The sequence below is a fragment of the Fusibacter sp. A1 genome (assembly GCF_004125825.1).
Taxonomy (GTDB): domain Bacteria; phylum Bacillota; class Clostridia; order Peptostreptococcales; family Acidaminobacteraceae; genus QQWI01.
On sequence record NZ_QQWI01000006.1, the window covers coordinates 115,343 to 230,685 of the forward strand.

General features: G+C 43.9%; 104 protein-coding genes (2 of these 104 running past the window's edge). 28 read left to right on the top strand and 76 right to left on the bottom strand.

Features of this window, described 5'->3' with window-relative positions:
* From DWB64_RS09890 to DWB64_RS09900, 3 genes are all read left to right on the top strand, one after another.
* Positions 1 to 93 carry the final stretch of an LTA synthase family protein gene (locus DWB64_RS09890; protein ID WP_129488071.1) on the top strand. 1,710 nt of this gene lie to the left of the window's left edge, so 93 of the gene's 1,803 nt are visible here — the last part of the coding sequence; its start codon lies off the left edge, out of view; it ends in the stop codon at positions 91 to 93.
* Positions 80 to 1,090 carry an MBL fold metallo-hydrolase gene (locus DWB64_RS09895; RefSeq protein ID WP_129488072.1) on the top strand — a complete coding sequence of 337 codons (1,011 nt, stop codon included), beginning with the start codon at positions 80 to 82 and terminating at the stop codon, positions 1,088 to 1,090. The genes DWB64_RS09890 and DWB64_RS09895 overlap by 14 nt, the downstream gene beginning before the upstream one ends.
* An 88-nt stretch (positions 1,091 to 1,178) precedes the next feature.
* Complete coding sequence (locus tag DWB64_RS09900) at positions 1,179 to 2,687, top strand: hypothetical protein (protein ID WP_129488073.1); 1,509 nt, start codon at positions 1,179 to 1,181, stop codon at positions 2,685 to 2,687.
* Between the two features lie 116 nt (positions 2,688 to 2,803).
* Here DWB64_RS09900 and DWB64_RS09905 read toward each other — a convergent pair whose 3' ends face one another.
* From DWB64_RS09905 to DWB64_RS09925, 5 genes are all read right to left on the bottom strand, one after another.
* Entirely contained in the window at positions 2,804 to 3,496 is a 693-nt protein-coding gene (locus DWB64_RS09905; protein ID WP_129488074.1) for an aspartate/glutamate racemase family protein, read from the bottom strand.
* A gap of 7 nt (positions 3,497 to 3,503) precedes the next feature.
* The gene (locus tag DWB64_RS09910) at positions 3,504 to 5,048 is read right to left on the bottom strand and encodes a Mur ligase family protein (RefSeq protein ID WP_129488075.1); all 1,545 of its coding nucleotides are present in this window, start codon (positions 5,046 to 5,048) and stop codon (positions 3,504 to 3,506) included.
* Positions 5,049 to 5,057: 9 nt separating this feature from the next.
* A complete protein-coding gene (locus tag DWB64_RS09915) occupies positions 5,058 to 6,239 on the bottom strand; it encodes a carboxylate--amine ligase (RefSeq protein ID WP_129488076.1) in 1,182 nt (393 codons plus the stop codon).
* 97 nt (positions 6,240 to 6,336) lie between these two features.
* Positions 6,337 to 7,464: a D-alanyl-D-alanine carboxypeptidase family protein gene (locus DWB64_RS19570; RefSeq protein WP_282454625.1), complete on the bottom strand. Its 1,128-nt coding sequence runs from the start codon at positions 7,462 to 7,464 to the stop codon at positions 6,337 to 6,339.
* Positions 7,461 to 8,480, bottom strand: coding sequence for a DUF362 domain-containing protein (locus DWB64_RS09925; RefSeq protein ID WP_129488077.1), 1,020 nt, complete (start codon positions 8,478 to 8,480; stop codon positions 7,461 to 7,463). Before DWB64_RS09925 ends, DWB64_RS19570 begins: the two co-directional genes overlap by 4 nt.
* 188 nt (positions 8,481 to 8,668) lie before the next feature.
* Here DWB64_RS09925 and DWB64_RS09930 point away from each other — a divergent pair, with 188 nt between their 5' ends.
* Positions 8,669 to 9,262 carry an NUDIX hydrolase gene (locus DWB64_RS09930; protein ID WP_129488078.1) on the top strand — a complete coding sequence of 198 codons (594 nt, stop codon included), beginning with the start codon at positions 8,669 to 8,671 and terminating at the stop codon, positions 9,260 to 9,262.
* A 39-nt stretch (positions 9,263 to 9,301) separates the two neighbouring features.
* On the opposite strand, the gene DWB64_RS09935 is transcribed toward DWB64_RS09930, so the two are convergent.
* From DWB64_RS09935 to DWB64_RS09950, 4 genes are all read right to left on the bottom strand, one after another.
* Positions 9,302 to 9,577 (bottom strand): YkgJ family cysteine cluster protein, encoded by a 276-nt coding sequence (locus DWB64_RS09935; RefSeq protein WP_164980347.1) that lies wholly within the window; start codon positions 9,575 to 9,577, stop codon positions 9,302 to 9,304.
* Between the two features lie 7 nt (positions 9,578 to 9,584).
* Positions 9,585 to 10,499: a cation diffusion facilitator family transporter gene (locus DWB64_RS09940; protein WP_129488079.1), complete on the bottom strand. Its 915-nt coding sequence runs from the start codon at positions 10,497 to 10,499 to the stop codon at positions 9,585 to 9,587.
* 109 nt (positions 10,500 to 10,608) lie between these two features.
* Positions 10,609 to 11,499 carry a serine/threonine protein phosphatase gene (locus DWB64_RS09945; protein WP_129488080.1) on the bottom strand — a complete coding sequence of 297 codons (891 nt, stop codon included), beginning with the start codon at positions 11,497 to 11,499 and terminating at the stop codon, positions 10,609 to 10,611.
* A 48-nt stretch (positions 11,500 to 11,547) separates the two neighbouring features.
* Entirely contained in the window at positions 11,548 to 13,437 is a 1,890-nt protein-coding gene (locus DWB64_RS09950; RefSeq protein WP_129488081.1) for an ABC-F family ATP-binding cassette domain-containing protein, read from the bottom strand.
* 260 nt (positions 13,438 to 13,697) lie between these two features.
* Here DWB64_RS09950 and DWB64_RS09955 point away from each other — a divergent pair, with 260 nt between their 5' ends.
* Both DWB64_RS09955 and DWB64_RS09960 read left to right on the top strand, forming a co-directional pair.
* Positions 13,698 to 13,892 carry a hypothetical protein gene (locus tag DWB64_RS09955; RefSeq protein WP_129488082.1) on the top strand — a complete coding sequence of 65 codons (195 nt, stop codon included), beginning with the start codon at positions 13,698 to 13,700 and terminating at the stop codon, positions 13,890 to 13,892.
* Between the two features lie 27 nt (positions 13,893 to 13,919).
* On the top strand, positions 13,920 to 14,153 hold the full coding sequence (locus DWB64_RS09960) for a phosphopantetheine-binding protein (RefSeq protein WP_164980348.1): 234 nt from the start codon (positions 13,920 to 13,922) through the stop codon (positions 14,151 to 14,153).
* Between the two features lie 44 nt (positions 14,154 to 14,197).
* Here the strand turns inward: DWB64_RS09960 and DWB64_RS09965 are convergent, their stop codons facing one another.
* The 6 genes from DWB64_RS09965 to argS form a co-directional block, all read right to left on the bottom strand.
* The gene (locus DWB64_RS09965; RefSeq protein WP_129488084.1) at positions 14,198 to 15,253 is read right to left on the bottom strand and encodes a hypothetical protein; all 1,056 of its coding nucleotides are present in this window, start codon (positions 15,251 to 15,253) and stop codon (positions 14,198 to 14,200) included.
* 115 nt (positions 15,254 to 15,368) lie between these two features.
* Positions 15,369 to 15,902: a permease gene (locus DWB64_RS09970; protein ID WP_129488085.1), complete on the bottom strand. Its 534-nt coding sequence runs from the start codon at positions 15,900 to 15,902 to the stop codon at positions 15,369 to 15,371.
* The gene (locus tag DWB64_RS09975) at positions 15,899 to 16,375 is read right to left on the bottom strand and encodes a permease (protein ID WP_129488086.1); all 477 of its coding nucleotides are present in this window, start codon (positions 16,373 to 16,375) and stop codon (positions 15,899 to 15,901) included. Before DWB64_RS09975 ends, DWB64_RS09970 begins: the two co-directional genes overlap by 4 nt.
* Position 16,376: 1 nt before the next feature.
* Positions 16,377 to 16,739, bottom strand: coding sequence for a helix-turn-helix transcriptional regulator (locus DWB64_RS09980; RefSeq protein WP_129488087.1), 363 nt, complete (start codon positions 16,737 to 16,739; stop codon positions 16,377 to 16,379).
* A 142-nt stretch (positions 16,740 to 16,881) separates the two neighbouring features.
* Positions 16,882 to 17,745: a class II fructose-1,6-bisphosphate aldolase gene (gene fba / locus DWB64_RS09985; RefSeq protein ID WP_129488088.1), complete on the bottom strand. Its 864-nt coding sequence runs from the start codon at positions 17,743 to 17,745 to the stop codon at positions 16,882 to 16,884.
* 189 nt (positions 17,746 to 17,934) lie between these two features.
* Positions 17,935 to 19,695, bottom strand: a complete 1,761-nt coding sequence (gene argS / locus DWB64_RS09990; protein WP_129488089.1) for an arginine--tRNA ligase — start codon at positions 19,693 to 19,695, stop codon at positions 17,935 to 17,937.
* A gap of 429 nt (positions 19,696 to 20,124) precedes the next feature.
* Here argS and DWB64_RS09995 point away from each other — a divergent pair, with 429 nt between their 5' ends.
* From DWB64_RS09995 to DWB64_RS10025, 7 genes are all read left to right on the top strand, one after another.
* Positions 20,125 to 20,700, top strand: a complete 576-nt coding sequence (locus tag DWB64_RS09995) for a gamma-glutamyl-gamma-aminobutyrate hydrolase family protein (protein WP_129488090.1) — start codon at positions 20,125 to 20,127, stop codon at positions 20,698 to 20,700.
* 9 nt (positions 20,701 to 20,709) lie between these two features.
* On the top strand, positions 20,710 to 21,759 hold the full coding sequence (locus tag DWB64_RS10000; protein ID WP_129488091.1) for an ATP-grasp domain-containing protein: 1,050 nt from the start codon (positions 20,710 to 20,712) through the stop codon (positions 21,757 to 21,759).
* 38 nt (positions 21,760 to 21,797) lie between these two features.
* Positions 21,798 to 22,859, top strand: coding sequence for a M20/M25/M40 family metallo-hydrolase (locus DWB64_RS10005; RefSeq protein WP_129488092.1), 1,062 nt, complete (start codon positions 21,798 to 21,800; stop codon positions 22,857 to 22,859).
* Between the two features lie 140 nt (positions 22,860 to 22,999).
* On the top strand, positions 23,000 to 23,362 hold the full coding sequence (locus DWB64_RS19525; protein WP_129488093.1) for an ABC transporter substrate-binding protein: 363 nt from the start codon (positions 23,000 to 23,002) through the stop codon (positions 23,360 to 23,362).
* A complete protein-coding gene (locus DWB64_RS10015; RefSeq protein ID WP_164980349.1) occupies positions 23,359 to 24,123 on the top strand; it encodes an ABC transporter substrate-binding protein in 765 nt (254 codons plus the stop codon). Before DWB64_RS19525 ends, DWB64_RS10015 begins: the two co-directional genes overlap by 4 nt.
* A gap of 18 nt (positions 24,124 to 24,141) precedes the next feature.
* The gene (locus DWB64_RS10020) at positions 24,142 to 26,061 is read left to right on the top strand and encodes a sensor histidine kinase (protein ID WP_129488095.1); all 1,920 of its coding nucleotides are present in this window, start codon (positions 24,142 to 24,144) and stop codon (positions 26,059 to 26,061) included.
* Positions 26,062 to 26,174: 113 nt separating this feature from the next.
* Positions 26,175 to 27,371, top strand: coding sequence for a DEAD/DEAH box helicase (locus DWB64_RS10025; protein ID WP_129488096.1), 1,197 nt, complete (start codon positions 26,175 to 26,177; stop codon positions 27,369 to 27,371).
* 20 nt (positions 27,372 to 27,391) lie between these two features.
* Here DWB64_RS10025 and DWB64_RS10030 read toward each other — a convergent pair whose 3' ends face one another.
* On the bottom strand, positions 27,392 to 28,543 hold the full coding sequence (locus DWB64_RS10030) for a GGDEF domain-containing protein (protein ID WP_129488097.1): 1,152 nt from the start codon (positions 28,541 to 28,543) through the stop codon (positions 27,392 to 27,394).
* A 161-nt stretch (positions 28,544 to 28,704) separates the two neighbouring features.
* Between DWB64_RS10030 and DWB64_RS10035 the strand changes: the two genes are divergently transcribed.
* A complete protein-coding gene (locus tag DWB64_RS10035; RefSeq protein ID WP_129488098.1) occupies positions 28,705 to 28,974 on the top strand; it encodes a hypothetical protein in 270 nt (89 codons plus the stop codon).
* A 32-nt stretch (positions 28,975 to 29,006) separates the two neighbouring features.
* On the opposite strand, the gene DWB64_RS10040 is transcribed toward DWB64_RS10035, so the two are convergent.
* The gene (locus tag DWB64_RS10040; RefSeq protein ID WP_129488099.1) at positions 29,007 to 29,540 is read right to left on the bottom strand and encodes a GNAT family N-acetyltransferase; all 534 of its coding nucleotides are present in this window, start codon (positions 29,538 to 29,540) and stop codon (positions 29,007 to 29,009) included.
* Between the two features lie 106 nt (positions 29,541 to 29,646).
* Here DWB64_RS10040 and DWB64_RS10045 point away from each other — a divergent pair, with 106 nt between their 5' ends.
* Positions 29,647 to 29,943 carry a hypothetical protein gene (locus DWB64_RS10045; protein WP_129488100.1) on the top strand — a complete coding sequence of 99 codons (297 nt, stop codon included), beginning with the start codon at positions 29,647 to 29,649 and terminating at the stop codon, positions 29,941 to 29,943.
* A 115-nt stretch (positions 29,944 to 30,058) separates the two neighbouring features.
* A complete protein-coding gene (locus DWB64_RS10050; protein ID WP_129488101.1) occupies positions 30,059 to 30,397 on the top strand; it encodes an arsenate reductase family protein in 339 nt (112 codons plus the stop codon).
* 21 nt (positions 30,398 to 30,418) lie between these two features.
* Here DWB64_RS10050 and DWB64_RS10055 read toward each other — a convergent pair whose 3' ends face one another.
* From DWB64_RS10055 to corA, 20 genes are all read right to left on the bottom strand, one after another.
* Positions 30,419 to 31,456: a redoxin family protein gene (locus DWB64_RS10055; RefSeq protein WP_129488102.1), complete on the bottom strand. Its 1,038-nt coding sequence runs from the start codon at positions 31,454 to 31,456 to the stop codon at positions 30,419 to 30,421.
* Positions 31,457 to 31,458: 2 nt separating this feature from the next.
* Complete coding sequence (locus DWB64_RS10060) at positions 31,459 to 34,350, bottom strand: N-acetylmuramoyl-L-alanine amidase (protein ID WP_129488103.1); 2,892 nt, start codon at positions 34,348 to 34,350, stop codon at positions 31,459 to 31,461.
* A gap of 173 nt (positions 34,351 to 34,523) precedes the next feature.
* Positions 34,524 to 35,381: a hypothetical protein gene (locus DWB64_RS10065; protein ID WP_129488104.1), complete on the bottom strand. Its 858-nt coding sequence runs from the start codon at positions 35,379 to 35,381 to the stop codon at positions 34,524 to 34,526.
* Positions 35,378 to 37,150, bottom strand: a complete 1,773-nt coding sequence (locus tag DWB64_RS10070; protein WP_129488105.1) for an FAD-dependent oxidoreductase — start codon at positions 37,148 to 37,150, stop codon at positions 35,378 to 35,380. The genes DWB64_RS10065 and DWB64_RS10070 overlap by 4 nt, the downstream gene beginning before the upstream one ends.
* A 15-nt stretch (positions 37,151 to 37,165) precedes the next feature.
* Positions 37,166 to 38,989, bottom strand: coding sequence for an FAD-dependent oxidoreductase (locus tag DWB64_RS10075; RefSeq protein WP_129488106.1), 1,824 nt, complete (start codon positions 38,987 to 38,989; stop codon positions 37,166 to 37,168).
* A 7-nt stretch (positions 38,990 to 38,996) separates the two neighbouring features.
* Positions 38,997 to 40,106 (bottom strand): NADH-quinone oxidoreductase subunit D, encoded by a 1,110-nt coding sequence (locus DWB64_RS10080; protein WP_129488107.1) that lies wholly within the window; start codon positions 40,104 to 40,106, stop codon positions 38,997 to 38,999.
* A complete protein-coding gene (locus tag DWB64_RS10085; RefSeq protein ID WP_129488108.1) occupies positions 40,103 to 40,624 on the bottom strand; it encodes an NADH-quinone oxidoreductase subunit C in 522 nt (173 codons plus the stop codon). Before DWB64_RS10085 ends, DWB64_RS10080 begins: the two co-directional genes overlap by 4 nt.
* Positions 40,605 to 41,159 (bottom strand): NADH-quinone oxidoreductase subunit NuoB, encoded by a 555-nt coding sequence (nuoB, locus tag DWB64_RS10090; RefSeq protein WP_129488109.1) that lies wholly within the window; start codon positions 41,157 to 41,159, stop codon positions 40,605 to 40,607. The genes DWB64_RS10085 and nuoB overlap by 20 nt, the downstream gene beginning before the upstream one ends.
* Before the next feature lies 1 nt (position 41,160).
* Positions 41,161 to 42,069 (bottom strand): respiratory chain complex I subunit 1 family protein, encoded by a 909-nt coding sequence (locus DWB64_RS10095; RefSeq protein ID WP_129488110.1) that lies wholly within the window; start codon positions 42,067 to 42,069, stop codon positions 41,161 to 41,163.
* Positions 42,066 to 43,883 carry a proton-conducting transporter membrane subunit gene (locus DWB64_RS10100; protein WP_129488111.1) on the bottom strand — a complete coding sequence of 606 codons (1,818 nt, stop codon included), beginning with the start codon at positions 43,881 to 43,883 and terminating at the stop codon, positions 42,066 to 42,068. Before DWB64_RS10100 ends, DWB64_RS10095 begins: the two co-directional genes overlap by 4 nt.
* Positions 43,880 to 45,307 carry a complex I subunit 5 family protein gene (locus DWB64_RS10105; RefSeq protein ID WP_129488112.1) on the bottom strand — a complete coding sequence of 476 codons (1,428 nt, stop codon included), beginning with the start codon at positions 45,305 to 45,307 and terminating at the stop codon, positions 43,880 to 43,882. The genes DWB64_RS10100 and DWB64_RS10105 overlap by 4 nt, the downstream gene beginning before the upstream one ends.
* Positions 45,307 to 45,645 (bottom strand): sodium:proton antiporter, encoded by a 339-nt coding sequence (locus DWB64_RS10110; protein ID WP_129488113.1) that lies wholly within the window; start codon positions 45,643 to 45,645, stop codon positions 45,307 to 45,309. Before DWB64_RS10110 ends, DWB64_RS10105 begins: the two co-directional genes overlap by 1 nt.
* Entirely contained in the window at positions 45,642 to 46,379 is a 738-nt protein-coding gene (mbhE, locus tag DWB64_RS10115; RefSeq protein ID WP_129488114.1) for a hydrogen gas-evolving membrane-bound hydrogenase subunit E, read from the bottom strand. The genes DWB64_RS10110 and mbhE overlap by 4 nt, the downstream gene beginning before the upstream one ends.
* Entirely contained in the window at positions 46,363 to 46,629 is a 267-nt protein-coding gene (locus DWB64_RS10120) for a hydrogenase subunit MbhD domain-containing protein (protein WP_129488115.1), read from the bottom strand. Before DWB64_RS10120 ends, mbhE begins: the two co-directional genes overlap by 17 nt.
* The gene (gene mnhG, locus DWB64_RS10125) at positions 46,629 to 46,958 is read right to left on the bottom strand and encodes a monovalent cation/H(+) antiporter subunit G (RefSeq protein WP_129488116.1); all 330 of its coding nucleotides are present in this window, start codon (positions 46,956 to 46,958) and stop codon (positions 46,629 to 46,631) included. The genes DWB64_RS10120 and mnhG overlap by 1 nt, the downstream gene beginning before the upstream one ends.
* The gene (locus DWB64_RS10130; protein ID WP_206736665.1) at positions 46,955 to 47,206 is read right to left on the bottom strand and encodes a monovalent cation/H+ antiporter complex subunit F; all 252 of its coding nucleotides are present in this window, start codon (positions 47,204 to 47,206) and stop codon (positions 46,955 to 46,957) included. The genes mnhG and DWB64_RS10130 overlap by 4 nt, the downstream gene beginning before the upstream one ends.
* Entirely contained in the window at positions 47,203 to 47,694 is a 492-nt protein-coding gene (locus DWB64_RS10135) for a Na+/H+ antiporter subunit E (RefSeq protein ID WP_206736666.1), read from the bottom strand. The genes DWB64_RS10130 and DWB64_RS10135 overlap by 4 nt, the downstream gene beginning before the upstream one ends.
* A complete protein-coding gene (locus DWB64_RS10140; RefSeq protein WP_129488117.1) occupies positions 47,688 to 48,011 on the bottom strand; it encodes a metalloregulator ArsR/SmtB family transcription factor in 324 nt (107 codons plus the stop codon). Before DWB64_RS10140 ends, DWB64_RS10135 begins: the two co-directional genes overlap by 7 nt.
* 369 nt (positions 48,012 to 48,380) lie before the next feature.
* Positions 48,381 to 49,259: a DMT family transporter gene (locus tag DWB64_RS10145; protein ID WP_129488118.1), complete on the bottom strand. Its 879-nt coding sequence runs from the start codon at positions 49,257 to 49,259 to the stop codon at positions 48,381 to 48,383.
* Positions 49,259 to 50,299, bottom strand: a complete 1,041-nt coding sequence (gene corA, locus DWB64_RS10150) for a magnesium/cobalt transporter CorA (protein ID WP_129488119.1) — start codon at positions 50,297 to 50,299, stop codon at positions 49,259 to 49,261. The genes DWB64_RS10145 and corA overlap by 1 nt, the downstream gene beginning before the upstream one ends.
* Positions 50,300 to 50,395: 96 nt before the next feature.
* Here corA and DWB64_RS10155 point away from each other — a divergent pair, with 96 nt between their 5' ends.
* Positions 50,396 to 50,974 carry a hypothetical protein gene (locus DWB64_RS10155; protein ID WP_129488120.1) on the top strand — a complete coding sequence of 193 codons (579 nt, stop codon included), beginning with the start codon at positions 50,396 to 50,398 and terminating at the stop codon, positions 50,972 to 50,974.
* 15 nt (positions 50,975 to 50,989) lie between these two features.
* Here DWB64_RS10155 and DWB64_RS10160 read toward each other — a convergent pair whose 3' ends face one another.
* The 15 genes from DWB64_RS10160 to DWB64_RS10230 all read right to left on the bottom strand — a co-directional run bounded on the left by DWB64_RS10160 (position 50,990) and on the right by DWB64_RS10230 (position 71,166).
* Positions 50,990 to 52,036: an aldose epimerase family protein gene (locus DWB64_RS10160; RefSeq protein WP_129488121.1), complete on the bottom strand. Its 1,047-nt coding sequence runs from the start codon at positions 52,034 to 52,036 to the stop codon at positions 50,990 to 50,992.
* Positions 52,037 to 52,047: 11 nt separating this feature from the next.
* Entirely contained in the window at positions 52,048 to 53,994 is a 1,947-nt protein-coding gene (locus DWB64_RS10165) for a beta-galactosidase (RefSeq protein ID WP_129488122.1), read from the bottom strand.
* A complete protein-coding gene (locus DWB64_RS10170) occupies positions 53,994 to 55,514 on the bottom strand; it encodes a UDP-glucose--hexose-1-phosphate uridylyltransferase (protein ID WP_129488123.1) in 1,521 nt (506 codons plus the stop codon). The genes DWB64_RS10165 and DWB64_RS10170 overlap by 1 nt, the downstream gene beginning before the upstream one ends.
* Before the next feature lie 2 nt (positions 55,515 to 55,516).
* Positions 55,517 to 56,506: a UDP-glucose 4-epimerase GalE gene (gene galE / locus DWB64_RS10175; protein ID WP_129488124.1), complete on the bottom strand. Its 990-nt coding sequence runs from the start codon at positions 56,504 to 56,506 to the stop codon at positions 55,517 to 55,519.
* A 1-nt stretch (position 56,507) separates the two neighbouring features.
* Entirely contained in the window at positions 56,508 to 57,680 is a 1,173-nt protein-coding gene (locus DWB64_RS10180) for a galactokinase (protein WP_129488125.1), read from the bottom strand.
* 11 nt (positions 57,681 to 57,691) lie between these two features.
* The gene (gene mglC / locus DWB64_RS10185) at positions 57,692 to 58,747 is read right to left on the bottom strand and encodes a galactose/methyl galactoside ABC transporter permease MglC (protein ID WP_171831362.1); all 1,056 of its coding nucleotides are present in this window, start codon (positions 58,745 to 58,747) and stop codon (positions 57,692 to 57,694) included.
* A 17-nt stretch (positions 58,748 to 58,764) separates the two neighbouring features.
* The gene (gene mglA / locus DWB64_RS10190) at positions 58,765 to 60,264 is read right to left on the bottom strand and encodes a galactose/methyl galactoside ABC transporter ATP-binding protein MglA (protein WP_129488126.1); all 1,500 of its coding nucleotides are present in this window, start codon (positions 60,262 to 60,264) and stop codon (positions 58,765 to 58,767) included.
* Between the two features lie 85 nt (positions 60,265 to 60,349).
* Positions 60,350 to 61,366 (bottom strand): galactose/glucose ABC transporter substrate-binding protein MglB, encoded by a 1,017-nt coding sequence (gene mglB, locus DWB64_RS10195; protein WP_243118972.1) that lies wholly within the window; start codon positions 61,364 to 61,366, stop codon positions 60,350 to 60,352.
* A gap of 176 nt (positions 61,367 to 61,542) precedes the next feature.
* Positions 61,543 to 62,550 (bottom strand): LacI family DNA-binding transcriptional regulator, encoded by a 1,008-nt coding sequence (locus DWB64_RS10200; protein WP_129488128.1) that lies wholly within the window; start codon positions 62,548 to 62,550, stop codon positions 61,543 to 61,545.
* 75 nt (positions 62,551 to 62,625) lie between these two features.
* Positions 62,626 to 64,848 (bottom strand): alpha-galactosidase, encoded by a 2,223-nt coding sequence (locus tag DWB64_RS10205; protein WP_129488129.1) that lies wholly within the window; start codon positions 64,846 to 64,848, stop codon positions 62,626 to 62,628.
* A gap of 3 nt (positions 64,849 to 64,851) precedes the next feature.
* The gene (locus DWB64_RS10210) at positions 64,852 to 65,706 is read right to left on the bottom strand and encodes a carbohydrate ABC transporter permease (protein ID WP_129488130.1); all 855 of its coding nucleotides are present in this window, start codon (positions 65,704 to 65,706) and stop codon (positions 64,852 to 64,854) included.
* Positions 65,706 to 66,593: a carbohydrate ABC transporter permease gene (locus DWB64_RS10215; RefSeq protein ID WP_129488131.1), complete on the bottom strand. Its 888-nt coding sequence runs from the start codon at positions 66,591 to 66,593 to the stop codon at positions 65,706 to 65,708. Before DWB64_RS10215 ends, DWB64_RS10210 begins: the two co-directional genes overlap by 1 nt.
* 91 nt (positions 66,594 to 66,684) lie before the next feature.
* A complete protein-coding gene (locus tag DWB64_RS10220) occupies positions 66,685 to 68,022 on the bottom strand; it encodes an ABC transporter substrate-binding protein (RefSeq protein WP_129488132.1) in 1,338 nt (445 codons plus the stop codon).
* A 119-nt stretch (positions 68,023 to 68,141) separates the two neighbouring features.
* Entirely contained in the window at positions 68,142 to 69,374 is a 1,233-nt protein-coding gene (locus DWB64_RS10225) for a response regulator (protein WP_129488133.1), read from the bottom strand.
* Positions 69,367 to 71,166, bottom strand: coding sequence for a sensor histidine kinase (locus DWB64_RS10230; RefSeq protein WP_129488134.1), 1,800 nt, complete (start codon positions 71,164 to 71,166; stop codon positions 69,367 to 69,369). Before DWB64_RS10230 ends, DWB64_RS10225 begins: the two co-directional genes overlap by 8 nt.
* Before the next feature lie 221 nt (positions 71,167 to 71,387).
* On the opposite strand from DWB64_RS10230, the gene DWB64_RS10235 reads away from it, so the two are divergent.
* The 4 genes from DWB64_RS10235 to DWB64_RS10250 are packed head-to-tail and all read left to right on the top strand — an operon-like array spanning position 71,388 to position 77,130.
* Entirely contained in the window at positions 71,388 to 71,963 is a 576-nt protein-coding gene (locus tag DWB64_RS10235) for a TetR/AcrR family transcriptional regulator (RefSeq protein WP_129488135.1), read from the top strand.
* Positions 71,960 to 73,315 (top strand): glycoside-pentoside-hexuronide (GPH):cation symporter, encoded by a 1,356-nt coding sequence (locus DWB64_RS10240; RefSeq protein WP_129488136.1) that lies wholly within the window; start codon positions 71,960 to 71,962, stop codon positions 73,313 to 73,315. Before DWB64_RS10235 ends, DWB64_RS10240 begins: the two co-directional genes overlap by 4 nt.
* A complete protein-coding gene (locus DWB64_RS10245; RefSeq protein WP_129488137.1) occupies positions 73,308 to 75,692 on the top strand; it encodes an alpha-galactosidase in 2,385 nt (794 codons plus the stop codon). Before DWB64_RS10240 ends, DWB64_RS10245 begins: the two co-directional genes overlap by 8 nt.
* On the top strand, positions 75,667 to 77,130 hold the full coding sequence (locus tag DWB64_RS10250) for a hypothetical protein (protein ID WP_129488138.1): 1,464 nt from the start codon (positions 75,667 to 75,669) through the stop codon (positions 77,128 to 77,130). Before DWB64_RS10245 ends, DWB64_RS10250 begins: the two co-directional genes overlap by 26 nt.
* Positions 77,131 to 77,177: 47 nt before the next feature.
* Here the strand turns inward: DWB64_RS10250 and DWB64_RS10255 are convergent, their stop codons facing one another.
* The 5 genes from DWB64_RS10255 to DWB64_RS10275 form a co-directional block, all read right to left on the bottom strand.
* Positions 77,178 to 79,202 carry a methyl-accepting chemotaxis protein gene (locus tag DWB64_RS10255; RefSeq protein ID WP_129488139.1) on the bottom strand — a complete coding sequence of 675 codons (2,025 nt, stop codon included), beginning with the start codon at positions 79,200 to 79,202 and terminating at the stop codon, positions 77,178 to 77,180.
* A gap of 111 nt (positions 79,203 to 79,313) precedes the next feature.
* A complete protein-coding gene (locus DWB64_RS10260; protein ID WP_129488140.1) occupies positions 79,314 to 80,066 on the bottom strand; it encodes a MerR family transcriptional regulator in 753 nt (250 codons plus the stop codon).
* Between the two features lie 645 nt (positions 80,067 to 80,711).
* Positions 80,712 to 82,076, bottom strand: a complete 1,365-nt coding sequence (locus DWB64_RS10265) for a stalk domain-containing protein (protein WP_129488141.1) — start codon at positions 82,074 to 82,076, stop codon at positions 80,712 to 80,714.
* A 243-nt stretch (positions 82,077 to 82,319) separates the two neighbouring features.
* A complete protein-coding gene (locus tag DWB64_RS10270; RefSeq protein ID WP_129488142.1) occupies positions 82,320 to 82,898 on the bottom strand; it encodes a protein-L-isoaspartate(D-aspartate) O-methyltransferase in 579 nt (192 codons plus the stop codon).
* A 72-nt stretch (positions 82,899 to 82,970) separates the two neighbouring features.
* On the bottom strand, positions 82,971 to 85,397 hold the full coding sequence (locus DWB64_RS10275; RefSeq protein WP_129488143.1) for a glycoside hydrolase family 2 TIM barrel-domain containing protein: 2,427 nt from the start codon (positions 85,395 to 85,397) through the stop codon (positions 82,971 to 82,973).
* Between the two features lie 169 nt (positions 85,398 to 85,566).
* Here DWB64_RS10275 and DWB64_RS10280 point away from each other — a divergent pair, with 169 nt between their 5' ends.
* Together DWB64_RS10280 and DWB64_RS10285 are read left to right on the top strand one after the other, a co-directional pair.
* On the top strand, positions 85,567 to 86,193 hold the full coding sequence (locus DWB64_RS10280; RefSeq protein WP_129488144.1) for a TetR/AcrR family transcriptional regulator: 627 nt from the start codon (positions 85,567 to 85,569) through the stop codon (positions 86,191 to 86,193).
* A gap of 172 nt (positions 86,194 to 86,365) precedes the next feature.
* Positions 86,366 to 88,222 (top strand): DUF4153 domain-containing protein, encoded by a 1,857-nt coding sequence (locus tag DWB64_RS10285; protein WP_129488145.1) that lies wholly within the window; start codon positions 86,366 to 86,368, stop codon positions 88,220 to 88,222.
* Between the two features lie 81 nt (positions 88,223 to 88,303).
* On the opposite strand, the gene DWB64_RS10290 is transcribed toward DWB64_RS10285, so the two are convergent.
* The 6 genes from DWB64_RS10290 to DWB64_RS10315 form a co-directional block, all read right to left on the bottom strand.
* Positions 88,304 to 88,576 (bottom strand): hypothetical protein, encoded by a 273-nt coding sequence (locus DWB64_RS10290; protein WP_129488146.1) that lies wholly within the window; start codon positions 88,574 to 88,576, stop codon positions 88,304 to 88,306.
* A 160-nt stretch (positions 88,577 to 88,736) separates the two neighbouring features.
* On the bottom strand, positions 88,737 to 89,291 hold the full coding sequence (locus DWB64_RS10295; protein ID WP_129488147.1) for a hypothetical protein: 555 nt from the start codon (positions 89,289 to 89,291) through the stop codon (positions 88,737 to 88,739).
* Between the two features lie 98 nt (positions 89,292 to 89,389).
* Positions 89,390 to 89,776 (bottom strand): hypothetical protein, encoded by a 387-nt coding sequence (locus tag DWB64_RS10300; RefSeq protein ID WP_129488148.1) that lies wholly within the window; start codon positions 89,774 to 89,776, stop codon positions 89,390 to 89,392.
* Between the two features lie 189 nt (positions 89,777 to 89,965).
* A complete protein-coding gene (locus DWB64_RS10305) occupies positions 89,966 to 90,724 on the bottom strand; it encodes an N-acetyltransferase (RefSeq protein WP_129488149.1) in 759 nt (252 codons plus the stop codon).
* A gap of 112 nt (positions 90,725 to 90,836) precedes the next feature.
* The gene (locus tag DWB64_RS10310; protein WP_129488150.1) at positions 90,837 to 92,021 is read right to left on the bottom strand and encodes a M20 family metallopeptidase; all 1,185 of its coding nucleotides are present in this window, start codon (positions 92,019 to 92,021) and stop codon (positions 90,837 to 90,839) included.
* Between the two features lie 19 nt (positions 92,022 to 92,040).
* Positions 92,041 to 93,498: a YfcC family protein gene (locus tag DWB64_RS10315; protein ID WP_129488151.1), complete on the bottom strand. Its 1,458-nt coding sequence runs from the start codon at positions 93,496 to 93,498 to the stop codon at positions 92,041 to 92,043.
* Positions 93,499 to 93,775: 277 nt separating this feature from the next.
* On the opposite strand from DWB64_RS10315, the gene DWB64_RS10320 reads away from it, so the two are divergent.
* Entirely contained in the window at positions 93,776 to 94,672 is an 897-nt protein-coding gene (locus DWB64_RS10320) for a DMT family transporter (RefSeq protein ID WP_129488152.1), read from the top strand.
* A gap of 55 nt (positions 94,673 to 94,727) precedes the next feature.
* Positions 94,728 to 95,957: a peptidase T gene (gene pepT, locus DWB64_RS10325; RefSeq protein WP_129488153.1), complete on the top strand. Its 1,230-nt coding sequence runs from the start codon at positions 94,728 to 94,730 to the stop codon at positions 95,955 to 95,957.
* A gap of 25 nt (positions 95,958 to 95,982) precedes the next feature.
* Here the strand turns inward: pepT and DWB64_RS10330 are convergent, their stop codons facing one another.
* Together DWB64_RS10330 and DWB64_RS10335 are read right to left on the bottom strand one after the other, a co-directional pair.
* Positions 95,983 to 96,948: a sigma-54-dependent Fis family transcriptional regulator gene (locus tag DWB64_RS10330; protein ID WP_164980350.1), complete on the bottom strand. Its 966-nt coding sequence runs from the start codon at positions 96,946 to 96,948 to the stop codon at positions 95,983 to 95,985.
* 167 nt (positions 96,949 to 97,115) lie between these two features.
* Entirely contained in the window at positions 97,116 to 98,600 is a 1,485-nt protein-coding gene (locus DWB64_RS10335; protein ID WP_129488155.1) for a hypothetical protein, read from the bottom strand.
* Positions 98,601 to 98,791: 191 nt separating this feature from the next.
* Here DWB64_RS10335 and DWB64_RS10340 point away from each other — a divergent pair, with 191 nt between their 5' ends.
* Positions 98,792 to 99,187 (top strand): VOC family protein, encoded by a 396-nt coding sequence (locus tag DWB64_RS10340; protein ID WP_129488156.1) that lies wholly within the window; start codon positions 98,792 to 98,794, stop codon positions 99,185 to 99,187.
* 364 nt (positions 99,188 to 99,551) lie between these two features.
* On the opposite strand, the gene DWB64_RS10345 is transcribed toward DWB64_RS10340, so the two are convergent.
* A complete protein-coding gene (locus tag DWB64_RS10345) occupies positions 99,552 to 101,141 on the bottom strand; it encodes an Ig-like domain-containing protein (protein WP_164980351.1) in 1,590 nt (529 codons plus the stop codon).
* A 311-nt stretch (positions 101,142 to 101,452) separates the two neighbouring features.
* Here DWB64_RS10345 and DWB64_RS10350 point away from each other — a divergent pair, with 311 nt between their 5' ends.
* Positions 101,453 to 102,706 carry an SGNH/GDSL hydrolase family protein gene (locus DWB64_RS10350; RefSeq protein WP_129488158.1) on the top strand — a complete coding sequence of 418 codons (1,254 nt, stop codon included), beginning with the start codon at positions 101,453 to 101,455 and terminating at the stop codon, positions 102,704 to 102,706.
* 284 nt (positions 102,707 to 102,990) lie between these two features.
* Here DWB64_RS10350 and DWB64_RS10355 read toward each other — a convergent pair whose 3' ends face one another.
* From DWB64_RS10355 to DWB64_RS10370, 4 genes are all read right to left on the bottom strand, one after another.
* The gene (locus DWB64_RS10355; RefSeq protein WP_129488159.1) at positions 102,991 to 104,109 is read right to left on the bottom strand and encodes a hypothetical protein; all 1,119 of its coding nucleotides are present in this window, start codon (positions 104,107 to 104,109) and stop codon (positions 102,991 to 102,993) included.
* 2 nt (positions 104,110 to 104,111) lie between these two features.
* Entirely contained in the window at positions 104,112 to 104,414 is a 303-nt protein-coding gene (locus DWB64_RS10360) for a hypothetical protein (protein WP_129488160.1), read from the bottom strand.
* A 391-nt stretch (positions 104,415 to 104,805) separates the two neighbouring features.
* Entirely contained in the window at positions 104,806 to 105,753 is a 948-nt protein-coding gene (locus DWB64_RS10365; protein WP_129488161.1) for a hypothetical protein, read from the bottom strand.
* The gene (locus DWB64_RS10370) at positions 105,750 to 106,634 is read right to left on the bottom strand and encodes an AraC family transcriptional regulator (RefSeq protein ID WP_164980352.1); all 885 of its coding nucleotides are present in this window, start codon (positions 106,632 to 106,634) and stop codon (positions 105,750 to 105,752) included. Before DWB64_RS10370 ends, DWB64_RS10365 begins: the two co-directional genes overlap by 4 nt.
* A 233-nt stretch (positions 106,635 to 106,867) precedes the next feature.
* Between DWB64_RS10370 and DWB64_RS10375 the strand changes: the two genes are divergently transcribed.
* Positions 106,868 to 108,157 carry an MFS transporter gene (locus tag DWB64_RS10375; protein ID WP_129488163.1) on the top strand — a complete coding sequence of 430 codons (1,290 nt, stop codon included), beginning with the start codon at positions 106,868 to 106,870 and terminating at the stop codon, positions 108,155 to 108,157.
* Positions 108,158 to 108,206: 49 nt separating this feature from the next.
* On the opposite strand, the gene DWB64_RS10380 is transcribed toward DWB64_RS10375, so the two are convergent.
* The 6 genes from DWB64_RS10380 to DWB64_RS10405 form a co-directional block, all read right to left on the bottom strand.
* Positions 108,207 to 108,887, bottom strand: coding sequence for a TIGR00266 family protein (locus DWB64_RS10380; protein WP_129488164.1), 681 nt, complete (start codon positions 108,885 to 108,887; stop codon positions 108,207 to 108,209).
* 45 nt (positions 108,888 to 108,932) lie between these two features.
* On the bottom strand, positions 108,933 to 109,364 hold the full coding sequence (locus DWB64_RS10385) for a DUF523 domain-containing protein (RefSeq protein WP_129488165.1): 432 nt from the start codon (positions 109,362 to 109,364) through the stop codon (positions 108,933 to 108,935).
* A gap of 1,510 nt (positions 109,365 to 110,874) precedes the next feature.
* Positions 110,875 to 112,719: an ABC transporter substrate-binding protein gene (locus DWB64_RS10390; RefSeq protein WP_129488166.1), complete on the bottom strand. Its 1,845-nt coding sequence runs from the start codon at positions 112,717 to 112,719 to the stop codon at positions 110,875 to 110,877.
* A gap of 72 nt (positions 112,720 to 112,791) precedes the next feature.
* Positions 112,792 to 113,340, bottom strand: a complete 549-nt coding sequence (locus DWB64_RS10395) for a hypothetical protein (RefSeq protein ID WP_129488167.1) — start codon at positions 113,338 to 113,340, stop codon at positions 112,792 to 112,794.
* A 92-nt stretch (positions 113,341 to 113,432) separates the two neighbouring features.
* Positions 113,433 to 113,780: a hypothetical protein gene (locus DWB64_RS10400; RefSeq protein WP_129488168.1), complete on the bottom strand. Its 348-nt coding sequence runs from the start codon at positions 113,778 to 113,780 to the stop codon at positions 113,433 to 113,435.
* A 124-nt stretch (positions 113,781 to 113,904) separates the two neighbouring features.
* On the bottom strand, positions 113,905 to 115,343 hold the 3' portion of the coding sequence (locus tag DWB64_RS10405) for a hypothetical protein (RefSeq protein WP_129488169.1). The gene runs 166 nt beyond the window's last position; 1,439 of the gene's 1,605 nt are visible here — the last part of the coding sequence; its start codon lies off the right edge, out of view; it ends in the stop codon at positions 113,905 to 113,907.

Genomic DNA, 115,343 nt, shown 5'->3' on the forward strand with positions numbered 1-115,343 from the left:
GGCGTATCTGATGAACTGATCACGCTTGAAGTTGAAGGGCTTGAGATCTCTAAGAAGTTGCTCAAGAGTTTGACGCCTTATGAAGAAAACTGAACACCAGTTGGATTCGATTTACCGGTTGCCTGTCTTGATAGAATGTAAAACCAGCTATATACTGAATAAGGGCACCTATGAAATCAACCAGTGGAACGGAGAACATATGATAAAACACATTCATGGAAACACCTACCAGACAAATCTAGGTATCAATGTCATGCTCTACAGATTAAATGAAAAGGAATGGCTTATGGTAGATGCGGGTTATGACTTGGACAAAGCGAAACAACTCGTCAGACACCTCCAGCAGGACGATCAAAAAATCAGCCATCTGATTTTGACTCATGCCCATAGCGACCATTGTGCCGCAGCCGGTTTCATAAAGAAGTCCTTCGATACCCTTCTCTACGCGTCGGATATCGAACGGCAATTCATTGAACATCCGCACCTGATGGGTTTATTCGTAAATCCGAGTTATCCATTTAAGGCGATCCTAGATATCAGACACCGTCCAACGCCTGTGGATCATACATTGACTTCGGATCTTACTATCGACAACATCACATTCAAGTTGGTCGACCTTAAGGGTCATAGTCCAAATATGATTGGAATCATCACTCCTGATGAGGTTTTTTATGTATCGGACGCCTACGTGGGCATAGACTATTTGAACTCGACTAAAATTCTTTACAGTTACGACTTGAAAAGTGATTTTGAGACAAAAGATAATTTGAAGCAAGTCGGCGCATCCTATTATCTGCCTTCACATGGTGAGTTGCACTCCGATCACATTCAGGTGATCGATGAGAATATCACTTACTACAACCGACATTTTCAAATGATTATAAGTATGTTAAGGACACCTCTTACCGCTGACGGCATCATGGAACAGCTTGTGGACCAGATAGGGATCACCACAAACCTAAGCTCGGCTCTAATTACAAGAGGCTGCTTGGCAGGTATGCTAACCTACCTTGTATCAAATGAGAAACTTCAGGTCAGGGTTCACAAGGGAAACCTCTATTATAGCAATTTTAAAAAGACGGAATCTTAATCCGTCTTTTTTCTTATTTCTTATTTGATCCGTTACATTGTTTTGATACTTCCTTTATGGGTAATATATGCATAATATGGAGGTACTTATGCTTGAAACTAAGACAAAACAATATATACTTTCCTTTTCTTTCATTATATTTATTACACTCACTTTCATACTCATACTAAACCATGAACCATGGGCGGATGAAGCCCAGGCATGGCTCTTAAGTCAAGATTTGTCAATCGGTCAGCTGCTATTTCATCAGTTGAGGTACGAAGGCTCGCCGGGTTTATGGCATCTTACGCTGCATGTACTGTCCAGTCAAGATCTGCCCTATCTATCCATGAATCTCATTTCAGGTTTTTTTGGTGTCCTATCTGCATTTCTGATCTACAGATACAGTCCGTTTCCTTTTTATGTGAAAGTCTTACTACCATTCACTTATTTTATCTTTTATCAATACTCTATCGTTGCACGAAGTTACAGCATGATCGTGCCTCTACTATTCACACTTGCCATCTTACACCCTAATCGTCATAGTAAAAGCCTGCAGTATTCCATACTATTGTGTCTCTTAGCGAATGTAAGTCTACACGGTAGTCTGATCTCGCTGGCGCTATTTATGGTATTTCTCTACGAGCTTTTCATGATTAATCATAAAAGTATCACAGCAGTCATCGAACTCCACTGGAAGTCGATTGTCTTATTTTCATTCATGGCATCTTATCTGGTGATTTTTTTATACCCAAGTGATGATGTTATTCTTGGAACGGTTATCAGATTGAATCCATTACGTTCTGTCGTCATTTTACTGCTGAGTCTAGTCGACTCTTTGGGTTCTAACTTATGGTTGATGGTAAGTCGACCAGATACCACTTCGACGATTCAACTGTTAAAAACAGCATTGGGCCTTTGCGCTTCGTTAAACTTTGTTTACTTGTCGATGAGATTCTTTTGGCGAAGTCGCACACTGCACTATTTGCTTTTTCCGTTTTTATTGCTTTATCTGCTATTCACTTTTAAACACGTTCAATTTTGGCATATAGGCATTATAACCGTCCTCTGGATATTTGTGATGTGGATCTCGCTAAACACAAAGCAAAACAGCGTGCCCAATAAGAACGCCGTTTCAATAAAAACCATAAATCTATCCTTTTTTCTTATCATGTCCATTCAGCTGATCTGGTCGTTTAATGCAATCCAATACGATATGGGCAACAGTTACTCTGCCAGCAAGGATATGGCCAACTATATTAAAGAGACCATACCTGCCAACTCAGAACTATATGGTTCATCCTACTATGAAATTTCCTTGCTCCCCTATTTTGAAAGGAATATCTACGCCAATCACAATGAGGGTTCAAATGAAAGATTTTGGTCATGGTCGATCTCACAACCCAGCATGCAGCTCCAAAAAACACCTCAGGTGCCCATTGGATCATACCTTGTGATATCTGACAGAAATCTAGTTGATTACTATGGCAACAGCTATCGTGTAAGCGACTATGACCTAGAGGATTTCATCTTTTTGAAAAAATTCGAAGGAGGGCTCTTTTGGAAGAACGAACCATTAGAGACTGACAATTATTACCTTTTCATCAAATCCTTCTAATGAAGCAAACTAAGTTGCTACTGCACCCTATCCCTGAATGTACGAATGCTTCAATACTATCCATCAACAATAAAAGCGCTTGGTTTCGATAGTCTATCAAAACCAAGCGCTTAAAATTACTCTCCGATCAACTCGCTGATCACCACATCCATCGGATCGATCAGCGGCACGTCTATATGTTCCTGCTTTAACACAATCGGAACTTCTGTGCATCCTGCGATGATCAGTTCGGCACCGCATGCAATCATCTTGTTTGCCGCAATTCTCAAAAGACCAAGCGGCTTCATGCCATGGTTTCCTCTCTTGATTCCTTCTTCTCCATAAATAGCCTGCATCACATTCTCAGCCTGCGTGCTGTCATCGGGATAGATGATCTCAAGTCCGTTAAGGTCCTTGTCGTAGATGGCTGTTTTAACCGTTCCAGTCGTCGACAGTACTCCAATTTTCTTCACTTGCGGGTATTCTGATTTTACATATCTATTAAGGGCCTTGATCGCATGGATGATTCTGAAATCAAGTCCTGCCTGCACCTCGTCAAAAAAGTAATGTGAGGTGATGCATGGAATACACGCGATATCCACACCGGCCTTTTCAAGGGTCTTACCCGTTTCGATGATGTAAGGCACCGGTGATTCTCCCTCACCTAAAATGGCAGCGGTCCTATCCGGTATTTTAGGATTTGAATCGATGATGACCCTAAAATGGTCCTGATCGGTACTCACGCTTGTTCTTTCAATTAGCTTCAAATAGAATCTAGCCGTGGCTTCCGGTCCCATGCCACCTATGATTCCAATTCTCTTATCATTCATATTGGCCTCAGTCCTTTTCAATGCCGCAAACGCGATCTTTTAGAGGAGCGAATAACTGTTCCTGATCAAGGTCGGGTCTTCGCTTAGAAAGTTGCTTTAGTGCGATATGTCCCCCAAAATCCATTCCTTGACATCCTGCAAGCATGAGCACATCACCAGGCTTCACCCTTTCAAGTCCCAGTGCGATCGCATCTGGAAGCTCATCGAACAAAGTCACTTTGATCGAATGCTCTTTCATGATGTGGTTAAACACATCCAGTTCTTCCTGCAATACAACATCCTTCTTATCCACATGGGATACGCTTCTAGTTGCGATGATTTCTTTTAGACCGAGCTTTCCTGCCCAGTTGACGATCATTTCGGCGTTTTCGCGGTTGACGGTCACACCCCTGCTGCCTCTAATGGCGTACACAAGCACCAGATTCTCATAGTGCATGTAGTCCATCGTCTCAAGCGTCACCTGGATATTGCCGGCATTGGCGAAGTGGTCGTCGACGATAATGAAGTCACCTTCATGGATAAATTCAAACCTTCTTTCAACCCCTTTGTAATCCCAAAGACCTTGCTGAATCGATTTGCTGTCTATCCCTGAAACAAGCGCGATCCCTATAGCCGCTAAGGCGTTCATCACCGAATGGTAACCAGCCACCCCAAGTCTTATCTCGAAGGTTTGAGGATCCACTTGTCCGAATTTGGTTTCAAGCGTTCTTTTAAGCCGCACTTTCATGGTCGCTCTACCAGTGGATATGTCAAGTTCTTCAACGACCAGGTCGCCGTCTTTAGCTTTTACACCGTAAGTGAGCACCTTTGCAGGTGTTTCGCTAACAAGCGCCGCAGAGTAGCTATCATCCAGGTTCAGAACCGCCCATGAAGTTGCTTTCGCACGCTTGATCAGCTTTGTCTTATGTTGCAGATATGCCTCGAACGAACCATGCTGATCGATGTGTTCGTGACTGATATTGTTTAGTGCGACGACATCAAAATCGACACCGCCGATTCTATCCAGCTCGAGACCCGAAGAAGATACCTCCATCGTCACATGGCTGATATCACATTCTAGCATTTGGCTAAAATAAGTATGCAGATCCAAGGATTCAGGCGTCGTCAAGATGGACGGTATCAGTGTATCTGCGAATTTTGTCATCACCGTGCCGATGATGCCTGTTTGTTTTTGGGCAGCTTCAAAAATGGCATCGATCATAAATGAAGTGCTGGTCTTACCGTTTGTAGCGGTAATCCCGACCGTATGCATGCGTGATGACGGATGGTTGAAGTAGGTTGCAGCCATCAGCGCCAATGTCAGCCTTGAATTTGCCACTCTGATTTGCGGGATTGCAACATCGCAAAATTCCTCGACAATAGCAAGCACCGCGCCAGCCTCCATCGCATGCTTCAAATACTGATGACCGTCTGTAACATATCCCCTGATACATACGAACAGGTCGCCAGGGCTTACTTTAGCGGAATGGTAGGCAAGTGCGTGGATACTTTGAGGAACTTCCCCTTTTGACTCTATGATTTCTATTCCATCTAAAAGATTTTTGATATCCATAGCCTTCTCCTATCTCCTGGTAACCTTCTTAAATAACTTTGTCAGCAGCTGCCCCTGAAAAGCAAAAAGAGGCATCGGATCTTTGATATCCCATATCGCATATGCTTTTTTAGTAAAATAGGATTTCAGCACATGTAAAAGACTCAGCTGTTTCGCCTTAAGATAGGCTTTGACAGCCAGCATGTCTTCATACGCGTACCAGAACACGATTCCCGTATCCTTTTCAATCGCTTTTGGTTCAAGCGGGTTGCCTGTCAGTTCACGATAAGTGATATATGGCATATTAAGTCCTGCTTTTTTTACAAGGTTGTTTAAATTTGAATACCTCGTATTGATTTCTATCAGATAGAAGTCACCTGTGGTCGCATCTTTTTTGAACTCGATTTCAGCAAAGCCCTTATAGCCGACGCCTTCTAGGAATGGAGCTCCAATCTTATGCAGCTCAGGCACGTACTTCTGCGTGGTATAGACAGACGCTCCAAAGTTGATCGGATACTGTCTGTACTTCTGACAGCTTAGCCAGTGGGTCACCTTGCTCTCTTCATTCAAGTGAGCGTCATAGGTGTACATGTGGTCGTCAAAGCCTGGAATGATCCTTTGGATGATCACTTCGAGTTTCTGATTTTTAGCCTTTTCAAGCGCTTCTTTTAGTTCGGACATGCTGTATACTTTAAACATCTTCGTTCTGAATACCGCAACAAAAGCATGGGAATTCGCAGGCTTGACAAGGCAAGGAAAGCCAATCTCCTTTTCGATTCTTTCATAGAGATTGTCCATACCTGTAGTAAGCGACTCAGGCACCTTCACACCGAACTTCAGGCAATACGTGTTCAAGCTGTCCTTTTCAAGCAAGGAAGTTTGAAGCCCCTGTGGCATTCCAGGAAGCAAGAACCACTTTGAAAGCTCATCTCGGTACGCATCAGTCACTTCGACATAGGGGTCTGCACATGGGAGCAGAACCGGCTTTTCGTCTTGTTTTTTTGCATAATCTATCAGGAATGCGATAAAGGCTTCCGTATCCGTGCGGTAGTTCGGCCCGATCAATGATTCCTTCAAGTACTTCGACTTCAGTCCATAGGCGCCATCTGTCTGGTAATCCACAGCCACGACGTGTACACCCTCTTCACCAAGACTTCTGATCGCACTTAATCCGATATAGTAATTCGCTCCTAAAACCACCGCTTTATTCAATCTACTTCCTCCTATAAAAAACGCTGCCAAAATGGCAGCGATATCTTCACTTCGCTTCTTGTATTTTATCAAGATTTCGACTCAAAATAAAGACTTATCAGTGAGACTTTAGGTATTCCTCCAATGTTATTTCTTCTTCCATGATATATCTTGCGATTGTGGCGCTTCCAACATATCGATAATGCCATGGTTCATAGCCATAACCTGTGATGGCTTCTTTGCCTTCGGGGTACCGTAAAATAAATCCGTATTCGTAAGCATGCTCCATCAGCCACTCATACTCCTTCGTACCGTCAAATGTGGCTGTCAGCCCCAGTGAAACACTCTTTGCCGTGATATCAACCGCCAGCCCTGTCTGATGCTCGCTCTGTCCTGGTACGGCGATAAACCTGTTTGTGTATGCGTAACCGTTTTTTCTTACTCCTTGGCTGAACAGGGATTCCTGAAAATCATAATCCCTATACCCCGAAGACAAATAGAGAATATGTCCCGCTTTTCTCGCATCCTCGAACATCCTCTTCAGGTCACTATGGATCACATCGGATACACTGGTGTTTCCGTACTTTTGCGTCACATCCGCATGAACTATGCTTTCCGGTTTAAATCGAGCCGCAAGGTTTGTCTTCTTATTGACCAGTACAAGCATTTCCAGTGGCTCAGCTATAATCCTATCCCGGTTGTACTCCTTCAAAGTTTCTATCAGGTCAGTATCTACCGCTTTACCTCCTGACAAGCCGGGATGAAACATCCTAAATCTTAAGACCGCGCGATTGGTTTCAGCAGTCAAGAGTCCGTTTCTCGGCACATAGAACCCTGCAATTTTTAGGCTTTCCTGTAGATTCAGGATCATCTCTTTATGGATTTTTTCCTGCACATCCAGTTTTACTCCCCACTCGCCATTGTAAAATTTAATGTTCGCATCCATCAGCTTACTGTCTGGACGATCGACAAATACTTGATTGATAGCATAAGGGATATTAAGCTCTGACAAAAAATCAATCGCCCCATCGACGTCCTTTTCGCGGAGTATCTCCACTAAGGACGAGAAATAGATGCTAGTTTCCTCGGTTATCGAATCCGTTAGGAACTGTTCGTAGATTGTGACCATTTTTTGATTCATCCATAAGGTATAGCTATCCGATCGATCCGTATTAACGTTGGAATCAGCATGGATTAGAGTAAAGGCCAGGATTAAGCTGGTGATCAGGCCGAAAATTTTCTTCATAATCCGATTAGCTCATATTCACGGCTGCCTAGTCCGATTTTTTCACCGTGCTCAAGCTGCATCAGTCCATCTTCAAAGAGCGCATGTCCGTGATTTTCACGTAGCATATCATAACAAGCCTGATCGATCGCCACGGCATCAGTGCTTGCAAAAACACCAATGTCACTTGCGATAGGCTCCATTTCAGAGCCCATACAGTCGCACTCGGCGGTAATATTCATCGCATAGGTGATATATACGAACTCTTTGCCAAGCTGTGCAGCATATGCGTACTCAGCGACTTTCGCCTTAAAGTTATCCGCCGACCAGTCGTTTCTGATGGCACCCACTGGGCATACTGCTATACAACCGGCGCAGCCTACGCATTTTGTGTCATCGATGACAGCCTTGTCGGGCATGGCTATGGCATTCACATCGCATTTTTCAATACATAACCCGCAGGATACACAGTTTTTTGATGAAACGGTGGGGACCATTTTGGCGTGCTGGGCCATCTTTCCACCTCGCGAGGCGAAGCCCATGGCAAGCTGCTTGACCGCTCCCCCAAAACCTGCCATACCATGTCCCTTGAAGTGACTGCAAACCACCATCTGGTTGAACTCATCAAATGCAGAACCAATCTTACACGTAGAGAAGTATTCCTTATCAATTGCAATCTCAGAATAAGCCTCTCCCCTATCGCCATCCGCGATGATGATAGGAACTTGAGTGAAGCCATGCTCTTTTGCAAGGGCCAAATGGTTGTCTTTGGTGGTTCGATGCCCCCTGTACAGTACATTTGTTTCGATAAATGAGACTTCGTTCCCATTTTGCTTTAGATAGTCTATCACGCCATTGTAACTTACCGCGGGAACAAATGTCTTGTTTCCTTTTTCTCCAAAGTGAACCTTAATCGGTATATGCCCCTTGAACTCAATTGCTTTTTCTTTGCACAGATGAGCGAGCAGTTCACCTGCCATTCTGCTTAGTGATTCAGGTGACGGGTCCGTTATTCTCTTCATATAAACAGTGTTCATAAGCTTACCTCCATGTCATATCTATTTCACATAACTTATCATTTGCGCGATCTGAGAAACCAATTAAGGTGGTCGGTCAACTTGCAAATTAAGCCGTTTGATTTATACTATTAATTAGCAAAGGCTTTTTGCTATTAGTTTGCTAAGACTACTAGCCTCAATAAAATTAAACTACAAAGGACGAAGATATGCAATCACCTATTAAAATAATCGGTATAAAAGAAAAAAAAGAACTGGATTATCTGCATGCCTATAGTATCAGCTACTTAAATAAATCAGGGGCTCAAAAGGAATGGGAGCTCGTATCCAGACAAGGGATCGACAGACTTGAAAAAGAAATTTTTGGACACCTGGCTTTTACGGATGGTGCGATGATTTTCGCCACAGATTACGATAAGACCCATGTGGTCTTAATCAGGGAGTTCAGGGTGAGCGCAGGTAAGTATCTTTACATCTTGCCCGCAGGCCTAATCGACCCAGGCGAATCCATCGAGGACGCGTCAGTCAGAGAGTTCAAAGAAGAGACCGGTCTCGAGCTGAACGTTCACTCCGTCAGCCGGTCGCGTTATGTCTCTATCGGAATCATCAATGAAAGAATCAATGTGACCTATGGGTATTACTCAGGATCCCCTAGCAAAGCGTATCAATCCGATAACGAAGATGCTGATATCCTATTTGTAGACCGTGAAAAAGCAAAGCACATCCTGGAATCAGAGGATGTGCCCATAAGAACAGCTCTTTTACTTGAGCAGTTTTTCAAATTAAATGATTTTTTCAGGTGATTCTGCTTCCCATTTTACTGCTTTTACCCTACTTCATTTTTATGGTGCCGTTTCGACTTCTAGCTGCTCCAAATAGTTAAAAGCATCACTATGATCTTTTCCACACATTTCTTCTGAGGCTTTTAAGTCGCTGCACACTTTCGGTCTTTCGGGATGTCCGAATAGTTTACATAGGTTCTTTTCGTCAAGCTGAATGCATCTGGTCATGGACGGTTTTCCGCCCGGCATACCGGGTATGCTTGAAGAAATTGACGGTATGATACAACAGGCACCACAGCCTAATCGGCATTCAATCTGCTTATTCTCTTCTGTCATAGGCCACCTACCTGATTGACTCAGTATTTTCAAAAGGCTCGATGTGAGTCGTAATCAAGGCCCCTTCACCAAAGGTGATCATCAAATGGTTCTCGATATGAGTGGCGATCGCATGGGCTTGCGCGATATTCAAATCGGGCGAAACCAGCAGATGAAACTCTATCGCAGCGCGGTTACCAAGTCTTCTTGTCTTAATCTTGTGTACTTCTTTTACAAGACCTGGGTGCTCTTCGATTATTTTGTGTATCTCTTCCACTTCTTCTTCAGACAATGCCTTCTCAGTCAGTTCTTCAACAGCCGGCCTTAAGATTTCAAACGCCACCTTAAAGATCAGTATGCTGACCAATAAGGACGCGATAGGATCCAAAATCGTCCAATTCTTACCTAAATAATAGGCACCGCCGACACCAATAAATGTTCCTACTGATGAAAGCGCATCCGACCGATGATGCCAAGCATTAGCGATGATTGCAGAACTATGGATCTGTTCACCCGCTTTTTTTGTGTACCAGAAGAGCGATTCCTTCAGCACAATCGATATCGGTGCTGCGACAACGGCGATGAGACCCGGTTGTGGAAGAATGTTCCCTCTAAACACCAACCATATGTTGGAGATTCCCGATTTGAATATCTCAAAACCAACAACCACTAAGAAAAAACTGATGATCAAGGTGGCGATCGTTTCATATTTAGCATGCCCGTAATTGTGACATTCGTCTTCAGGTTGCTCGGTAAACTTAAAGCCGACAAAAACGACAATATCGGTCATAAAGTCAGACAAGGAATGAACTCCATCAGCAACCATCGCGCCACTTCTACCGATGATGCCGGCAGCAAGCTTTATTACCGCTAAAAACGCATTGACCCAAAAGCCTGTCCATGTCACTTTTTTTGCTTTTGCGCTTCTTTCTTTTTCTGTCATCTATTTTGCCCCCTATGCGTAAAGAGAATCCCACTGTTCAACGAGGGATTCTCATTAGTTATCAATTAGTAATCATTATACATTAGAATTCGATCAACGTCAATCCGGTCTACAGCATGTAGTTACTTAAGGGTTCCGGTCCACGTATCATTTTTCTTCTGATAAAGAGGTTGCCATCTTCGTTCGCCCGTATACGCCAATCGATCAAGGTGATATTTCCGTTTGCAATTTCAATTCCTGTGATGTTTCGTGGAAAAATACAGGAACCTGTATTGAAATAAGGCGTTTTAGGATTTGTCGCAAACTTAGGACGGTGAGTATGTCCTACAATCAGCATTTTTTGATATTTCTCAATCCACTTGGAATAGTTCTTCTCGATTTTATGTCGTTTATGCAAGTTTTTTGCGGGGCTCGCAGGATTTCTAAAACCAACAATATGCAGATAATGCCAAAAGTGTCGATTGATCGTTTTTGTCATCCTCCATACCTGGTCGTTTATAAAATCACCTTGATGTCCGTGCACGACAAAGACTTCCTTGTCCGTCGCTTTGTGCTGTAAAACGACAGCTTCATGAACAACAAGGCCTGGAAACAGCTCCGCATAATAATCGTTGTACTCGTCAAAAAACTGGTGCAGGTTGGTGGAAACATAATGCTTGAACTTCAGACTCATGTTATGGTTTCCATAAAGCATGATGAAACGTTCATCGTCATAAAATTCCTTCAACTTCATATAGGTCGCACTATGCGCAGTCCTGATATGCTTAAAATTGCTGTGTTCCCAAAGTTCATCGCCATCACCCACTTCAATATAAGTAAATCCCTCGTTGAAATAGTGGTTGAGCGCGTGAAGGTAGATGTTTTGGTTATGGGCGAATTCATCAGAAATGCTGTTATCTCCGCGATGGACATCACTAAAAAAGATAAATCTAGAATTGTCGTCAAATGGAATCCTTATCGCAGCTTCATAAGCATGTAAGAGTCTTTTCATGGTATTCATCTTATCACCTCACTAGGTATTTACCCTAAAAAGATGCAAGTCATGCAGCTACTGCGATTTAATTCTCTCATTTAAATCGTCCAGATATTCCTGACGCTCGAGTAGTGTCAGAAGCACTTCTTCCAAAGCATCTTTCTCTTCCTGCAGATGTTGCAAGCGTACAAAATCTGTAGCACACCTGACCATTTCATCATCCAGCATCGTCAACCGCTCTTCGGCGTTTGCGATATCGCCATCCAATGCTTCAAATTCCTTTTGTTCTTTATAGGTCATCTTTAACTTCACATTTTTAGTACGTGTATCCGTCTTGATTTCACTCGTTTTGATAAGTGCGTTTTGCTCATCTTGCCACTTATTCATATAGTCCGAGTAATTTCCTGTATTCATCCGTATCTGCCCTATTTGTTCAAAGGACATGACTCTGTCACAGACGCGGTCAAGAAAATAACGGTCATGCGAGACTGCTATCACAGCTCCTGAAAACTCATCCAGATAAGCTTCCAGTATGGTCATCGTATCGATATCAAGGTCATTTGTGGGCTCATCGAGAATCAGCACGTTTGGCGTGGCCATTAAGACGCTTAAAAGATAAAGCCTGCGCCTTTCTCCTCCCGACAGCTTACCTATCGGATTCCACTGTAAATTCTTATCAAAAAGGAATCGTTCCATCATTTGTGAGGCCGTAATCTTCGCACCACTTGCTGTGGTGACAAATTCAGCGATATCTTTTATGAAATCAATCGCCCTTTTTTCAGGCGGAAGCTCGGACGCATGTTGCGTGAAGTAGCCGATGCTCACTGTCTCTCCGATACTGACTTTTCCGGATGTGGGTTTTAGTTTTCCAGTCAGTACATTTAAGAATGTGGATTTTCCCATTCCGTTTTGACCGATGATCCCCAACCTGTCGTTTCGATCAAGTAAGAAGTCATACCCGTCTATCAAATTGACGCCGTTTCCATAAGAGAAAGTAACCTGTTCCATCTCTATGGTCTTGGTCCCTAGCCTTCTGTGGCCCACATCGATGGACATGCCGATATCATTCTTGTTCTCAAGAGACGATTCCAGATCTTTAAAGCGTTCTTTTCTTGCCTTTTGCTTGGTCCGACGTGCCTGAACACCCGCGCGCATCCATGCGAGTTCCTGCTTATATAATTTCGCCTGCTTTTCTTTTGTCGTATGGTCTCTTTCTTTTCGTTCTAGTTTTTTTTCGAGAAACTGAGCGTAATTGCCGGAATAACTGTACATAGAACCCTCATCCAACTCCAGGGTCCTGTTCACGACACGATCTAAAAAGTAGCGGTCATGGGTAATCATCACGAGTGCGCCCTTATATCCACCCAAATACGTTTCCAACCAATCCACGGTCTGATGGTCGAGATGGTTTGTCGGCTCATCAAGAATCAACAGGTCTGACGGTGTGATAAGTGCTCTTGCAAGGGCGATACGCTTTTGCTGACCTCCCGACAGGGAAGAAACCTTGTCATCATAGTTATCTACGCCAAGCTTAGACAGAATCGTCTTCACCTGACTCTCGAACGACCATGCGTCAAGTGCGGTCATGCGATCTGTCAACTGGGTGAACCTTGCTTGTAAACCCTCGTTCATTGCGTCCTTTTCAAGTGCTTTTGATGTCCATTCATACTCCCTGATGATCCGCATGACCTCGGAATCTCCATAAAACACATCCTCAAGCACGGTCGTATCTTCATTATAAACCGGTACTTGCGGCAAATAGGCTATCACAGTCTGCTTTGGCATCGACAAAAGTCCGGTATCAGCAACCTCATAGCCCGATAAAATTTTAAGAAACGTACTCTTTCCTGTTCCATTAACTCCGATCAGCCCTACTTTATCTCCGTCTGTAAGTGTTACGGATATATCGCTAAAGAGCGTCTTCTCAGCATAGCTCTTTGATAAATTGTCAATTTGTATAATCATTTTTTCTCCTACTCTCATCCGATAATCGATCAAACAAGTTGCTGTCAATCGACCAAATTTCTCAATTCATTGTATCACAGGCTTCATCACTGACAAAACTTTAAATTAAAAATGAAATGTTCTTCAAAAAAACTTTTATCTATTCATAAAAAAAAGATTGATTTTTATACTAAAAGGATTTATATTCAAAACGTAGAGTGTTGCTCCAACCTTAGTTGTATACTATGGTTAAAGGCGAAAAATTATTATGGAGAAAAAACATGATTAATCAAGTTGAACCAATGTCATTTGAAGAAAGAGATTTGTTAAAACTTAAAAAGCAAAAGAAAATCGAAAAGAAAAAGGTTTTTAGCAATGAAACAGCTAAGGAACTTCGTAAAGCCCCTAAAAAAGGCAAAAAAGCGAAACCTTCCAGTCGTTTCACAGATTATGACAGTGAAGAATGGTATGATTAATGAAACACATTATTAAGGAGTATGATTATGTCTTTAAAAATCATTAGAGCAATTTTAGCAGAACGTATGGGATATAGTGACGATACAGAAATCACATCAAATCTTTCGCTATTTGACGATCTAGAAATGAATGGCAACGATTTTGATGAAACAATAGCAGAACTTGAAGAGCGTTTTGATATCGAATTTGACGATGATGATATCGATGGCATTGAATATGTCAGTGATTTAGTCAAATTTGTAAAAAAACACGCAGAATAGTAAAAGACGCCGATGGGCGTCTTTTTTTATTGTTTACTTTTGGATCATATCTTCAGGTCCAGCTCATGAACCATCATCGCTTGTCCGGATTCCTTTAAATAAATCGAGGACTCTTTGATCATCGCATAGGCCTCAAAGCCTTCTTTAAAGTGATACTGACTGTCCACGCTTCCTAGGAACAAAGCTCCGACACCAGCGTCTGAGAGACCGATGAGCTTTGATTCTCCAGCCTCATCCACCACCCAAAGTTTAAGTTCCTCATAGATCGAGTCGTTCTCGTCAATCCACAAGTTGTGGTCTTCATCGTGTTCCATCAGCGCGCCAAAAGCGTCATTGACTGCAGCACCCACTACCTCAGAACCGTCATCTACCTCACCGTTTTCATTTTCATCGACAACTAGTATGCCGCTTCCCTGAGTAAGCGCCCTAAACTCATCAAGTTTTCCGTCCATATTCAGATCCAGTTCAATTTTCCGGTCGCTAAAGGCAATACCCGACCCGTCCAGATTAAGGACAAGCGGATCATGGAACTCGCCTACCTGCAGTTCAATGCTGTTTTCTTCGTAATACGACCGTGAAAAATCCAAGTTGACGGCAAATTCGATTTCAACTCCATCTTCAGTCCTGACAGTTCCTTCAGAAGAAAACCTCATGCGTTCAAATTCCTCCTGATAGCTGCTAGATGTAATTCTAAAGGCAGCTAAAGGACCTATCTGACTTTGATTGGCTTGATCTTGACGAGGTCTTTCCTTGCCATGGCCTTTATGAAGCCCCCTGCCCTTATAGGTCTTGATCTTATCAAGCTCGCTTACACTCTCGTCCTCTTCGCGACTGACTAAGCTGAACCTGAAGGGACGACCTAACACATGGGTTACAAATTTTTCTAACAGTTCTATTTTTCTTAAGTCTTCCTCACTATAATGAATGGAAAACTCATTTTCAACATCACTTTCCAGTAACCTGACACCTTCTTCTGATATTGAAAGATTGTCTGTTTGTTCGGGCACACGAAGTTGCACCTGCAGACTGGTTGTTTTCTGTTCCCGATAGGTCAGTTGACTCATCGCTTGTTGCCTGATTTGAAAATCAGCAATTTTCATATCATCACCTCCTTGACACACTACACACGGAATCCATTCCTTATGCGGTCTATCGGCAAGAATTGTGATATGTTTAGGCCTCTTTTCAATTTTTTTAAAGTGACACAAACATCATTTATGCGGCATTTGCCGATTCGTAAACTCTCTCTTTTTCTTCTTTTCCAGTCAACCATTCGATCGCAAAGGCCATGAGCGTGATACCGACAAGGTTCATCATAAATCGTGTCAGTGTGAACTTGAGTCCTAGATTGGATGTTTCAAAAAGGATGAGGGGAAGTTTTGTCGAAGACCATGCTCCGATAAAGATCAGCACGTTTGAAAATTTGCTTCCCTTTTTCATTAAAATAGTAGCGACAGGAAAAGCCGCATATAAAGGACCTGCCGTAAAGGACCCCATAAAGAAAGCCAGCAACATTCCTTTTATTCCAGATCCTTCACCCATGTATCTGATAAGTGTCTCACGCGGTACCCATACATCGAAAAGGCCGATGAGTAGAAAGATAGGTGGCAGCACCTTCAACATTTCGCCGAAATTGTCTACCGTATTTCTAGCGGCTGTGATGCCTATGTCTCGACTGAAGACAAACAGCAGAAGATTGATGAAGGCAAATACGATAAATGCCTTATAGGTCTTAATCAGGTTCATCATAAAAGTCCTCCAATAATCAAAGCGACAACAAAGGAATACACAAAGGCCATTCCGTTTCTTAAAAGTGCGACTTTCTTACCAACTGTTTTTGACTCAAGTGCGAATGTTGCGATCCCTACCATCATAAGCGAACTGACAAATGCAGCGATCTGAGGTAGCCCCGCACCGTGGTTGAGTAAATTGGAAGCTAACGGGAATGCGACAAAACCAGGCAACAATGTAATCGAACCGGTTATGCTTGCGATAACGACGCCCATTACCCCTGACTTTTCTCCGATTAGACTTGAGATGACCGATTGATCGACAATTGCAAGCAGCATCCCTACAAAAATAAACAGGGCTAAAAGTTGTGGAAGCAAGTTCATAAACATCTTTAGTGATTTTTTCAGGGCCATTTTCGTCTTCTTCTTATTCTTGAAAAGCGATATCAGAAAAAGACCTGCTGCAAGTACATATAATATGATTGTAAACATGCTATTCACCCATTCTTTCATCAAATGTCTTAAGGAACGCTTCGATTTTTTCTTTTCTGTGTACGAAGAAGTCCTTATAAGCCTTAAGCGCATCCATCCCGTCACCTGTCAGTGAATAGACTTTCTTTGCGGGACCACCGGTATCCGTGTTCCACGCAGAAGTGATCAGGCCTTCTGATTCCATTTTCTTCAGTTGTCTGTAAATCACGCTAATATCGATCGGTTCACTTGAGAACCCAAACTCCATGATTTTTTCAAGCAGTCCATATCCATGTAAGACATTCTCCTTCAGGCTTAGAAGAATACATGGTTGTATGAATCTACCACCCGAACCCATACCAATTTCACAATGACCGTTTTTCATCTATGTACCTCCTGCTACTATATGCACTCTGCATATACTTTTCTACAGTATACCCCTCCCTTACAGGGGTTGTCAATACGCTAAAAACAAAAAAAGTCGCCATCACTTAATGTGATGGCGACTTTGAATGATTTTTTTTATCTTATGCTTTGTTTACTGAACCGAAGATTTCCATCTTCTCTTTAACAGTAGCTTTGATTGCTTCGTAACCAGGAGCAAGAAGTTTACGTGGGTCGAAGTTCTTACCTTCAAGGTCTTTACCTTCTTCGATAAACTTACGAGTCGCAGCAGCGAAAGTCAATTGACACTCTGTGTTAACGTTGATTTTAGCAACACCAAGAGAGATCGCTTCTTTGATCATTTCAACTGGGATACCAGTACCGCCGTGAAGAACTAGTGGCATTTTACCAGTAGCAGCTTGAATTCTAGCTAGTGCTTCAAAATCAAGGCCTTTCCAGTTAGCAGGGTATTTACCGTGGATGTTACCGATACCAGCTGCAAGGAAGTCTACGCCAAGATCAGCGATTTGCTTACATTCGCCAGCATCAGCGATTTCGCCAGCACCGACGATACCGTCTTCTTCACCACCGATAGAACCGACTTCAGCTTCAACAGATACGTTTCTAGCGTGAGCCATTTCTACGATTTCTTTTGTCTTTTCGATGTTTTCTTCGATCGCGTAGTGCGAACCGTCGAACATTACTGATAAGAATCCAGCATCCATCGCTTTTTGAGCGCCTTCATAGCTACCATGGTCAAGGTGAAGAGCCACGTCAACTGTGATGTTGTAGTTTTCGATCATGCCATTTACCATGCCGACAATTGTTTTGAAACCGCCCATGTACTTAGCAGCGCCTTCAGACACCCCTAAGATCACTGGTGAGTTGTTTTCTTGAGCTGTAAGTAGAATAGCTTTTGTCCATTCCAAGTTGTTAATGTTGAACTGACCAACAGCGTATTGACCAGCAACAGCGTCTTTTAACATTTTTTCTGCAGATACTAACATTGATATTACCTCCGTATAATTTGCGTTCTGTGATACCCAATTCTATTATAAGGCTTATTTTATAAAGCACAATAGGATAACGTTGTCCTATTTTAGCGGTCGGCAATAATTTTTACTACCGTCAAGCGATCGGGTATCTGCTCCTGATGGTGTTCATACCCTGATCATGTGACTTGTAAGCATTCTTAGCTACATTTTTTCAAGCGACTCTATACCCAGCAGCCATAAACACTTTTCAAGTATGTCTTTGGTCAGTTTAAGAAGCTGTGATAAGGACTGTTTACGCTCAAAAGGCTCGCTCATCACATGCACCTCATGATAAAAGACGTTGAAGGCCTGGCTGAGTTCAAAGGCGTAGTCGCAGATTTTTGAGGGTTGATAGCTGCCTACTGCGATTTCGAACCACGACCCGAAAGCGGCGAGCTTCATCATGAGTTCACGTTCGCTTTTAGTTTTAGGCATCTCTATAGAATGGGTTTGAGACGATGAAAGGTCAAGCTTCTCTAAAATAGAGGCGATACGGACACCTGCATACTGGACATAAGGGCCTGTTTTACCTTCAAAACTAGCAAACTGATCGATGTCGAACACGTAATCACGCGTCAGCAAGCTGGACAAGTCGGCAAATTTAAGGGCTCCAACCCCAATGGCAAGCGCCACCTTTTTTTTCTCAACCTCACTTGTGACGTGGCTGTAATCATCCATTTTTTTTGCAGCACCTTCTATCAAAATTTCAATCAGGTCACCCAGCTGCATCACTCCGCCATCACGTGTTTTAAAAGGTTTACCGTCGGTTCCGTTCATCGTACCGAATCCGATGGACTTGAAGTAAAAATCATCCTCAACGATTCCTGCCATTTTAGCCACACGCATCACCAGTTCAAAATGAAGGTCTTGTCGTTTATCCACCACATAGACGATTCCATCCAGGGATTTGTCCTTTACACGCTCATAAATTGTCGCTAGGTCAGTGGTTGCGTATAAGGAAGCTCCGTTTGACTTTTGCATGATGCACGGTGGCATCGGCTTCGTGTCGGCTTCTGTTTTCACATGAACCACCATCGCTCCCTCGCTTTCAACAAGCAGTTCCTGCTGTTTGAGCATGTCAAGTACGGTCGGTATGGCCGGGTCGCTGTCGCTTTCTCCAAGCCACAAGTCAAAATTGACCTGTAAAAGGCTGTAGTTCTTTTTTAAATCTGGTATGGACACATCCAAGATATGCTTCCAAAGTGCGAGGTACCCCTTATTTCCCTTTTGCAAATCCGCAGTAGTCTGCGCGGCACGGGCACGAAAGGCTTCATCGACCTTGCTCTTCGCATTCGCGCAGGTGTATAGCTCAGTCAACTTTGTGATATCAAATGGTGCGTCCATCGGGTAAGACTCATATTCGATCCCGTCAAAATACTTGGGCTCAAGCCCTTCATCACGTACCATTTCGATTACATAGCCTATTTGAAGCCCCCAGTCCCCCATATGTATGTCACCTGTGACATGGTGTCCCTTAAATCGAAGCATGCGAATGAGGCTCTCACCGATCACCGCAGAACGCAAATGTCCTACATGCAGTGACTTGGCGACGTTCGCCCCACCATAGTCCACCAATAGCTTCTGTTGGCTTTGTGTCAAAGGACAGCCAAATCGTTTGTCCGAAGTCAACTGATTCATCTTCTGCGCCAGCCACTGGTCGCTTAGGGTTAGATTGACAAATCCCGGCATCTGAGCGCTCGCCGTCTTGAATGCCATATTGGTTTCCAGCTTTTCCACCACCTTGCGCGCGATCACAATAGGTTTTTCATTTGACTCCTTAGCGAGTTTCATCGCGCTACTGCACTGAAAATCACATAGGTCGGGACGACGAGAATAGGTCACCTCGACTCCTCTTGAAGAAACACCTGCTTCTTCAAATGCTTGTGCTGTGATCATGCTCAATTCCTGCAATACTGTCATCATTGTGTTTCCTCCTTTTTGAATTATGATACAACCGCAAAAAACAAAAATCCCGTCTCAAAAAAGAGACGGGATCTATTCCGCGGTACCACTCTTGTTAGCAAACCTGCTCACTCGAAACCTTTAACGGGGTTAGCGTGCCCACCTTGCACTCGCTCGGCAGGCAACCTCAGAGGTCCTCTTCAAATTTGCTAGGGTCATGGGCTCACACTCTACCCCACTCGCTTTCACTTTCACAAATCATACTATTCTCGTCATCGGTCATTTATTGTTTTTGATGGTAACATATTGGCAAATATTTGTAAAGATACTTGTTTGACTTTAGCAAAAAAAAGATTCACAGAGTACCTTGAGTCAAAAGAACGCATTCAGGGTATTTAAGTGATTGACAGGGCATGATTTCAAACTTATGATGAAAAACGGAGGATAGATATGATACTGATCATCGACAACCAAAGTGCTTATCTAAAAAAGTTCAAGTTAAGCTATCTGGTAGAGAAAGATATCGACTTTATCATCTTTGATCACAATCAACCCATCAACTTGTCGAGTAAGACGGTCATAAGCGGAATCATCCTATCAGGAGGAAAAGGCAATCCGTTTGAACCGTTGAATCTGACAACTAACTTTATCGCTTTAATGAATTTCGACGTGCCGATCATCGGTTTTTGTCTAGGTCATGAGATCATTGCAAGCGCATATGGAGGTCGTGTAAAAAAGTTATCTGAACATCATTTAAAAAAGGAACCGATAAAAATAGTAAAAGCCGACGACCCGATCTTCGAAGGAATCGAAGAAGAATCCATCCTTCTTCAGAAAAGACATAATTTCTATGTTTCCGAGCTTCCGCCTGATTTTGAAGTCCTCGGCACATCGGATACCTGCGCCTTCGAAATAATCAGACATGGGACAAAGCCGATTTATGGCTTTCAGTCACATCCTGAAGTATCGGGACCCATTGGAATAACAATCATAGAAAACTTTCTTAAACTATGCGAAAAACAATAGGAGACCTTCATGAGAGTAGCAATTGTCTACAATAAAAAGAATACAAACGTCATCAATCCTTTTGGCATGCAGAACAAAGAGATCTACAACCCGAAAACAGTAAAAAGAGTCGCAGACGCGCTTGAGGCAGGTGGACATAATGTGGAGATCATCGACGGCAATATGAATGTCATCGAAAACATTCGCGCTTTTCTTCCCCCTGTGACAGAAGGCGAAAAGTTCGGACTTGTGTTCAATATGGCTTATGGCATACAAGGTGAAAGTCGCTACACCCATATACCCGCGATGCTTGAAATGCTTGGGATTCCTTATGTCGGTTCTACTCCTTCAGGACATGCGGTGGCACTGGACAAGATCATCACTAAAATCATACTTCAGAAAAACGATATTCCAACGCCGAATTTTTGGTTCTTTTCCTCTGCCGATGAGGATATGAGCGGTGTCGAGTACCCTGTCATCGTCAAACCAAAAATGGAGAGTGTCTCCTTCGGACTAAGAGTCGTACACAATGAAGCGGATCTAAAGGAGGCTGTCGCCTATATCATCAGTGAGTTTCATCAACAGGCGCTAGTCGAAGCCTTCATAAGAGGAAGAGAGTTCGCTGTCGGTCTGATAGGAAACGATCCTGTGGAAGTGTTTCCCGTGCTTGAGATAGACCTTGAAGGGGATCCGGATGCCATTCAAACCGCAGACGATAAGAAATCCGCGCCAAGAGCCAAGATATGCCCAGCTCAAATAACTCCTGAACTCGAGGAAAGAATGAAAGACTTGAGCATCAAGGTTTTCAAATCGCTTGGACTTCGTGATTTTTCGAGGGTGGACATACGTCTTGATGAAAAGGGTGATATCTACATTCTCGAAATCAATTCCATGGCAAGTTTAGGCTCCACAGGCTCCTATGTGACAGCCGCCCTTGCTTACGGACTGGATTTCAACAGCCTTGTGAACAGAATGCTGGATGTAGCGACAATCAGATACTTCGCAAGCCAGTTAAGCGACACTGCCCAGAGCGGAACTTCAAAAAAATATCAACGACGGTTAAGCTTCGAAGCTATCTAAGAAACAGTAATGAGAACATCCAGCAGCTACTCGAAGAGATGGTCAACATAAATACACATTATAAAAATGTGAACGGTGTCAATAGACTAGGTGCTGTCGTAACTAAGCAACTGGCGCAACTTGGTTTTAAAAACCAGACATACAACCAGGCTGAAGTCGGCAACATTCATTTTTACACCAATAATCCAGATGGACAATATGACTATCTGATCATAGGAAATCTAGACAATGCCACGAGCATCGGCCAACAGAAGTACTTCACGAAAAACGATCAAAGATACTTGGGTTCCGGCACATGGGAGAACAAAGGCGGTCTTGTCACTATGATCTATGCTCTGAAGAGTCTCAAGTACTCCCGACTCCTCAAGAAGGCCAAAATAGGAATATTGTTGACTACTGACGATTCACAGCACGGCATCTATTCAAAGGATATCATCAAACTAAAATCGGAGTCCGCGAAAACGGTGCTGGGACTTCATGGTGCCTTTTTAGATGGCGGACTAGTGACATCACGCTCTGGAAGCGCATATTATTCACTTAATTTCGCACTCAAGAGTCAAGTCAACAACTTTGACGTGGCAACCGCGGCCAGCGTTTTCTCCAAAATAATCAGTGACTGGACAAAACTATCCAGTACGGAAGCAGGAATCATCGTCTCACCTCAAAAAATTAAGTTCAACTCCAATATCTCCGAGCCTTTTGTCCACGGCGAGGTCGGTTTGAGCGTTAGGTACAACAACAGTTCCGATTTTCAGCTACTCGACAGAAACATTCGCAAAGCGATTCCTTACAATAAATACAAGGACACACTTGATTTTCATTTCGAAGGCGGCATGAGAAGGCCACCGATGAAAATGTCAAGCTCCGACCAGGAACTGGTCGATCAGGTAAAGACGCTTTCCAAAAGACTGGACATCAAAATCTGCGAAGAGCACAGATGGAGTTCTGCAGACATTTGTCTTGCGGATCAGGTAAAGCGAAGAATCGACGGATTCGGACCTAATGGAATTAAAAAGACCGATGGCTACGAATACATCTTGAAACATACTATCAATGAAAAAGCCCTGCTTCTTGCCATGCTGTTAGGAAATATCGATTAATAAAAAGCATCCTATCCAACCGGTAGGATGCTTTTTTCATCAATAATGGACTTGATTTGATAAAAAGTTTTTCAATACTTAATTCTAGGGTAATAATCAAAAAATGACATTATTTCCTGTGGGCTTGTGGGAGGACACTGATGAAATCGATTTTGAACTATATGATTTTCATACTCTGTATCGCTCTGATCCTTATCGGATGCTTTCCCTCGAGGAATATCAAAATCGGATTTGCAGGAAGTTTGACCGGAAAATCCTACGAATTGGGCATACCGGCTAAGAATGGTTTCATACTGGCAGTAGAACATATCAACACTCAGGGTGGCATTAACGGAGCAAAACTAATTCCTGTCATAAAAGATGATGAAAGTACAGTAGAAACCGCATATGTTGTGGCTCAGGAATTTATTGAGGAAGACGTAACATTCGTCATCGGTTTTTTAACAAGCAATATGGCTCCGGTCATCCAGGAACCTTTGTCAAACGAGCAACTTTTTTTGTGAGCCCCTCCATCAGTACGAACCTGTTGAGCGATCTTGACGATAATTTTGTTCGGGTTATCTCAGCCAGTAAATACGAAGGTGATGCGCATGTCAAAGTGTTGACAGAATATCACGATACCATCAAAGCCGCTGTCGTCTATGATATGTCGAATCCACAGTATTCCGAACCCATCTACGAACGATTCAAAACCCTTTATGAAGAAAAGGGTGCTAGCGTTGTCTACACGAATACCTTGAATTCAGAGTCCATAGATTATGAAAAAATCGCAGTAGAAATTTACCGTTCCGGAGCACAAGGTGTGGTCTTGATTGCAAATACGGTCGATTCGTCAAATATCATTCAGCAAGTAGCAAGGAAAGACAAGGATTTGATTATCAGCAACAGCGGTTGGTCGGTGAACTATGACCTGATTGAACGAAGCGGCAAAGCCAGCGAGCAAATCTATGGCATCGCAGCGTATATCACCGACTACGATGGAACGGACTATCGTGAATTTGCCAAGGAGTATGAAGAAAGGTTCTGTGAAGTCCCATTCTTCTCAGCCCATACCACCTATGATGCGGTGATGGCACTTTCACAAGCGATGAGGCAAAGCGAGTCCCTTGCGATCGATGATGTAAAGAAAGCCTTGCTTTATATTGGTGATTTCAATGGCTTGCAGACCGATTTTTCACTTAATGAATACGGAGATGCTACTCGTTCCAACATGCTTCTTCGGGTAGAAGATGGAAAATTCATACTCGTTGAAGAATTAGACTAGAATCATGGAGGTTAGATCATGAAAAACAGAACGCTAAAATTCGACCTCCTTTCCAACCTGATTGTAAGCACCCTCTTCACTACCATAATCATTATCTTATTTATTTCAGTACTCCTCAGCACCTATATAAAAAGAGAACAGCAGTTTAAAAACGATGCCTTATCGAATGCGGTGAATCTTCAAATAGAAAGTTATTTTACCGATATCGAAAACGCGTTGAAAGGCTTACAAGATGTCCTTTTTACCTATGAGATGATTCAGGATTCCAACAAAGACGAATACATGGTTGAATTTCTTGAGGTGAATCAAAACTTCTCAGAAGTCTATTTGCTGGATCTGGACGGAAAAGTAATGAAGACTTATCCCCAAAACATGCAACACATAGGTCTCGATTACTCGAACTTCGATTATTTCAAAACCGCAAAATCAAAACCTGATCACATCATCTGGTCCAATATTTTTTATGAGCATTACACAAAAAATCCACTTGCGACTGTCAGCTTGAAATCCGATTCGGTTGTTTTAGTCGGTGTGTTATGCCTTGAGAACTTTTCAAAGTTAGTCGACAGCATCAATGTGGATGTCGACAATATGATCGCCATCACCGACTCTACAGGAACCTACTTCGCCCATACCGACCAAAGCTTTGTCGATCTTAGGGAAAAGGATCCATACATCACTCAGATGATCGCCTCTGGGGACTTTTCTGTAAAGAAAGTCCGCGTCAGCGAAAGAACGATGTTTCTTAGTGCGACTTACTTTGAAGATGCTGGGTGGTCGGTGCTCATTTTCCAGTCCACAGACTCCATAAAGAGGCAAATTGCATATAACATCGCAGTAATTCTTGTAATCGCCTTGGTCGCTCTAGCCCTCTCTCTCTATTTCACTCATCATAAGGTCACCCTGATCGCCAAAAGATTGTTGGAGCTTGCCAAGGGAACTCAGATCATATCACAAGGCGTGTACGACTATACCCTAGAAGAATCCAAGTACGTTGAACTCAATGAACTAAGTCGAAACTTTAAAACCATGTCTGCAGAAATTCAAAATCGCGAAGCTCAGATCAAGGACAACAAAGAAGAAATGCAGCGGATGAATCAGCGGCTGGAGAATTTGGTTTATGAACGCACGCTGGAGCTCGAAAAGTCGAATATGGAGCTAGCCCAGACAATCATCGACCTAAAGCACACTCAAAACATACTGATCCAATCCGAGAAAATGGCTTCTCTTGGTCAATTGGTCGCAGGTGTGACCCACGAAATGATGACTCCGATCGGAAGCATAGTAACGCTTTGCTCCTATATGGTCAAGGAGCTTGAACAGATTGAAGCCGACTTCACAAACCAGCATCTTTCAAAGTCTGAGCTCGAGCTTTTTTTCAAGGATCAGATGGAATCATTACTGCTGATCACCAATAGCGCGCAAAGAACAAAGGAGTTCGTATCGAGTCTAAAGAAAACATCCGTCGATCAGGTGTCGATGGAAAAGCGTGAATTCGAAATCTGCTCCACTGTAGAAGATGTGATACGAAGCATGAAAGTCACACTTAAAAATTCCAATGTATCCGTCGACCATCATTGTCAAGTCGATAAACCTATCCTCAGTTACCCCGGGGCCATCACTCAAATCCTTCTCAACCTTATGAACAACGCGATCAAACATGCCTTTATCGATAGAGCTACAGGCAAGGTCACTATCACGACCTCCCTTGAGGGAAGTACAGTGACACTTGTCATCTATGATGACGGAATCGGAATGACCCCCGAGGTTCGTAAACGGCTATTTGAACCCTTCTTCACCACAGCCCGTGATCAGGGCGGTAGCGGATTGGGAATGAGCATCATCGAAAATCTGGTGACCACGCTCTTAGGCGGTACGATCACATGCGACAGCAAGCTTGATAAAGGGACTTCCTACACCATCACTTTCGGTCTTTAAGAATAGCCTCCTTAACAGCGGACCAACGATCCCTTAAGGGGGTTTTCATTTACAAGTTGCATTGGTCCTACTTTTGAACTATAGTAAGTATGACTTAATCAAAGGAGAATACCATGTCATTTTACAAACTCGGGCTTACCTACGAGATGGTGCACGCCCTCGAAAGCATGCATATCAGCACACCGACACCTATTCAGAAACTGAGTATTCCAACCATCTTAATGGGACGCGACCTCATTGCGGAAGCACAGACCGGAACAGGAAAAACCTTGGCCTTCCTGCTACCTGTTTTTCAAAAAATAGATGTGCACAACCCCTGTGTACAGTGTCTTGTCATTACACCGACCCGCGAGCTGGCACTTCAGATAACAGAGGTCTGTGAAAAACTGACACTGCTAAAGCCAGTGAATATTCTAGCTGCCTATGGGGGCCAGGATGTGAACGCACAGCTTCATAAGCTACGCGGCAATGTCCAGCTGGTCATCGGTACTCCTGGACGAATTCTCGATCATCTACGACGTAAATCCATCGATCTTACCTCTGTAGAAACATTTGTCGTCGACGAAGCTGACCAAATGTTTCATATCGGTTTCAAGACTGAAGTAAAAGATATCATCAAATATTTGCCTCAAAACAGACAGACCCTCTGTTTTTCAGCAACACTCAGCCACCGTGTCGATAGCTTTTCAAGCCGATATCTTACAGATGCTGTAAAAGTTACAGCACCCAAGGAGCATATGACGCTTGATTCCATCTCTCAGTGCGTACTTGAGACATCCAACAGAAAAAAATTCGAGCATTTTCTGATGTTGCTCGATAAAGATCCTCCTGAGAAGGCGATCATATTTTGCAGGTCCAAAATTGGCACACAAACCCTTTATGAGGAACTGCTAGAAAAGACCTTCAACGTAGAAACCTTGCACAGCGGGCTGACACAAGCCAAACGAGAATACGTCATGCAGGCTTTCAAGGACAATCGGATCACCTACTTGGTCGCCACCGATGTCGCTGCCAGAGGGCTCGATGTCACAGGGGTCACCCATGTATACAACTATAATCTTCCTGATGACATAGAGAACTATGTTCATCGGATCGGAAGAACGGGACGAGCCGGAAAAGATGGAGTGTCCTATATCATCATGACGCTCAAGGATGAAAAGAGGCTCACAGCAGTAGAAGAGTTCATCGGAATGAAAATTAAGAGAATCTCATTCGCACAGGATCAGCCCCCCGTTGCTCCTAAGGTTCACCACCACAGAAATCCTCATCCATCAAAAAGAAAGTTTCACCATCATAAAAAGAGTACCTAGATATGATCAGGTACTCTTTTCTAGTTGAACTCCACTCTGTTGCGACCATTTGCCTTGGCCATATATAAGGCCTCGTCGGCCGATTTGATGGCATCTGTCAGGTGATAACTGTCAGGACCGATCAAATCAACTCCAAAACTCAAAGTGACTTTGATCTCATGCTTGTCGTATTGTATAGTATGCTCCTCAATCAGCAGCCTTATCTTATTTACCAGCTGCAACAGATTGAGTTGCGTGATATCTGGAATGATCAGCAGAAACTCCTCACCACCAAAGCGTCCAACCATATCGCTCAGCCTTATATTACTACGGATGATATCCGAAACTGTCTTAAGTGTGACATCACCGGCATCATGTCCATAGGTGTCGTTTATTCTCTTAAAATGATCTATATCGCACATGACCACTCCAACCGGGTACGCATGTCTTCTCGCTCTTTTAAGTTCAGCTTCTCCTAATTTGAGTATCGCAGCTCGATTGTATAGTGTCGTCAAATAATCGGTCATTGCTTGTACTTCCAATTTTTCTTCATACACAGTAATGGAAATCCAGAACATACCTAGACTCAAGTTGAATGGCAACAGTTGATAGAGTATGATAGCAAGTGCATGGATTGAACCTGCCGACATAAGATTATCAATCGGTTGCTCGATTAGTGTGCTATAGATCCTGACCATGCTCACCAAAATGGCAAGAAGAAATACGAGGCTAAGTACTAGACCGATACGTTCAAGCAGCTTTGGGACTTTGAAAATCAATAGATGGGCAATACGATAAAAATAAACAATCTGATAGATTGAGATGATGACAACCCTCATGTTGATGTTGGGTTGAAAATAGGTGAACTGTATAAATAGTGCGATCATAAGTAGGAGAGCCACCCATTCAAACGCTTTATTTCTCTTTTTATGAGTGATAAAATAGCTCAAACCGTGAAATATGCTCATCACACCCATAATGATAAGTGTGTTGCTCACGATCACCGTGAAAAACTCTGAAATAAAATCCCGATATGCGATAAATAAAAATCCCGTTCCAGCAAAGATAAGCCCTAATCCTACATTCTTGATTCCTTTAGACCCCTCTTTTTTGAAGCTGTATATGAGCATAATTATTCCGAGGATCAGATTGTAAACTATGGTCAGTACGGATATTGTTCTGATATCTAACATCTGTTTACCTCCACATACCGTAAAGTGCCACCTATCTATTATCTACCCCGTTGCGATTATGTCAAGCACGCTAGTTTGTCAGTTAATTAATAGAAACTTAATTGGTTAAACGGTCAATAAAAGGTTATACTCAAAAGGTGAACAACATATTGGAGGTAATCATGGATCAAACATCAAAAGACACACTGGCATTTTGCATAGAGTTTTCAAAGAACAACATGAACGCTGCAAGCCAGGTCACCATGTGCAGGGTTTGGCTGAAAACTGCGATTGAAATTCTAGAAAAGAATATCGATCTTGGGAGTGCCGCTTACATAAAATCTGAAATAGAAAGCGTAGACAAATGGCTCGCTGGTGGGGATTCAAGATCTACTTCCAATGATATCTACACTAAATTACAGACCATAGAATCATTGATGGCCAGCCTATAGACGCAAAAAAACTTCACCTATGTGAAGTTTTTTTAAGTGATAGGGACTCTCCAAATCATATGATGACTTTCCTCTTCCCAGTAATCGAACATGACGTAATCCGGAAGACCGTAAAGGTGCGTCCAAATGGATTGCGCTCTCTTGTATCCGCTATCCATGCAAAAACTACTGACATTCCTCTTCCTTAAGTGGTTTGTCATCGCCTTCATCAGCATCTTTCCGATTCCATGATTCTGCTTATCGGGGCGTACAAACACGGTATTGACTTCCACAGTACCCTCTAGCTCTCCAAGACTTCCTTCGATGATCAGTTCATTGCATTCACTGATCGCTATCGTTCCAACAATCTCATCGTTCCACTCGGCGATGATGAAATACGACGACTCACCATCTGTCTCAAGGTCCTGGAGAAACCTCTTTATCTTATCTTCCGTTTCCTCGACAATCATCTCAGTCAGGTGACCGATGCCCTCCATTATGAAGGTGCTTTCGACCATCAATTTGAAGAATGTCTCCAGTTTCTGACGGTCTGCTAAAAGAGGTCTCCTTAAGATTATTTTTGACATGTCAACTCCTTAATCTATGGATAATAATAAGTGAATTCAGTTAATGTGGGTATATATATAACGTAAATCAAATATGTACTTGTTTTAGACAAAAGGATGTGATCTTATGAAAGTTCTAATACAAGATGAGCTAAAGTCCTATATGCATGAGCATAATCACAATATCATCTCATTACGATTGATCCATAGCGACTATAACGGCTCTAATATCCATGAATACAGGCCAAGCATCAATTATCATGAACCTGCCGATATGGATGATTTTGATGAGTACGATGTGGATGAATTCAAAGTTTTTGTCGACAAACATGTCACTCCAACAAACGATACCATTGAATTTACACATGACAAACTCATGGGTATCAACTTTTGTAACGTAGAAGGCGTCAATCTGACGATGTGATCTTCTTTAATCAGACTCCTCTCATCATCAATGAGAGGTTTTTTTTTGTGCTTTTGCCTAGCGCATAATGGATTCTTAATAGTATACTGGATAAGAATAAACGAAAGGAGCCATTATGAACATACAGATATTCGGTAAAAAGAAATGTTTTGAAACAAAAAAAGCAGAGCGATACTTTAAGGAACGACGCATCAAATTTCAAATGATAGACCTCATCCAAAAAGGCATCAGTCCCGGGGAGCTCAAATCGATCATACAGAGCGTAGGAATTGAAAACCTGATCGATAAGGACTCGCCTTTTTATGAAGAAAGCGACATCGGACATACGAGAGATCCTGAAACAATGTTCGCTATTCTTCTTGACTATACCGAAGTGCTGAAAACGCCGATTGTCCGAAATGGAAAAAAGGCTACGGTGGGCTATCAGCCTGACATATGGAAAGCATGGGAATAGCATAGTTCTTATGCTATTCCACTATTTCATCTCATCCACATACCCCTTGAGCGTCTCGTAGCTGATCGCACCTATCTGGGTATGGATCACCATCCCATCTGAACCGATGAAGACTGAGGTCGGAATCGCCCTTATGCCATAATCATTCGCTACTTTCCCCTGCTCGTCTTTTACCACCGTAAAGGTTATCGAGAGCGTGTCGATCATATCCCTAACATCACTTAAGTTGTCCTGATTTGTCAAGTTGACACCGATAAATTGAATATTGCCGTTGTTTTCTTGATGCAGCTTTTCAATATCCGGCATCTCATCAAGACATGGCGGACACCAGCTTGTGAAAAAATTGAGTACCACCGGTTTTCCTCTTAAAGAGGATAAGGTCACGGTTTCACCCGATAAGGTCTGCAAAGTGAAATCGGGTGCATACTCGTCAGAAACGACCCCGCCCTGTCCTTCATTTCCTGCGTCAACTTTCTTGAATGTGTCGTTTACACGCTTGAACATCAAGATCGCCTGTTCTATCGTAGCCGTGCCGTCAGGATTGAACCTGTTCTCTCCCACGCCGTTCACGATTCCATATGTCCTTGCGATATAAACGGAAGCACTCGCCCATGTTTCAATTTCGCTGTCATCACTAAACTTTGTAGTGTCGTTCACAGCGACATCGATTCCTGCTGCGTTAAGTGCGTTGACAAACAGTACGGCTAGTTCATCACGCTTAATAGCAGCGTCCGGTTTATAACTTCCATCTGGGTAGCCGTTTACAATGCCGCTATTTTTTGCTCTAAGCACATAGGTGTCTGTCGTATCGGTAAAGGTACCGTTTCCGACTGAAGTTTTTTCACCGGTGAGGATTTCATAGATCTGGACACCGATATAGGCAAAATCCTTTCTGGTGATTTCACCCTGATAATTCCCCTGAAGGCGCGTGTCCAGCAACTGTTTGTCAAATACTTCATCAATCGCGTCCTTAGCCCATGTCGAAGGACTATCGGTTGAGGCGAATGGCATCTGTATGATTAATATCAAGATGATGGTAAGACCAAGTAGACGTTTCATAGCTACCTCCTAAAGTAATCGAGTATGCCACTTGCAACTTCTCTGGCAAGTTGTTCCTGCTGACTCGCATCAGATAACCACTCGAACTCAAGTGGATTTGGCACAAATCCTGTTTCAAGCAAAATGGATGGGGCCCAGGTTCCTCTGACTACATAAAAGTTGTTTATATTCAGACCTCTACTTTTTCTCGATAAATCGGTGATGACACTGTCAAGAACCGATTTCGAAGCCGATTTTGCGAGTTCTTGCTTATAGTGAACGGAAAATCCGCTAACATTATTGATGTTCACATCCGGACCGATGCTATTCGCATGCATTGAGATGAAGAGATCCGGTTTCAGCTGATAGGATAGTCTCAGTCGGTCGAAAAGTGAAACATAAACATCTGTCGACCTCGTCATATAGACAGTCGCACCTAAATCGGTCAGTGCTTCCTTTAACTTAAGGCTCGTATCCAGATTGATATGTTTTTCTGAATAGCTTGTACCTAGTATACCTATCGCTCCAGGATCAGAGCCACCATGCCCTGGATCCACTAAGATCTTTATTCCCTTTAGTGGAAGATCGCCCGATGTTGCATACACCGGTCTCTTCAGAAACACATTGACTCCTGATTCAGACTTTTCAATATGATACCCGTTTAATGAGGATTCACTGTCAAAGGTGATAACATACTGACTACGATCCTCCTCAGTGACTGTATCGACTGAGGATATGATGGACGCTGATGGTATTTTAAGCGCTGGAAGTGCAGTCGTATTCGAAAAATCAACGATCAACATACCGTTTTTAAGCTCCGCGGAAACCGCCGCCGGTTCAATCATATCTAGCGCAAGAATATCGTAGAGTTCACTGGTTTCAAGTGTTGCGCTACTGATTCTATTTTGTGGTTCTCTAAAATCAAAGAAGATGGCGACTTGTGATTTTTTCATCCATTTTCCTGAACCGAGCCTGACATAATCACCCGTCATCGCTGTGATGGTATCCCTCATTCCTCGAGAAATCAAATATGCCGATCCTTTTGAAGAATCCGAACTAAAATAGGTATCCACATCCTGCCCTGTGACTTGTGCGAAATAAGGTGACTTGTCTGACACCACTCCAATTGTCGCTGGAGCCTTCTGAGTATGGGTCACGCCGTTGTAGTTCATGACATATACGGGTGCGCCCAGTACCATGGTATGGGACCCTTCACGGACCTCCGGCATGGTAAAGGAACCCTTAAATGTTGTCGGTACAAGCTTACCATCTGTCCTATAGGTAGAATTAGGCTTAAGCGTTATCACCTGACCCCCGATAGAGGCGGTGACAGCCGAACCGATTGGCGCTATACATGAAAGCGTGATTGTCTCGCCTGGCAGCCACATCTCTTGCTGTTGAGGAAACGTCGATGACTTTGAGATATAAGCCTCATCCATTGTGTTGCTGCTTCCTGTCGACCACCCTTTTGTGATGACAATCGACTTGACCTGATCCCCTTGAATGAAGGTAAAGGTATTGGCTCCTGGTTGCAGCGGCATGTAAACACCGAAATAACCTTTTGACGAACGGTTGATCACTTCGGTCCCATTCACATAAAGTGGAAGTAACGGATTTGACTCTCCGGAGATATAGTAATTGTCGTAACCTGTGCGGATGTTGCTTGACGGGTTATTGACTGATAAACTCGTATTTACTTCAGCGCCGTCTTTAAACTCATAATAGGACTTTACTACAGCCTCAAGCGAGGGTCTGTTGGCAAAGGATCTATGACTGAAAAAGACACTGCCAGACACACCTTGTTTCGATTGATTCATCACCAGTTGCTTGATAAGTTCTCCATCACCGTACCATGCGCTTTTTGAATCGGTGTTGCCCGCACGGTAGGCGGCATGACCGATATATAGCTTTACATCGGTCTCTTTTGTAATGTTCAGCCACCAGTTAAGCAGCACTTCATAATTTGCGATGTCAAAACCGATATTCCAGTAGATCTGGGGCATGATGTAATCGATACTGCCCTCTTTGATCCACTGCACGCTGTCCGCGTAGTGAGCGGAAAAAGACTCAAGCCCTCTTGTATCACTACCGCTTGCGATGCTCGACTTGTTCGCCCATATGCCAAAAGGACTTATGCCGAATAGGACTGTGGGGTCCAGCTTCTTAACAGCAGAATCCACATCACGCATCAGTTGATTCACATTTTCTCTGCGCCAATCGGCTAAGCTCAGTCCGTTGCCATATTGTACAAAGGTTGTGCTGTCTGAAAACTCGGTTCCGGGATAGAAATAATCGTCAAAGTGGATCCCGTCAATATCGTAATTGCTGATGATTTCTGTCACGCCATCGACAATCAGTTTTCTAACTTCAGGCATTCCCGGGTTGTAGTAGAGATTTCCGTCTGTGTGCGCAATCACATAAGTCGGATTTTTTCGCGCAGGATTACCACTGTCAAGCATGTCGACAGTCTGCACAGGCTCGTTCGCACTTTTTTTTGTAATCCTATAGGGATTGATCCACGCGTGTACGGCGATGCCCTTCTTATGGGCTTCACTGATCCAGTAGCTTAATGGATCGAACTCATCATCAGGGGCAAGCCCCTGCTCACCGGTCAAATATTTGGACCATGGGAAAATAGCGGACTTATACAGCGCATCACCTGTAGGTCTCACTTGTAAAAACACCGCATTCAGTCCCATGGACTCGGCGCGGTTTAAGATCGCATCCGCCTCAGCCTTAAGGCTCACGGGATCTGTTGCTCTGACTTTGGGATAGTCGATGTTGACCACTGAAGCTACCCATACGCCCCTAAGGTCATCAACCTTGTTAAGTCCTTTATCCGCACTGGCAGGTAGCACCAGCGAAGCCAAGACCAGAGTAAAGACCAAAAGTGAACTGACAATTTTTTTATGCATAGAATCCTCCTGTAGTTTATCCTCGTGATGCCATTCTATACTAGAAATATGAACAAAAGTGGCTTTTACAGATTATTTAAAGCTGATGTAATCAAAATGTAACGGTAGTCATCGGCGCAAAAAAAAGGCGCGGCATGTGCCGCACTTTTTAATGGTTTGATTAATGCTTTCAGCTATGCTGTTACTACTCCACGGATCAGCTCGACAACCATCAAGCGCTTGTCATCAAAAGGCCAAGTGAGATAATGGCTGTCCTTTTCATGTGCTAGATGGCTACAAAGATTCGCGATTCCATAATTGCCGATTCCCTGCCCATATGATTTTTCATAATCGTGCACCAGCTGCTTCAACTGTTTCTGATCCATACAAGCGATACGCTCAAAGTCCACATGGCTTGAGTGGTACTCGAGTATATCCGACCATGCATAGCACTGACCACCGCCTTTAAGTAGCTTAAGCAGTGAGCTGTTCACCTGGTCGATCAGTTGAGCCATGAACTTCAGTACCGCAGGAACCAGTCTCTTTTGATGAGGCTCCAGACGGTAATGTTCGATCATCGTCATCACTTGCCCCAGCACAAGCTGGGTGTAGATCGGCGTGATGATGATCGAGTCAAAGTCAGATTCCTTCGTCCAATCAGGCTCCACCTTCGTGTTTTCTAAAAATCGTTCAATGCCAGTGATGTCTTGATGGGCCATCAGCACGGAAAGCTCTTCAAAAAAGTTCTTATCATCAAGTCCTGTGAACTCGACTTGATGGTAAGCGACCTTTCCGGTCCATGCCTGCCTGTCGACACCGTTTTTCATCGCCTGCTGGTCCGCATCAAAAAGATGCAGATCGACATTTTCATCCAACCAGCTCTTCAGGTTTAGATCGTTGAGGTTGCCGGCTCCGACAATCGCGACGCGACCGCCTGTTGACGGTCCTCGCCAAGTATCGATACCGCTTCGGTACCCTGTCCATGCCTTATGCGTCTTCATAGCGTCGTAGCTTCTATTAAGTTCTTTATAATACTCGCCCATTACCTTCATTTATTTCCTCTTAGCCATTCATCGATTCCAAGTGCTGCGACATGTCCCGTGTGCACTCCGTTTATAATATCTGGACCTTTGGTGATATCCCCTCCAGCAAACAGCCAAGGGTGACTTTCCACTTGTCCTCTACCGTTTACGATCAGCTTTCCTTTTGGAGTGATTTCATTTTTGATCGTTTGAGGTAGAAGCTTGTAATCCGCCACTTGACCCGCGGCGATATAGATCGACTTAACAGAAATCGTCTCTTCGTATCCGGGTTTCGACTCTACGACAAGCCCCTCCAGGCGATTGTTCTCAGAAGAGATATAACGGGGATGGACCTCATAGTGAATGTGAATCCCTTCTTCGGTTCCTTCCTCAACTTCTTCCACATCCGCACTCAGTGTACCGAATTTTCTTCGAGTTGTCATGTGCACGTCGCTTTTTCCGTACTTGATTTCCTGCATGCGCACCAGTGTTCTTGCAACGTCAAACGCCACATTACCCGTACCCACGACCACAGCGCTCTCGTGGATTTCGGGCATTTCCCTAAGTCCTCTCGTATAGTCACGCGCCTCAGCTAAAAACGGTATGCCGTAATAGACTGCTTCATGGTTGCACCCCGGCAGTTCAAGGGTTTGCGATTCAGACATGCCTATACCTAAGAAGACCGCATCATACTTGTTCTTAAGCTGTTCCAAGGTGATGTCGGTTCCGATGTCCACCGAGCACTTGAACTCAACACCCGACGCCTCGATCATGCTTATATCCCTTATAACGCTTTCCTCGGGTAGCCTATAGGCTGGACCCCCGTACCTGATCACGCCTCCCGGAAGCGCCTGCTTTTCGTAAACCACCACATCGTATCCTAGCGTTCGTAGATAATAGGCACAGGATAGTCCAGAAGGACCCGAACCGATTACCGCGATCTTACCCATGGTGGGTGCCAGGACGGACTCTGTGGCGACCTTTGTGTAAACGTTTTCCTCGACGTGATCGACAATGTATCTTTTAAGCCATCTGATCGCAATCGGATCGCCCCTGTGACCTAAGGCGCATACTTCCTCGCATTTATGTGTACAAATTCTACCGCATACATTCCCTAGTGGATTCGTTTTGTAGACGTCCCTCAGGCCGCCTTCCAAATCGTCTTTCCATACCGATGTAATGTATTCAGGAATATGCATCGCCGCAGGGCAGGCGCTTGTGCAGATGCCACAAGACACACACCTTGAAGCCTCTTCAAAAGCCATTTCCTTTGAAAATCCTTCTACAATTTCAAGAAAAGAGGATTTTCTGCTGATATCCATCAGATTCATCTTCCTTCTACCAAGGTCAAGCAGTTCAGAAACCTCATCCCTATGGTAGCCAAGGGGATCGACTCTTCCGTGAATGCCTGCTATCTGAGGTAAGAAATAAAAGTTGTCCGCCTCTTTGGAAATATAGACATAGTTTTTTGACATATTCAGTGAATCACTTGCGCAAATATCTACACACAAACCGCAAAAGGAACATCTTCCATAATCAAATGCGGGTCTTGTGTTTGTTTTTCCTTCAGTTGCTTCAATCCCCTCCACTTCAACCAGAGTGATCGCAGCAGTAGGGCAAATTTCTGAACAGGTACCGCAACCGATACAGGCGTCCAGATCGTTTTGATGAAATCCCCTGTAAGAATCTGACGCCTCCCTCGGCGCTTCAAAAATGAAGCGCTTCGGGAGTGTCACAGGAGGTTTCACTAGATACTTCCAAGCTCTAAGTGGTGAAAAGATACTCTTAACAGCATTCATAGTGCCTCCTTGATCCTACTTTTTACTTTGAAGATAGTTGTCTATCGCTTTAGCGCTGTCGTGCCCTGTAGCCACACCATTGATGATGTCAGGACCACGTACGATGTCGCCGCCGGCAAAGAGCCATGGATAGGATTCCACCTGTCCACCGTCTGTCACAGCGATCTGACCTCGTTTTGTCAGCAGTTCGTCTCGCATCTCGTCGTTGAAGTAGGCATACTCAGGCATCTGTCCGATCGCCATATACACCTGACTCGATTCAAGAAGTTTCACATCATGCTCATCATAAGAAGGATTAAATCGACCTTCCTCGTCGAAAATGCTAAGCACCTTTTTGACTTCCAATCCTTTGATCTTGCCGTCCTCGACCTTGACAGCCATGGGACCATATGCGAAGTAACCGTGAAGGCCTTCTTCAAGACCCTCTTCAAGCTCTTCAAGATCCGCTGGCAAGTGTTCGCTGTCTTCAAGTGAGGCCATCTGTACAAAGGACTTTCCGTATTTGATTTCCTGAAGTCTGATCAGGGTTCTTGCGACATCGAATGCAACATTACCCCCACCGATCACGGTCACTTTTTCAGCGACATCAGGCATAGGACCGATTTCTCTGATATAGTCCCTTGTCTGGGCTAAAAACGGAATGGCATACTGCACATCCTCATGATCATACCCCGGTATCTTAAGCGGTCTTGAAAGTGAGAATCCGGTGCCGAGGAACACAGCGTCAAACGAATCCCTAAGCTCATCAAGTGTAATATCCACACCGACTTTGGTGCTGCATTTAAAGGTAACACCTGCGTTTTCTATCACACCGATATCCTTTAAGACACTTTCCTCAGGTAGTCTGTACTGAGGACCACCATAACGGATTACGCCACCAGGCAGCGCCTGTGATTCGAATACGACCACTTCATAGCCAAGCGTTCTCAGATAATAGGCACAGGACAATCCCGCAGGACCAGATCCGACAACGGCGACTTTACCGTTTACAGGAGCCGTCACTGATTCTTGTGCCGCATCATTGTAGTCCGTAGCATCCGCATTGTCGACAATATATCGCTTTAGCCATCTGATCGCAACAGGCTCACCTCGGTGACCTATCGCGCAGACCGTCTCGCACTTATGGGTACAGATCCTACCGCAGACATTGGCAAGCGGGTTGGTCTTATAGATCTGACGGATACCCTCTTTTAAGTCCTCATCGAATACCGCCCTGATGTATTCCGGGATATGCATGTTCGCAGGGCATGTGTTTGTGCAGATACCGCACGCTACACATCTTGCCGCCTCGTTCTTGGCATCCAGCGCCGCATAACCCTTGACGATCTCGATAAAGGAAGACCTTCTCGATTCATCCTCATGCTGCATTTCTTGACGCACAAGATCGAGTAGTTCTGAGATCTCGTCTCTCGTGTATCCGACCTTGGCGCTTGTCTTATGGATACCCGAACTGTCAGGCATGAAGTAGAAGCTATCCGCATCGATTGAAAGGTGAAGGTATTCTTTTGACATGTTCAGTGAATCCGATGTACAGATGTCTACGCAAAGTCCACAGAAGGAACATCTTCCGTAATCGAACGCAGGACGTTCATCGAGTTTTCCGTCTTCGTGAACAATTCCTTCAACAGGTACCAAATTGATTGCCGCAGTCGGACAGATCTCTGAGCAAGTACCGCAACCGATACACTTGGTCATATCGTTTTGATGAAATCCGCGGTACCGCTCTGATGCTTCTCTTGGGTTTACAAATATATCTTTTTTTGCGATAGTCACCGGAGTGCGCATCAGATACTTCCACGCCCTTATCGGTGAAAACATACTTTTTATCTTATTATCCATTAGGCACCTACCGATCAATTTCTGGTGAACATACACCCATTGTATCCATCCAAAGCGATGCATCATCAATTCTATGTCCAGGTAGATACTTCTCAATACCTAGAAGTCCTTGAGCGAAAGAAGCACCTCTAACTGCGATTCTATAAGGGTATTCCCCACCATCGGACACGATAAAGTATCCGTATTCGCCGCGGCTCGATTCGACAGCCGTATAGACCATACCGGCAGGAACCGTCCATCTTAAGGCGGAACCTGTTGACATTTTCGCTCTTACAGGACCGCTCTTTGGCATTTTTTCGATGATCTGGCGAATGATTCTGATCGACTGGAACATTTCTGCGTACTTGATGTTCATCCTTGAAAGTCCATCCGAATAGGTACCGGTCGGAACATCGAATTCTACCTGGTCATACCTTGCATAAGGTTTCACTTTTCTCAAATCGTTCTGAACGCCTGTGGCACTTCTCATTCCAATGCCTGTAACTCCAAGCTCCCATACGACTTCTGCAGGAAGCATGATATTGTCCTTGATTCTTGCATGGATGATCGGATGCTTAAGAATCAGCTGTTCAAACTCAGGAAGCTTCTTCTCTAGATCGTCAACGACTTTAAGCACGTCTTCTAAAAAGTTTTCAGGCAGGTCTTTTCGAACGCCGCCAGGTACGATATACATATGATAGATTCTCGCACCGGTTAGTTTTTCAAACAAATCGAGAATCAGATCTCTTTGAGCTATACCCCAGTAGGTCGCTGTGTACATACCTGTAGGTCCACCGATGCCGCCAAGACCCATCATATGGATCGCAAGGCGACCAAGCTCTAGCACCATCATTCTGATCCAGTGCGCACGCTCCGGCACTTCGATACCCGACAGCGCTTCGATACCCATCGCATAGACCATCTCGTTGATATCCGGCTCAACAACACAGATACGTGGAATCAGTGCGAGATTTCCCATCCAAAGTCTTCTCTCCATCACCTTTTCGAATCCTCTGTGTAAGAAACCAGGGGTCGGACGAGCCTTATTGATCATATCTCCGTCAACATACATATGCACCGAATAGTTACCGTGCATGCCTGGATGCTGAGGTCCTAAAAAGAGTTTGACTTCTTTCATTTGATTTCCTCCACTACCTGTGCCTTAAATACGTGAGGATGCTCACGTTTCGGGAATTTCGAATCGGAATACGCCTGTGGGTCAAAATCTTTTCTGAGCGGCGGCATGGCATCCCAGCGCTCCAGGAAAAGAGGTTTGTCATAGGTCGGGTTCCCCTTGAAGTGGACTCCGAAAAATTCAAAGATTTCGCGCTCGTAGTAGATCGCCCCCGGATAGATTGAAGTGATCGTATGGAAGTCAGGATTATCCCTGTCTAGAAGCGTCCTGACAAGCAAGTGCATTCCTGTGTCCCAGTTCATGAGAATCGCAACCAGCTGAAACTTGTTTAGTTCGATCCAGTCGATGCAGGTCAAGATGCTAAGTTGTCTGAACCCGTCCGTCCTTAAGGCGATCAGGGTCTGATGAAACTTATCTGAATTCACATCGATGATCAGCTGCATGTCGGCAGGACTGTCTTTGATCTCCACATTCAAAAGCTTTTGAAAATGCTCTTTATAACTATTCATGGAATTCGTCATGAATCATCACCTCCCCGAGTGAGTACATTTGATTTTCCTTATACCAGTCGTAATTCTCCTGATAATGCTTCCAGCCTTTGGCCTCGCCCCGCTTGATCATCTCGATAAGCTCGCCGAAGGAGTTCATGATCGCCTCTGGTCTTGGCATGCAGCCTGCGATGTAAAGGTCTACAGGCAGGTACTTGTCAAGCTGGTTGATTGTCGCATAAGAATCGTAGTAGATACCGCCGTTAAGGGTGCACGACCCGAATCCTACAATATATTTTGGATCTTGCATCTGTTCGTAAGAATAGATGACGCGTCTTAGTGTTTTTGTACTTAAATAACCTGTGATCAGGAGCACGTCGGCTTGCCTTGGCGTTGCCATCGGACCCATGCCGAGCTGCTCCATGTCGAATCTTGAGGTCATCGTAGGTGGCATTTCAATCGCACCGCAACCTGTACAGTACCATTTCATCCAAATTGAATTGGCTCTAAAATAGTCACCGACCACTTCCCAAAGTTTTCGGTCATCCTTTTTTATCTCTTGACTCATATTAATACCCCCAACCTAAGAAAATGACTAAGATGCCTTGTAGTAATGCCATCCCAAGAGGAACTCTGAAGAAGAAGAGTACCGCCTGGTCGATTTTGAATCTCGGCATTACTTGCGATACGATATTAGTAAAGGTGTAAAGAAGCGCATATTTGATCAGGTAGATCACAAGCGTCTCACCGCCACCAAAGAACATGTTGAGTATCAAAGACACTTCGATGAAGGTCATCAGTTCGTGCAGGATGAACATCATGCCAAGTTGTTTTCCACCGTACTCGACCATGGGTCCCGAAGCGATTTCTGCGGGAGCGATGAAGGAGTCGAAGGGCTTTTTACCGAGCATTCCAAAGAGTGCCACAACCGCAACGATACCGCCAAGTGGAAGCTTAATGAAGTTCCATCCGAACACTCCAGAGCCCTGCTGTAAAAGTGCAAGGTCCGCGACAGAACCGGACTTGTTGATAAAGATCAGTGTGAAGACCACCACCATCAGCGGAATATCATAGGCAAGCATGTTGGTAAGCGCTCTGGATACACCGATGCTGGCCCAAGGGTTACCGGAACCCGCGGCGCTCATCGCCATACCAAGCATACCTACTGCAAGGACATAGGAGATGACAAATACGTTGTCTAGCCCAGGAAATGCTTGAAATCCTGCGACAGGAATAAAGATTACCGTCGCCGCGATTCCGCCAAGGGCCATAATCGCACCAAAATCGTAAACCCATCCGTGGGTGATCGATGATTTTGAAAGCGCTTTGAAGATGTCGATAAACTGCTGATAAAACTTAGGACCTCTTCTTTTTTGAATTCTTGCCGTTATTTTTCTATTGATTCCTGTAAGCGTAGTCTGAAAAACAAATGCTCCGATCAGAACTAAGAATCCGTATATAAAATTCATAAGTGTCATAATGAACCTCCAACCATTGCAAGTATCGCAATCACCACAAGCCACATCACCCCGCGGGTCGGTGATTGACTAAAGAAGAAACTTTCAGTCCATTCACCAAGTTCTTTGAGCTTTGTGGATGCTCTTGTGAACCAAGGCAGTACAGACGGCCATTTCGCGTAAAGTCTTTCAAAAGGCGCATAGAAGTTGCTGCTGTAGTGAAGAAGTTCCGGTGTGTAGATGAACTCTGCCGAAGTATAGGTGTCCATAAGGCCGACCCGTCTGCTCTTAGGTAGTACAAGAAAGAGGATCAGCATGAGAACAAAACCGTAACCGAAGACGACAAACACCTCGAACATGTTCACTGAACCGTTTGCTGTCATGGTCTTAAATCCGTCTGTCATGATCGGAGTAAGCCCGATAGAAGTCTGGATCTTAGCGATTGTGGTAAGTACCATATTAGGGAACACACCTAAACCAAGTGACATCAAAGTCAGGATGACCATTGATATAAGCATCAATGGATTCGCTTCCTTAAGTTCTTCATGTCTTGGCGACAACTGGCCCAAGAAGACGGCACTTAGCGGCCTGAACACATACAGATACGATCCGATCGAACCGAATGCAGAAGCCATCGCAAGGAAGATGAATCCTTTATCGGATAAGCCTTGGAAGATCATCCATTTTGAAACGAAACCACCCATCGGTGGGATTCCGGCCATCGAAATGATAGCGATCAGATAAACGATGTAGGTGACAGGCATCCTGTGGATCATGCCGCCAAGCTCTGTCATTTTTGTCGTGCCGGTACGCTTGGCAACAACAGCGATAGCCAAGAATGCGGCAGCCGATGCGACAGCATGGTTGAGTAGGTGCATCAATCCACCTGCAAAAGCCATCTGGTCCATCATCAGAATACCGATAAGGATATATCCGCCATTTGCAACAGAAGAATAAGCCAAAAGTTTTTTAGCATCATCCTGCTGGATCGCCCTCAAGGTTCCTACAACGATACTCACAGCTCCAAGCGCCATCAGTATGTAGACAGGAAGAGGTTTGTTCAGAACAAAAATCCAGTTTGAAAAAATAGAATTCATAGGTATATAAGCCGCTGCTAAAAACACCAGATAAGCGCCAAGCTTTACAAGACCACCCGAAAGCACCGGTGAAAAAGTATGTGGTGCGCTACCATGGGCAAGAGGCAACCAGATATGAAACGGGAATATCCCGATCTTAGTAAGTCCACCGATAACGAAGGTGAAGAATACTACACCCGCCACTAAAGGATCACTCGCAAGCAATCCGAATGCCGCTGCGATATCGAAGGTTCCTGTTGTCTGACCTGCAAGAATGACAGCAAACAGTGTCGCCATCGATCCGATGGAGCTGACTACAAAGTAGATCCATGCGGCTCTTCTCGACTTGCCCTGAAGTACGATAAAGGTCGAAGACCAGACCGCTGTTTCAAAACATACGAACAAGGTAATCAGGTCCTGAGCGAAGAACAGCCCGATCGTACCAGCGAATGAAAGTACGTAGAAGGCGTTATAGGCCGACGGGTAAAGCATCTGATCCATCCAGTCGGGGTTGAAGAAGGCCGATGTGAAATAGACCGTACCGAGGACCATCGCGAAATACCAGCCGATCGTCGTCATTTTAAAATTCAAATATCCGAATGTTTCGATGGTGCCTGTGCTATCTTTGAGCAAGTAAAGACCGACTAAGGCCCCAAGACTTGCAAGAATTGTAAAGAACGCTCCTGCAGTCGGCCACTTCTTAGTCAACAGGTAACTAATAAGCGCGCTTGCAACCAGTAATGCGATAACTGTAATCACTTAGCCCCTCCTTCACCGATAAGAATGCTTTGAGAGCTGCCTACAGCAAGTACGGCATCTTCTACATAATCGTTCACAACAACCGGAGTCAACCCAATCACAAACAGCGTGAGTGCGACCAGTACTATTGCGATAACTTCGTTTACACTAAACATGCTGGACTTTTCGATTGCAATGCCATCTTTGGCAAGCTGTCCTTCTTTTGCCGGAGACCAGAGCAGTAGCAACCATCTCATGAAGTAGGCTACTTCGACGACAGCGATAGTTACGATGATGATAGGAAGTCCTATCCAACCCACCGTGAATGCGCCGACAACCGTGTTGACTTTTGCAAAGAAGCCGAAGAACAAAGGCATCCCCATCATCGAAAGTGTTGCGATACTGAAGATCATGCCAAGCAGCTTATGGTGATAGAAGACACCTTTGAGCTGGTCGCCGTCATCCGTCTGATAGGATTCGCTCAGCTTACCGGCAATCCAGAACAGAATCGACTTGGCAAGCGCGTGGTTGATGATCAGTAGGATCGCAGGGAATGTAAGGTTGAACATGAACAGTAGTACCACAAGTCCAGACTGCGCGATGCTCGAAAACGCCAGCATTTTTCTTAAGTTCACTTGTTTGTACGCGGCAAGTTCACCAAGAATCAGCGTTGCGATTGCAATTGTCATCAAGAGATAACCCGTGGCATCGTTAAGAACGATGACTTCCTGAGTCAGTCTACCGAATACGAATGCGAAGGTAGGTGCCAGTACCGATGCGAAAAGAGCACCTGTAAACGCGTTGGCATTCCCGTAGATTCCTTTAGCCCAACTGCCCACAGGCATCAGCTTCAGCTCGACGCTAAGTCCGACAAGCAGAAGCAGCATCGCGATATAGACCTTTCCGTCAGATACACTTGCGAGCAGTTTGAACATGGCCTCGATCTGAAGTGATCCTGTAAGCCCATATACCATGACTGTCCCCATGAGGAAGAACACGCTTCCGACGCTTGCAATCACGATATAGTGAATCGTATCCACCAATTTGTTATTGAGTCTTGATAGGATAAACGCCGCTATCGAAACGACTTCGATCATGACAAACAAATTGAAGAGGTCATTTGTAAGCAGCATGCCGTTGATGCCTGCAAGGAGGATCATCACGACTGTCGCATCATTTTTAATTTTGTCCTTTGCGATAAAGGTAGTGAACAGGAGTATTCCCTGAACCACGATAAGCGCCATGAACGAATAGCTGTCAAGTCTTAGGCTTATTCCAAAAGGTGGCTTGAATCCACCGATGACATGTATGCCGAAATCGCTAGTCAGCGTGACAACCAAGTTAAAGGCAAGTGTCAGCCATAAGAGCGGAAGTGCCTGTTTTTTCATCACAACCGTTAAGAAGGCGATGAGAAGCGGTACTGCGATTATTAGTATTGGTGACATTATTCTTCACCCCCGATTTCACTTAAGTCATAGGTGCCGTACTGCATATGCATTCTTCTTGCAAATGCGAGTCCTAAGGCGGTTACCCCGAATCCGATGACAATGGCGGTTAGAACCATAGCCTGCGGGAGGGGGTCCACAAATTTACTTGCAACCGATGCAGCTTCACCGGTATAGATAGGCGCGACACCACCCTCTACATAGCCGATGCTGATAATCCAGATATTCGCTCCAAGCTCCAAGATGTTGAGAGCGATCAGCATTCTGATCACATGCTTGGTCGACACCAGACCGTAAAGTCCAATAGCGACAAGTATAAGTCCAACGATCTGCATCATGAGACCACCTCCATCTTCGAAGAATCGATTAGCACACCGGATACTTCAGAACCTACTTTTATACCAATGATAGAATACACAAACGGAATCACACCGGCACTGAAAAGCTCGCCTATGACTCCAGTATCCATAAAGTTTTGTAAAAAGCTTCCCATCAGCACAAGTCCTGTAAGACCCACAAGCACATAAGCGATACCTGCTGTTGATTCAGCTGCCTTGAGTGATTTGACCGGTGTAAGCTGTTCTCCGGTTCCAAGCCAGTACAGCAAACTTGCCGCGGCGATCATGCTACCACCCGGGAATCCGCCACCAGGTGTGAGATGTCCATGTGTGAAGATATAAACGCCTGTCACCATGACGATCGGTGTGATAAACTTCGCACCCGCCCTAAGGATAAAGCCGCGTTCCAAAGCTACGGACTCGCCAGATTTCAGAAGCATTCCAACGCCCAGTGCCGAAATGAATAAAACCGTCACTTCGCCAAGCGTGTCAAAAGACCTGTAATCCACAACAATCGCTGTAGCGATGTTTGCAGAACCGTTTTCAAGATTCATGCTCTCATTGAACACGACAGTATCCGTTCCACCTTGTACATTCTTATGTATGAAGCTGTTGCTCACTCTAGCAGGATCGATGCCTGCCGGCGGATTGAACACGTCAAACGCGCTGCCTGCAAGGGTGATCAGATAAAATGCAAATACGATAAGGAGTAATGCACTAACGATCTTTTTCATGCTTCGTTTCCCCCTTAAAAGTCTGTTTGATAGCGATGATGAATACAAAGGTCACAAGACCCGAACCGATGACCGCTTCTGTGATAGCGACATCAGGTGAAGCCATCAGCGCAAAGGCTATAACTGCCAGCATACTGACCAGTGAAAGTCTGATGACCGCTGTGAGCAGCTTATCGCTGGTCACACAGGTAATCGCTCCTCCGATAAGGCCGATGCCAACGATCCACTCTAAAATTGTATAGGTATCCACTATGCCTCTACCTCCCCGTATATGCTGTCTACAACAGAAGTATCCGTTCCTTCGATCGGCTTGACGCCTGACTTATAGGCGTTTCTGATCAGTGTAGAACTGCCGATAGGATTCGTTACCGCGATAAACACTAGAATAAGTAAAAGTCTCGCCCACCACTCGGGATGTATAAGCAACATACCAAACGCCGTTGACAAGGTTCCAAGGGTAGTCGCTTTTGTACCTGCTTGAGCTCGGTTGAAGATATCCGGCATCCTATAAAGACCAAGCCCACCCACACCGTAGAACAAACCGCCTATGACTACAAAAATCCAACCTACTACCGTCATTTTGCACCTCCCGCATATTTTGAGAGCACAATCGTTTCTAAAAATGCAAGTACACCAAAGATCAGAGCGATGTCAAGGTACATGCTTTGACCAAGTTCATGGGCAAGCAGTATCAGCGCACCGATCAACATGATGTTGATTGTGTCAAGGCTCAGTATCCTATCAAACACGCTAGGTCCTACAAGCATGCGGTAAACGCTGCTTATCAGACCGATAATCAGTAATCCCCAAAACAGTAAAGGCATCATTTGAACACCCTCCTTAGCACATTTTGCATGCTGTCGCTGATACTGGATACATCCACCTGTCCATCCCTCGATTTCACATCGATCCAGTGGACATACAAATAGTCCTCATCGGCATCTAGCGTGATCGTACCTGGCGTCAGCGTAATGCTGTTGGCAAGTGTAAGGTTTGCAAAATCGCCCTTTAGCGTCGTTGGAACCTTTACAAATCCAGGATTGATAGGAAGCTTGGGACTTAGCACACGTAGAAGGACGTCGATGTTCGCTTTGATCAGTTCCAATAAGAAGAGTGGAACATACATCACAATAAACAAAACAAATCCCATGATCCACTTAAAGCTGAAATCAAAGGAAGACGTTTTCCCGTAAAGCAAAGAAATAACCGCCGAAACAACCGCTCCTAGTAAAACCTCTTGATACGAAAAACCTGCTAAAAGTACCCATACCACAAAACAAATAATAAATAGTCCAATACTTTTCTTAGTTAACACATGGGTTCCTCACTTTCTTTAAGATTAAACACATCTTGTAAATAATGCTTCAGTAGTTCATAAATGCTTTCGTCAACAATATGATAGACAACTTCAACTCCGTGCCTTTCCCCTTCAATAACGCCCTGAGACTTCAGTTTTGCCATATGCTGCGAAATCGTCGATTGTGGTAGATTGAGTTCCTTTTGAAGAGCGCTAACATTACACTCCTCAGATCTCATAAGACAACTTATGATGCAAAGCCGTGCTGGGTGTGCGATTGCTTTTAACACATCCGCCTTATGTGTCAAAAGTTTACGCTTTTCATCTGCTATCATCCATTCACCTCCCTCTTTCTTTCATACCACCGCTTAATTACAATATTCAGAATATTGAATAATACAATGATAACATATTTATTTAGACAACTAAATGTTTGTTGGCTAAATAAATCGATGACTTTTATTCTCGTTTGTGAATGTGTATCAGTTAGTTTTAAGAGGTTCGTGGAATGTGGAATGCGGAATGCGGAAACCCTTGCGCTGAAGGCGCGTGGGCAAATCTTTTTTTCAGAAGCTACGCTTCTAGAAATTCCACATTCTACTATCCACATTCCACAAACCTCTAAATCTCTAAAAAAAACAAAAAATAAAAAACGCCACAGAAAAACTCTCCTGTAACGTCCTCATAACTCTCAACACCAGCACCTAAACCACTTTTTTTCCATACATTTTCAAATTCGTAATCAACATCGTCCCCGCCAAGATGACGGCTCCTCCGATGAATATCCTTGCGCTCAACACTTCACCAAGTAGAAGTACGCCCCACAAGACGCCGAAAATCGGCATCAGGTAGGTGACTGTGAGTGTTTTTGTGGGTCCGACGCTTGCAATCAGGGAGTAGTAGATCAGATAGGCAAGAGCGCTGCATAGGACTGCGAATGTGACAAGCAAGGTCAGCTCATACGCTCCGAACGCCTGTCGTACGGGAAACCAGCCCACAAGGCTTAAAAGAGCAATGCCTGCGAACAGCTGGCTGCCGCATGCGATATCCTTTGCCGGGATATGGCTGGCTTTCATTTTTACATACACACCAGACGCACCATAGCAGACGGTCGCACCAATGCATGCGAGTATTGCCAAGATCGCCTTGTCGTCTGCGATTTCCATGCTTGAAAACGAAATGATGATCACACCGGTCAGTCCAAGTAGAAGTCCTATGCCTTTTCTTACTGTCAGCTTCTCAAGGGCGAACACCGCTGCGAAGATAGCACCGAACATGGGTGCCATGGCATTGAGTATCACAGAAAGACTCGCCGGTATATAAAGTGCTGCGAAGGCGTAAAAGAAAAATGGAAAGGACGAATTCATGATCCCTATGATCACTAACTGCTTCCAGTCTCTCTTCCAGTTTAGCTTGTAGCCTGACAACGTATACATGAGAAGTAGAAACACACCAGCGATCGTCAGCCTCATGCTCGCTGTCCATATGGGCCCGAAAATCGGTGATAGGACCCTCATGAAGATAAAGGACCCTCCCCAGATAGCAGCAAGGGATATCAGCTGTATGAGTTGTTTTCCTGTCATCAGAACCACCGCTTTCTCTTGAAGAATGACAGCATGAACACCGCTATCCCTATGCAAGCTAGGATAAAGTACATCAGACCGTATGGCTCGTTGAGCCAGTCGAAATGAGTGAAATTCATGCCGAAGAATCCAGATAGAAAGGAAAGCGGAATGAAGATCGCAGAAAATATGGTCAGGGTCGTCATCACACGGTTCAACTGGTTGCCCATATTGGACGCGTGCACCTCGATAAGGCCTGTGATCACTTCTTTTGCGACATTCATGGTATCCACCGCGTGGAGCAGATGGTCTTCGATATCCTGGTAATACACAAGCAGCTCCTTACCGCTTGGATGGGTGCTGATGAACTTATGGATGCCGTCTTTTAACGCTGTAACGCTATTTTTTAAAAACACGATTTCCTTTCGCATGATATAGAGTTCGTCGCCAGTTCCCAGTTGTGTGTCAAGTACGCTTTCTTCTAGCAGTTCAAGCCTTGATGAGATATGACTCATTACATCGAAGTACGCATCGACAACCGCGTCGCAAAGCACATAGAACAGGTAGTCACCGCTACTGGATCTTACTTCGCCCTTGTTTTCAACTATTCTTTCACGTAAAGGACCGAACACATCCCCTTTAGTCTCTTGAAACGTGACAATCAGGTTTTCAGAGTGTGCGATGCATAAGTGTTCTCTCATCATCTTTGCTTCATTCATATAATACATTTTCGCTATGGCAAACGTATATCCGCTTTCTACGACAAACTTGCTTCTTTGCGAAACATGCAGGATGTCCTCGATTAAAAGAGGGTGAAGGCCTAATTTTTCAGACAACTTGACCACTACATCCACATCGGCTATTCCTGTCACGTTGATCCAAGTGACCATTTTTTCATCGATCTTCAGTTCGTCGATGGCATCCAGTTCAATTTTCGTATGATGCGCGCTCTCACGACTAAAGGTGATGCATTCCACTTCGCATTTCTCACTCTTAAAGGCTCCTGTATATCTTAGTGCTCCGGGCTGTTCGTTTTGTTTTGGTTTGATTTGTAAGACCATCCGCTTGGCTCCTATTTTAAATTTGATTTTATTATAAATTCATTATAGCATGTTCATTTCAAATTATTAGTGGTATAAATAGATTGAGGTGATCATATGCCAATACCCTATCACAAAAAAGCGTATAAACAAGACCATGAGACAGGAGCTTTTCTAATTAGCGTATTTCTAGATACCTATGAGGATGTGTTTGACGATTGGGATCCAACACCTTTTAAAAAAAGGGACATTGAAGACGAATTTTTAGACTTTTTATGGGATTCCGCAGAGGACATTCCGCTTAAGGAGGATTTGCTGATCGTCTTTAGAATTGATGAAAAGTTAAGGGATGAGAAAAAAGAAGCTCAGATCGTACATGCCCTTAAGAATCATTTTGAATACATGCTCAGTAAATCCAAACGCGCCTTCCGTAAGGAACAAAATGAATCGCTACTCTACTTCATGTTGGGAATCAGTTTCTTCCTGGTCGCCTATCTCAATCTTATCGAATCGACGAATCTTGTGGGAAAAATCCTGGAAGACGGTCTATTTGTCGGAGCTTGGGTCTTTATGTGGGAATCTTTTTCAAATCTGTTCATTGAATCGAAGAACTTGATTTATGAACAGCGGCTGATCAAGAGATTCACCCATACGCCAGTCGCCTATAAGGGCATTAAAAAAGAAAGTTCAACTTAATTGAACTTTCTTTTTTTATTCCACCGAAAAGGTATAAGACACTTCGTTGTGATAGGTTTTTTCAGGATACAGCAAACGATTAAATCCTTTTCTGTTGGGCGCGTTTGGTATATCCTGTGTTTCAAAACAGATTCCTTGATGCTTGATGAAGTGCTTTTCAGCATGGAATGAAGCTTCATCTAAAAAATTGCCTGTATAGATAACCACATATTCCTGGTCGGCTGAAATCGTCATCTTACGTTTTGACAGCGTGTCTGAATAGACGATGCACGCGTCCATCTGGTCCAACTTGAAGGGATGGTCGATCCCGCCGGCCAGTCTTAACTGGCTGTGGTCGTCGTTCAAAGCGGATGTGATACTCTTCTTTTCTGTAAAATCAAATGGCGTGCCCTTTACTTCACACAAATCCTCAAGTGGTATTTGAAACTCATCGGTCGAGGCAAAATAACTTGCCGCTACTTTTAGATCATGGCCTCCGACAGAGCACTGCTTACCGCTAAGGTTGAAATAGCTATGGTTTGTCAGGTTGACATACGTGCATTCATCGGTCGTCGCGGTGTAGCTGACACTTAATGTCTGTTCTTTAGTAATTTCAAACTTCGCCTTGACCGTCAGGTTGCCTGGTAGGCTTCCCTCCTTGAACCCGTCGACTAGAGAAAGCGTCACTTGGTTTTCTTTCACATCATCGATGGTCCATATCCTATGATGAAATCCGTTTGACCCCCCGTGTAGATGATTGGGGCCTTGGTTTTTTTCAAGTTTTGCAGTCCAATCGCGGATTTTTGTGCTGACACTTGTATCCTTAAGCTGTTCACCAGAATTGATTCTTCCAGCAGTACGGCCGATTGTGGCACCCATATAGGCGCAATCTTTCAGATAGTCTTCAAGGGTGTCATATCCTAGGACGATGTTCTCATAGCAGCCATGCAGGTCTTTTGTATGGATGTCTGTGATTGTCGCCCCAAGGGTGATGACCTTCACATGAAAGCCTTTTCTATCACCAATGGTGATTTCCTTTATACTATCGCCTGTTTCTGTTGTTCCATAATCAATGATGCTCATATCTCACCTTCCTAAATAGGCAACTCGTCAAAGATTTTCACTTCTAAAGCCTCTATCGTAAGCCCTCTCCACTGCTGTCTTACCTGTAGATGGTTCAGCAAGATGTAGATTATCTGATTATCGACGATACGCCTTATCAGTTCAAGTCCAAAAGGTGTTTTAACAGAAAAAACATCTGCGTCTTTCAGCATCATTTGCGCAATCTCGTCCATCAGCTGAGCTTGGAAACCGGCGGCGACATAATACACTTTTCCTTTTCCGTATTCATTGACCGTACATGCCGAGTACTGCTCGAACGGAGCCTCATAGTTGAACAGACTTACGGCCGTTGTCGGTTGCAGCATATCTCTCCAGACACCCGCTTCCCCAACAGTTTTTGCACCCTTAAGTATGTTGACTGTCCTGTACTCCCCAAGCGACTCGTACTTATTTACTTGAGCGCCCACCAAGTCATTCAGATAGCACGGAACCTGCTCACCGAACACCAGATTGTTCTCCTTGTCCTTAATGGCGGTCCTATAAGTGAATAGGAGGATGCCGCCATTTGATACGAAAGACTCAAGGGCCTGTGAAAGTTCGCTGCTCATCAGCTGCATCACCGGGAGAATGAGAATCTTATAGTCCGTGAAGGGTTTATTCAAATCGATCACATCAATGCCTGTGTTAAGCGCGTAAAAGCTTCTGTATCCTCTTAGTATCTCGCTTGTGTAGTCGAATCCACTGCTTTGCCTTTGGCCCTTCCATGACCACCTGTTGTCGTAATCATAGAGGACTGCCACCTCATTTTTAATGGGGGTCTTCCAGATAGGTTCGAACTCCCTCGCCCATTTGAAGAACCTTTGCACTTCTTTGTATTTGTCATTGATCCGGTTGTCCGCATCGAGTATGCCCTGACAGAACTGTTCAGCCCCTTTTGTGAACCCTCTGTATCTAAAGTAGAAGAGGGATTCACATCCGCGTGCCATCGCACCGGACGCCCAAAGGGACGACTCTCCTTCTAGGGGCAGGTAACCGATATCGTCATGCCCCTGAGCCCCTATAAGCTGCTCCATCACCCAGAAGTTTTTCTGTTTAAGCCCACGCATGTAATCATGGGCCAGTGCGATTTCTGCAGGTTCTATGGGTTTCATCAATCCGCCCCATACAGGGTAATTGTCGAAGGCGACCACATCAAGGTGCTTTGAGAGCTCATTTTGATCGTAACGTCTGTCAAAGTAACCACCGAAGTAGTTGTGTGTGATTTGCTGGTGGTCGCCCTTCTTGCGGGTGATCGCGTCGATATGGGCTTTTGCAAAAGCATTTACAGAATGCGACCTAAACCTCGCCCAGTCAAGCTTCAGTACCGGATTATGGGTTGTAATCGTCGCAAGCGGCATAGGAATTTCTTCAAAATCGTTATAGGTCTGACCCCAGAAGACGGTTCCATAAGTCTCATTAAGCTGCTCTACTTTACCGTATTTTTCTTTTAAAAAAACTCTGAACTTGCTCGCGCAGCTTTCACAGTAGCAGTCATCGCTGCCCTCGTGCCCGAACTCGTTGTCTACCTGCCACATGACTATGGCTTTCTCGTTACCGTAATGCGCGGTTAAGTTCTCAACCATGTTCAGACTCAGACGCAGGTAATCGTCCGAATTATAGCAGTACTGCCGTCTTCCGCCAAAAACCCTCGTCTGACCGTGTTCGTCTTTTGATAGGACCTTGGGATACTTCTTAGCCAACCAGGCGGGAAACGTCGCGGTGGGTGTCCCATAAACGATGTCCAGCCCCTTTTGCTTTGCCTTCTCGATCACCTTGTCAAAATAGGAAAAATCGAATGTTCCTTCTACAGGTTCGATCATATGCCATGCGAACTCTCCGATTCGGATTGTCGTTGCGCCCAAATCGACGATTCTCGATAAATCTTCTTCCAGTAGTTCAATAGGCCAATGTTCGGGATAATAATCAACACCCAATTTCATCAGAATCCTCCATTTACGCTGTTCACACTTCGGATAAACGCTTGCATCGCGTGTTCTCCATCCTCTGTAAGCTTCATCACGCCAGCATGTTCAAGACCTTCGATAAAGACCTTTCCGATCACAGACTTTACGGTTTCTTCCGCGGTGCAGCTTGTAGAAAGCTCCCTTGTCATCCTCTGATAAATCGCTTCAAAGAGGACGATGTCTTCATGACTTTTAAGCTCGCTGAAGGAAAGACCTTGTTTCAAGCCCTGAGTGAAATCGTCCGCTATGACCTTTAGCCTTGCCGGCAACACAGCCAGTCCCATCACTTCGATAAGGCCTATGTTCTCCCGCTTGATCGGATGAATCTCCTGGTGCGGATGATACACGCCGTCAGGGTGCATCTCAGAGCAGATATTGCTTCTGAGTACGACATCGAGCTCATAAATGGCACCGCGTTTTCTAGCGATAGGCGTCACGGTATGATGGGGCACGTCACCGGAACTTGCTCTGATACCGGCACGCTCATCGCTATAGTGCTTCCAGTGTTCCGTAAGCAGGTTGGCCGCATCTATCGCCTGTCTTCTATCTTTTGATTGTACTCGTAAGACCGTAAGCGGCCACTCAAGCCATTTAACGGTGACCTCTCCAAATGCGTCTAATCCGAACGTTCTTCTTTCACTTGCCCTAGCCATCGGCATTTCATAGTTTCCTGCCTGATAATGGTCATGGGAAAGCATCGATCCTCCCACCACTGGAAGATCGGCATTCGATCCGATAAAGTAGTAGTCTATCTCTTCTAAAAAATCACATAATCTTTCAAACGTGGTTTTAGTGATTTTCATCGGAACGTGTTCCTTCTTGATGACAATCGCATGTTCGTTGTAATAAACATATGGCGAGTACTGCATGAACCATTCTTCGCCTGCAAGTGTCATGGGTATCACTCTGTGTGTCTGTCTTGCAGGGTGGTCAAGTCTTCCCTCGTATCCGATATTCTCATAGCAAAGCAGGCATTTGGGATAAGTACTCTCGCTTTTTTTTGCTGCCTCGACTATCGATTTCGGGTCTTTTTCAGGCTTGCTCAGATTGATGGTCATCACCATGTCGCCAAATACAGACGACTGAGTCCAGCTTACATTTTTAGCTACGCGGTCCATTCTTATATAGTTTGTCGCCTTAGAAAAATCATAATACCAGTCCACGGCGTTCTTTATACCGATTTTCTTTCTTGCGATGAACTCCTTTACAATGTCAGATGGCTTGGGACAGAGGATGTCGAGAAGTTCTGTATCGAACAGGTCTGAATAAGGAGCGTAGGTCGATTCAACCTGCCCCTGATCAACCGCCCACTTCGTGATTGCAAACAAAAGCGACTGAAGCTCAGTCGCATTATCCGCATCTTGAAATTTTGCATCATAGGCTTCGATTTTTAAGAACGAACAGAGCCTGTTTCTCATGTAGGTCACATCATCCGCTTCAAAAAAATGATGATTCAAACCATAGGCTATAAGTGCTTCAATATGCTTTTTTATCATGATTACACCTCAAAACCGTTCGGGTTCTTTTGATGGAAGTTCCATGCGCTTTTGATGATCAGTTCAATGTCATCCTTGAGCGGTGTCCATCCCAAGACTTCTTTTGCCTTTTGATTGGATGCGATCAGTGTGGCTGGGTCGCCAGCTCTTCTGCTATCCATCTTTACAGGTATTGCGTGCGTAGTGACCTTTCTAGCCGCCTCTACGATCTGTCTGTTGGAAAATCCGTTACCGCTACCTAAGTTGATGATCTCACTGTCCATGCCTTCCCTCAGCTTTTCGAGCGCTAGGATATGGGCTCTTATCAGGTCGTCGATGTGGATGTAGTCGCGTACGCAGGTTCCGTCCGCCGTGTCGTAATCCTCTCCGAAAATGCTCATCTGTTCCCTTTTTCCAAGGGGAACTTGAAGAACGATCGGTATCAGATGCGTTTCGGGCTGATGCGCTTCGCCGATCTCGCCGCTGCCATGGGCGCCCGCAACGTTGAAGTACCTGAGCGAAACATACTTAAGACCGTGCGCAAGCGCAGTCCAGCTCATCATGTTCTCCATCGTAAGTTTGGATGCGCCGTAAGGACTAATGGGTCTGGTGGGGTGATTCTCGTCGATCGGAACATAGTCCGGTTCGCCATACACCGCTGCTGTAGATGAGAACACAATCCTTTTAACATCATGCCTACACATGGTTTCAAGCAGCACTTGGGTTCCATAGACGTTATTGTCAAAGTACATGAGTGGCTCAAGCATGCTTTCTCCGACAAGGGATTTTGCAGCAAAGTGCAGCACACCGTCAAGTTGCTCTTTATCGAAAACCTGGTTCAAGAAATTAGCATCCTGCAGATCACCCTGGTAGAATATCGCATCTTCATGTATCGCCGATCGATAGCCCGTACTTAGATTGTCGACAACGACGACACCATGCCCTTCGTCGATCAGCTTACGTACGGCGTGCGAGCCTATATACCCCGCACCGCCAGTCACTAGAATTCTCATTTTATTCCCCTATACAGATCTCTTTTGCCCCGTCACCAATTGCCACAGGGTAAAAATCCGCCTTGTATCCAACCGCACTTTCATACGCGGTACCGATTTCATCAATAAACTGCTTAATCTTGTCTTTTTTTATCAAGGTGACGGTACACCCACCGAATCCTGCTCCGGTCATCCTTGAACCGATGACACCGTCAAAGGCTTGAGATAACTCCACCAGCGTATCCAGCTCATGTCCTGTCACTTCAAAATCTTCCTTTAAGGACCTATGCGACTCGTTCATCAAAAGTCCAAAATCGACTAGTCGCCCTTCCTCGAGCGCTTTCGCCGCCTTCAAGGTTCTTTGGTTCTCGTATACGGCATGTCTTGCCCGCTTCAGCTCGACACGATCTACAATCGCATGTGCGACACGTTCGAACTCGTCAGCTGAGAGCGAACCCAGGCTTTCGGTAACTCTGATTGTGTTCACCGCTTCGAGTGCGGACTTGCACTGTGCTACCCGCTCGTTATACTTCGAATCGGCGAGTCCGCGCTTTTTGTTGGAGTTGGTTACTACAAGCGCGTAGTCGCCCAGTTCTACAGGAGCATACTGAAAATCCAAGGTGGAAGTGTCAAGTAGGATGGCATGATTTTCTCTGCCCATGCCGATGATAAACTGGTCCATGATACCGCACTGCACACCCACAAAATTATTCTCTGCCCGTTGGGAGTATTTGACCATTTCAACAGGTGAAAGACCAAACTCGAACAAGCTGTTGAGCACGACACTCATGGCAAGTTCAAGTGAAGCGCTCGATGAAAGTCCGGAGCTGTTGGGAATATTTCCGTAAAAACATAAGTTCAGACCCGAAGAAGGCATATGCCCTTCATCAGCGAAAATCTGCAAAACTCCCTTCGGATAGTCCGTCCATGATCCGCTTAGATCATAGGAGTCTGAAAGTGTCACCGACTCCACTCCACGCTCGTCGATATTGATCGAATAGAGATTGATCAGCTGATCGTCTCTTTTTTGCGCTGCGACATAGGTTCCTATCTTAAGAGCGCACGGCAAGACGTGCCCACCGCTGATGTCCGTATATTCACCGATCAGATTGACTCTTCCCGGCGAAAAAAAGATTCTTGGATTCTCAGATGTTTCATATGTTTTCTTATACACATCGATAAGTTTTTTAATCAATTTGTCTCACCTTATTTCTTTTTGATATGTTTGCGGTTATCAATTGCGACTGCAGTGATTATGATAAGCCCTTTGATGATGAACTGGATATAAGGATTGACTCCGATAAAGGACAAGCCGTATGCGATAACCTGGAAGATCAGCACACCAGCCACGATACCCGAAATCGAACCGATACCACCCGAGAACGAGAGTCCACCTACGATACACGCGGCGATAGCGTCAAGTTCATACATGTTACCTGTGTTGTTGGTCGCAGACCCTATACGTGCCGCTTCGAGCGAGCCGCCAAGGCCATATAGAAGACCTGCAAGTGTGTAGGTGATCAGGATGTATTTGAACACATTGACACCCGAAACGATCGCTGCTTCCTGATTTCCGCCGATTGCGAAGATGTTCTTGCCGAATTTCGTCTTGTTCCACAAGACCCACATGATCGCCACCGCGATCGAAGCGTAAATCACGAGATAAGGAATGCTCAGCGGACCGAAGTCGATAGATCCCTGAGCGAACTTCATAAATCCTTTATCCAGTCCACCGATAGGTTGTGCGCCAAATGGAGGTCTGTCGAAGTAGATTGAAGTCAGTCCATAGACGATGATCATCATGCCAAGTGTCGCGATAAAGGGATCGACCTTGAACTTTGCGACAACAAAACCGTTTACTAAGCTGATGGTCGCTGTTACAAGCATCACAAGGATGATTGGCAGGAAGATAGGTAGCGCAGGTAAATCCGGATACATCTTATAAGCGTAATCCGCACTCTGAAGTAGCGATGCTGAAATGACAGCCGCAAGACCCACTTGTCGTCCAAGCGACAGGTCCGTGCCCTTTGTGACAATGATGGTACCGACACCCAGTGCGAAGATGATTCTCGTCGACGACTGGCTCAGTATGTTGCTTAAGTTTTTCATCGATACAAAACTTGGTTCAAGTGCGATAATGATCAAAAGAAGACCAAGTAGAATAAAGAATATCGCATTATCTACGACAAATTTCCACATTTCCTCACGGGTCATGTTTTTCAATTTTGCGACCGGTTTCTCTTTTACTTTTATGTTAGACATGGGTTCTCCTCCAAAAATTATAAGAATTTAGCGGCTAGGCGCATGATTTCTTCTTGCGTTGTTTCTGCTGTGTTCACGATACCTGCCACTCGTCCGTCACTCATCACTAGAATCCTATCTGTAATTCCGATCAGTTCGGGCATTTCTGATGAAACCATGATCACACCTTTTCCGTTGTCGGCAAGATCGATCATAAGCTGGTATATTTCGTATTTGGCACCTACATCGATTCCTCGTGTAGGTTCATCCATCAGCAAAATCTCAGGTTCAGTAAGAAGCCATCTGCCGACAATCACCTTTTGCTGGTTACCGCCCGATAAGGACTGGATCTTAGTGCTTATGGTCGGCGTCTTGACGCTCATGCTGTCGACTACCCAGTCTGTATCTTTGATCATGTGCCTATTGTTTAACAGCAGAGTTTTCTTATTGTATTGGTCGATATTGGCAAGTGTCGCGTTGAACTTGATGTCAAGTTCTGCGAAAATGCCGGTTTCTCGTCGTTCTTCCGTAATGAGGGCGAAGCCGTTTCTTATGGATCTTCTTGGATTTGAATTGTTGACGACATGTCCATGTAGCTTTATCTTACCCGATTCCACAGTTCTGGAGCCAAAGAGGCACTCGAGCACGTCGGTCCTTTTAGATCCTACAAGTCCTGCTATTCCTAGTATCTCGCCGTGTCTTAAATCAAAAGAGATATCCTTGACAGAAGGCTGGAACTTTGCAGTGATGTTCTCTACCTGCATCATGACATCCTTTGGAAGATTGGTCTTCGGTGGAAATCGATGCGTCAGGTCACGACCGACCATCAGGTTGATGATTTCATCGGTGCTGATATCCTTGATATCCTTGGTCGCCACCCATGTGCCATCTCTAAATATGGTCACCTCGTCTGCAATCTGCTCAAGCTCTTCCATCTTGTGCGAAATGTAGATGATACCGACGCCGCGGTCTCTAAGCGCTCTGATGATCTTAAAAAGGTGGTTTACTTCCTTTTCAGTAAGCGACGACGTCGGCTCATCCATGACAAGGATTTTTGAATCGTATGATACCGCTTTCGCGATTTCTACCATCTGTTTTTCAGATACCTGCATATCCCCTACTTTTTCTTTAGGGTCTAAATCGATATCAAGGTTCTTGAATATCTCCAGCGTGTCCTTATACATTTTATCTTCATCAATAAACAGACCCTTCATAGGGAATCTACCAAGCCAAATATTATCCATGATTCTTGTGGTTTGTACTTGATTCAGTTCTTGGTGAACCATCGAAACTCCATTATCAAGCGCATGTCTAGAATTTTCAAAGTTAACTTCCTTACCTTCAAGCAGTATTTGTCCTTGATCTTTTTTATAGATACCGAACAAGCATTTCATCAGTGTAGATTTACCGGCACCGTTTTCACCCATCAATGCGTGGACAGTACCCTTTTTTACATTAAGCTGTACACCATCAAGCGCTTTAACCCCAGGGAATGCCTTGTGTATGTTCTTCATTTCAAGAATGAACGTTTGATCCATAGCGCGCCTCCTCTCAAATACCTTTACAAAAATTTCGAGATGCCGTTTGGCATCTCGAAAAAGGGCTGAATTATCGCCAACTATCTTATTTGTATGCGTTTTCACCAAATTCAATATTGTCTATGCTAACAGCGACATAAGGAACTCGAACCGCTTTATCTGTCATCGTCCAAGCAGTACCTTCAAGAGGGTCATTACCCATTGCCACGTTCATAGCAAGATCAAATGAAGCTTTACCTTGGTTTTTAGCGTCGTTCAAAACTGTTCCAGCCATATAGCCGTCTTTAATCTGTTGTAGAGCATCTGGAATCGCATCAACACCAACTACAGGCATGTATACTCCACCGTCGAAATATCCGTTTGACTTAAGTGACTGGATAGCACCAAGTGCCATACCGTCATTGTTTGCCACTACGAACTCGATAGCGTCGCCGTGCTTAGCAAGCCAAGCGTCCATCAGTTCTTTACCTTTAACTGAATCCCACATGCCAGTTTGTAGTTCCAACTCTTCAACCGCAACACCGTTTTCTTCAGTTGTTGAAATTGCAAAGGTAGTTCTCGCTTCAGCATCAGGGTGTCCCGGTTCGCCTTTTAACAGTACATACTGCATGATACCGTCGCCGTTTCTATCCCATTCAGGATTGGCTTTCCACATTTCTGCCATCATCTTACCTTGGATAACTCCGGCTTCTGCCGAGTTTGTACCTACATACCAGGCTTTATCATAACTCATCAGGTCTGTCTGGTTAGGTTCTTTGTTGAAGAAGACAACCGGTAAATTTTCAGCTTTTGCCTTTTCAATGATTGTTGGAGCCGCTTGAGGATCAACTAAGTTGATTGCTAAAGCTTTTACGCCTTTGGATATCATGATATCCACTTGGTCGTTTTGTGTCGCCTGGCTGTTTTGTGAATCGTTAAGAATAAGCTCTGCTTTGTCAGTTGCTTCAGTTTCGATCGCTCTTCTTACGAACGACATGAAGTTGTCATCGAACTTATAGATTGTAACACCGATTTTTGGCATTCCATCATCTGCACTTCCAGCACAACCGACAAGAGACAATACCATTACTACCATTAACGCTACTGCAATAACCTTTTTCACGAATAACTCCTCCTGAAATATCGTCTTGAAAACGTTTGTCTTAAGTATCGACTTGAGGACTTGCATGAACTACAAGTCCTAAAAATCTAAATGTGTCGTTTTCGTAATTTCATTTTAGTAAATTATTCAGACTAAGTCAAGAAGTTTACTTAAAATTTACTCTTTTATTTACTAAGTTATTTTTTTGCACTTTCCCGGAGTATGAGTTCTGTAGGGATAATCACCTTTTTTGCGATGGTCCTGTTATTCACAATCCGTTCCATCAACAGATGTACAGCGGTTTCACCCATGAACTCCTTATGCACCCTCACAGAAGCTAGCGGAGGAACGGTATATTTTGAAGTCGGTATGTCGTTGAATCCGATAATCGATATCTCTTCTGGAACGTTTATCTTACTTTCATGAAGTGCCCGAAGGGCCCCGATCGCCATGGAGTCGCTGGCGATAAGAAAAGCGGTGGGTAGTTTTATCGACTGTTCTATCGCCTTTTTCATCAACTCGTAACCGCTGCTTGCAACAAAGGTTCCTATATAGATCTGTTCCGATTCAAGCATGCCGCATTTTAAGAGATAGTCTCTAAAAACGATCTCTCTGCGCTCACCTAGGGCGAGTTTTTCCTCGCCTACGTATTCACGTCCACCGATGTATCCGATATGCTGATGCCCTTGCTCGATAAAGTGATTGATCACTCCTACGACAGCCTGTTCGAAATCGATGACAATGCTGTCGAATTGGCTTTCCATAGGGGATGAATCCACGAACACGATTCTTGGCGATACCGCTTTAAACCGCTCGATATCCCTTGTTGAGAACTTACCTATCGCGATGAGGCCCTCTACTTCATCCATCGTATCAAAATCATAATGCGAAGGGTCATAAACCTTCACGATATCGATATTGTTGTCATAACACTCCTTTTCGATGCCCATCCTGATCGACATGTAATAAGGGTCGTCCAGCTCCTGTTGGATGGTGTACCAGTGTATCAGTCCGATTTTCATTTTAGGCGCTTTTATCTTATCCACCCTTCGTCTAGGTGTCACATAATCCAGTTCCTCAGCGATTTCAAGAATCAGCTGTCTTTTATCGTCACTCACAGATAGAGTCTTATCATAGTTCAGTACTCTCGAAACGGTCGCTGGCGATACTTTCGCTATTTTTGCTATGTCTTTGATTGTTGCCATCACTATCCACCTCCGCAATCAGTAAATATTTACTTAAATAGTTTACCAATTATTTTACTAAAAGGCAAATGAGTCTTATGTGATTTTTTTTAGAGTCCAAATTCTCGACTGATAATCACCCGTGGAATCCTCTGTCTTAGTGATACCGTTAAAACTTGGAATCAATTTTATTCCGATATTCATCAGGATACTGCCGTGAACCGGCATCTCGTCGTTCACCTTGTAAACCGCATGCTCATCCAACCCTTCAAGTTTCATGTACATCACACAAGCATTGGACCGCGCAAGTTTTTGATACCATGCCACGATCGCGCTTTCCTTACCTTCAGATACGACCATCCATGCAGTTTCGTTCTTATCACCTTCAAAAGGACTGATCAGACGGTAAAAATCACCCAAGTGAATGAGTGTCCTGTAGGTTTTAAAAAAGTTTATCTGATCCACCACCTGAGCGCACTGTCCTTCGTCCATCTTGTTAAAGTCAAGCTCATAACCGAAAGTGCCGAAGTATGCCACATCCGCTCTTGTCTTAAGCGGTGTGCTTCTCATCACCTGATGGTTTGGTACCTCTGAAACATGCGACCCCATCATCGAAAGCGGGTACACGAGACTTGTCGCATATTGTATGTTCATTCTCTCCAACGCATCGGTATTGTCGCTAGTCCACGCCTGTGGAGCATAAAAGAGCATGCCCGGATCGAACCTGCCCCCACCTGCGGCGCAGGATTCTATCATAACATCGGGATACCTGCTGCGAATTCTTCCATAGAGCTCATAAACGCCTAAGATATATCGGTGCATGAGCTCACCTTGATGGCTTCCGCTCAAGTAACTGCTAAAGGCGTCTGTTATGTTTCTATTCATATCCCATTTGATATAGCTGATAAGAGATCCATCCAAGATTTGACTCAGGACGCTGAAAATATGGTCCACCACTTGAGGATTGCTGTAATCCAGTACATATTGATTTCTTGCTTGTGCCCTTGATCGTCCTGGTTCTCCTAAGACCCATTCGGGATGGTCATCAAAAAGTCTGGTTCCCATATTGATCATTTCTGGCTCAATCCAAAGACCAAAATCCATTCCGAGCGCACGGATTTTTTCAGAGATGCCCTTGATGCCATCCGGCAACTTGGCCTTATTGACATACCAGTCGCCAAGTCCTGTGGTGTCGTCGTTTCGCTTACCAAACCATCCGTCGTCGAGCACAAACAGGTCAACGCCCAAAGCCTTTGATTTTTCTGCAAGCTTCAGTAGTTTTTTTTCATCAAAATCAAAGTAGGTCGCTTCCCAGTTGTTGACGAGAACCGGCCTTACCGAGGCTCTCCATTTTTTTGGTATGAGGTATTCCCTAAAGAATCGGTGAAAAGTCCTACTCATGTGCCCTACGCCTTTACACGTATGGCATAGCAAGGCCTCAGGAGAAGTGAAGGAGTCACCCGGAACCAGGCTCCAAGAAAAACCATCCGGGTGAATTCCTGCGCTCAGTCTCGTCTGATGCTGCGAATCCACTTCGGCGGCCATCAAAAAGTTCCCGCTGTAGATAAGCGATATTCCAAACACTTCTCCACTTGATTCTGAGGTATCGCTGCGCTTAAGCATCATAAAGGGATTGTGTTGGGCGCTTGAAGCGCCTCTTTTGCTCCCAATGGACTGGTTGCCTGGCCTTAACTTTGTTTCATAGAGTTGCCTTTCGCTGATCCAGTCTCCTGCAAGATGGCACATGTGATACTTGCTATCCACAAGATCGATCGACATGCTCATCAAACGATCCAGTACCACTGGACTATCACCTACATTCACAATTTTTGCGCTTCGGGCGATGATCCCTAAATTTTCGAAAAGGCTATAGCTGAGGTAGACCTCAAGTCGAGCATGATTGTCAATGAGCTTGATGATCAGTGTTTCAACCTCGTCCTCATTTTCGCACCAGCTATGTGGAAGCCCTTCGATCGCAGGCTTCCCCCTGCTCACTTGATACGACTCGTACTTAAAGTCTGTAAGTCGGCTGCCACAAGTTCTAAGGACATCCACTGCAGGTTCTCTAAAATCTCCAGTTCCAAAACTAGGATATTCGAGCCTTTCGAGTCCAAGCGATACGTCAAACCTTCCTTCCTCGACATAGGCGGTAAGGCCTTTGTTCTGGTCGGTTCTGAAATAGGCTTCTATCAGTTCGCCTTCAAGACGTTCTCCAAAGTGATAATGTGCGAGATGACCGGTTCTTAAGACACCCATCACATAGCTGATTTCACTGTTTTTTAAGTGAAAGATCTTCGTTTTTTCATCAAATGTTATCATCCACTACCCCTTTACGGCACCACCGACTGTAAGTGCTTTTTCCACCTGATTGCTGAAGAAGATGTATAAAAGAATCGTCGGCAGACTTGCTATGACCATGGTCGCTCCCATCGCACCCCAATCGGTTGTAAACTGCCCTTGGAAGAATAAGATTCCCAGCGGAAGGGTCTTGAGCTTCTGATCGATGACCAGGACATTGGCCAAGATGAACTCGTTCCATGAATTGAGGAAGGTGAAGATCACAAGAGTCCAGATGGCAGGTTTGACCGTCGGCACCATGATGTGAAAGAAAGTCTGAAAAATAGTTGCTCCGTCTATGCAGGCCGCTTCTTCGAGTTCAACCGGCAGTCCTACAAAAAAGGCGTAGAAGACCATGGTTGCAAAAGACAGATTAAATGCTGAATACGGTATGATGAGCGCTAAATGCGATCCCATAAAGCCAAGCTGGTTCACAGTTCTTGCAACGGGTATCAGCACGGCTTGAACCGGGATGAACATGCCAAGAGCCACATAGATTCTGATCACTTCCTTACCCTTCCATCTCATCCGACTGGTCGCATAAGAAAAAAGCAGCGCAAAGCTTATCGTGATGACGACCGTTCCAACAGCGACGATCACACTGTTTAGAAAGTACTGGGGTACATTGTACTGAGACCATGCCTTGATATAATTTTCAAACCGAAGGGTCGTTGGAAATCCGAATGGATTGCTGACAAAGATCTCATCGTTGTTTTTAAAACTGTAAAAGAGCATCCAAATAAGAGGATACAGCGACACAAACGCGTATCCCCAAAGAAATAGATGGAATAACGCCTTGCTTAAGGAAAACGGGCTACGGTTTATTTTAGGTTTGTTCATCATGCTCCCTCCACTGCTTTTTCTGTTTTAAAGATCCAATTGATCACGAGTATGGCCATCAGACATTCGAGTACAAGCACAGCCGCAGCAGCAAGGCCATAACCGAATTCTCCGCTTCTAAAAGCGGATGAATACATCATGTAGGTCAGCGTATAGGTCGAGTTTCCCGGGCCTCCGCCTGACATGATGAACATTTCTGTAAAGGCCTTGATTCCTCCAGTAACAGAAATCACCAGACAAAATTTAAAGGTTTCCGCCAAAAGCGGTATGGTTATTTTAAGGTGGGCTTTGACAACACCTGCACCGTCGATGCGAGCTGCTTCATAGTAGGAAGTCGGTATCGACTTGATTCCTGCAAGTATCAGCGCGAACTGATATCCCATCCACTGCCATGCGTTGACTATCGCTATCGCATAAATCGCGTTGTGCCTGTCCACAAGCCAGTTTTGCCTGAAGTCTAGTCCGACGGCTTCGAAAAACCTGTTGAGTAGACCGGTATCCGCATTGTAGATCGACAGCCACAACTGACAGACCACCGTCACCGATAGTACGACAGGAATGAAATAGACGATTCTGAAAAAGTTCTTGCCCTTGAACTTGATCGTCGAAACCGCAAGTGCGAGCACGGTCGCCATGGTAAGCTGAAACATGGTGATGACTAGGGCGAACTTAAATCCGTTGAGATTCGCTATCTTAAAGACCTTGTCATCGAACAATCTGATAAAATTGTCAAATCCGATAAAGATCCCGGATGAAAGACCGTTCCAATCATAAAAACTTCTGTAGAACACCTGGACGATGGGGTAAAAAACCATCACGGTGAATAAAATAAGCGCTGGCATGGTGAATAATGCGACCGCCCATCTGTTGCCAAAATACTTCTTCACGTTCAACCTCTTTTCTATACTCAACCCTTCAACTTGCATTGGCTCTTTAAAGAAAATGAAGCAACCTAATAGTAGATTGCTTCATCATCGATTACTTATTCATTCGCTCGATTGTCTTGTCGATTTCTTCAACAAATTCCGCCACCGTATAATCAGGAGTTAGCAGGAATTGAGATTGGTCTTCAATCGCTACTTTAAACTGAGGATTCGAAAGTCCCCACGCGAATTTTGTAGTTGAAGTGATGGTGCTCATCTCTTCTGACAATTTTGCCATCATCGCCGGGAAAGGTTTCTCAGGCTGTAAGCTTTCGTCGATCTTAAGCGCTAAAATCGGATTTGAACGTTTTGTATATTTTGCTTCACAATATTTCTCAGAAATGAAAGCGGCAACTTCTGCAGCCAGTTCCTTATTTTCAGAATGCGGGCTTACCGCGTATCCGCCTGGTGCACCACCACCTGATAAGGCTTTTGCGTTCTCTTCATAGCCAGGCATAACCGGATACCACATCCAGTCGGCATTTTCGCCTAATTTTTCAGTGGATGCTTCCATCTCCCATTGTCCGTTTAAGAACATCGCAGCTTTTCCTTCGTAGAATAGAGAGGCCGCCTGGTCGTAGTTGAGATTGGTAGCACCTTCTGGTAAGAATCCTACAGCAAGCAAGTCTTTAAGGGTTTGTGCCGCCATGGTGTATGCCTCATCGGATGCACTGCTTTTTCCCTTGTCAAGACTTACGATTCCCTCAGGAGCGAATCTTGTAGCAAATACGTCGTAAAGTGCGGTTGTAATCCATTTTTCTTTTGCAAAGATCGACATTGGAATGATATCGTTCGCATTGAACACTTCAATCGCTGTCAAAAGTTCTTCATAGGTTTCAGGAACTTTCACACCGTATTCTTCAAAAATCGCCTTATTGTAGTACCACATCACTAGTTCGTTGCCCGCATAAGGAAAGGCATAAATATGGCCGTCTTCGTTATAGATGATATTGCTCGCGCTAGGATGTGCCTTATCCAGATAGCCACTGCTTTTGGCAGCATCATCAAGAATCATGATATTGCCTGACTCCTTAAATGTCTCGATTTGCGAAAGACCTACTTGAAAGATATCCGGTAAGTTTCCTGTCGCAGCATACGTCTGTAGCTTTTGACCGTCGTCCTGAGCCTGGATATCAAGTTCAAGCGTCACATTCGGATAAGCTTTCGCTAGTTCTGCTACCGCATAATCGAATGGGATGATCGTATCATCATCGGAATACTGCGCGTAAATTCTAAGTGTGATATTCTCAGCTTTTGGTTCTTCTTTTACTGCTACTGTTTCTGCCTCTTTATCTGCCACAGCAGGCGCCGAAGGTTCTTCTTTTGTCGAACAACCGGCCATCATGCCTACTATCAGCATCATTGATACTACAAGTGCTAAAACACGCTTCATTGTGATTCCCCCTATACAAGTTGAGTTTGACTTAATAACGTTTTCCTACACCGCTAGTATAGGTTTAAAAATCACTAAACTGAATGGACGATTCAAAAATGAAATGGTACTTTTCGAAATTAGTTTCTGAAATCACTTGGTGATTTTCCGTAAAAACGCTTAAAGCATTTACTGAAATAGCCTGCGTCCACATAGCCTACACGCTGTGCGATCGTACTCAATTTACTGTCCTTCAACGCTATCATCTCTTTCGCTTTTTCCATCCTCAGTTTCAGCACATAATCGGAAATCGTCATTCCTGTTTCCGATTTGAACATGCTTCTTAGGTAAGTTTGATTGACCAGCAGCTCCTTAGACATATCCGACATATTGAAAAAAGGATCCTGGTATTCCCTGAGGATATAGCCTTTCACATCATCCGCGATTTTTTTCGATCTGCTGACATATTCATCATTGATGTAATTGACGCCGTGTCCCCTACCGACCTTTGACTTATGGTTAAGCGCGCTCACCGATTCCTCATAAGAGGTGACGATGCCGTCAAGTCCTGAATGTATTCCACCTATACCAATCGAGACATTCAGGTTCAGTCGAGTCTCGATGATATCCACCACCCGTTTAAAATCATCGATATCCACTTCTTCATCAGGAGTCTCATTAAGACAGGCCATGACAAGCATCCTTCCATCGTAGTCGGTAAAGCTGAATCTTCTGTCCCCTTCGTCGATCAGGTCTTCGATAATGGTACCGACAGATTGTTTCCACGACATTTCCCTATCAAAATCCACATCTGAGCCAAGGCCTGATTCGATGGCTATCGCCACCACCCTGAACTTCTTACTCTTATGCACCCACTGGCTAACGACAGGAAGCAGGGCGTCGTCACTCTCTTTTACATGCTTGCCGTAGATCAGGCTTCTAAAATAATGCTCGCGCTTGATATACACATCATCTTTTTTAGGTACGCCCTTTGCACCATGTTCATGGTATTGCTGCAAGGACAAAAGTGTGACGATCAGCTCTTCCTTTTCAAACGGCTTGACGATATAATCCGATACCCCTAACCTTACGGCTTTTCTGGCATACTCGAACTCGCTATGGCCTGTGATCAGCACCACCGATGTCAAGGGGAGCTGTTCCTTTAACGCTTCAGTAAAATCGAGGCCGTTCATATAGGGCATGTTGATGTCAGACAGGACGATATCGGGCTTATGTTTGATCGCCAGATTCAAGGCATCGGCACCATTGTTTGCTTCACAGACAAGTTCAAAGCCATAAGACGGCCAGTCGATGGTCTGTTTCAAATAATCTAAAAATACAGGCATGTCATCCACTATCATGACCTTAAGCATCCTTCTCACTCCTTTTTATTGTAATGACCACCGTCGTACCGACGCCGGTCTCGCTTTCAATTTTCAAATGACAGGTCTCACCTAGAAGCAGCCGCAACCGTTCTCGGACATTGATGATACCAAAATGCTTTGTACCGTCAAAGTGAATCATCTGCTTATTGTCATCTTCAGGTTCCGACTGTTCAAGCACTCTGTTTAACACACGCAGCCTGTCCTTTTCGATTCCTATGCCGTTGTCTTTGATCATCAGTACAAAATCGTCAGAGGTGTGTCCCGATATGATTTCAAGCTCGCCCTGACCGTCCTTGTACTTCAACCCATGATAGATTGCATTTTCTACAAAGGGCTGAAGGCTTAGTTTTGGAACAAACATCTCCAACATCTCCTCTTCCACATCTATGTTGTAGGAAAACATATCCTCATACCTGATATTTTGGATCGTCAGGTAGTCTTCCACAATGCGTAGTTCGTCTCTAAGTCGTATCTGATCGGCACCACCTGACAGGGACTGCTTGTAAAAGTCGGCGAGTGTCATCGTCGCCCTTTTTGCTTTCTTATTTTGCTTCATTTCAATCAGTTTCATGATGATATCCAGCGTGTTATACAAGAAATGGGGCTTGATCTGTTCCTGAATAAGCGCAAGCTCGTAATGCCGCTTTCTTTCTTCCTCCTGTGAAATACGGATGAGAAGCTCTTCGATCTTACTGCTCATCGTATTGAAGCTCTTAGCAAAGAGACCCAGCTCATCACTGCTTGTCACCTGGATCCTATGGGTGAAATCTCCGCTCGAGACGACTTCGACCCCCTTTTTTAACAGTAGGATCGGTCGTGTGATCCAGTGATTCACAAAATAAGACAGCATGACTACAAGCAGGATGATCGATGCCAGCATCACCGCTGTAAGTACGATCAGATTTGTCATATCTGCTGTGAACGATTTTAAGTCACCCACAGCGACCAAGGTCCAAGGAAGCTTGTCCAGCTGATTTTTTGCGAACATGCTCGTGCTTGAAGTCCCTTTTATCAGATTATGGCTGGCACCCTTTAGATTCATAAAGACTAAAAGATCCTTGTCTGCCACCTTGTCGAACAACTTCTCCTTTTTCACAGAGGATACGATCTGATACGAGTCATCCACAAGCATGTATTCCACGAGCTCCTGCTCAAAGCCTGAGGAGAGAGTTTTCTCACTGATGTTGATAAAGAGATAGCCTATGGTCTTTCCCGTATTGATATTCCATACTTTCTTCCCTAATGTGACCACTGCCTCTTCTCCACTCAGCGTCATCCAAGACCTCCGCTGCATGTCAAACCACAGGTTGGTTCCAGCCGAATCAGCGACATGGTCGATCAGCGTCTGCTTTCCAAGTAAAGGATAGTCCTTCACCAGTTCGATATCGGAATAATAGATCCGATTCGATGTATCGATAAAGGCGATCGATTCGACATCCTTGAAGATCAGCTTTGAATAGGCTAGTTCGTTGGATAACAGACTATACATTTTGACATCCTCAGACAAAACACCATCTGCAGAAATGTTGTTCACCAGGTTGTTGATGCTGATCGTCAAGTAGGTAGCCGCATTTTCCGCCTGTTCCAGTACGTCATCCACTCGTTCTGAGATGACGGATGTGCTGTCTACCATGCTTAAAAGGCTTCTGTTGACAATGGAATCCCTGTAAAGCTTCCCTGATAACATGGCAAAGGCGATCATGGGTAGGATCATAAGCGGAAGGTACAAATAGGTCAATTTCTTTTTTAAACTCATTCTTCTATGGTTTTTAAAGGTCAATGTAGGCTCCTTATCTATCGACGGTTCATGATGTAAATTTCTCACTTGACTATTAAACCACTATTTATTTTTTATTTCCAGTGCCTATTTTCAAATTGTCTGACAATTCGTCTTAACTATGCTTGACATAAAATTTCAAAAGTGATTAAATAAAACACAGGAAACCAGAAATTGAATTCGGGTTTCCATTCGGAGTTTGACTATTCAAAAGGAGCAGATCAATGGAGTTGAGAGAACGAATATTAGAAGCGGCAACCGCTGAATTTAATGAAAAAGGTATCAAATTCACACTTGCAGACATCAGCAAATCGATTGGCATCAGCAAAAAGACCATCTATACCATCTTCAGCGGTAAAGAAGAACTTCTTTACGCAATGATAGACAGTGGTTTTGCCAGTATAAAAAAAGCGGAATCCGACATACTCGCAGATACCGGACTCACTACGCTTCAAAAAATCAGACAGATCATCATCGTTCAACCCGAACCCTTTCATACGATCGACTTCAAGCAGTTTGCTTCCATCAACGAGAAGTACCCAAAACTCTATAAGGAAATACGTCGTAGAATTGAAAGCGAATGGGATCCGACCATTCAACTTCTCGAACTAGGCATGAAAGAAGGATGCATAAAAAAAGTATGCCTACCTGTACTTAAAGTAATGATCGAAGCCAGTATCGAACACTTTCTTGACAGCAAGGTCATTCAAAGTGATGAAATAGGTTATGAATTCGCACTACAGCAAATGATGGATATTCTGATGGCAGGTATTCAAACCACTGAGGAGGAAGTAGCATGAAACTGACGGGCAGAGAAAAAACAGCCTATGGCATCGGAGCTATAGGAAAAGACATGGTCTATTCTTTAGTTGCGGGATTTTTGATGTACTATTACAATGCGGTACTCGGGATAAGCGCTACATTTATCGGAGTCTTATTCATGGCCGCAAGGGTTTTTGACGCCTTTAACGATCCGATCATGGGCATCATCGTTGAAAAGACCCATACACCGATTGGAAAATTCAGACCATGGCTCATCATAGGTACCCTTTTAAACGCAATCATCTTAATCGCGATGTTCAGGGTTCCCGCGTCGCTTTCGGGGTCTTCGCTTTTGATCTATACCTCTGTCGCCTATTTGCTTTGGGGCATGACCTACACGATTATGGATATTCCCTACTGGTCGATGATTCCGGCGATAACCGAGCACGGCAAAGACAGAGAGAACATCTCCGTTATCGCAAGAAGCTGCGCGGGACTCGGATTCGCCGTACCTGTCGCTCTGACCATGGTACTTGTCCCTTTACTGGGTGCGGGTAGCGAGCGCGAGGGCTTTGCTAAACTTGCGCTAATCATCGCCGCGCTTTTCATCGTGACGATTTCGATCACCGCGGCATATGTCAAAGAAAAAGTAAAACTAAAAGTCAAAGCACCTTCGATCAGGGAAATGATAGGATCATTGATGAAAAACGACCAGGCTCTTGTTGTGGTGGTCGCGATCGTCATGTTCAACACCTCACTTTATCTGACACAGCAGCTAGCGATCTACTTCTTCAAATTCGATATCGGAAACGCAGCACTCTTTGGCGTGTTCGGTACAGTAGGCGGACTAGCGCAAATCATTGCCATGATGCTTGTGCCCCTTTTCAGAAAGAGACTCGGTACAAAAAAACTACTTGTGGCCGCAGTGGTCACAACGCTTATCGGGTATAGCCTCCTGCTGCTCTTTGGAATTCTGAACATCAGAAACATCGCATTTCTGAGCATCGCCGCAATCATCATCTTTATGGGATTCGGCGTCGCCACAGTGCTGACGACCATCTTCCTTGCAGATACGGTGGATTACGGCGAATGGAAGAACAAGCACCGCTCGGAGAGCGTCATCTTTTCGCTTCAGACATTTGTCGTGAAGCTTGGATCAGCTATCTCTGTCTTTATCGCAGGTGTCGGCCTCGATTTGATCAAACTTGACATTAACGCGGTCACCCAAACGACTTCGACACTGATGGGATTAAGGTTCCTGATGATCATCGTACCGATGGCGGGGCTTATCGCGACTATCCTGTTCTTTGATAAAAAATATCATTTGAGTGAAGAACGATTGAAGGCGATGAGTGCGGAACTGACCCTGAGGAGGGTCGCCAATGATTAAAGTCATCGAAGATCGGTTTCTACTCGAAACCGAGAATACCAGCTATCTATTCAGGTGCCTGCCCTCAGGCCACTTAGAGCATCTGCATTATGGTAAGAAAATCATAATTTCAGACGATTTCAGACCGCTCTCAAAAAAAATCGCCTACCTGCCAGGCAACACGATCGCCTATGGCAAGAACTGTCCTACGATAGGTCTTGAGAATATGGCGCTAGAGATGTCATCACTTGGCAAAGGCGACATACGAGAGCCCTTTATCGAACTGCAGACAAGCTCAGGCATCACGACAACGGACTTTTTGTACGATAGCCACACCATCACATGCTCAAAACAGGATTACGTAGGGCTCCCCAGTTCTTACGGTAGCGATGAAGAGGTTACAACCCTTGTCATCACGCTAAAGGACCGCTACAGCGAGTGCACGCTTGAACTTTACTATCACGTCTATTATCAGACCGACGTAATCACAAGGAGCGCAAAACTCATCAATACGGGAACAGACGCTCTTTTTCTTGATAGGCTCATGAGCACGCAACTTGATTTTGATCACAGCGCATACAAAATGACTACCTTTACAGGCGCATGGGTACGTGAAATGCAGCTCAACCATCAGATGATACAAGCCGGAACGCTCGTAAACAGTAGTCGGTCGGGGGTTTCGAGCAACCGCGCGAATCCGTTTTTTATGATAAGTGCGAAAAATGCCACAGAGACCGGCGGCAGCTGTTATGGACTGAACCTTGTCTACAGCGGAAACCATTACAGCGCAGCGCAAGTCGACGCCTTCTGTAAACTGAGGGTCGTCAGTGGTATGAACCCCATGGGAATGAGACATACGCTGGAAGCGGGCGATTGCTTCCAGTCCCCCGAGTGTGTCATGACCTTTTCCGACCAGGGGTTTGGCGGCATGAGCAGAAACATGCACCAATTTATCAAAGACCATATTGTCAGAGGGGTATGGCAACATAAGACAAGACCTGTGCTGATCAACAGCTGGGAAGCCCATTACTTTGACTTTAACGAGGCAAAACTGATGCGTCTTGCAAAAAAGGCCAAGCAGATCGGAATCGAACTCTTTGTTTTGGATGACGGCTGGTTCGGTAACAGAAATGATGACACCACTTCACTCGGAGATTGGAACGTCAATAATAAAAAGCTACCAGGTGGAATCGAAGGCTTATCAAAGAAAATCACCGAGCTAGGAATGGATTTCGGTATCTGGGTCGAACCTGAAATGGTAAACAAAGACAGCGACCTATACAGGGCTCATCCAGAATGGGCTGTAGAGATTCCCGGTTTCGAGCATGCAACAGGAAGAAACCAATACCTTCTGGACCTGACATGCTTGGATGTCCAGGACTACCTGATCCAGTCGATGTCAAAAGTGTTTTCAAGCGGAGCGATCACCTATGTGAAGTGGGATATGAACAGGATATTTTCAGACTGTCATTCACAAAACCTGCCTGCTCATCGGCAGTCCGAGTTCAGTCACCGCTATGTTCTTGGACTATACAGAGTGTTAGATGCCCTGACAAAGGCATTTCCGGATATTCTTTTTGAGGGCTGCGCGTCTGGCGGCAATCGGTTTGACCTTGGTATGCTCTGTTATATGCCACAAATTTGGGCAAGCGACAACACCGATGCCGTCAGTAGGCTTTCCATTCAAGAAGGGTACAGCTACGGTTATCCTCAATCGGTAATCGGTGCACATGTTTCTGATTGCCCTAACCATCAAACACTAAGGCATGTACCGCTGGAAACCAGATATCATGTCGCGAGCTTCGGTCTTTTAGGATATGAGCTCAACCTTTCGGATCTAGGTAGCTCGGTGTTGAACCGACTCAAGCAGCAGATCACGTCTTATAAAAAGTGGCGTAAGATTTTTCAGTTCGGTGATTTTTACAGAATTGAAAATCCGACACTACCTGGCGGCTACAATTGGATGGTCGTTGATGAAGACCAGAAAAAAGCGGTAGGAGCGGTCTTTCAAAAAGAGGCGATGGCGAATCAGATGGATCTGATTTTTTATGCACGCGGATTGGACCCTCAAACGACCTACCACTTTTACAATATCCCGACAAAACATAACGTAAAACTCTTTGGAGACTTGATCAACACCGCCTCACCGGTCCATATTAAAAACGGGTCGGTCGTGCAGCACCTTGTGTCGAAAGTCTATCAGCTGGACGGCGAACACGAAGACCACTACGTGTCAGGCAGCTTGGCTGAGTTTGCAGGCATCAAGCTTAAACAAGGTTTTGGAGGGGTCGGGTTTGATGCCAGCGTCCGGTTGTTTGAGGACTACGCATCGAGGCTTTATTACTTTGACAGAGCTATCGGAGGTAACACAAATGGAACGTTCAAAACTGATCTTTGACAACAAGGTTGAAGAGAAGACCTATAGACGGGCTGTAAAATCAAAGAAAAGACATCTAAAGAAATTTGGTGATGATTCCATGGTCGACTATCCACTGACAGTCACCTCAAACGAGGTTTTAGAACCCTTTATCGGAGTTAATAACCTATCCATAGGAAGCGATTCAGCACACCCTATCGATGAGGACAAAGGAATCATTATCGGAAATATCCGAATGGGGTTCGGCCATTATCGAATCTCCATGGCCATCGCATCTGCGGCAAATGCCATGGGATACACCCCTTACTGGTTTGATCTGCATGCATTCAAGCAAACGACAGGTGGAAAAGTGATCGCACATCTGAACAACCTCTACTCCATGGGTTCAAGGTGGTCTACAAAATACCCGCTATTCAATAAAGTGTACTGGGAACCTTTAAACTCAGAAGGATTCAAAAAACTGTCCTTCAACGCGGCAGACCAAAAAACAGCGGAACTGATGACTCCGGTATTTGGCAATCTGCCAAAGCAGATGCCCTTTATCGCAACACATGTATGGCCGGCTCAAGCCGCGGTGCATGCCGGCATGGACAACGTTGTCAATGTGATACCCGACAACTGGCCGATGGCGCTTCATTTAGCCGAAGGAAGCATCCACACGGTTCAGACGCCTTCCTCGTATTTTGGCTACAAGACCCTGAAGGGCATGAACAAGAAACAAGTGCTGAATCCCATACCTAGTGACGCCTTATACGAAGTGGGCCATTATATCGATCACGAATTGGTGAAGGACCTAAACGAGGACTGCGACAAAAGACTTGCGCGCATTCAAGCAGGCAAGGCAAAAAGAATTCTTCTCACCGTCGGCGGCGCAGGAGCTCAACAGGAAATCTTCATCGCAATCGTCAAGCAGTTGATTCCACTGGTCCAAAATGAAGAGGTGACACTCTTTGTCAATGTGGGTGATCATAAATCCGTATGGGACAGCATTCTTCAGGCACTACCAGTATTAAAGGAGATGAGCCTCCCTTATTTTGACGACTGGCAAAAGACCACCGCATTTGCAGAAGCAGCCCTCTCAGGTGATGTGAAGGGCGTCCATGCCTTTTATCATGAGGATATTTTTGCAGCTGTTTATGCTTCAAATCTCTTGATGAGGGCATCAGACCTCTTGGTTACAAAACCAAGCGAGCTGTCCTTTTATCCGGTACCAAAACTCCTGATCAAACGTGTCGGAGGTCATGAAGCCTGGGGCGCTGTCCGCTCGTCTGAAGTCGGCGACGGCACCATCGAATGCGAAACGGAAGCATTGACCCTTCAGATGCTTGACCTTCTTTTAAAGGACGAGGACATGCTTGAAATGATGGTAAACAACATAAAAAAAGCACATCTGATCGGAACCTACAACGGAGCATATCAGGCAGTTTCTCTTGCAACGACAAAAAAACTGCAAAAATGACAAACGCCTCTTATCAAGTTTGATAAGGGGCGTCTTTCATTCTAGCACTATTCGCTTAAGGTAAACTGCTTGATCGCTTCATCCATTTCCTTAGCCATATTCTGTAGCCTTTCTGCCGATGCCGTAAGGGCTTCAAACTGAGATTGCTGATCGTCTGTTGCATCAGTCACAGCTTCTGTGGCTCTTGCAGTCTGTTCGGATACCGCTGCGATGTTTCCTATGACGTCCACAAGCTTTGACTTGTCATCATTAAGCATGTCCACTAGTCCTACTTGGTGCTCGATGGCCTCAAGGAGCGCTTCGATAGATTCTGCGATGGTCGTATAAGAGGCCACCGCGTCACCTACAAGTCCGGACTGCTGGTCTGAAACCCTATTGACTGCTTTTACGCGGTCGACGGTCGCATAGGTGTCGGTTTGGATTTGTTCAATCAGGTTTTTAACATCACCGGCAGCTTTTGACGATTGCTCCGCAAGCTTTCTGATTTCGTCGGCGACAACGGCAAATCCTCTTCCTACATCCCCGGCTCTTGCCGCCTCTATCGAAGCATTCAGTGCCAGAAGATTCGTCTGCACTGCGATGCCGCTGATCACTTCGACGATAGCACCGATGTTCTCCGCTCTGGTGTTAAGCCTTGCTATTTCTGTTCCAATGGCATCTTGTGCGGTTTGCTGTTCACTGGTATTGAGTTTAAGACGATCGATGACCTCAAGTCCATTTTGACTGGCGTCATTCACCGATTCGGCTGTCGCACGCATTTCTTCCGAAACCGCGCTGAGCGCTTCAAACTGGCTGGCGAGATAATCCACCTGCTCTACTCCGCTGACCGTATCTTCCACCTGCCGTTTGGCACCACCGGCTATCTCTGAAAGTGAGACCTGTATGGCACCTGCCGCTTCTATTGCCGAATCCGTTTTGATACCCACATCAAAAGATGCTTGTGACAAGGAATCCGCCACTTCATGTATTTTCATCAGCGTCTGACTCATGCGCTTTTTCGATAGGTTCATGCTTGCAGCGATTAGCGCAAACTCATCCTTCGTCTTCACGATTGTCTCTTTGCTAAGGTCGCCGTTTTGCATATCTTCGAGCGCATGTACAACTAGCTTGACAGGCTTGTTGATGCCTATTCTCGTATAGATCAGCACAAAGACCATCATCAGGAACCATGTCGCGACAAACATCACGATCAGCTTTGTTAGAATCGATTGCGAGTCCTCAATCAGTTCTCTCGAATCCACTTCGACAATCAACCATGCGTCCGTCAGATTGGATGGAACGACCGTCGCGTATCTTTCCTGACCAAATGACAGATACTGCACCGCAGCGAGCATCTGCGACTCCATGGCCTTTTTCAGTTCCGGATTTGTGATCGGCGTATTGATGATTGCGACTTGAGGGTGAGACATGATCACACTCTTATCTGAAACCATATAGGCATAGCCTGTCAGACCGATCTTCTTATCAGACAAATCCCCTAACATCGTGTCAAGCAGCACGTCCATCGACAGTACGCCGATCAGCTGATTGTTGCGCTTGACAGGGTAGCTGGCGATAATTCTCCAGTGTGACTTTGACTGGTCGTAAAAGGGTGCCGACCATACCACGTCCGACTGCTCGGTAACGTTACCATAGTTGACGTCGTTAAAGGGATTCACTTCATCGTTATACTCCTGCTGGTGCGACGCGACTTCGAGTCCGCTCTCCGTTTTATAGTAGACTCCATACACTTCTCTTGAGTTGGTTCTTATCTCTTTTAGAAGCGTTTCCACCTTAAATGACATCGTACCGCTCAAATCAACGTTTTGTATAAACTCTTCTTTACTGAGCGTCGTCAACTTTTCTTCAAAGATCTTTAGATACAGACTCATGCCTTCCATGATTTCATGACCGATCTGTTCACTGTCAGTGATCAGCCTTTTTTCTAAAACCGACTTTGTTTCACTAAAAATCATATTTCCTGTAACGCCAAATCCCACAATCAGCAGCACTGAAAACAGCACCATCAGTTTTAAAGCCACACTCAACGTAAATCCTTTACGTGAGCGTGGTTTAAAGAAACGTTTTCTCATGACCGAAGCCCTCCCTAATTATTCATCTGCTTCTAGTATGCGAATAATTACAAGCTACTTCAATTGTCATAACTGACGAATTAAGTTTAACATTTTCGTCATATCTAATCTTTACTTTGTGAATTCTTGCAGTGCCTCATGGATAAATTCTGCAAGTCCCGACCGATACTTGTCATAATAGGCTTTGAACCTTTCATCCTGAACATAGGTGGTCCCTAATCCTGCATGGGCTTCCTTACTGTAAGTCCCCCAATAATGCATCAGCCACTCCTTGTGTGTTTGCATCGCTTTCATTGAAGATTCCGAAGCAGGGTCGCCTTCTTCAAACGCCTTCATCACTTGTTCCAAAAAGCTTTTTTCCAATAAGGCGGCTCCGTCAAAATCTTCTTTCGACATTCCTGATACTTTTTTACGGCTCGCCTCATAGATTTCCTTACCATATCTGCTGCTGACTTCCTCTCCATACTTCTTATCGTTTTCTTCAATCAGTCGCCTCTTCATTCCTTCAAACTTCTCTTGATCGTTCATTTCTACTCCTCCATTGTAATACTCGATTGATTTATCCAGCAGATTCAAAATCTTATCCAGCCTTTCCTTCTTTTCGTGTATCCTTTTTCTGTGACCTACAAGTGCTTCAAACTTATCGTACTCAGGCGAATCCATAAGCGCCTTGATTTCCTCAAGTGCAACTCCCAATTCACGGAAAAACAGAATTTGCTGTAAGGTATCCACCGCGTTTGTATCATACAACCTATATCCCTTTGCTGTTTCATCACTTGGGTTCAAAAGTCCTATCTCATCATAATATCTGATGGTCCGCGCACTGATCCCCGCAAGGTCCGCTATCTGTTTTACAGTATACATTTGTAATTCCTCCCTGATAGGATTATCATACACCATGACGTAGCGTATAGGTCAACGATTAATTTACAGCACTTCAAATAGTATAGGGTCAACCCCACGCTTAATCTGTTTCTAATGAAATTCATTATCAATAAGTGCGTACCAACGAGCAGTCCCCACACTTAACCTTATTTTAATCTAAATAACATGGAATAACCTACTTGTAGTTGTGAAGTCCCGACGGTCTATAATTAAATCAAGATAAGAAACACAGGAAACTACAAAAGCGAAAGGAGCTTTGAATATGAGCTTATTGAACGCATTCACAAAATCTAACAAGAGCATCGACAGACTAGCGCAATATGAGAACATTCAAGTCAAACTCGCTGAATCAAGAAGATTTTTTAACCTTTAAATCCTTTGGTCCAGCGGCTACTGAAAGGAGAAACATCATGAAACGAGTAAAAAAATCAACACTTCAAAAGGCTAACGCCAATAAGAAAAGACAACTCTACATAGACGAGACTGCCAATCACCTGGCTTATGAAAGAATCGTCTTTGGTTTATAAAAATACTGAATCACCTTTATGATTCAAGTGATTCATCCACACACACTAAAAAAGCATGGTCCTCTAAAATGGACCATGCTCTTTTATTGCACTTCAATCAATCGTCTTCTTCCAACACAACTTCAAATTTCACGGATACGAAATCGCCGTCCTTCTCGAACAAGAAATGAAGTTTTACTTCCTCGTCGTCCAGAGAATCGAGATAAGCTGTTTTTAAGGTGATCCAGTCACCACTGACGCTGTAGTCGGTATCAGCGGTCAAAAGTGTTCCTTTATAACTGATACCCAAAAAGCTGAATCCATTGTAATCCACATCGATCACGATATTTGATCCCAGGTACACCGCCTCTTCGGGTGTCAGTTCAGGTTTTCCAGATTCATAGTTGTACATCAATTTCAGTTCGAACTCCTTTTGCAGGGCAATCGCGTCTTTTTGGAACATGAATCTAAGTCTTGTCTCTTCTTGAGTCAATGATTCTACATAAGCTTTGTCAAGGTGTACCACAATCGCTCCACTAGTCGTATAGTGTGTATCGTATTCAAGGCCCTGTATGCCTAAGAACTCATAACCATTTAGCGTCATATTGACATCTACCGTGTCTGGAATTTCACCTTTTGACGCATATTCCACTTTCTTAGGAGATAGTACCGGCTCGTCAAAGTCTTCGTCATTGTACTTCAGTTTCAGTTCAAAGGTTTTTGTTACCTCAACGGTATCCTTTTCAAATACAAAATTGAACTCGGTTTCTTCCGCCTCTAAAGTTTCGATATAGGCTTTTACAAGATGTACGGTAATCGCACCGCTAGTCGTGTACTCGACACCACTGGTTAGACCCTCGATACCCATAAACTCATATCCATTTAGAATCAAATCGACATCCACAGTATCAGGCACATCTTCCATTAGATCATAAGTCACTTTTTTTGGACTAAGCACAGGTTCCGAATCGATGCTGATTTGACCGTTGCTGTTGTTATAACCTACTTTCAGTCCAAGTGTTTCTGCTAAAAACCGCAGTGGCACATAGGTTCGGTTGTTGTAGAGCCCATGCTTCACATCAAGGGAAACACTTGTTGTAACCCCATCTTCAGTTACTGTAATCAAACCGTCGTCTTCCTCATCCAGATAGAATTTGATCACAATCAGTCCATCAGAGCTTACAACGGTTGCAATTTTCTCATTTTTGTCCCATGTCACGATAGCCCCCATCGCTTCCATGATGGCCCTCACAGGGATCAGTGTCCTACCTTCTTTGATCACAGGTGGTGTGTCAAAGTCCACACCGGACTTATTAAGCCTTATTCGATTTCCGTCAATCATGGTAAAGTTTTTCAATTGTTTCTCATACCCATGGAGTACATCTTTACCACCACCATTGCCAGGAACGGCAAATACAACTACCGATGCCAAAAGAGCCATTATAGTCACCAAAACAATCAGTAGTCTGACTTGTTTTTTCATGTTTTACCTCCTTTTCAGTCGTACTATCTACACGTGATTTATACCCAAAGTAGATTGTTTTATAGATTTTCATCGACGATGTAACAGCGACTTAATACTGATTTCATGCATATTATGCCACCTGCTGAAGGTTTGTCAGAAGAAGCGACCTCAATCCGGTTAAAAAAACTGCCTAAAAGAAATAATTCTTTTAGGCAGTAGCTTGTTTTCTCCAGAATACTGATCGCCGCATGTTATGTGAAACTAGATTTCAAAAGCACCGACAAGAGGAACAAACCTCACATTCTCAAGATGTTTTTCTGTAATGTTGCCGCTTGAATCCTTTTCAACCAGTAGTAGCTTCTGCACGGTGTAGTCGCCTACAGGAATGATCATACGACCGCCTACAGCCAACTGATTCAAGTATTCCTGCGGAATTTTTCGTGCGGCCGCTGTGACCATGATTCTGTCATAGGGCGCAAACTCCTTTAAGCCGTAGGAACCGTCTGCTAAAATGAACTCAATGTTTTGATAGCCAAGCCGGGTGAGTTTGTCCTTGGCAGACTCATAGAGGGCTTCTATCCTCTCAATCGTATACACCTTTGCACCAAATTCAGCTAGAAAGGTCGTCTGATACCCCGAACCTGTTCCTATTTCTAAAATTCTATGATGCTTTTCAATCATGAGGGCTTTGGTCATAAAAAGGACAAGTGAAGGCTGCGAGATCGTCTGTCCATATCCTATGGGAATTGCGCAGTCCAGCCTTGATTCCTCTTTTAAGATCTCCATAAAATAGCTTCTATCCAGTTGTTTGAAAAAATCCTCTATTGATGAAGAACTCATCTTATCACGCACCTTTCAGCGAATATGAGCTATTCTTTTTATACCCCGATCCCAAGTACGATTCCCATCGTCTTAGTACCGTTTTTTTACTACTTCAACCGACTTCTTTATCCTTCCAAACCTTTCTGAGTGGACGATGACTTGCGCTTGCCCCTGATCACCTGTCGTCCTTATCCAAAATCCGATAGATCCTCCGATAAGCGACAAGACTTTAGGTCCGATCATTTCAATAGGTCCTAGAGTCTCTACCCTCACCGTATCGCTGGCATAGGTGATCTCGTTGCCGTAGTCATCGACTAGTCTCACGACAATGCGGGTCGTATCGTAGGTAGCCTCTTCTACTAGAATAGTTGAATCGATTGTGACTAGAAGACTCGGCTTGAATACCTGGCTCTTTTTCACTTCAGTGACGCAGAGTCCATCTTTATATCCTTTAAACACGTAGTCGGTCGCCATACCGCCCCAGCCACCAAAGTATTTGGCAAATAGGTCCTGTGCGTCTTTTGTGTTCATCTTGTACCTGAAGAATATCCAAGCCATTTTCAGCGTTTCACCAAGACTCAGTTTAGCTCCCTTTTTACTGACACTCAAAAGCAGCGCCTTCACGGTCTTCGCATCCTTTAAAGAAAATCTTTCCTTGTTCCTTATGGCATCACCGATATAGTCGTCGATCACAATCGGCGGATGGGCTAGGTGGGGATAGCGTCTTCGATTTGGATGGAATGTATTGACGTATTCATCGTTCTTGTAGAGTTCAATGTGGTCGCAGTTGGTAAAGACCTGCACATCTTCAAGAAGAGAACCCTTATATTCTCCAATATTAAAGGAGCTTGCCACGTGCATCACAGGATGACCGTCCACCTGGGACCGGTAGGCAAATGCCGCATGTTTCGGAATCCTGAACATATCCATCACGCCGTGATAACAAATCTTATCTCCACTTCCAAAGTCCTTATGGGTATTGTAATCAAACATACACCACCCTATGGCACCGCTTATCTGATCCTCACCGCGCATCGCATCGAGCACATTCAGATGCCTGAGCGCGTGTTCCACCCGGTGCGATTCATGGTCGAACTTTTTTGTAGGAAACATATGCCCGTTATGCTCGGTTACCAGATAGGGCTTACGGGTCTTTGTGACGCTTCTTTTTTTATCGAGCCCCCTGTTTTTACCTGTATGCGAAAAATCATTGTAGGTATACACGTCTTCCATCGGATTGCTGTTTTTAATACACCTGACTCCGCCTGTAGGTCTTGAGTCGTCTAGCGATTTTGCCAGCGTGTTTGTCTTCCTATAAAACAAATCATGATCCTGCGATTCGTTGATTCTGACACCCCAAATGATCACACTTGGATGATTGACATCCTTTAGGATCATTTCAGCTACATTCTCAAGTGCGGTTTCTTGCCATGCTTCATCTCCAATATGCTGCCAACCAGGTATCTCATCAAATACTAAAAGTCCAAGTTCGTCACACCTATCCATAAAATGATCGCTATGGGGATAATGGGACAACCTGACCGCATTGACACCCAACTCGTACTTTAAAAGCTCTGCATCCTTGTACTGGGCGCTTTTTGGCATCGCATATCCCACATAAGGAAAAGACTGATGCCTGTTGATCCCTTGTATTTTCAGCCTTTCTCCATTAAGAAAAAATCCTTCAGGGCTAAACCTGGCGTCCCTAAAGCCAAATCTTATCTTAAGTCGGTCGATCAGCTTTTCACCCGACATCAGGCTTATCTCAAGCCAGTACAAGTGCGGATGGTCTGTCCCCCATAGCTTGATCGCATGCGATACGTCGGCTAGGCTTTCTTGTACATTTATCTTTTCATCCAGGTCACTGCTTACTTGCAATGTCTTTTTAAAGGTTTTTATGAGTGTCTCATCTTCTAATATTGAAAACGCGCAGGTCAAATCACCTTTCTCCTGTTTATGGTTATGAAGATAAAGGTCCATATCAAGAAACAAGGCATCTGTAAGGACATCCTTTGCTCTCACGGCGACATTTTCAAGATGCACGTCGCTACAATATTCAAGTGATACTTCGCGGTAGATTCCACCGTATGTCAGATAATCCACCACAAACCCAAAAGGCGGAATGTCGGATCGTTCAGTCGAATCGACATACACCACAAGTGTGTTTTCCGATTCAAACACGGCATAATCAGTCAGGTCCAGTCTGAACGGCGTGTATCCCCCCTTATGGTCTCCTACATAATGGCCGTTGAGATAAACCCTCGCATAGGTCATCACCGCTTCAAATTTTACATAGACGCGTTGATGGGTCTCCACTTTATCAATCCAAAGTCTCTTTCGGTAACAGCTTTCGAACTGGTATAGCTTCTCATCAAAATTATTGTAGGGTAAGGTGATGTTGGTATGCGGCAGATGGACGGTTTCGAATAAATCGTCATCATGGGTTTCAAGGATGTAGGCTTCCTTGAAGTCCATGCTATATTTCCAATCGAAGTTGATCATTGTCGTTTTTCTCATTGCTCCTCCTACTCATGCCACACGTGTGGCGTTTCTTGTTTTGAGTATACATTTGGGCTCCCCACCTTGTCAAGAAAAACGATTTATTCTATAATCACATTATGCCACACGCGTGGTTGACCCTCTAAAGGGGCAAAATATGACTAACATAGTGTAGACAGGTGATGGTATGCAGATTACAACTAAAGATCGGATTTTGATAGAAGCTGAAAAGATGTTTATCGACCAGGGCATCGCCAACACGCAGATGAAGGATATCGCACTTGCCCTTAACATCAACAGGCGAACCCTGTATCGTTATTTTCCTACAAAGGATGAACTGGCATTTGAAGTGGAACTGATTGTCATGAGGCAGATTCAGGAGTATTTATCACTAGAAGTGGATACGATGATGGACATGAACGGCTTTCAAAAGGTGGAAGCGTATTTTGACCATGTGAATTTTGAAGCCATCAAAGAGCAGATGAAATTCACCGCAGAATTCGACCGCTATTTCCAAGGCGATTATCCGTCCACGCAGCTTACGGACGCCTTTATTGTTTCGCTCGATCCCCGAAAGGAACAGCTGTATCAGTTTATCAGTCAAGGTGTAAAAGACGGATCGATTAGAAGCGACCTTAGTCCAAGTGATCTCTTCCATTTTATTTCTCAAGATTTTTTCGCACTGTTCCAGAGGCTGATCTTAAGGGAAAAACACTTGAAGCATGAGTACTGCGATCAGGTAGACTTTCAAAAATTGTTCAAAGACATTCTTTTAAGAGGCATCAGGAGTATGAGTGACAGTAACACCATCTAAATGATAGCAAATATAAAATACCCTTTATCCCAAGCTAGGTGCTTGTGATAAAGGGTATTTTATTACCTAACTCACCCTCTATTTCATATCAAAATAGGATAAACACCTCTTATCGGGGTATAGATGGAATAAGTTCAAATGCAAGTGTTGACTATTTAAGGAGTGATAAGCAATGAGTACTTTTACTCAATCTGTAACACAAATATTTAAGAACGCCTTCAATGCGCTTAAGACCTTCCCGGCATCCATCCTCTTTGCGGTGGCGTTTTCACTTGTGACAATGATCCGCATTCAACTTGACTGGCCGGAACAGGAATCCTATAATTTTTTATTCAATTGCCTACATTGGACCTTCGCATTCGCAGCAGTGCTCAGCCTTGCTACCGTAACTGCCGCACAGAGCAGGCATACTACTAAAAAAACGCTGGTTGCAGCTAACGCACTGACGGTTGTCACAGCGATGATCGTCTTCTTGTCTCTTTACTTTTTAGGGGGCACCGACACCGAGCAGATCAACTTACGCTTTGACGTGCTTTCACGACTTGCAATTGCCAGAATCAGCATCATGACCTTTGTCAGTCTGCTTGCTTTCATCCTTTTGGCCGCCACACCCAAAGAACAGTCTGACTTTTCCCAGTCCCTGTTTATGACTCAAAAGTCACTGTTTATCGCAATGATTTACGGGGGTGTCATCGCAAGCGGTACTTCCGCAGTCGCTGCCGCAATCGAAAATCTTTTGTACAGCGACATGAGTGAAAAAGTGTACATGTATCTAGCGACCTTATCAGGTCTTCTTGCATACACGATTTTTGTAGGCTACTTCCCAGATTTCAGAAAAAACGTAGTCGATAGCCGCCATGAGTCGGTGCAGAGACAACCTCAGTTTATCGAAATACTCTTCCAGTACATCATGATTCCAATTGTGCTGGCACTTACAGCAGTCTTGTTGTTATGGACCGCCAGAACCTTGATCACAGGTTCATGGCCTGTTTTCATACAGCTATCGAGCATCGCTACTTCTTACGCGATAGGCGGAATCTGGCTTCATATCATGGTCACCCATCATAAGTCAAAAATCGCAGCCTTCTACAGACGCGTCTTTCCAATGACAGCCCTTGTGATACTGGCCTTTGAAGCATGGGCCTTATTGGTTCAGCTGAGCAAGTTCGGCCTTAAGACTACCGAATACTATTTCACACTCATTTGGATTGTAAGCGCTGCTGCCGCCGTGCTACTGATCCTCTATAAGGCAAAAACACATGCCATGATTGTTATATTAGTATGCTGTGCGTCTATTATTTCAGTACTTCCACTAGCAGGTTACCATTCGTTGCCTGTCTTTTCACAAGTCAACAGACTCGAAAATTTACTCGTCGCAGAAGGAATTCTTAAAGACGATCAGCTCAGTCCCGCAAGCGATGACATTGACTTGTCTGTACGAGAATCCATCACTGATTCGGTCGTGTATCTTGCCCATACGCAAACCGCAAAACTGCCTGAGTGGTTTGACAGAAAATTAGGTGAGGATGTCTTCTTTAAGAATAAGCTGGGCTTTGAACAGACATGGCCGAAAGAACTTGACTATGATGGTCGCGAAGGTTACTTGGGGCTCTACGTAGAGTCAAGTCCCGATGTAATTGACATCAGCGGTTATGAATGGGCATCCATGCTTCAAAACCAGTATTTGCGAGGCAAAGCAATCGCAAGCTTAGAAACAGAAAAAGGCACTTATGAAATTTACTGGACAACAGACCGGTCAGACGGTGTTCCTAGCCTGAAGATAACTTTAGATGACACCCTTATTCTCGAGCAAGATATGAACGCCTTTATCGATAAACTGATCGAGACCTACCCGCTTGGACAAAGAACACCTAAATACGCTAATCCTGAAGCCATGAGCTATTTGATCGAAAATGAGACCCTTAAAATTCTTGTGGTCTTCACCTCGGTGGAAGTGAATATCGATCCACGCAATGACAACATCAATTATTGGTTAAATGCTCATGCCTTGTACCTGCATGAAAAATGATACCGCATCAGTCAGATGAGCATACTCAAAAACCATAAAAGCGCACAGTTCAACATGACTGTGCGCTTTGCTTATTTGTGCTTAAGTTAGGTTTTCATAGCATAGCTTGAGCAGATCATCGATGATGCCCAGGTCAATTTCAGTAAGTTCCAAGTCCATTAGCCGATTGTAGTCGATTTTTGTATCAATTCCAAGCTCGACAATGATTGAATGGATGATATGCAGTGGTCTGGCGCATATTTTATCCCATTCATCTTCGGTTTTGACGATTTTACAGCTGCAATTGGTCAGTCTTGAAATCGCTCCAATTCTAACAATCCTTCTTATGATTTCATTGTTTAGTATCTCATCCATCTCTATTCCCCTAGTTAGAATTAGGCAATTTCAAAACAATCATGCACACTGATACTACTAGTATATACCCTTTTAACTTATTTTCAATATGAATAAATAGATGTCATATGATTCGCCCCCGATGCATGGTCCGATAAAGATTGGAACTTTACGTTGATTCTTAAATCCCCTTGTTTGGCTTAAATCTATATTTAATCATCAATTTCATGACTTCCTTATTGGACTTAAAGTAATTTTCAATGATACACAAAAGCTCTTCGGTATAAAAATCATCCATTCTGATTTCAAACTCAGAGACTTGGATAAAGGGATTCAGCGTTTTGACATTCGTTGAGAATCGAATCCTAAAAAAATCATCTATCAATTGTATGCTTTTTATACTATCCGCTTGCAAATCGTCGTACATCTTCAAATCATTTTCTGTAATACTTATCGCACTCATTTCTTTTAATTTCTGATCCCATGTATGAACAGCTTCATAAAATCTAATGAGATCTTTGTGCTCTTTTACTGATAATCTCTTTGTCGCTTCAAGGTCACTTATCCGCCTAAAGTCCTCAACCTCACCGATCAGAGTATCAACGTTTTCTATAGGAAAGCGTTCATTGATATAGAGATACCGCTTGGATACATCTGTTTTGAATAGATTTGCCACAGCGTAAAGTAGCGAAACAAACAATAAGGCCAGTAGTATGATTTGCATGATTCTTTTCATTTTAAGATTCCATTCATTGTAGACTCCCGTAATATCAATTATATTTTCTATCTGTTTTTATCAGGTGCTGGCTGATATGATTTGACTCTTATGTTTAATTACTGCCCAAAGAGCATGCCAAGTACGATAGCGATCATACCCAGCGCTAAAATACCGAGTCTGAGATTCAACCACAGGTTTTGTCTCTTTTGCCAAGCACTAACCATTTCTTTGACATCTTGGTCCTTATAGATGGATCGATAGTTTTTTGGAAGCTTGATCGCCTTTTCTTTGGCAACGAGCTCGCTCGCCTTTTCGACATCACTTGGTGAAAGATAGATCTCGATGGTTTGCTTTGTCGAACCCGCATAAAGGTGATATACGCCGCCAAGCTCCTGGTACTTCTTCACACATGGTATACCGTGGTTATTCAGGAGTACTTCAAGTGTTGTAGCCACCTCGTCACCTTCTGCCTTAGCGAAGTAGACCAAATTTGGATCTCCCATTACTCTTCCTCCCTAAACTCACATCATGATTGTTGACTACCGAGTCCATCTATCTCCACTTTACTAAAATAAGTGAATAAAATCCTTATTTTAAGAAAAATGTAATATAGCGCATCTAACCCTCTGGATAACCAAAACAGCCTGTTCACGTATTTTTTATACGTAAACAGGCTGTTCAATTTTGTGAAGTCATCCTACTGACTGGACGATCAGCTTGTCGAATTTCTTTTCTGACAAGATTTCGTTTGTGATGAACTTTCCCTTATAAAAAAGTGCATAATTTGTCACAGCGGCAGGTACGGTCTGGGCCTCGTGGTGGCTTTCGACCAGTCTGAGTTCGGTCTTGATACCCGCTTGAAGGGCCCAGTCACTTAAGAGGTTCGCGTATTTACTGGCGAACGGACACTGATTTGAGTAGTAGAGTATGAGATGCTTCTCTTCCAGCCTTCCTGGTTTTGCATGTGCTATGAAAGCAGGGCTCAAAGCTGTCTTGTCAAACTTTAGGGCGTACAGTTCAAAATAAGGTGCTGCTTGATCAACCACTTCAAATCCCTTATGTCTTAAATAGTCAGGGTCCGACAAAAAAGTCTTTTTCTTAGCTGACGAGACGACCACAAGACCTTCTTTTCCCTTTTGTCTGGCATCTTCAATACATGAATCTAAGAGCTCATTCGCATGCCCAGCGCCCTTGTATTTTCCAGAAACCCATAGACAGTTGATTACCATATAATTTGGAGCGTCTATCGGGTGCCATGCGTTTTCTGCAGGCATATACTCGATAAACACCTTTCCCCTCACATCAAGCTTTGTGAAGACAAGTCCCTGGTCAAACTGGTCCATCATCCATGCCTTTTTTGCCTCAATGCAAGTTTCACCCTTTTTCTCTGCGATTGAACAGCAGATATGTTCGTTTGCTATATTCTCCTTATTGACTGTGATCAGTTTCATGAGATTCCCCCTTTAGGGGTTGAGTATAGCACGGCATCTGCGTCAGTTTATGTCATATTTTCGTAGCTTCAACTAAAATCAGATTGAAAAGCTCAAAACATCCGTTTTGCAGTTACTTTCTATTGAACTCCTCCCACATCTGAGCAACAAGGGACCTATTCGCATCCAGTTCAATGGCTGTCAGTGCCATTGAGGAGATGGCTTGTCTTAGCCTAAAGAAGGACATTTCACCGATAGCTATGGGTAGAAACTCCTGTTCATGGACTGCAGGTCCGTCGCCGACACCGATGTTCACATAGCAGGTCGGACAAACATAACTGACATTTCCAATATCTGAAGAACCGGGGAACGCTTCCGGTTCAGTGCTGATGTATTCTATTCCAGAATGGATCATCTGCTGATGCATGACTTCTTTTAAAACGTCATTGTTGATGAGGTCATCAAAATGATTTTCAAAATACCTATGCGTGAGCACCGCACCTGTCATCAGCTCTGCACCCTTGGCACAGTTGATCACACGCTCTGTCGCTATTTTTAAATCGCTTCGTTTAAAAGCGCGTACATAAAACCTACAGGCTGCTGAATCTGGAACGATATTAGGTGCTTGACCACCTTCGGTGATGATACCATGGACTCTTACATCCGACTTCAAATGCTGCCTTAAGGCATTAATTCCTGCAAATGTAAGGTTCACCGCATCTAGTGCATTGATACCGTCATGAGGATTCGACGCGGCGTGGCTCGCCTTTCCTTTAAAGCTGAACTCGATAGCGTCCATCGCAAGGCCCCTCGTTTCGATACAGGTCTCGTTTTCAAGGTGCATTTGAAGTACAGCATCGATCCCTTCAAACGCCCCCCTGTCTATCATGTCCACTTTTCTACCGACCGTTTCTTCTGACGGTGTGCCAAGTACGACCACAGTTCCTTTAAAATCTTCCTGCAGCTCCTTTAGCACAACAGCTGTTCCGATAGTCGATGCGGCGATCCAGTTATGGCCGCATGCATGTGCCGGTCTTTTATCTTCGTAATATCCCGGCAGAGCATCATACTCGGCAAGCAAGGCGATTGTCGGTCCGTCACCATTTGAGTACACTGCTTTAAATGCAGTGGGTAAGCCGCAGTAGCTTTCCTCCACCTCAAAACCATTCTTTTTCAGATAATCGGCTAGATATCTGGCGCTTTCAAATTCCTGATCACTTAACTCAGGATGATTGAATAGATGAATGGATAGTTCTTCAAAAGAACCGATATGCTCAACTGTGATGTTTTCAACTCTGTTTCGAATGGTCTGATTCATGGCGATTTGCCTCCTACTCTTAGATTGGACCGTAATTGATCATTACAGCGACACTCATGAAGATGACTTGAATCACCAACATGATGACAAATAGCGGTCCCATAAATTTATACCACTTATTTAGCGGAATACCCATCAGGCCGCACTCAACCGATACGATGGTAGGCCAGAAAAGGTTGGAAAATCCATCGCCGAACTGGAAGGCAAGTACTGCTGTCTGACGTGTCAAGCCGACAATATCTGCCACTGGAGCCATGATAGGCATCGATGTAGCTGCCTGACCGCTGCCTGATGGGATAATGAAGTTGATCAGGTTTTGAAGAAACAGCATTCCGAGTGCCGATACGTATGCACTGGATTCTACAAGTAATCCCGCAAGGCTATTTACCATTGTATCAATAATCATACCATCTGACATCACTAGAAGTACAGAACGCGACAGGCCGACCGCCAGTGCGCCAAATGCGATGCTCGCCGCTGCCTCTACAAAAATCTCAGAAATCTCATTAAGTCCCTTTTTATTGATAAATCCGATAACGATCATCAGGACTAAAAACAGCCCTGCAAGCTCATCGATATACCAACCAAGTTTTAAGGTTCCGACTACGATTAATAGGATGGATAAGCCAAATGCAAGCATGCTGATTTTATGTCTGTTTTCAAATTTTAAAGCCTTTAATTCATGAATGCTTAAATTATCTGTGAGGCTGAACTTCACATCCTTGACAATCGACAGCTCTGGATTCTTCTTGATTTTTCTGGCGTAGTTCATGGTGTAGGCGATGACTGCCGCTTGAAAAGCAATAAAAGCAAGCACTCTAAATCCAATTCCCGAGAACATCGGAACACCTGCTACTCCTTGAGCAACACCGATTGTGAACGGATTTGTGAAGGCGGCTGCAAACCCCGTGCCTATACCTACTATAACAATCGCCCCACCAACAATCGCATCATAACCAAGTGCTATGGCAATTCCTAAAAATGCAGGTATAAGTCCATAAATCTCTTCAAATAATCCGGCAGTCGCCCCTAAAATCCCGAAGAATATCATGAATACGGGAATAAGCAGTTCTACCTTATCTCCAATTTTTCTAAGTAGTGCTCCCACAGCAGCGTCTAATGAACCGCTCTTCAGTAGCATAAATACCATCGCATAAGCGAAGATGATGAAAAAGATGATATCCGCAGAATCTACCATTCCCTTTTGAATGTAGATAAACATGTCGAACAGGCCGATTGGATTGGATTCAACACTATGATAAGATCCCTGAACCACTATTTCCCTATCGGTCACCGGATCCAGCACCCTATCGAACTCACCTGCCGGAACCAGATGAGTGAGAATTACTGCAAATAGGATGATCATTCCCAAAATCACAAACGTATGCGGCACTTCCAGTTTAAAGCGTTTTTTTGCCTTACCCCCTTTTTCAGTTTCGTCTGTCTGTTCAATAACCTGTGTTTTTTTCAAACTCATTTTCATACCTCCCCTAGATTTGAATGTGTTTCATCAGGAGATACTGCAAGAAGCTTGCCAAATGGATTTTTCATAATATTTCGCAGCTACCTACCTGAAAAGCCCTTTTGCACTATCTGATAAGTCATCTGCGACTTAAATGATTCAAAATTGACTTATGCGAGTGACTTAAAACTTATCTTGCATCCATTTTACCTTCGCAAGTACCCGTCCGTAACTTGGTATACTTCTTGCAGTATAGAAAGTAAAACTCAACCCACCATAAGGAGTAAGGCAAATGAATCAATTTATAAAAGGATACGCATATATAGTTTTGGCCGGTTTATTCTGGAGTTCTACAGGTCTATTCGCTTCTTTGCTGTTGAAAACTGGGGTTTCATCTTTTGAAATCGCTTTTTACAGGTTAGCGATCGGATCCCTATTCATGGGAATCTATATCCTTATTTTTAATCCCGAGGCATTCAAGATTACCTGGAAAGGACTTATTTTAACAGCTGGAATCGGAATTATCTGTCATGGCGGATTCAATATGGCTTTTTTTACTGCTGTAGATATGACTGGAGTGATCATAGCTACTATTTTGCTATATCTGGCTCCACTAATGCTGCTTGGCCTCTCAGTACGCTTTTTCAACGAAACGCTGACCAGTCAAAAGATAGGCGCAGTTGTCCTGGCGGTCTTAGGCAGTATTCTGGCAATTACAGGAGGAATAGTCACTGGATTGTCTGTCCCCATTATCGGTCTACTGATGGGTGCGCTTGCAGCCCTTGCTTACGCGCTGATCAGCGTCTTCAGCAAGGCTGTACTGAGTCACTTCAAAGTGGAGACGGTGCTCTTTTACAGCTTCATCTTTGGTTCGCTCACCGTGCTTCCCTTTCTATCGCTCGGTCACCTTTCGCTGCCGCTCATGAATGCAAAAGGCCTGATGCTTGTTTTCAGTATCGGACTCTTATCTGCATGCATACCCTATCTCTTTTACGTGCACGGCATCGCGACGGGGCTTGACCTTTCTAAGGTCGGGATCTTGAGCATGGTGGAGCTGATATTTTCAATCGGATGGTCCTTGCTTTTTTTAGGCGAGCTTTTGAACCCTATAAAGGCCTTTGGCATTGCCCTAATCTGCCTGAGCATCTATCTGGTCAACAAGCCCCAAATAAACGTCCTTGCCACTTGAATGTGTCACATGTAAAGCCTATAATAAATCTAGACAAAGATTGTGAGGTTACTCTATGGAATCAGTACTCGAAAGGTTTCTCAGATACGTAAAATACGATACAAGATCGCTTGAATATCAGAATCAGATTCCGAGCACTACAGGACAGCTTGTTTTAGCGAAGCTTCTTGTCGACGAGCTTAAGTCGCTTGGAGTCGAAAATGCCACCATTGATACGCTGGGGTTTGTTATAGGTACCTACCCTTCAAACTGTCATGTTCCAGTTCCTTCAGTGGCTTTTTTCTCTCATCTGGATACGTCACCTGAGTTCAACGGTACAAACGTATCTCCTCAGCTTGTCAAAAGTTATGACGGTGGAGATATCATACTCAATGAAGGCTGGGATATCACGCTTTCACCTAAAATGTTTCCCGAACTTCTTGACTATATAGGTCAGGATATCGTCACCACAGACGGCACATCCTTACTCGGCGCAGACGCTAAGGCAGGAATCGCTGAAATAATGACACTGATCGCAATACTGAGGAAAAGTCCTGAAATAAAGCACGGCGATATACACATCGTATTCACACCTGATGAAGAGCTTGCAATCAGCGGGATTTATCATTTTTCAAACAGTGACTTCTCAACTGATTTTGCCTACATCATCGATGGAAACGGAATTGGAGAGTTAAGCTTTGAGAACTTCAACGCCTCTGTGGCGAAGGTCTCCTTCACAGGAAAATCCATTCATCCTGGTCAGGCAAACAAAAAAATGATCAACGCCATCCATGTGATGAACGACTTTATCAATTTGCTGCCTTCTCACGAAAGACCGGAGCATACGCATGACTATGAGGGGTTTTATTTTCTTGAATCCGTAAAAGCGGATGTGGAAGAAGCTGTCTTATCGCTTGATATCAGGGATTTCAGACAAGACGGACTTGAAGATAAGAAAAAATACCTATACGGAATTGCAGGTCTTTTGAATAAGAAATATCAGTTCAATGTGGTGGAAGTACAAGTTCAGGATAGTTATAAGAACATCGGTGAATCCATCGGCATACAGCACGAATCGGTTCAACTTGCCATGAAAGCAATGAAAAATATAGGGTTAAAACCTAAAGTCGTTCCTCACCGGGGCGGACATGACGGAACCGCTCTTTACGAAAAGGGAATTATAGCACCAAACTTATTTGTCGGAGTCCATAACGAGCATGGAAAATACGAGTTCATCCCTGTGCAGTCCATGGAAAAATCAGTTTCGACACTTCTTGAAATCACAAGTCTACTGGCAAAAAAATGAGAGACCCAACCGGTCTCTCTTTCTTTTATGGCTTCTCTTTATACTTCTTATACAGTCGTGTCGCCCTACTTTGAGATATCCCCAAGGTATCAGCTACCTTGTAGGAGCTACCCAATCGATTGAAGGCTTTGAGGATAAGCTGCTTCTCCTGCTTTTCGAGGTATTCGTCCAATTTTGGAAAACCGGTCTCCTCAAAATCCAAGGTCGCTATCGTAGGTTCACTCATATGAAGAGGAAAGTCACTGATGGTGATGCATTCCTCTCGAGAGAGAATCACAACACGCTCGATCACATTTTCAAGCTCCCTAATGTTTCCAGGCCAATCATAGTCAAGCAGTAGATGAACCGCCTCATCCGAAATATGCTTCATCAGCCCGTACTTTATTGAAAACCTTTCAATAAAAAAGTCGATAAGCGCCTTAAGGTCTTGCCTACGCTCCCTTAAGGGTGGCATGATACACTCTACCACATGCAATCTATAGTACAGATCTTCTCTAAATGATTTCTCGCTTATCCTTGTTTTCAAATCAACGTTCGTCGCTGCGATGATTTGGACATCCACATCACATTTTTTAAGCCCGCCAACAGGGATGAACGTGTGATTTTGCAGAAGCTCTAAAAACTTACCTTGAAGTTCCAAAGGAACATCACCGATCTCGTCTAAAAAGAGAGTTCCCCCATCGGCACTCTCCACAAGTCCCTTTTTCCCTGTTTTATTCGCACCGGTAAATGCTCCAGGCAAGTATCCGAAAAGTTCCGATTCCAGCAGATTGGACGGTATGGCGGAGCAGTTGACCGTGACAAAAGGTCGCTCGCGTCTTAAGCCGTTGTCATGAATGAATTTCGCTATTTTTGACTTACCTGTGCCTGATTCACCTGTAATCAGGACAGTACAGGAGGTAGCTGCCGCTCTTTTGGCTTTGTAATGTAATTCTTTTGTCACGCTATCAGTGAACATATAATAGTCTGAATTCACCTGACTTGCTGTCATTCCTATCCACTCCTCCCCAAATACTTGTTTTACCATTATATTATACAAGATTTATGCCAACTTTTCATAGTAGGCAAAATTTATTCCTGTTAGTTAAAACCCATCCGTAATAGCGTGCTGCGACACACAAAAAAGAAGCCATGAAATCGTGACTTCTAAAGTGAACTCTAGCTTTGTGTATCAATATCGGTATCTTCAACTACAATGTTTACCTTCTTCAACATGTCCTTTATGTCCTTATTGATAAAATGAGTAATGATTAGCTTATCCACTTCGGCAGCAGTCCTAAAGTCTTCTAAAAACAAGTACACAAGCTTTCCCTTTAGGTTGATCCGATAAAGTGTCTTTATCAAACCGTTCGTTTTATCTTCTTCAGTTCCTTTCGCTTTTACATTAAGTGCGGATTTAACCCTCTCTTCAAAGGAATGATACTTATGTTCGATCTGCTCCTCTGGCTGAATCTTTTCTTCCATTACGGCCTTTTGATCTGATTCCTGATGTTCTAGCTGTTGTTCCAGCAACACCTGATTCTGAGTGTTTTTTCGATAATCATCAAGGCTGATGCTCATATAGTCTTTTAGATAAGAAATGTCTACCGTTTCTTTGCTTTCAGTATCATAGTCAAACAGTACGATCTTATCCTTTTTTCTAGTGATTGTATAATCAGTCACGGGTCTGCCCAGTATCTTGACCAGTCGTTCTAGGTCGTAGTTCAACAACTCTTCTGTCAGTTGAATCGAGATGCTTGCCACCTCGGTATCCGTAGCGGCAACGAACTTTTTGATATACTTATCATCATTTATGAACTTTTCTATCTTTTCATCGTTGATACTGATGGTTGCCTTGCAGCATCTTGCCGTTCCTTCGTTGATTTCATAAATTCCTGAATATCTGCTCAGACAGTCCAAATAGTGTTTGATCAGCTTTAAATCGTCTTTTGTTTCTTTTTTTAGGTAGACAAATTTAGGCGTGGTGATGCCTGTATAGTTGAAAAGATATTTGAATTCAAATGTTTTAAGGCGCGGCTTTTTGATTTGATCTTCAATCAGTTTGCTTCCTGGTGGTATTTCTTTTAAAACTCTCTCCAAATCTACAGAAACTAACTTTTTATCTCCAATGAACTGCTTCTTTTCATCGAACATCTTGATGGCTGCGTTATTTCCCTTAGAGAGGCTTCTGATCACTGGTTCTTTGCTGTAATCAAATACCCAATCCACCCTGCTAAGTTTTGCATAGCGTCCATTCACGCTTAAGTCGTGCACACCCAATAATAAGCCTACTATCAGCACACTGATAGGGCCTGTTACCTTAAAGTAAGATGCGACTACCGTATTGGTTAAAAACAGGAGTCCCAATATTAAAATACTGACGCCATAAAAGACAAGCATCACATTCCTAAAAACCTTCTTTTTCATTTTTAAGTTCGTGACAAGTCGTTGTCCTTCTTTAACTGCCATTTCACTATTATAGTAATAGATTACGAGCATCGCACTCATCGAAATCACTGAAGCGAAAATCAATGCGATGAAGGAACCTTTGATCGGACTATACATGTCGACCGCTGTCAGATAAACGCTCAGCTGCGCCGCAAATATGCATACGTAACTATTCAGATTTCCTACACCGATGGTGTAAATAAGTTCTGTATTCATCTATTCACCTCACCTTTTAGTCTGTTACTTGAATACCCCGAATGCGTTTTGGTATTCACAATTTTAGACTTGAGTCAAATAGAAATCGGACTGTCATCGTGAAGGACTATTCGCATTATCTTTTCTATGCTAGTATGATAACAATGATAATCTGCTGACGTGATTCAATCATAAGAAAGGTTTGGTGACAAGTGAAAGGGTCGATACATCATATAGAGCTGTATGTAAATGATTTAGAGAAGAGTCTTTCTTTCTGGGGATGGCTTCTTGAAAAAATGGACTATTCCATCTATCAAAAGTGGCAAGGCGGTATAAGCTATAAGCTTGATGATACCTATCTTGTCTTTGTGCAGGTAGAAGACCGTTATAAGGATATTCCTTACCATAGATGCGGTCATGGTTTGAACCATCTGGCTTTCCACGCAAGTCGAACCTTCGTGGATGAAATTACAGAAGAACTTAAACTGCGCAGTGTCAACCTTCTATATGAGGATAAACATCCCTATGCAAATGGAGAGGATTATTACGCCGTTTTTTTTGAAGATCCCGACAGAATGAAAGTGGAGATAGTCGCAACGGACTATTAATAAGTTTAGCCCGTTTAACAGTGGCTCAATAAATTCCTAGTTTCATAAGGGCTATATGCTCCTATCGTCGCGCTGTACTCGCTTTGCGCTCGGCTTTAGGTGCCATAGGCACGGCTGTACTCGATTATCGCTCGGTTAAATATGAAAGCAGACAAAGAGCCTTCCTGCGAAGCGAAGCTTCAAAGGTTTCCACATTCCACATTCCACAAAAACTCTTAAACAAAAACGCCTCTAGCCTCTTGCCTCTAGTAAAAATTCTAAATCCATGCCTTTCCAAAAGGCAAACCAACAAACCAACAAAAACCACCAAAATCTACGATTTTGGTGGTTTAAATTGTCCTTTAATTATCTACTACTTCAAAAATCAATACATCACATAATCATTCTGAACACCATTGAAAGCATCTAAGTGTAAGTCACCAATGATATCCTGACCGTTTTTATCAGGATGAGGGTCATCGAAAAAGTTGTAGAACCCTGTAACAGCCTTTTTATCATTGGCATAGTAATCTTCAAAGTATTGATAGACATCAACAACGCGATAATCTAAAACAGTTGTTGTATTTTTGATGATTGTATTCAGTCCATTAAAGCGATTTCCATCTAAGACAGAATCAGAAAAGTAGTGATCCGCTTCATCATGAATCAAGGTTTCATTAAATAAGCTCGTTTCTTTGTTATAGGCATCATTGTCATCACCATCATATGGATTATAAATAGTCATGACTTCTAAAACTATATCTTCATTGATCCCAGAAACAATCGCCTCAATTTCAGAAATGATTCTGGACCAATCATTCTCAAAATCCCCTCTGCCTTGGTTTGCCAAAGTCCAATCAATATCATAAAAGTCAATTATGCCAAAAAAATTTCTTGGAGCTGCATCCATGATGTTATTGGCGCCAACACAAAGTGACATCACATCGGCATTTCTAATCATTTCTCTAACAATTTCATCGTTTTGCAATTGAAGCAAAACATCATTGGCTACCCAACCTTCAACCGATAAATTGGTCACATTAACCATTTTACCATCCCCAGCTAAGGTGTAAGCAACTTTGTCAACATATGAATACTCTCCTATGCCATCAACGCCACTATAGGCTGGGTCGCTATCATCTGTAGTATCATAGGTTGTCCCATAAGGCACAGAATCACCGAGAGCTAGGTAATTAATGGTCTCTGGTGCTGGTGGTTCAACAGGCTCTGTCTCTGTGGCAAATGAAAAACTATAAGGTGCGAGTGGGTTACCTGCAAGATCTTCTATAGCACCTGTAGCAAGCGAAACTGCATAAACCGTATCGTACTCCAAGTTGAGTGATAAGGTTAGTGAAATCGCCTCTAAACCATTTTCGGGTTTGCTAAAGTCAATACCAATATCATTTGCAGTTACTGTAATCAATGCATTATCCATCACTTTAATCGTATCATCAAAAGTGATTAAAACATCACTTGCTTTTAACACACCTATGTCGTTATTAGCTGGCTCAGTAGAAAATACGAAAGGTGGCTCGGTATCAGCAGGTGGTGAAGCAGGCGGTAAAACATTAAAAATATAATCTTCTGTTATTAACACTTCACCAGAAACGCTCGCTTCTACTGTATATAAATAAGTACCAGGCGCTGTGGTAGTAAATTTATAATTAGCAGTTTTTGACTTGTTTTTGCCATTCGTTTTAATCGATTCTGAAAGCAAAACAAGATGGCCATCTTCTGACGTTGGTGTCATCACAATCAAGGAAGGATCGTTATAATCCGCCTTGATAGAAAAATCATGTGTAACAGTTTCACCAGGTGCAACTTGCTGCAGATCAATTTCGTTGCTTGTCGGTTCTGGCGGTGTAGGGGGATCCTTAATTTTTTTTGCACCAAATGACAATGAGTTTAAGCTCACAAATACTAGAAGAAGTGCCATTAATAATGATATTCTCCGTACTCTTTTTCTGCTTCTCATTTCTAAACTCCCTTTCCATTTTCGCCCACTGGCATTTTTAGTAAGAAAACTTACATGAATCATATACTATGTAAGACGGTAATTGTATACCCTCATTTTTAGCTAGCAAAACAATTGGAAGTATCAGGTGAATAACCAGTATTTGCATGACCTTACTAGCAAAAACAAACTCACTCTAAAGAGTCAATGATGAGTTAATATCTCCCTTATATACAATCATATTTCCACAAACCTTATCACAATTATGTTAACCACCATCGGTTATAGGGTATAAATAGTTCAGTTGCAAAACACAAAAGGAGGTATAACACATGAAAAGAAAACTAATACATCGAACCGCGATTATTCTGCTAATCGCGCTATTTGCAATGTCATTTAACTCAATGATCTTCGCAAGTAAACCAACTGAAAAACCCCAAAATAACTCGCGGCAACCTGCGGGCACAGTGGCCATTGTATCACCAGACAAACTATACACTGTACCCGTTGATGGAGAGCTCACTTTCCAAGTTATTGGAAAGCTAAAGCCAAAGGCTGAGGATATTGAGTGGACCTATGAGCTTAACACAACAACAATCACAACACCTGGAACAATCACCATAGAAACTAGAGCTTTCAATAGCACGTCATTTGCAGAGGTCACCTTCACACCTTCTGGTTATGATGAGGGTATGATCTATGACTATACTATTACAGCAACCAATAATGCAGATCCTGAAAAAATTGATGAGGTTCATGTAAGAATCGCAGTCACTCCCGATATCGAAGTTTATGTGGCACTTGGTGATTCAATCCCCCTAGGCACCTTCGTAAACTTCAATCCAGACCCATTTAAAGACCATCATCTAACTTATGTCGATCAATTTGGTCAGGCCATTTTAGCAGAAGAAGTTTACAACTACGCAGTGGATGGTGCCAAGATTTCTGATTTATTAGCTCCAGTACCAATTACAACTAGTACCGCAATTATGTTGGCAAATATTGAAAGAGCCGACATCATCACACTAAGCATAGGATCCAATGATTTAATGCAAGCGGCGCTACACCCACTCGACCCATACCCCATGTATAACTTTAACTCAATTAACTTATTAAGCGCTGAATTGGGCCGTGATACCTTTGTTAGTTCATGGGAATCACTCATCCTCATGATTAAATCACTAAATCCGACAGCCACACTCATGGTTCAAAATCTCTATAACCCATATGATAGTGACGAATCAGGATCTACAGTAATCTTTGATCCATTCCCATTTGAAGTGGTTGTTAATGAACCGGTTCTACTAAGACCAGTCATTGATATGTATTTATACGCGCCAGGACCAATGATGGGTATGAATACAATGATTGAAGGTCTAGATGAAGCACTCATGTACCTAGTGGTCGATGCCTATCAAGCATTTGATCAAACTCCAATCTATACGCATTTCTATGATATCCCACTACCATATGATTATGATTGGCCGTACCGCGACCCACATCCATCACAACTTGGACAAAACAAGCTCGCAGAATTGCACTATGAAGAACTAATGGATTATTATAAAGAGATTTACTTCCACTAAAACAAATTAAAAAACACGGAGCCGGTTACATCAGTAACTAGCTCCGTGCTTTGATTGTATGCTCCTCATGTAGCGTTATCCTCGCGTCACGCTCGGCTCTACGTTCCATAGGCGCGGCAGTACTCGCAAGCGGTTTTCTCAAATACCTCCGTCTGCAAAGCAGACAAAGAGCCTTCCTGCGAAGCGCAGCTTCAAAGGTTTCTGCATTCCGCATTCCACATTCCACAAACCACTTTAACTTATAAGCTATTTCATCTCTCTAATATAATTAAATACCTTATCATCTACTCAAATATTACATATCCAATCATACTTTTATTGCTGTCATAAAGCGCAACAACTGATTTAGATGAAGATACATCCCTAATACCAAATTCACCATATTCCTCATATTCAATAGTTTCACCAAACTTATATTCTCTTGCTACCATTGTCTCTATCATTACAACATCGCCAGAACCTCTACTAGACGGAAATATTCTAACAAAATTGACTTTATTCGATAAATTGCTATCTTTGATTGTTAAATACGTGATGTCTTGCTCTATCTCAGAACCATCATCTGCTTTAGTCGTACTCTTAGCACTCTGAAGTTCAAGAATAGTTACTGGATATTTCTTAGTCTGATTTACCTGTAAAACTAAATCAGCATGTGTCTTAACGTATCTATTTTGCTGTGCGATCTCATCGGCATCGAGTTCAATGATATCCAGATTAACCTCACTTTTGTCCTTTATTGCATCAAGTTTAGGTAGCAAAATATAGTGCGTCATAATAAAATCCGCATCATAAAAATACAAAGTAGAGAAGTCATTGCCAATGCTATAGACTTTCTGAATCTCATCATTGATTTTTTTGTCCCATACCGATTTAGCTATCGATCTTTCTGATGGAATGACAAAAGAGTATGGAATAATTAATTCCTTTTTATGAATATTTCCAGATGAGCCAGAATGCCCGTATATACTTGGTGTTAATCCAAGTGTTTTAACATCTTCACTTTTGAAAGTCAAATCTAAACCGCCATACTCACCTTTTACAATAGTAAATAACAAGCTATCCCCCTTATTAATTGACGGAATCAGATTTTGCTTTTCAGCAATTTCACGCTTTACTGCACCGTTATTAATAAGTTTTCCTGCTAAACTCGTTTTTTGACCATTTAGATTTGATTTTAATGCATTATAAGATAAACCAACCATTTCATTTCTTTTAAAATCATCCAACATACTTTTCTTTTCGTCAGCACTAATTAGTTGCTTTTCAACTGCAAACTCCAACGCATTTGTCCAACTAAAGTCACCAGACTTATCATCATACTCAAGTGCTCGCAATACAAAAGTTGCATAGGATTTACCATTCAAAGCATCACTTGAACCAAACTTAGTTGGTGAAACCCCCATAGTTAATCCACTGTTATACATATAGCCAATATAAGCATCCGCCCACTCTGGGACATCGGTAAAAGGGTTTTTTGGTTACTGAGTTTTGCGTCCTCTTCCTTACCCAATAATCTGACCAGCATAACAGCACCCTCAACTCGATTTGGTATGCGGTTTAATTCGTAACCTTTACTGGTTCCATTAAATAGACCCAGTTCTTTTAATGAATCAGCATTAGCAGTATAATCCATGTTACCACTAGCAAAGGAAAATTGACTCACTACTAAACAAATCATAACAATAAATAAAGCACTTATCTTTCTCATATATCCCCCTAAATCTAATGTCGATCATTTCGACTTTTTTTACGACAACTCCCTAATTATAATATATAAAGATAAATTTCCCAAGCATTCAATGTTCAGAGAATGAAATATTGCTAACGTTTTTTGTTTATTTTTTTTGAAAAATTCATACTTAATTCATACTTTATTCCCATAATGAACCATTAAAGGCGATTTGAAGCGTATCAGATAACAATTTATACCATTTAACCAATTATTTTCGACTTCGATTCTTCACTCACAATTCTGTTCAAAGGCACCACTGATAAGCATATATGCCAAGTATAACCAAATTTAAATGGAAGCATTTTAAAAAACACTTGATAAGCCACATGAAAAAAACGACCTATGTGATAGATCGTTTTTTGGAAATTCAGGTGATCAATTCGTTTTCAATTAAAAAGGCGATGCGCTCTGTTGCTTCCTTCTCGTAGGAACCGGCTTGTAGGATCAGTGTTTGCATCTCTTTAATACCATGAGGATCAGGAAACACTTCGCTGTTTCTTAATGTCAGCGCTTTGTTTAAGGAGCTGTGGACCTGCTTGTATAGCTCAACCACAGGCGCGAGTGCAGGTACTCTTTGCAAATGCGATTGCAGATACTCGACAGCCAGCCGTCTCATGCACTCGTAGGTGGATAGGTAGTATCTGCTTGACCAGTCGTCTTCTTTGATTGTGCCAAGAGCCTTTGCCCATAGCTCATAAGCCTTATGGCCGTCCTGATAATCTGGTCTTTCGCAGAATTCCTTTTCCAAACTGTGGTCGACAGCCATTTGAAGCGCACGCTTTAGCGCGGCTTCTGCTGTGATGCCGTTCGCCTTACCCGGTGCCATCACAAACAGGATCGGGATCTCTCTTCTTCCAAGTTTATCATACTCAAGTGTCGCTTCCTTATTCATCACCGACAGGCAGTCGAATCGTTTAAGCTGATCATCGTAACCTGTCACAAGTTCCCACTCAGGCACTGTAAGGTCCCAGGCAACTGTCGGAACATGACGGTCTATGGCTCTTTTGATGATAGAAACCGCCTCTTCCCTACGCTGTGGTTCAAGCTCATCTTCATGCCACAACCTTGTTACCACATCAACTTCGACTCCGCAGTTTTTTGAAGCTTCTTTGAGTAGGTCCCAGTCAAAAACGCTCATCGCACTGGGGCACAGCTCCTTATGGACGATCGTGCGAAAAGCGAATCCGCTTCGTCCTGCCACTTGGGCGATAGATTCATTCATGCCAGCATAATAAAGCGAAGTATGTAGCGACCGTATGAAGGTATGCGCAAAGTCATTGCTCTGCCACTGGATATTTTCTAGTTTTTTACTCATAGGCTCTCCTTTTTTGAATCGGTTCGATCTGCTATTGAAATCAGTATTTCCTCACTGAAGGAATAACTTTTCTCGCAGTACCTCTCAAAGGAATAGGGACCGCTCTGTTCATAGCCCGACCTCGGCAACCACGACGAGTAGATGTAGTCCCAGGTCTGGTGTATCACTTCCACAAAAGTATAGGCATCGGCTTTTGGCGTTTTGAATATCGCATATTTCTGAGCGGGCATCACGAGGATTCTTTCACCAGCCCCAGCCCGATGGTCGGAGTCTACTTCATAACCGATTAGATACTTCATCGATCCGTCCGCTTCTACCTCAAGCCACCCCATGTCCATCCGATTCTTTCCTTTGGGTGAATCGACATCAAAAGCCTTAGCCATGTCCTGGTGGTACCTGTTCCAGAATCTTGGAATGTCTTCGTGTCTTTTTGAGGCGCTTGTCTTGTATTCGCGGCAGCAATATGTGGCCCCATCAAGCGTTTCAATACGTACAACTGGTTCAGGCACAAGACCTGAGCTGTCAGGACCACGATGTTCCTCTAGTAAGTGCAGGCTGGTCTTTTGCTTTCTGTAGGCGCTTGGAGTGATACCGTGTTCTGTTTTAAAGGCACGCGTAAAGTTCTCGGCCGAATTGAACCCTACTTGAAAACAGACCTCGACAAGTGAGCAGTCGGTCTCTCCAATCAGCTTGGCAGCTTTTGAAAGCCTTCTCTTTCGAACATAATCCATCGGCGCCAAACCTGTCGCACCTATGAAAATCCGAATGAAATGATACTTTGAATACCCGCTGATTCTTGCGCAAGAATCGATGGAGAGATCCATCTCTAAATTGCCTTCAATATAATCTGTTACCTTTAAGATGTTCTTCTTATAATCCATTGTCATCACCAATATCAGTTTATCATAAACGGTTTATTGAGCCTTGATAAAGATTGCTAACTTTTAATATACACGTGAGATCGTTTCTACTTGATAGTAGCATGTACTTACATAAGTATAGCAAAGCCACCTGCTTGACAACTATACAGAACACATAAAACTATTTATTCCAGTTTTCAGTGGATTCACTTTCCATATCTTGTGTTATAATCATTTAATCATAGGAGGATATCATGAACATCATACATAAATCAAAGGCTATCAAATCCATCAAAGACAACTACGGGGGACTCCCCAGAAGTATTTATGTTTTGTTTTTCGCCAGGGTGATCAACCGTATCGGTGGATTCGTCTATGCGTTTTTAGCGCTCTACATGAAAGCGAAACTAGGTTACACTGAAAGTCAGATCGCGGATTTTATCATCATCAACGCGGTTTTTTCAATGATCTCACCATTTATCGGTGGAGCGCTTGCCGATAAAAAGGGAAGAAAGCTCATCTACGTGACCGCATCGACCATAGGCTCTCTCATGTTCCTTGCGTGCGGTTTTGTCACTGAAAGCTCTCCAGAACTTGTGCCGGTGCTGCTTATCATCGCATCTGTTTTCTTTAACTTCACCAACCCGATCGCAAATGCCATGGTCGCAGACATCGTGCCGGATGAAAAGGATAGAAAACGCGCCTATGCGCTGATTTATCTTGGAATCAACGTCGGTGTCGCTGTGGGTCCGGTCATTGGAGGATACCTGCTTGCAAACCATGTGAAGTGGTTCTTCATCGGCGATGCGCTTACAACACTCCTCAGTATCGCACTGGTCGCCTTCTTTATCAAAGAAACGATGCTGACCCATGAAGAGATGAAAAAATCAAAAGGAAATGAGAAGTTGGAATCAGGGACTACCTTTATGGCCTTCCTCAAACGGCCTACACTTGTTTTATACACCATGTTCTCCTTCGCATCGGCATTCGTGTACGCTCAGCACAGTTTTGGCATGTCGCTTCACCTGGAAAGCTTCTTCGGGGCGGTGACAGGTCCCCAGTATTATGGAATGCTCATGAGTTTTAATGCTGTTGTCGTACTTGTTTTTACCATCATGGTCACAGAATCCTTAAGCAAACTGAGAACCATCCATAGCATTTCGCTTGGTGCCGCGCTTTATGCGGTCGGCTTTGGTTTATTGGCCTTCGCAAGCGATGCTGTTCTGATTTACTTTGTATCGGTCTTTATTTGGACCATAGGCGAAATTATCATGATCACAAACAGCAACGTGTTCGTCATGTCCAACACACCGGTAAACCACCGCGGCCGGTTTAGCGCACTCATCGGTCTCTTGGCAGGTGCCGGTTACATACTCAGCCCAAAGGTCATCAGCCGGATCATCGAAACTGCTGATTATAAGACCGTATGGGTGGTGGTCGCCGCCATCGCTTCTGTCGGTGCCATAGGATTCATGTTCACAGGTGTTGTCGAAAAGAAAATGAAGAAAATGCGAGGCGAAAGTACATTAGAAGCTGTATCCTAAAAAGATATGCAAAAGGCGGTTTTCACTTAAGAAAACCGCCTTTTTTTGTTTATGATTTTGATGGTAATAGTGAATGGATCCATTGGGCAAAGGATGCAGGGTTTCTGGTTTGGATATACACCTTGCCAGGACCGGTGAAGCGGCACACCAGACCTTCGCCCGAAGTGACAGAAGATATCCAGCCTTTTGAAGCTTTGTCGATCGTGTAATTAAGTGTCTCAGACCAAGCAACAAGATGCTGGTTGTCGATTACCACTTGCTTGCCTGCAGGAACATCCACTTCATGGATCGCGCCATAAGAATTGACAAACGCGGTGCCCTTGCCGTGAATCTTCATGACAAAGAATCCTTCGCCAGAAAACATGCCTTTTGCCAGGTTTTGAATTTTAGTGTCTATCTCTATACCATCTGTTCCCGCAAGGAAACCGTCTTTTTGCACCATGTATCCGCCGTTACCATTGAGTTCTAGCGCGATTAGGCCGCCTAATGTGGTTGGAGCAAGCGTCACTGTACCCTCGCCTCTATTTGCCTTTAGCGTCTGAAAGAAGAATTTCTCTCCAGCAAGCATACGGCCAAAGCCCTTCATGATACCGCCTTCAACCTTGCCCTCCACATCGATCGTATCTTCCATGGTGACCATCGCACCCGATTCGGCCTTTACCGATTCCCCTTTGGTCAGTTTTACTTCAAGTAGCGGAAACGTGTCTTGATAGTGAATTTTGTAGTCCATGAACTTCCTCCTTGGTTAATTGTTATTTTTAAAAATAGGTCTAGTTTATACTAGTTCTTCCTTCTCGGTAAGAACCTTAATACCGTGTTTCATCAGCAAGTCGGCAGTCAATCCCCTGCCCCCTGTTAATGTACCCGAAAAGCTACCGTCATAAACCATGTCTCTGCCACAAGACGGACTTTTCGCTTTCAGTATCGCCTTGGTCGCGCCGAGTGCTTTAGCGATAGCAAGCGTACGTTCTGCCCCCAATCTAAACTCACTTGTGCGGTCTTCTCCATCCTTTGTCACGACGGTGACTTGTCCCTTACTTAACCTTATCTCACAAGGTTCACGAGGCGTAGTAAGCCCCCCAAGCTGCTCAGGACAAACAGGATGCGCCTCCCCCCTACTTATCAACTCAACCACCCGCTCATCCGCCTGCCCCTTACCGTCATATCTACACTCACACCCCGCAAGACATGCGCTTACTATAATCATATATCCTCCTGACTTCATTAGATTCTTTTCTAAATGAACATACCACCCGCCCGTTGCAGATGTCAATTTCATATTATCCAAGCCAAAATTTATATGGTCTCAGTGAGGATTTTAGAGGTTTTTTTTCTTAAAAACCTCACTGAGAATTTTTTATTGCAGGCTTAACTTGCTGATCAAAGTAGCATGATTCTTTTGTCATAATTTCAACTTGCTAATATTTTGAGACGCTGCGCTTTCTGAGGGCACTGAGACACGTTTTGAATGAATACTTCAATGATAAATGCGTTTCAAGAGGGCTGGCACAAGGCGCAGCGACTACGCGAGGCTTTGTTCCGTAGGACTGATGAAATCTACCTCCGCTCTCCCAGCATCATTTTACCTCTTAGCCCATCGCAGATGTTTGAAACTTGTCTCAGTGTCCTCCAATTCCATTCTCAATGGTTGATGATGGTTGGTTATAAGAGAGTGTGTTTGATGGTTGGATTCATGCACTATGATAAAGCAATCTATTACAGTTCTCAGTGTGGTTTTCAGAGGTTTCTTTCTCTTGAAAACCACACTGAGAATTATTTATTGCAAGGCTTAACTTGCTGACCAAAGTAGCATGATTCTCTTGTCTAGATTTCAACTTACTAACATTTTGAGACGCTGCGCTTTCTGAGGGCACTGAGACACGTTTTGAATAAGTAAATACAGGTTTTTGAGAGGGTAGACATAAAGCCTACCCGTACAGGATACAAAGCTCTATGATTCAATCCTTCAGCTCTTTTGTAGGGGTAGGCTTCATGTCTACCCGTATTAATCTTTTACCGATTTCTCCAAAACCTCTCTCGCCCATCGCAGATGTTTGAAACTTGTCTCAGTGTCCTCCAAATTTCATCCTCAATGGTTGATGGTGGTTGGTTATAAGAGAGAGTGCTTGATTGTTGGATTCGTGCACTATGATAAAGCAATATATTACAGTTCTCAGTGTGGTTTTCAGAGGTTTTTTTCTCTTGAAAACCACACTGAGAATTTTTTATTGCAAGGCATTGTCTGCTGACCAAAGTAGCATGGTTCACCTGTCTAAATTTCAACCAGCAAATATTTTGAGACGCTGCGCTTTCTGAGGGCACTGAGACACGTTTTGAATAAGTAAATACAGGTTTTTGAGAGGGTAGACATAAAGCCTACCCGTACAGGATACAAAACTCTATGATTTATTCCTTCAGCTCTTTTGTATGGGTAGGCTTCATGTCTACCCGTATTTATCTTTTACCGATTTCTCCAAAACCTCTCTCGCCCATCGCAGATGTTTGAAACTTGTCTCAGTGTTCTCCAATTCCATTCTCAATGGTTGATGATGGTTGGTTATGAGTGAGAGTGTTTGATTGTTGGATTCGTGTACTATGATAAAGCAATATATTATAGTTCTCAGTGTGGTTTTCAGAGGTTTTTCTCTTCATACCACAGTTTTATAGCGAGCTGGCACAAGGCACAGCTACTACGCGAGGGTTTTACGTGGGACAAACTACTGATTTAGTATCAAATAGAATACTGCGGTTCTTAGTCTCTGCTTCAACTCAGGGTGGTCCCGATACTCATTTATAAGTTCACTTGACAAGCCTGTTTTATCGATCTCACCCTCCTTGTAAAGCTTCACTCCTTCCTCTGCATCCGTAATTTGCTTGAAGGTGACGCCGTCCAAACTGACATGGTCGCTGTCCCAGTAGTTTTCATTTTTTGAAATCGCGTACCCTTTGGCCATATTCCACTCAGTAAGCACAAAGGGTCCGTTGTAGAGTGTGGTTTCCATGCTGGTTCCAAAATCATCACCGACGGCTTCTACAAAGGCCTGATTCACGGGGTAGAAGTTTGGGAAAGTCATCAGCTTTTCGAAATACGGGATAGGATGTTCAAGCGTCACCTCTAGGGTATAGTCATCTAGGGCGACTACCCCAAGTTCGCTGGTCTCCAATGTTCCTTTCATCACGCCTTCAAAGTTTTTGAGTGCCGCGGTTTCCACCATGAACTGATACTGGCTGCCTGTTTTCGGGTCTGCAAGCCGCCTCCACGAATAGACGAAATCATTTGCTGTCACCTGTGCTCCATTGGACCATCTTGCGTTTTCTCTTAAGTCAAACACATAGGTAAGTCCATCCTCGCTCTTGTGATAGGATTTTGCCAAGCCGTACTCCAGCTCGTCGTATTCACCAAAGGTGAACAGGCCCTCCAGCACATTGCCCATCACTTCAAAAGATACATCATTCGTAGCCTTATTCGTATCCATGCTCGGAATGTCATGACCCGTGACAAGATTCAGTATCCTTTTACCGTCTTCATCTTCTTTCGTCACCGCGCGCTTATAGGTGTGGTCGGCACCGAATGCGTGCGTTTGGATACCATGCACATAAGGCTTGACAAGCTCCATGCCTCCACGCTGATACAGGGGGACGATCACAGCATCTTCTTCGATGAGTTTGCGCTCAAGCTCCTGAAGCGTTTGGGTCCTTTTTACGGTATCTTTTGTGAGCTCGCCGAACTTTGCGCTTTCAATAGTTTGATCGTAAAGCTCGTCACTGTAACCCGATGTGTTATGGCCACCACCTGTCACCCACATGTCAAGAAAGGTCATCGCATCAGGATAATCCGGCCCCCAGCCTGCGAACTCCATGTGGATAGGTCCCTCATCATTATCTCTTCCATAAGATTTAAAAGGCATCTGCTTAAGTTCCACTTCAAGACCGGAAAGCGCTGCTTCCAAATTGGATTTGATATGCTCGCTGATCTTTTTGGAGCTTTCTGAATCGTATGTTTTGAATACGAGTCTTACATTCGTGAAACCAAGCTCTTCCTTGGCCTTTTCCCAGTAGTCGCTTGCAAGTTTTGGGTTGTAGTGCAACCACCCAGCAAAGTAGACTGCTCTGAAATCTCTTTTATTATCATAGACTAATCCCTTTGGCACAAAGTAATCCACAGCTATCGATCCGTTTCCAAGTATGTCAGCGGTGATGAACTCCTTGTCGATGGCCAGGGCGATCGCTTTTCTGGCACTCGTGTTTTGCATGACGGCCTCTCCGTCGATTGGCAGTACTGGCTCCGACTGGATAAGTCTAAGTTCCTCATCCAGCTCGGCAAAGTCATAGTAATAGTTTTTTGCGCGGTCCAGTTTTTCATCGACATACCACATAGTCTCGTCTTTTACGGTCACTTGACCGACCACGCTCGGTTCAAATCCCTCTTTCTTATTCCAGTTGCCTGTAAAGCTGTAGCGGTTGAGCCGATAGGTTTTACCCACTGTCAAACCCTTGGTGCTGATTGCTATATCTACCGTCTTTTCGTCCTCATCAAAGAGCGCCAAAGTGGGTTTGATCACACCAATGTCTCTGATGTCTTCGATTTTGAATCCGTAGCGACTTTTAAGCCTTAACCCGTCATCTGAAGAATCCTAAGCCTTCATCAGTTCAGTCCTAACGCCCTGCTTGCCAATCGGTGTATAGTAGGTGAGCTCACCGACCTGTGCGCCGACAAAGAGCACAAACTGGTCATAAGTCACTTTTAATTCGTCATTTGGAAAGCTTCTGATGCCTGAAATTACAGGTGTGCCGGCTTCTATAGATTCTCTAATCCATTTCATATAGCCGAAGGTATCTCTGAATCCTCCACGATAGGCATCGTATCTCGCGCCAATACCGCTTAGCGCCGACTCGATGTTGATCACCTGCTCGCCTATCAGTTGCTCTTTACCGAACATAGCGATCTGTTTTTCATCATAATAGACACCGTGGTAAAGGGCCGCCATCTGAATACACGCCTGCACGCTCGATGCATAGTTCTCATCGCTATCTGATGCGGTAATCAGGGCGATAGGCAAGTCCACCCTTTCAGAGGGCAACTCCAAGGTTTTTAGCGGTTTTATGCTAGCAGTACAGGAGGTGAGTAAAAAAACCAGTATTACCGGCAGTATCAGATTCCTATATCGATTGATGTGTTTCATGAGTCCCTCACTTTTCAAGTTCATACTTGATGAACAGGTAGATATCAGTAGAGTAAGCTTTACAATTAAACAAAGAGTACGCAGGCACTTATTCAGCGTAGAGTCAATCCACATGACGGACAGCTCAGCATCGATTCGAAAACCACCGCCTCACAAGCAGGACAATTCTCCTCTACTTCATGAGTCATTTCATCCCCCATCTTAAACAGTTCTGTCACCGCAACGCCATCTATGGAAACTACCGCAAACTCACTTGAATCAAACCAGAATAACTTACCGGACTGATCACAAACAGCGATCTTGGCACAGATCTCTTCATCCTCATAAGGATTAAGCATTCCGCCAAACATGCCAGGTACCACAGTTTTAGTCTTCGCATATCCCATACCGAGATAAGCATATCTTTTTCCATTAAGTTCATGCCTCACTATCGTTGCCATCTGATCCCCTCCCAGCAAACATCCTAACTCTATCTCCATTCCACGTTCTTTTAATTACCATTTTAAGTATATAAAAAAATCACCACAAGATGTGATGATTTAAGGTAAATGTAATATTCGAAAGTTATCCAATTTCCATTTCAATGAACTTTTTTAAGAAGTAGGGATAAGCTGTCTTTTTAACAAGAAAATAAAGACCCAACACTACCACACTCGCTGTGAACAATACAAGAGTTGGCTCTGGCATGCCCAGTACAGTAATCGCCAGGTATCCGACAGCCCCCAGCAAGATTCTGATGAGAAAGGCAAACAGGATATTCAAGTTGTTCTTGATCGCCGCTGTGGGACTGGTCCAGTTGAGATAAGGTCTCTGGATATTGATGAATAGATCGACTGTAGAGAAAAAGTGTGTCAACACGACTGCAAAAACAATCGCAGCTACTAGTTCAACACCTGATATCCTAAGCGCGATCAGTCCCGCAGCACCTAGAATGACCATCCCAAAAGCACAAATGATGTTTGAGGTCATGATTCTTGTTGATAGGTTCATCTGTGCTGTGATTGGCAGTGCTCTTGTTTCCCAAAATGTTTTTCCCTCTCTGGTGATTGCAGTCGCTGAAAGTGTGGTCATAAACGTCGGCGATATCAAAAGACCAGTAAAGATATAGACCAGATACGGTTTGATCATAGGGTCACTTAACATCTCCAAACTAAACTCACCTGTAAAACTTGTAATCACCAGCATGATCAGCGGGATAAACATGGTCAGCAGGATATTGAGTACAAAGGTAGGATTATTGAGGATGATCCCGATGTGCCTTTTGATTAAAAGCGGATACTTGGCGGATGTCGTGTATTTATGAGGTCCCGACTTAACGGAACCTGAAGCTATCTGATTGTACTTTTGCACAGAAACCTTATATAGAAGCTGTGAAATGAACACCACAACAACCACTAAAGCAAGCTGGGTCACTAGGTAGGCTACAGCAGCACCGAAGGACCCCATCACCATCTGTGTCATCCAGATGCTGGGTGGAAACTTTTGACCGATAAAGTAAAGCAGCCCGTTTTCATCTAAAAAGAGAGCGGTTATATCTATGTTTTTAGTCTGCATATTCACAGCGATCAGTTGAAATCCGACTAAGACCGTAATGAGCAGCAGGTTTCCAAGGATCATCCATAAACCCCTTCTTCTTTTACCACCGATAATCGTCATCATCGGCATGGTCAGAAGTACGGCAACGACCAGTGGTATGAGCGGACCAAACAAGACAGCAAGTACGCCAAGGACGGCACTCATGGGTAGAAAGCGGTCGACAAAGCTGTAAAAATAGATGGCCGGTCCCAGGGTGAGCGCCGACAGCAGCATTAAAGGCAAGTAGCTCACCGTTAGCTTCGCGCTGATCACAGCGGATTTTTTTAACGGAAGACTCGATAAAAGTCCCAGATCTTTTGCATAGTAAAGGGTTGAGATAACCATCGGAAACGCACCTAAAAATAGGAGCGGCACGGAAGCCACATATACATAGGTGACGATAAGTTCAGGTTTTCCTAGCTGCATAA

Coding starts and splice junctions, on each gene's coding strand:
- DWB64_RS10235 (WP_129488135.1), top strand. CDS start 71,388: ATGGAGTTGAGAGAACGAATATTAGAAGCGGCAACCGCTGAATTTAAT.
- pepT (WP_129488153.1), top strand. CDS start 94,728: ATGGAATCAGTACTCGAAAGGTTTCTCAGATACGTAAAATACGATACA.
- DWB64_RS09940 (WP_129488079.1), bottom strand. CDS start 10,499: ATGACAGAAAAAGAAAGAAGCGCAAAAGCAAAAAAAGTGACATGGACA.
- DWB64_RS10255 (WP_129488139.1), bottom strand. CDS start 79,202: ATGAGAAAACGTTTCTTTAAACCACGCTCACGTAAAGGATTTACGTTG.
- mglC (WP_171831362.1), bottom strand. CDS start 58,747: ATGTCTAACATAAAAGTAAAAGAGAAACCGGTCGCAAAATTGAAAAAC.
- DWB64_RS10385 (WP_129488165.1), bottom strand. CDS start 109,364: ATGATTATAGTAAGCGCATGTCTTGCGGGGTGTGAGTGTAGATATGAC.
- DWB64_RS10020 (WP_129488095.1), top strand. CDS start 24,142: ATGAAAAACAGAACGCTAAAATTCGACCTCCTTTCCAACCTGATTGTA.
- DWB64_RS10310 (WP_129488150.1), bottom strand. CDS start 92,021: ATGAATCAGACCATTCGAAACAGAGTTGAAAACATCACAGTTGAGCAT.
- DWB64_RS10050 (WP_129488101.1), top strand. CDS start 30,059: ATGAACATACAGATATTCGGTAAAAAGAAATGTTTTGAAACAAAAAAA.
- DWB64_RS10130 (WP_206736665.1), bottom strand. CDS start 47,206: ATGATGCCTTTACTGTTTTGGGGATTACTGATTATCGGTCTGATAAGC.
- DWB64_RS10035 (WP_129488098.1), top strand. CDS start 28,705: ATGGATCAAACATCAAAAGACACACTGGCATTTTGCATAGAGTTTTCA.
- DWB64_RS10400 (WP_129488168.1), bottom strand. CDS start 113,780: ATGGCAACGATAGTGAGGCATGAACTTAATGGAAAAAGATATGCTTAT.
- DWB64_RS10040 (WP_129488099.1), bottom strand. CDS start 29,540: ATGTCAAAAATAATCTTAAGGAGACCTCTTTTAGCAGACCGTCAGAAA.
- mbhE (WP_129488114.1), bottom strand. CDS start 46,379: ATGAAAAAGATCGTTAGTGCATTACTCCTTATCGTATTTGCATTTTAT.
- DWB64_RS10295 (WP_129488147.1), bottom strand. CDS start 89,291: ATGAAAAGAATCATGCAAATCATACTACTGGCCTTATTGTTTGTTTCG.
- fba (WP_129488088.1), bottom strand. CDS start 17,745: ATGTTAGTATCTGCAGAAAAAATGTTAAAAGACGCTGTTGCTGGTCAA.
- DWB64_RS10210 (WP_129488130.1), bottom strand. CDS start 65,706: ATGAACAAACCTAAAATAAACCGTAGCCCGTTTTCCTTAAGCAAGGCG.
- DWB64_RS09980 (WP_129488087.1), bottom strand. CDS start 16,739: ATGAAAAACGGTCATTGTGAAATTGGTATGGGTTCGGGTGGTAGATTC.
- DWB64_RS09930 (WP_129488078.1), top strand. CDS start 8,669: ATGCAATCACCTATTAAAATAATCGGTATAAAAGAAAAAAAAGAACTG.
- DWB64_RS10270 (WP_129488142.1), bottom strand. CDS start 82,898: ATGAGTTCTTCATCAATAGAGGATTTTTTCAAACAACTGGATAGAAGC.
- DWB64_RS10060 (WP_129488103.1), bottom strand. CDS start 34,350: ATGCATAAAAAAATTGTCAGTTCACTTTTGGTCTTTACTCTGGTCTTG.
- mglA (WP_129488126.1), bottom strand. CDS start 60,264: ATGGATCAAACGTTCATTCTTGAAATGAAGAACATACACAAGGCATTC.
- DWB64_RS10045 (WP_129488100.1), top strand. CDS start 29,647: ATGAAAGTTCTAATACAAGATGAGCTAAAGTCCTATATGCATGAGCAT.
- DWB64_RS10080 (WP_129488107.1), bottom strand. CDS start 40,106: ATGAAAGAAGTCAAACTCTTTTTAGGACCTCAGCATCCAGGCATGCAC.
- DWB64_RS10240 (WP_129488136.1), top strand. CDS start 71,960: ATGAAACTGACGGGCAGAGAAAAAACAGCCTATGGCATCGGAGCTATA.
- DWB64_RS10075 (WP_129488106.1), bottom strand. CDS start 38,989: ATGGATAATAAGATAAAAAGTATGTTTTCACCGATAAGGGCGTGGAAG.
- DWB64_RS10025 (WP_129488096.1), top strand. CDS start 26,175: ATGTCATTTTACAAACTCGGGCTTACCTACGAGATGGTGCACGCCCTC.
- DWB64_RS10330 (WP_164980350.1), bottom strand. CDS start 96,948: ATGACAGCAAGTCAGGTGAATTCAGACTATTATATGTTCACTGATAGC.
- DWB64_RS10345 (WP_164980351.1), bottom strand. CDS start 101,141: ATGAGAAGCAGAAAAAGAGTACGGAGAATATCATTATTAATGGCACTT.
- DWB64_RS10315 (WP_129488151.1), bottom strand. CDS start 93,498: ATGAGTTTGAAAAAAACACAGGTTATTGAACAGACAGACGAAACTGAA.
- DWB64_RS10260 (WP_129488140.1), bottom strand. CDS start 80,066: ATGTATACTGTAAAACAGATAGCGGACCTTGCGGGGATCAGTGCGCGG.
- DWB64_RS10110 (WP_129488113.1), bottom strand. CDS start 45,645: ATGATGCAGATCGTTGGACTTATACTTGTCGCTATTGGACTTTACGGT.
- DWB64_RS10335 (WP_129488155.1), bottom strand. CDS start 98,600: ATGAATACAGAACTTATTTACACCATCGGTGTAGGAAATCTGAATAGT.
- DWB64_RS10370 (WP_164980352.1), bottom strand. CDS start 106,634: ATGGATTATAAGAAGAACATCTTAAAGGTAACAGATTATATTGAAGGC.
- DWB64_RS10065 (WP_129488104.1), bottom strand. CDS start 35,381: ATGAAGGTAATGGGCGAGTATTATAAAGAACTTAATAGAAGCTACGAC.
- DWB64_RS10290 (WP_129488146.1), bottom strand. CDS start 88,576: ATGGATGAGATACTAAACAATGAAATCATAAGAAGGATTGTTAGAATT.
- DWB64_RS10300 (WP_129488148.1), bottom strand. CDS start 89,776: ATGGGAGATCCAAATTTGGTCTACTTCGCTAAGGCAGAAGGTGACGAG.
- DWB64_RS10355 (WP_129488159.1), bottom strand. CDS start 104,109: ATGGGGGTTTCACCAACTAAGTTTGGTTCAAGTGATGCTTTGAATGGT.
- DWB64_RS19525 (WP_129488093.1), top strand. CDS start 23,000: ATGAAATCGATTTTGAACTATATGATTTTCATACTCTGTATCGCTCTG.
- DWB64_RS10320 (WP_129488152.1), top strand. CDS start 93,776: ATGAATCAATTTATAAAAGGATACGCATATATAGTTTTGGCCGGTTTA.
- DWB64_RS10205 (WP_129488129.1), bottom strand. CDS start 64,848: ATGATAACATTTGATGAAAAAACGAAGATCTTTCACTTAAAAAACAGT.
- DWB64_RS10245 (WP_129488137.1), top strand. CDS start 73,308: ATGATTAAAGTCATCGAAGATCGGTTTCTACTCGAAACCGAGAATACC.
- DWB64_RS09935 (WP_164980347.1), bottom strand. CDS start 9,577: ATGACAGAAGAGAATAAGCAGATTGAATGCCGATTAGGCTGTGGTGCC.
- DWB64_RS10280 (WP_129488144.1), top strand. CDS start 85,567: ATGCAGATTACAACTAAAGATCGGATTTTGATAGAAGCTGAAAAGATG.
- DWB64_RS10055 (WP_129488102.1), bottom strand. CDS start 31,456: ATGAAACGTCTACTTGGTCTTACCATCATCTTGATATTAATCATACAG.
- DWB64_RS10305 (WP_129488149.1), bottom strand. CDS start 90,724: ATGAAACTGATCACAGTCAATAAGGAGAATATAGCAAACGAACATATC.
- DWB64_RS09995 (WP_129488090.1), top strand. CDS start 20,125: ATGATACTGATCATCGACAACCAAAGTGCTTATCTAAAAAAGTTCAAG.
- DWB64_RS09960 (WP_164980348.1), top strand. CDS start 13,920: ATGTCTTTAAAAATCATTAGAGCAATTTTAGCAGAACGTATGGGATAT.
- DWB64_RS10105 (WP_129488112.1), bottom strand. CDS start 45,307: ATGTCACCAATACTAATAATCGCAGTACCGCTTCTCATCGCCTTCTTA.
- DWB64_RS10220 (WP_129488132.1), bottom strand. CDS start 68,022: ATGAAGCGTGTTTTAGCACTTGTAGTATCAATGATGCTGATAGTAGGC.
- DWB64_RS10000 (WP_129488091.1), top strand. CDS start 20,710: ATGAGAGTAGCAATTGTCTACAATAAAAAGAATACAAACGTCATCAAT.
- DWB64_RS10365 (WP_129488161.1), bottom strand. CDS start 105,753: ATGAGTAAAAAACTAGAAAATATCCAGTGGCAGAGCAATGACTTTGCG.
- DWB64_RS09950 (WP_129488081.1), bottom strand. CDS start 13,437: ATGATTATACAAATTGACAATTTATCAAAGAGCTATGCTGAGAAGACG.
- DWB64_RS10360 (WP_129488160.1), bottom strand. CDS start 104,414: ATGAGAAAGATAAGTGCTTTATTTATTGTTATGATTTGTTTAGTAGTG.
- DWB64_RS09910 (WP_129488075.1), bottom strand. CDS start 5,048: ATGGATATCAAAAATCTTTTAGATGGAATAGAAATCATAGAGTCAAAA.
- DWB64_RS10085 (WP_129488108.1), bottom strand. CDS start 40,624: ATGACGAATTCCATGAATAGTTATAAAGAGCATTTTCAAAAGCTTTTG.
- mnhG (WP_129488116.1), bottom strand. CDS start 46,958: ATGACGGTAGTAGGTTGGATTTTTGTAGTCATAGGCGGTTTGTTCTAC.
- DWB64_RS09895 (WP_129488072.1), top strand. CDS start 80: ATGAAGAAAACTGAACACCAGTTGGATTCGATTTACCGGTTGCCTGTC.
- DWB64_RS09945 (WP_129488080.1), bottom strand. CDS start 11,499: ATGAATACCATGAAAAGACTCTTACATGCTTATGAAGCTGCGATAAGG.
- DWB64_RS10200 (WP_129488128.1), bottom strand. CDS start 62,550: ATGGCAACAATCAAAGACATAGCAAAAATAGCGAAAGTATCGCCAGCG.
- DWB64_RS10275 (WP_129488143.1), bottom strand. CDS start 85,397: ATGAGAAAAACGACAATGATCAACTTCGATTGGAAATATAGCATGGAC.
- DWB64_RS19570 (WP_282454625.1), bottom strand. CDS start 7,464: ATGAAGAAAATTTTCGGCCTGATCACCAGCTTAATCCTGGCCTTTACT.
- DWB64_RS10285 (WP_129488145.1), top strand. CDS start 86,366: ATGAGTACTTTTACTCAATCTGTAACACAAATATTTAAGAACGCCTTC.
- DWB64_RS10160 (WP_129488121.1), bottom strand. CDS start 52,036: ATGAGCATCATTGATTATGGAACAACAGAAACAGGCGATAGTATAAAG.
- DWB64_RS10170 (WP_129488123.1), bottom strand. CDS start 55,514: ATGATAAAAAAGCATATTGAAGCACTTATAGCCTATGGTTTGAATCAT.
- DWB64_RS09975 (WP_129488086.1), bottom strand. CDS start 16,375: ATGTTTACAATCATATTATATGTACTTGCAGCAGGTCTTTTTCTGATA.
- DWB64_RS10030 (WP_129488097.1), bottom strand. CDS start 28,543: ATGTTAGATATCAGAACAATATCCGTACTGACCATAGTTTACAATCTG.
- DWB64_RS09925 (WP_129488077.1), bottom strand. CDS start 8,480: ATGAACACTGTTTATATGAAGAGAATAACGGACCCGTCACCTGAATCA.
- DWB64_RS10395 (WP_129488167.1), bottom strand. CDS start 113,340: ATGAAACACATCAATCGATATAGGAATCTGATACTGCCGGTAATACTG.
- DWB64_RS10265 (WP_129488141.1), bottom strand. CDS start 82,076: ATGAAAAAACAAGTCAGACTACTGATTGTTTTGGTGACTATAATGGCT.
- DWB64_RS10350 (WP_129488158.1), top strand. CDS start 101,453: ATGAAAAGAAAACTAATACATCGAACCGCGATTATTCTGCTAATCGCG.
- DWB64_RS10250 (WP_129488138.1), top strand. CDS start 75,667: ATGGAACGTTCAAAACTGATCTTTGACAACAAGGTTGAAGAGAAGACC.
- DWB64_RS09970 (WP_129488085.1), bottom strand. CDS start 15,902: ATGATGAACCTGATTAAGACCTATAAGGCATTTATCGTATTTGCCTTC.
- galE (WP_129488124.1), bottom strand. CDS start 56,506: ATGAGAATTCTAGTGACTGGCGGTGCGGGGTATATAGGCTCGCACGCC.
- DWB64_RS10155 (WP_129488120.1), top strand. CDS start 50,396: ATGCCAATACCCTATCACAAAAAAGCGTATAAACAAGACCATGAGACA.
- DWB64_RS10375 (WP_129488163.1), top strand. CDS start 106,868: ATGAACATCATACATAAATCAAAGGCTATCAAATCCATCAAAGACAAC.
- DWB64_RS09965 (WP_129488084.1), bottom strand. CDS start 15,253: ATGAAAATTGCTGATTTTCAAATCAGGCAACAAGCGATGAGTCAACTG.
- DWB64_RS10140 (WP_129488117.1), bottom strand. CDS start 48,011: ATGATAGCAGATGAAAAGCGTAAACTTTTGACACATAAGGCGGATGTG.
- DWB64_RS09955 (WP_129488082.1), top strand. CDS start 13,698: ATGATTAATCAAGTTGAACCAATGTCATTTGAAGAAAGAGATTTGTTA.
- DWB64_RS10165 (WP_129488122.1), bottom strand. CDS start 53,994: ATGAAATTGGGTGTTGATTATTATCCCGAACATTGGCCTATTGAACTA.
- DWB64_RS10225 (WP_129488133.1), bottom strand. CDS start 69,374: ATGCTTAAGGTCATGATAGTGGATGACATGCCTGTATTTTTAGATTAT.
- DWB64_RS10095 (WP_129488110.1), bottom strand. CDS start 42,069: ATGACACTTATGAATTTTATATACGGATTCTTAGTTCTGATCGGAGCA.
- DWB64_RS10005 (WP_129488092.1), top strand. CDS start 21,798: ATGGTCAACATAAATACACATTATAAAAATGTGAACGGTGTCAATAGA.
- argS (WP_129488089.1), bottom strand. CDS start 19,695: ATGATGACAGTATTGCAGGAATTGAGCATGATCACAGCACAAGCATTT.
- DWB64_RS10070 (WP_129488105.1), bottom strand. CDS start 37,150: ATGAATGCTGTTAAGAGTATCTTTTCACCACTTAGAGCTTGGAAGTAT.
- DWB64_RS09905 (WP_129488074.1), bottom strand. CDS start 3,496: ATGAATGATAAGAGAATTGGAATCATAGGTGGCATGGGACCGGAAGCC.
- DWB64_RS10380 (WP_129488164.1), bottom strand. CDS start 108,887: ATGGACTACAAAATTCACTATCAAGACACGTTTCCGCTACTTGAAGTA.
- nuoB (WP_129488109.1), bottom strand. CDS start 41,159: ATGAGTCAAGAGATAAAAAAGGATGACCGAAAACTTTGGGAAGTGGTC.
- DWB64_RS10145 (WP_129488118.1), bottom strand. CDS start 49,259: ATGACAGGAAAACAACTCATACAGCTGATATCCCTTGCTGCTATCTGG.
- corA (WP_129488119.1), bottom strand. CDS start 50,299: ATGGTCTTACAAATCAAACCAAAACAAAACGAACAGCCCGGAGCACTA.
- DWB64_RS09900 (WP_129488073.1), top strand. CDS start 1,179: ATGCTTGAAACTAAGACAAAACAATATATACTTTCCTTTTCTTTCATT.